Source organism: Candidatus Mycalebacterium zealandia (assembly GCA_014075295.1).
GTDB lineage: Bacteria > Desulfobacterota_D > UBA1144 > Nemesobacterales > Mycalebacteriaceae > Mycalebacterium > Mycalebacterium zealandia.
On record CP046180.1, the window covers coordinates 1,033,664 to 1,147,693 of the forward strand.

The following is a 114,030-nucleotide window of genomic DNA, read 5'->3' on the forward strand; positions in this document are numbered from 1 at the left end:
AGTCCGTGCCCGCCTGCACGATTCTTGACTCAATAAGTATTTTCGGCGTGGGCTTGTCCAGCGACTTTACGATTCCGCCAATCCGGGCAATATTGAGCCGCGTTTCAAGAACGGCAAGACTGTTGGTTCTTTCATCAACCGAGATCCTGCCTTGTTTTGTAAGAAAAGGTTTGATGCCCGTCGCTATGTCGCGCGCCGTTGCGTAATTCACAAAAAACTGTTTGGACACGAGTTTTTCCGTTTTCTCAACAAGTTGCGCCGTGTCAGACGCCTCTCTGCGCCTTTTGCTTATGTTTTCAAGCGATGAAATCTTGACGACATTGCCCTCGACAAAAGCGCCCAAACCGTTCTCGGCAAGCACAATGGAAAGTACCTGATCCCAGGGAACATCACGCAGCTCCATATAAACAGTTCCACTCACATCGCCCGTGATGATAATGTTGAAGCCGCCAATTTGCGCTATCTGCATTATCACCTCGCGCGTGTCCGCACCTTTGTATATAAAAGTGCCTTTCCCACCCCTGTAAACCGGTTCGTCCGCACCGAAAGAGGAATAGCGGAAGTCAAACGCCCACGCCACATCGCTGTCCGGAGCGTTTTGCGCGGCGGACAATGCGGGCGCGCAGAAAACAAAAACCGCACACACAATACAGAAACTGATAAATTCCTTAGCGACTCTCATTTTCCAAATGGGACAAACACCGTTTTTAAATCCCTCTCGGCGGAAACCCCATCCTCTTTTACTTTGGCGATTTTGAAACCGAATGCGGTCTGTCCGGGTTCAACCCAGAGCGTGCGGCCGCCAGAAACCAGCATGGCGAAATTCCGGTCGGCAAATTTTACAAAGCCCGCCACTTTGAGCGGAAACTTTCCTGGTGAGACGCGTTTGGCCTCTGCGGGCTTTTTATGCGGAGAGGAAAAAGTTTTGACGGCTGAGGTTGCCGGGCCCGGTCCTGAAAATTCGCGGACGGTTTCACCGGACCCGCTCTTCAGATACGAAAAAGGCAACACCGCACACACGCAAAGCGCGACAACAACGGCGGCTCGCAGTTTGCGGGACTGATCCGGCTTTATGAGATTAACCTTTATCATGCGGCTTTCTTCATCATTCTGAGAGCTAGCCCGAACGCGACCGCGGATTTCGCGCTCAAACCTTCAGGGAAACCGTTTCCACTCCGCCCCGCCAGCAGAGGGTCCGCGTATTCGGCATCCACTCCAAGTGTTTCGGCGACCTTTTCCCGCAAACCATACAGCAGGGAACCTCCGCCTGAAAGAACAACTTTTCCGAGGTTATCATTTCCGCAATCGCAGAACATCTCAAGGTTGGATTTCACTTCGTGCAGTATAGACAATGAAAAATCGGCGGCGGCGGAAAGAAACTCGCGTCTTGAAACCGCGCCGAGAGATATTTTTTCCGCTTCCGCCTCATCAACTGTAAGGTCTCCCGCGCGCGCGATTTTAAGCGTGAGTTCGCCCGAAGCGGTGGAAAGATCCCTGGTGAAAACCGTTTTCCCGTCTTTCAAAACAGCGAGGTTTGTTACGCTGTGCCCAATGTTGAGCAAAACCGTGAGCCCTTCCGGAGAGCTAACGCGGCGGTTGTATGAGTTGATAATCGCAAAGCCGTCATAGTCCAAAACTTCGGGAACAAATCCCGAAGAACGCAGAGCGGAAACATAATCGCGGACGGCGTCTTCTCTGGCAACCGCGACAAGAACATCTTCGGGGCTTTGCGGATGTCGATAGAAACTGTGGCGGCAGCCGTCCAATCCTTCGGGAAAGAACTTGCTTAAATGAAGCAAAACCGCGTCTTCGGCAGCTCCGGAATCCGCCGAAAGCGGAATCTTTAGTTTGCTTGTAAAAACCGCGCAACCCGAAACACCAACCGCCGTGCGCGCGCCTTTGAGTTCAAAATCATCGCGCAAGGAAAGCAATCCCGAACATAAGGAATCAAAATTCTCTATTTCCTTGTCTTTGAAAACACCGGAATCCTGAAGAGATTCGCGTGCGTGAAGGGGAAAATCCGTTTCGCTCCCGGAAGCGTTGTTGAGAACCACAACTTTGGTGGAATAAGACCCTATATCAATGCCGACCGCGTTCCTGTTCCGGAAAAATCCGGCTGAAAAATCTTTGATTGAACAGTCAAATATTCTGTTCCGAAAAAGAGTCCTCATTCTATTAACTGTTTCGTGAAATAAATCTTGAAAGCGAAATAACTTTCTTTGAGCCGGTTTTTTCGGCGTCTTTGGAATCTTCCGCCGCCGTCTCAATTATTTTCGGCTCCTCGGGGCAATCATCAATAATTTCTTCCAAAATTTTGCGCATAACCTTCAGCGCGCCGACCGAGTGCTGTTTCATGTAGGGCTTCGCGTAGTGCTTGTCTATAATCTCTTTCTGCCTTTTTGTGGCAAAGTAATGCAGAATGAAAACCTGATTGTTCAATACAACAAGAAGCGCGATATATAGAAGAAGGTTGTCTTTCAAAACCTGTTTCATAATCAGCGTTTTTGAGGAGTTTATAGTAACAACTCCGTAGGGATTACCGTCCGTGCCCACAAGAAACGGCGCGGAAACGGTAAACACGCCACCTTTATCGCGAACGCCGTATCCCCTTTCCTCCGAATACAACTGTCTGGTCTGACGCCCCTGAAAATTCTCCTTTGTGAAAGCAACATCAAACGAAGACGGAACAACATTGAAGGTTTTAAAAACTCCGGCGGACCCGTGCTTGGTTCTGAGGAAGGAGTAAAACTCCGCGCTTGTCGGGTTGATGTTGTGAACGGCAAACTCGGCCGCCTCGTTTCCTATTAATTCGGAAGTGGCAACAGTTTTTGTGATAACGTCAGATTTCGCGCTACTGAACTGGCTGTAGAAAACCGCGCCGACAAGAAACAAAATCGCGGCTTCTATAAAAAGAACTTTGTAAAAAAGCCCGAGACGTCCAATCAAGCGCATTTAAGAAATTCTTCAAGTATCTTTCTAGCTTCAGTGTTCTGATAATGTTTGAACAGCATAAATATCATGCCGTTGAAGTCCTTTTTTACCTCATCGTCAAGAACCCTGTATAACTTCACCAGATACCTCTCCTCGTCAGTCAAAATTTCAAACTCTTTTTCGCCAATCAACTCTTTTTCAAGAAATTTATGCAGTTTTTCGCGACGGGAAAGATTCCATATCTCCTCCACGCTCACACGAAGACATTGCGCAATCTGGTGGCACCTCTCATGAGAAGGAGAATCCGCTTTTCCGGTTTCAAGCTGGTGGATATAAACCTTTGAAACATCAAGATAGCGCGCAAGCACGCCTTGAGTTATTCCCCTTTGCTTGCGCTTTGCTTTTAAATAGTCACCAAAAGTCATTGTTATAGACCTGATTCTTGTTAAGAAAAATACCTAACTTGTCCAAAAGTACCTTGAAACCACCAATTTTGTCAATACGGAATAGAAATCTGTTCCGAAAGGTGCCCGGAGACGGAATCGAACCGCCGACACGAGGATTTTCAGTCCTCTGCTCTACCGACTGAGCTATCCGGGCGGAAGATGCTATTCTACAATAGAAAAAGCCGGCTGCAAACGCGACCGGCTTTTTGAACAAAGTTAAAGATTTCTCTTTTTCTATATTGAATAGAGCAACTGAAAAAGCAACCCGTGCTGGTCTTTCTTGTCGCCGCTGTCGCTCGGAAAGTAGTGGACATCCGCTCTGTCCCAACGGTATTCAAAACGGGTTTCAAGGGTTCCCTTGTCGCCACCGTCTCCAAACGGCTTCCAACCCACTGTCGGCGTCAACTCAAACAGTTTCACGCCGTTGCCGTCCGTATCAGAGTCGTCAACATATTCCGCTCTCAATGAAAGTGTTGTGCCCTTATTCGCCTCATAAATCAGATAACCGCCAACGCCCCAACGGAAGAAATCGTTGTAAGCAACACCCGTGGGTCCTATAAAGGTAGTTTCCGTAGTATCCGCTGTTCGCGGGTCGTCTCCGGTAATGGTTTCCAAAACGGGTTCGGCAAGACCATCGCCCACCCATGTGAATTCCACATCACCGACAAATGTGAGTTTGCCCGAAGTCATGCTTCCGACAAGCGTCAAAAGCGTGCGCGTTTTGTTGTCGGAGGGGTTCGCGGACACCATACTAGTAGAAGCGTCAGACATTTCATAGGCCGTAAAATCCGCCAGAGAGCCGTCATCGTCTCTTGCAAAAGCTTTACTCTCAAGAAAATCGCTTTTCCCCACATAAAGAGTCGCGCCGAGCCAGAGGTCGTTTATAAATCCAGTTTCGGACCCGTGCGAATACGCCGTCTGAAACTCAAAGGTTTTGCCATCATCATTATCGTCAACTGCGTCCCAGTCGTTGCTTATGCCAAAGGTCAAATCAACGCCGGACGCGCTGTAAGACGCTCTGGCGCCCGAATGAGCAAACGGGATTCTGTAAAACAGAAGCGAACGGCTGATGTTTGTGTTGTTTTTCGCCTCTATGAGTTCCCAGCCCGCAAGCGTTGTGAACTGCCCCGCGATTATGCTGAAATTCTCCGAAGGGGCAATGCTGATGTATGCCTGATAAGGACTTACCGCACCGTCTCCGTCCGAATTGAATCCGAACCCGAGACGCTCCGCCTGTTCTCCGAAAAGGATGTCCGCCCTGAAACCGACCTTGTCCATCGGAGACGCGCCAGTCGCGTCCGCCTCTTTTTCAAGCGACAGCGTGAAGGAGTCTATTGAGAAGTCGTTGTGTTCGGGATAAAGCCCTCTTTCCCCGGGGCAACCCGCCACAGTCTCATTGTCGCAGTTGAAAACATACTGGTATGTCGTGTCAAGAGACGCGCCCACATTCACCATGCCAATAAAAGTTGACACTGGAATATCCGCTTTTGCCACCGCCGCAGAAAACTGCAGAACAACCGCAACCGCGAAAATACTTAAAAACCTGTTAAAAACTTTCATCATATCCCCCTTAAGGTCTAAAAATTGCATTATTTAATTTTATACGCTTCCATTCCGTGCTCGCCGACATCAAGTCCGATGTATTCTTCCTCTTCGGAAACACGAAGCCCGAATATCGCTTTTATAAGATAGAAAAGCACGAAAGCGCTAACCGCGCAGAAAATCGCGAACGCTCCGATGCCGATAAGCTGTTTGCCGACTGTGTGCTCGGGATTTGAACTGAAAATCCCAACCGCGAGCGTCCCCCAGATTCCGCAAGTCAAGTGAACGGAAATCGCTCCGACCGGATCATCGATGGTCAATTTGTCTATAAAGAGAACCGAGAGAACAACCAAAACACCGGCAACCAAACCTACAAGCACGGAATTCCCCGGACTTATGACGTCGGCGCCTGCGGTTATTCCGACAAGACCCGCGAGAGAGCCATTAAGAATCATTGAAAGGTCGGGCTTTTTGTTGATAATCCAGGCCGCCGCCATCGCGCCGCAAATTCCCGCCGCCGCGGCAAGCGAAGTGGTTACAAACACAAGCGAAACCAGACCCGGGTCGGCGGAAAGAACCGAGCCGCCGTTAAATCCATACCATCCGAACCAGAGCAGAAAAACCCCGATTGTGGCAAGCGGCAAACTATGCCCCGGAAGAACCTTGACTTTTCCACCGGCCGAATACCTGCCTTTACGTGCGCCGAGAAGAATCGCGCCCGCAAGTGCTCCCCACCCGCCAACGCTGTGAACTATCGTTGAACCGGCAAAGTCGTAAAAACCAAGCGCGTCAAGCCACCCGCCGCCCCACTTCCATGAACCGGCGACCGGATATACAAAAGCGACATAAACCGTGGCAAAAATAAGAAAACTTCCGAGTTTAATTCTCTCCGCAACCGCGCCCGAAACTATGGTCGCGGCGGTGGCGGCGAACATCGCCTGAAAAATAAAGTCGGAAAAATACGTGTAACTGCCATCCGCATATCCTATAAGACCGGCAACCCCTTCCGGGGAGGAAATTCCAAATCCGGCAAACCCGAAGTAGCCCGCCGCGCCCTCGGCAAATCCCGGATACATAAGATTGAACCCGCAAAGCGCGTAAGTGAGAATTCCTATAGCAATAATTGAAACATTTTTGAAAAGTATGTTGACGGTGTTTTTTGATCTTGTGAGCCCGCTTTCAAGACACGCAAACCCCAGATGCATTATAAAAACAAGAATTGCCGCCAGAAGAATCCACAGGTTATTAACAGTGAACATTTCAGGGCTCACATTGGCGGCGTAGGCGGAAGTTGTTGATAACAGCAGAGCACCCGCGAAGAACAGAAGCGTTCTTGAAATTCCCAAATCTACGTCCGCACGCCCACGGAATTTTTCATAAAACAAAAAACCTTCCCTCCTGTTGATTTGTAATGGCCGGACAAAAACTCATATGGCGTCTTCGCCCCGTTCTCCGGTTCTGATTCTTATGACTTCCTCAATCGGTATGATGAAAATCTTTCCGTCTCCGGTTTTTCCGGTTTTGGCGCTTTGAGTGATAACATCAATAATTGAAGAAACCATTTCATCCGTCGCTACAATCTCAACCTTAACTTTTGGAAGAAAATCTATTACGTATTCGGAGCCTCTGTAAATTTCGGCATGCCCCTTCTGCCTGCCAAATCCTTTGACCTCGCTCACAGTCATACCCTGAATGCCAATATCTTTCAGAGCGTCTTTAAGATCTTCAAGAATAAAAGGCTTTACTATCGCTTCAATTTTCTTCATGTTCCCCGCTCCATTTTTAGTTGTTTTTCATAATCCCCGCTGTCCGCGTGGGAAATGTAACAGAGGTGGAAAAACTGTCAAGAATCTCGAAAAAAGTTTTTAGGCACGCTGAAATGCACGTCTTCGGTAACCGCATCCGGATCCCGCGTGATTTCCCATCCCGTCCATTCGCGCAGGCGGGAAGCGACTTTTTTAACTACGTCTTCGGGAGCCGAAGCGCCTGCGGTGAGTCCGATTTTCTCCGCGCCGCGAAGCCACTCGCGGTCTATGTCATCCGGTCCGTCCACAAGATAGGCGCGCGCGCCAAGCAATTTGGCGACCTCTTTCAGACGGTTTGAATTGGAACTTGTCTCCGACCCGACCACAAAAACCACATCGCAATCCGCCGCCATTTTTTTTACGGCATCCTGACGGTTTTGAGTCGCGTAGCAAATGTCATCTTTTTTCGGCAGGCGTATTTGCGGAAATCTGTCGCGCAACAGATTTACAAGCACGCGTGTGTCATCAACCGAGAGAGTGGTCTGTGTAACATAGGCGAGTTTTGACGGGTCTTTTACTTCCAGCGCGGCAATGTCTTTCTCGTTCTCCACAAGATAAACCCCGCCTTCGGACTGACCGAGAGTTCCCTCAACTTCGGGATGCCCCTTGTGCCCTATCATCACAATTTCATAGCCGTTTGAACGCAGGCGCGAAACCTCGGAATGAATCCTTGAAACCAGGGGGCATGTGGCGTCATAGATTTTGAGCCCCCTGCCTTCGGCGATTCTGCGGACGTGGCGCGAAACGCCGTGCGCGGAATACACAATCGGCAAACCGGATGGAACGTCCGAGGGGTCTTCAATAAAAACAACGCCGCGCTTTTTGAAATCCTCAACAACGGTTTTGTTGTGAACAATTTCGTGTTTTACATAAACCGGCGCGCCGTGTTTTTCCAAAACCTTTTCAACAATCGCTATGGCCCTTTCCACTCCGGCGCAAAAACCGCGCGGACTGACAAGCGAAACGGTGTTTGCCGACACGGAACCACTCACGCGACAATCTCCTCGCCCGCAATTTCGCCGCGAAGGGAGTTCGCGAGCCCATCCGTTACACGCACTTTTACAAGACTTCCCGCAAGAGAAGCGTCTCCGATGAAATTCACTATTCTGTTGTGCGTGGTTCGCCCCGTCATCCAGCCGTTTCCGTGTTTGCCTTCGCCGGACACAAGAACTTCCTCGTCTCTGCCCTCGCGCGCGCGATTGCTCTCAAGAGTAATTTCGCGCTGGCGCTCCTGAAAAACTGCGAGCCGCCCGTCTGAGGTTTCAGAGCTTATCTGTTCGTCCGCGGCTGCGGCTGGAGTTCCGGGACGCGGCGAAAACTTAAACGAAAAAGAGCTGTCAAAACGCGCTTTTTCAAGCAAATCCATTGTTTGCGCAAAATCGTCCCCGTTCTCTCCGGGAAAACCAACTATGACGTCAGTTGAGACCGCGATATCGGGAATGGCGTCTCTGAGACGGTCAACCGCTTCAAGGTACCACCCGGACGTGTATGTGCGGTTCATGAGTTTCAAAACCCTGTCCGAACCGGACTGAACGGGCAGATGTATGTGGCGACACACCTTCGGGGTGTCCCGCATTGCTTCAATCATTTTCCTCGTTATGTCACGCGGGTACGGCGTTGTGAAACGGATTCTTTCAAGCCCTTCAGTCTCCGCCGCCGCGCGCAGAAGGTCGGAGAATTTTTCGCCTTCGCCTTTCCATGAATTGACCGTCTGCCCCACAAAGGTTATCTCTTTCGCCCCTTTGGATACGAGCATTCGCGTCTCCGACAGTATGTCCGCGAGAGGTCTGTTGACCTCATCGCCTCTCACGGTTGGCACAATGCAGTAGGCGCATCGTTTGTTACATCCCTGCTGAACGGAAACAAACGCGCTGACTCTGGATTTGTCATGGGCGGGGGAAATCGCGAAGGTTTCCTCAACATCAAAAGAGGTTTCGGATTTTCTTATGCGTTCGCTCTCTCTGCTCTGCTCAATGTCGGCAATGAGCGCGGGAAGTTTCGGTATCGCCCGGGGACCGATAACAAAATCAAGATGCGGATTTTTTTTAAGCATCGCGTCCCCGTATAATTGAGCGACGCAACCCGCCATTCCGATTACCACTTCGGGTTTCGCGGCTTTCAGCCCCTTGAACTTTCCAACGCTGCTGAACGCCTTGTGGTCAGCTTTCTCCCTTATAGCACAGGTATTGACAACTATGTAGTCCGCCAAAGACGGCTCGGGCGTCTTTTCGGCTCCGAGAGCGGACGCGATTCTGTCCGAGTCATACTCATTCATCTGGCACCCGTAGGTTTCAATGTAGAGTAGCGACGGATTTTTTTCTGAATTTCTTTCCCTCATTTGTAAAACCGGGCGATATTATTACATAATATATGTTCTATTATAAAGCCGGGCGGGACTTGAGCAATTGAAAAGCCGAAACCTCTGGAAAATCACGATTCCCCTCGCCGTCGCGCTCGCGGCGCTGGCGTTTATACCGTCAATCATTCCTGCCGGGGTCGCCGAGCCGTTTGTGTTTGGCATTCCGAGAACCCTGTGGGCGAGTATGGCAATTTCCCTTTCAATCTATCTTGTGCTCATCATCGCGATGATTTTATCAAAGGAAAACTGATTTTTTGAGCAAAGGAACAACATTTATAGCGGTCGCGTTTGTTTATATAGCGGTTCTGATAACCCTCGCTCTTGTGGGCAACAGAAAAAACAAGGGCGATGAGAAGGAGTTTTTCCTTGCGGGCGGAAACCTCGGAACAATAATCGGCTTCCTGACGTTTTTCGCCACCCTTTACAGCACGTTCATTCTGATAGGAATGCCGAACTTTTTTAGGGTTCACGGGGTTGGAACGTGGATATTTCTCGGCGTAACAGACATGGCGCTTGCCGTTTTCACTCTATGGCTGTGCTTCAAACTCAAAGACAGAATCGCGTCAAAGGATTTCCGCAGCATGTCGGATTTGATAAGAGATTCATTCGGCGGCTGGGGCGTGGTGGTCTATGTCATGGGGCTAGTAATTTTTCTGATTCCGTATATCGCCATTCAAATCAAGGGCGCGTCCGGGCTTCTGTCGGCGATTGTGCCGTATTCCATTCCGCAATGGGGCTGGGCGCTGATAATTCTCGTGCTGATGTTTCTCTACTCGTCAATCGGGGGTTTGCGCGGAATTATGTATTGCGATGCGTTGCAGGGAATTATGCTTTTCAGCGTCATATGGATAATGGCGGCAGTTGTTTTATCAAAATTCGGCGGATTGGGCCCTCTTTTTCAGGCGGTCGCCGAAACCGATGAGCGATTACTTTCCGTTCCGGGACCAAAGGGGTTATTGTCTACTCAGTGGCTGATTGCGGGATTTATCTCAATAGTTCTTCTGCCCGTATCGCAACCACAACTCACTTCGCGTCTGTCTATTCTCAAAGGTGTAAATGAAAGGCGCAAAGTGCCCGTTCTGCACGCCTCTTTCACTTTTCTGCTTTTAATCGCCGGGTTGATAATCGGTCTTTACGGAGCGGTGGCAATCACGGCGAACTCCGGTCCCGAATTCATAGGAAAACTCATACTTGAACAAAACGCGGTGATTGGCGCGATAGCGCTCATCGGAATTCTCGCGGCGGCAATGTCAACTTCGGATTCACAATTTTTCGCGCTCGGCTCGGAAATAAACAACGCGCTCGGAAGAATCAGTGAAAAACTGAAAATCTCGGCGGTCGTGTTCGTAAAATTCATAATTCTGATATTCTGCGCGGCGGCTTTTGCCGTGGCGATGAAAAGCTCCCAGGGCATCATATCTCTCGCCATATCGGGCTTTATGGGAACCGCGCTGATGGCTCCGATGGTTATGGCGTCCACGCTTATCAAGGAAAGAAAGTTGAGTACCGTTATTCCGGCAATCACGGCGGCGAGTCTGGTTTTCTTTCTGCTTTCCTTGTTCGGCGTAACGCCGAAAATCGCGTGGGGCCTACGCACGGACCTGCTGCTTCTCGCGTTCAACTCCGCCGCCACAATTCTGATTGTTTCCTCAGACGGAGATTCATAGTCCGGTTTTGAAACTCGTCTCTCAAGAATCAGATTTTTTTCCTTCCTCCCTGCCCTCTTCCTGCGGCGTCTATATGATGAAAAACCCGAACGGGAGGATAATTTACATCGGCAAAGCGGCTAACTTGAAAAGCCGCGTGCGGTCATATTTCAGCGCGAAAAACGATTCAAGACCGCAAGTGTCATACCTTATGCGCGAAGCGGCGGACATTGACTACATCGTGTCGGTTGACGAGCACGAAGCGCTTATTCTTGAAAACTCGCTCATCAAAAAACACAAACCGAAATTCAACATTCAGCTCAAAGACGACAAAACCTACGCGTCTTTGCGCCTGTCAATGAACGAGGAGTTTCCGCGCCTTTCGGTAACGCGCAAAGTGCGCGCGGACGGCGCGTCTTATTTCGGCCCCTTCTCGCACGGCGGCGCGCTGAAACAGAGCGCGAAACTCGTCCACCGGCTTTTCACGGTGCGCGACTGCTCAAACAGCAAATTCAAACGGCATTCAAGCCGCCCGTGCCTGAACTACGACATGGGGCTGTGTTCGGGACCGTGCGCGGGAATGACGGAAAAATCCGAATACCGCGCTCTTTGCCTCAAAGCCGAAGCATTCTTGAGGGGCGACAGAAAAGGCGTGGCGGCGTGGCTGAAAAAGAAGATGAAAAAGGCGTCCGATGAAACAAGGTACGAAGACGCTTCGCGTTACAAAGACCTTTTGTCCGCGCTTGGGACCGGCGGTCTTGAAAAGGTCGTGTCGTCAAGTTTCACCGACAGGGACATCATAGAAATGGCGGCGGACGAAAAAAGTTTTGAATTTGTCGTTCTCTTTCACAGAGGCGGCGGAGTTGTGGACAAAGCGGAGATTTCCGCGAAAAACACGGGCGCGGACGTGCGCTCCGCGTTCGCCGAATTTCTGGGAAGGTTCTACGACGAAGGCAGGCAGGTTCCGCCCGAAATTATTGTGCCTTCCGAGCCGGAACACAAGCGGACATACGAAAAATGGCTTTCGGAAAAACGCGGCGGCGCGGTCAAAATAGTCGCGCCGAAAAAAGGAATGAAAACAAAACTTCTGCGTCTCGCGGCGGACAACGCGAGGGAATCTATCAGAAAAAAACGTGCGGGGGAGGAGAAAAACCGCGATGTTCTGTTCGGACTGAAAAAGGCGTTGAAACTGTCAAAGGTTCCGCGCGAAATAGAGTGTTTTGACATATCCAACACTCAAGGGAAAGAAACAACGGGCTCGGCGGTACGGTTTAGCGGCGGCGCGCCCGATAAAAAACGCTACAAACGCTACAAAATAAAAACAGTCGCGGGGCAGGATGATTTCGCGGGCATAAAAGAGATGCTTTCACGGCGGCTCAAAAGAGCGGGTGAAACGAGCTATGAACTGCCTGATTTAATCCTCATAGACGGCGGCAAAGGGCAATTATCCGCCGCAGTTGAAGCGATAAGGGAACTTGGATTTTCCGGCGCGGCGGACATCGCGGCGATTGCGAAAGGACGCGGGAGAGAACAGGGAGATTCCATCTACACTCCCGGAAGAAAAAATCCATGGACGCCCGTCAAAAACCGCGAAGGCCTCTTTCTTCTTATGAGGATACGGGACGAGGCGCACCGCTTCGCGCTCGGCTACCACAAAACCCTGCGCGGCAAACGGTTTTTCCGGTAACGGACGCACACTACAAAATTTCGCGGTTTTCTCATTTTCTCTTTTTCCATTTCTCATCAAGATATTTTTTAAGCGCGGCTTCGCGTCCGCGTTCGGACGGTTTGTAGTAAATCCGATTTTTCAGTTTGCCGGGTAGATTTTCCTGACCCGCGAAAGCGTCCTGCTCATCGTGCGGATACTGGTAGCCCTTTCCGTAACCCATATCTTTCATCAGGCGCGTGGGCGCGTTTCGTATGTGCATCGGGATTTCAAGGTCGGGATGTTTTTTTACATCGCGTTCCGCTTCTCTCAAACCCGAATACGCCGCGTTACTTCGCGGGCAACTTGCCAGATAGGTCGCCGTTTGCGCGAGAACAATCCGCGCTTCGGGCATTCCTATGTAATTGACCGCCGTGAAGCAGTCCGTTGCGAGTGTAAGCGCGTATGGCTCGGCGTTGCCGATGTCTTCGGACGCGAGCACTATCAACCGCCGCGCGATAAAAAGCGGTTCTTCGCCGGCGGCAAGCATTCGCGTGAGATAGTGGAGCGCGCCGTCCGGGTCGCTCGCACGCACGCTTTTTATGAAAGCCGAGATTGTGTTGTAATGCTCGTCGCCGTCTTTGTCATAACGCGCCCCTTTTTGAAAAACATTTCTGACGGTTGCCGATTCCACTTCACCTCCTGAAAGTGAAACGGCGACCTCAAGCGCGTTCAGAAGCGCCCGCGCGTCTCCGCCGCACAGCGCGATTAAATTGTTTCGCGCGTCCGGGGATATTTTCGCGTTGTTGAGCGCAGCGTCCTTTTCAAGCGCTCTGTCAATTATCAGCGACAAATCATTTTCGCCGAGCGGTTCAAGGCGGTAAACGGCGCACCGCGAAAGCAGGGGCGAGATTACCTCAAAAGACGGATTTTCCGTTGTCGCGCCAATGAGCACGATTTCGCCTTCCTCAACGCTTTTGAGCAAGGTCGCCTGTTGGGCTTTGTTGAATCTGTGTATTTCGTCTATGAAAAGCACCGCGCCGCCTTTTCCCTTTGCTTTTGCCGCGCGGGAAAGCGCGTCTCTTATTTCCTTAACACCCGAAGAAACGGCGTCCATATGGATAAATTCGGCTTCATTTTCCGCCGTGAGAACGCGCGCAAGAGTGGTTTTTCCGGTTCCGGGCGGTCCCCATAAAATCATTGAGCGCGCGCCGCCGCGTCCGTCCGGGGCGCGCAAAACGCCGTCTCGTCCGAGCAGGTGGCGCTGCCCCGCGATTTCATCAAGGGATTGTGGTCGCATACGCTCTGCAATAGGGGTGTTTTCCATGTCCGTATTATACCGGAGCGCCTCCGCGCCTTTTTCCGCCGCCTGCTTTTTGGGTTATAATGCGACTTCATGAACATCAAACTGCTGAAACAACTGTGCGACATTCCCGGCATACCCGGAGACGAGGGCGCGGTTAGGGATTTCGCGGTTTCCGAACTGCGTAAATACACGAAAGACATCTCCGTTGATGTGCTGGGCAACGTCATCGCGCGCATTGGCGGCAAAGGGAAAAAACTTGTTGTTGACGCCCACATGGACGAGGTGGGCTTTATGGTAAGCCATATTGACGCTCACGGTTTTGTCCGGGTTTGTGCGCTCGGAGGGATTGACGCGAAGGTTTTTTACGGACAGCGCGTTGTGGTTCACGGCTCAAAACCGCTGGGCGCGATGGTGGGGGCGATTCCCCCGCACATAAGCAAAACCGGCGGAGACAGGGGAGTTCCCGAAATTGAGGACTGCGTGCTTGACCTCGGTCTTTCCGCGGCGAAGGTGAAAAAATATGTCAAAATCGGCGACCCCGTTATCTTTGACACCGAACTGCGGGAAACCGAAGATGCCGTAATCGCCCGCTCCATTGATGACCGGGTCGGCATTTTTGTCATTCTTTCCGCGCTCGCGGCAAAACCGAAACCGGCTTGCGACCTGTTTGTTACGCTCACGGTTCAGGAAGAGCCGGGCTTGAGAGGTGCGCGCGTAATCACGCCCGCGATTGAGCCGGATTTTGTTATCGCGCTTGAAGGAACGGTCGCGATGGATTTGCCCGGAGTCGCACCGCACAAAAGTCTCGCAAATATCGGCAAAGGTCCCGAAGTGCGTCTTTCAGACCGCTATCTCGTTGCCGACAGGGGTTTGAGTTTTTTCATAAAATCAGTCGCGGACAAAAAGAAAATTCCGTGTCAAATCACGGTTAAAAAAGCGGGCGGAACAAACGCGACCGCGATGCAGGTAACCGGAAAGGGAACCAGAGCGGCGGTTGTTTCCGTGCCGACACGGTATCTGCACAGCCCCGGCTCGGTTGCCTACAAAAGCGACATTGAAGCCGCAATCAAACTGATGAAAAGCGTGATTGAGGGAATTGGCGCGGTGAAAACCGCGTAACAGAAACCAGTGAAATGTGCGCTTCAAACCTCACCGTAATTTTCAAATCGTGCCTCACGGAGGTGGAAGGCGAAGCACCCGATTCGGTTTTTTCCGATTTTGAAACCGCGATAAGGAATAAAAAATACGATGTCCAGGACACAACAATTATTGAAGCGGTTGTGAAAGAGGAAGCGGATTCGCTTAAACAGTCATTTCTTGAAAGTTTCGCGGATTACGAAAAATCCGCTCCCGCTGGCTGGAATGCGGAAAAATCCGCAAAATCGGTTGAGATTTTCTGCGGTTGCCTTGAAATTCTTATAAACTACTACTACAACAACACTATCGCGGGGCAGTTTTCATGAAATATTTGCACACAATGATACGAGTTGGCGAGTTGGAAAGGTCAATCCGTTTCTACACCGAGGTTCTAGAGCTTGTTCACCACCGCACAACGGACTATCCGGACGGCGAATTTTCGCTCGCTTTTCTCGGATACGGCGGCGACTCCGAGCCGTTTCTTGAACTCACATACAACTACGGAGTGAGCGAATACGAACACGGCGGCGCGTATGGGCACATGGCTTTCGCCGTGGAAGACATCAAAGCCGCATGCGACAAAATCACCGAACTCGGCGGCAGGGTTACGCGCCCTCCGGGTCCGATGAAACACGGCAAAACTGTTCTCGCCTTCATTGAAGACCCTGACGGCTACAAGGTTGAACTCATAGAGAGAGGAAATCCCTGAAAACAAGGGCGACTCCCCCCCCCCTCCCCAAAAAACAGGTTAATTTTCAATCGGCTAAGAGTGCCACTGAAACAGACAAGCGCGAATGCATTTGTGGATGCTATTCTCCAATCATCCGAATTTACACATGCGGATGCCAACTCTGATGATTTGCTGACACTGGCAAGTAATATTGACAGCCAAGCATCATTGTCCATTATCGACGACCTTTTTGCTGAAGATCTCTCCTCCTTAGACACTCCGCAGGGAGATGTCTTTTACCAGAATCTTGATACGGAGCCGACACTTTTCCACTTGACGTTCCCCATTTACGTCACGGCATTTTCCACTCCGAAGGAGGAGTGAACGCGTCTGGAAGCGTAGGAACGGGAATTATGTTTGCGATGTTGGAGATGAGGTGGGAGGCGGAGCAACATGGCCTGTTTTCGCGAAGGAGGGAATTTCAATTCCCGTAACGGAAAAATCCGAAGTTTCGCTTGACGGCAGGTTTCATTATTCTCTCACAACTCCAAGGGCGGTTGAAAACATCTGGAGTCTGAGCGTAAGCGCCGGATTTTCATGCTTTTTTAGATAACACAAACACAACTTGTAGATGACGGAAAACTCTTTTCCGTCATCTGTAGGTGTGTTCCTTCAAATGCTTTTTGTCGGTAATCACCTTTAGCGTTTCACCGCAGTTTTCGCAGGCAAAGGTTACTTTTACGGGCGCGTGGCTTATGCCGAGCGTTACAAGAAACCAGCCAAGCGCGGAATAGGACGATTTGGGAGACACAAGCGGCGCGCCGACTTTGTTCCCGCATTTACAGGCTTTCATATTAAAACGCCTCGCACAGGGCGCGGAACTGCGCATCATCAAGACGCCAGCCGGAACAGCCGCAGTTTTCAACCGTTCGCTCAATACTGTCTGATTTAGGAATAACAACCACACAGTCCCGGCACAAACACCAGTTTAGCGCGACTTGCGCTTCGGTTTTGTCGGTTTCCCGAGCTATTTTACTCAAAAGCCCGTATCCGCCGCCCGATGACTCGCGGCACAGACGCCCGCTGTCAAGCGGCGTGTAGGCAATAAGCGTAACACCGTTTCGCTCGCAAAACGGAAGTAAATCGTCCTCAATCTGCCTGTCATTCAAACTGTAGCGAACCTGATTTGAAACAATCCGGGCGTTCGGCATATAACTCTGCGCCTCCTCAAACTCTGCGACCGAAAAATTGCTCACGCCTATATAACGCGCGAGTCCGTTGTCCAGAAGTTTACTCATAGCCCGCATTGTATCTTTTATCGAAAAAACTGGATTAGCCCAGTGGATTTGATAAAGGTCAATCACATCGACGCCAAGTTTTTCCAGACTCGCGTCCGCGGACTTGAGAACGTTGTCATAGCCGAGATTGCGCCCCGAAACCTTTGTCGCCATAAAAACATCGCCGCACGCGCGCCGCGCTGCTTCTCCCGAAACCCTTTCCGTGCCATACCCCTCGGCGGTGTCTATGAAGCGCGAGCCAAGTTTGATTCCGGCTTCAAGCGGCGCGGTGTCAGCTGTGTAGTTCCATGTTCCGAGACCGATTTCCGGAATTTGCGCGCCCGTGCCTCCAAGGGTTTTGAGTCCGATTTTCATTCGGGAGTAAAACTCACTTTTCCCCTTTTGTGAACAGGAAAACAAACGCCGCGGCAACTCCGCCCGCAAGACTCGCCGCCGTGTAAAGACCGAGCATGGATAAATCCGTCGCGCTTCTGACAAAAAGTCCCGCCGCAACCGCCGGATTAAAAACCGCGCCCGAAACGGGACCCACCAATATCATGCCGCCAAAAATCACAAACCCTATCGCGAGCCCGTATGGAAAAACCTCGCGCACGGGCGCGCTTCCGCGCAGAAACAGTGAAACCGTTACGGCGGGATTGTAATGAGCGCCCGATATGTGAGCACCCGCGAATATCATCGCTATCAAAACGCCCGTGATTGCGAACGGAGCTAAATCTCCCGATGAGATTCCAATTGCGAAAACAAGAAAGAAAGCGTCGATAAATTCAACGACAAGTTTTTTCGCCAGAATGTGCATTAAATTTCCACCTTTTGACAAGGAAAACCGGAGTTTTATTATCCATTTGAGAGGGGCGTTATTCAAGTTCGCGCCGTTTTGACAATACGGGGCGGGGTGGCTACACTCAAAACAAATGGCGATGAAAAAAATCATAACGATTCAGCCCGACTCTCAGGAAGGCGAAAAAGCCCCCGATTCGGGAGTTCAATTCAAGAAATTCGAGAAAAAAGACACCGCTCCCGCCGAATTGACCAAAGAGACGGTTTTTGAAGCGCTCGGGCAGGTGAACGACCCCGAGCTTCCGGTGAGCATTGTTGACCTCGGACTGATTTACGATGTGCAGATTTCGGGCAACGACGTGGGATTGAAAATGACCCTCACAACTCCGGGCTGTTCAATGGGCGGAATGATATCGGGACAGGCGGAAGAAGCGCTGAAAGCCATTGGCGCAAGAAATGTTCTTGTGCAAATGGTTTGGGACCCGCCATGGAATCCGGACATGATGTCACCAGAAGCAAAGCGCAAACTCGGCGTGGAGTAATTTCTTTACCGATATGAGTCTTACACCCGAAACCGTTTCAAGACGGTTAAAAATGGTTAAATATCCAGGCTTTACGCGCGATATTGTTTCATTCGGAATTGTCAAGGATATAAGCGTGGACGAAAAGTCTGCGGTAAAAATCTCGCTTGTTCTGCCCAAACCCGACCCCGATGTTCAAAAACGCATAGAGGATGATGTCAGAACCGCCGTTCTTGAAACGCCCGGCGTGGAAGGGGTTTCAATAGAAACGCAGGTGCGGGCTTCCTCAGGCGCGCAGTCCGCGGGCGCAGCCCAGCAGCAACCGGCGCAGTCAAAACTGCCAGGCATCAAGCACTACGTTGCGGTGGCAAGCGGAAAAGGCGGCGTGGGCAAATCCACGGTCGCGGTAAACCTCGCGGTCGCCATTGGCAAAAAAAGACAGAATGTGGGACTGATGGATGCGGACATCTGGGGACCTAGCGCGCCGATGATGACCGGAACTCAGGGCGAAAGACCGATTGCCACACCGGAAAAGAAAATTCTTCCGATAGAGAAATACGGGCTGAAAATGGTTTCAATCGGCTATCTAATCAAGGAAGAGGAAACCGTTATCTGGCGTGGACCGATGGTTCACGGCGCGGTGAAGCAGTTTATTGAGGACGTTGAGTGGGGAAACACTGATTATCTCGTCATAGATCTGCCTCCGGGAACCGGAGACGCCCAACTTTCAATCGCACAAACCGCGCCCTTGAGCGGCGGCGTTATTGTTACAACCCCTCAGGAAGTTTCACTTATAGACGTGCGGCGCGGAATACTGATGTTTGAAAAACTGAACATTCCGGTCATCGGAATTGTTGAAAATATGAGTTATCTGGACATACCGGGCGGCGAGAAGATGGACATATTCGGACGCGGCGGCGGGAAACAGATGGCGGAGAAGTTCAATGTGCCGTTTCTCGGCGAGATTCCGATTGACCCGGAAATAAGGAAAGGGGGAGACAGCGGAGTGCCGATTGTGGAATCAACCCCCGATTGCACCTCTTCGCTCGCGTTTATGAGGATAGCCGATGAAGTTTTGGACCATGTTGAAAAATAAAAACACACAACTACGGAGATTTTTATGAGCAAAGAAAAGAAAAAAAGCAAAGGCGCGGAGAAACCCGAAGACGCGAAAAAACCTGAACAGGAAAATCCGCAAACGGACGAATTGAAAATGGATTTTTCCAATTTCGTTCTTTCGCTGAACGCCTCGGCAATTATGCATCTGGGAGACATTCCCGACCCGAACACAAAGGAGCGCAACGTCAATCTGCCCGCCGCCAAGCACACGGTGGACATTCTTGAAATCCTTCAGGATAAAACAAAAGGTAACCTGTCGGACGAAGAACAAAAACTCATAGACGACGTGCTTTACGGTTTGAGACTCCGCTATGTTCAGGCGACAGCGCCGAGAGAGGAAAAAGACGGTTAAAACCGTTTTTTATAATTTCCGGGCAACTGCGAAGGAAAACTCGTAAATGAAAGACACCGACAAACCCGACATTCAAAACATCAAAAACCGCGTTGAATCCATACGAGGGTTTCTTTGACCTGCCGGACAAACGGAAACGTGTTGAAGAAATAGACGAAATATCAAACGGCGCGGACTTCTGGGACGACCGCGAAAAAGCGCAAAGTGTTCTGTCCGAACGCTCCGCTCTCAAACAGACAATTGACGACTGGGAGGAATTTGACTCCACCGTCAAAGACGCCGAAGCCCTTGCCGAGTTGTGCGCCGAAGAACCGGACGGCGAACTGGAAGCGGAGCTTTTATCCGTTCTCGCCCTGCTCACTGAAAAAGCGGAGCGGTTTGAGTTCCAGAGAATGCTCGGCGGCGAAGACGATTCCAAAGGCGCGATTGTTGAAATCAATTCGGGCGCGGGCGGAACCGAAGCGCAGGACTGGGCGGATATGCTTTACAGAATGTATCTGCGTTATTGCGACAGAAGCGGATTTTCGGTGAGCGTTCTTGGTTGTCAGGACGGCGATGAAGCGGGCATAAAAAGCGCGACAATGATAGTTTCGGGCGACCACCCCTACGGCTACCTCAAAGGGGAAAGCGGAGTGCACCGGCTTGTGAGAATATCGCCTTTTGACGCGAACAAAAGGCGGCATACTTCTTTCGCGTCCGTTTTTATCTCTCCCGAAATAGACGATTCCGTGGAGGTCAACATAGACGAAAAGGATTTGCGCGTAGACACTTTCAGAGCCGGCGGCAAAGGCGGACAGCATGTGAACAAAACAGATTCCGCGGTGCGCATAACACACACTCCGACCGGCACGGTCGTGAGTTGCCAGAACGAAAGGTCTCAACACCAGAACAAGGAGTCCGCGATGAAGGTTCTCAAAGCCCGCCTGTATAAGATTGAAAGAGAAAAGAAAATGGAAAAATTGAGCAAGCTCTCCTCGTCAAAAAAGGAGATAGGCTGGGGAAGTCAGATAAGATCTTACGTTATGCACCCGTATAGAATGGTGAAAGACCACAGAACGGATTTTGAGAGCAGCGATGTGGACGCGGTGCTTGACGGCAAGTTGGAGGATTTTGTGAGAAACTACCTGACTTCCGAGGAGTCAGCTCCAAAATAGCGGGAAAAGTGAAATGGCAAAAAAAGTGAAAAAAATCGGCATTGTGGGAATGAGCAAAAACAAAGACGTCAGGAATATGACCGTCAAACTCTGCTCAATCTTCAAAAAAGCCGGAATTCGGCACATCGTTGAAACCGAACTCGGAAAAGCGTCCGGCATTTCTTCGGGGCTTGCCGAAGCGAAGAAAATTCCGTCTCTCGCGGACATGGTATTTTCCCTCGGCGGAGACGGCACTTTCTTGAGCGCGGCTCGCCTGCTCAGCAGAAGCAACACACCGATGCTTGGCATAAATCTCGGCGGGCTTGGGTTTCTTGCCGAATGCAAGGTTGATGAAGTGGGGAAGATGATGAAAAAAATCGCCAGCGGCGATTACGACATTGAACGCAGAAGCATGTTCGCCGTGCGCGTTGAGAAAAACGGCTCAAAAGTTTTCTCAGGCGAGGCTCTAAATGAGATTGTCGTAAACGGCGGCAAAGCGACAAAAATCATAGACCTTGAACTGCACATAGACGGCTCGCACATAACAACCTTCAAGGCGGACGGAATGATTTGCTCAACCCCCACCGGCTCAACCGGCTATTCGCTATCGGCGGGAGGTCCCGTTGTGCATCCAACCCTTCCGCTCACCGTGATAACGCCCATATGCCCGCACACGCTCGCGAACCGTCCGCTTGTGGTTTCAAACAAAACCGAAATCCGCTTCCGCTGTCCGCCGAACGCACGGGCTCGCGAACTGAACGCGACCCTTGACGGACAGATTGATTTTTTGGTCGGCCCCGCGATGGAGGTTGTCGTAACAAAATCCAAATCGTCAATAAACCTTGTAAAATCGCCCTTTATGGACTACTTCACCATTCTGAAAACAAAACTGATGTGGGCCACGCGGCACAAGGAAAAATAGTTTTCAGCCGAGAACGGTTCCGGCGGGAAGTTTCGCGCCAAGAAGAAAATCTGCGCCGGACATCTTTTTTCTGCCCTCAATCTGAACCTCGCGAATTTCAAGCGCGCCCGCGCCCGAGGCGACCATGAATTTTTTCCGCGAATTCAAAACCTCGCCCGGCTTTCCCACGCCTTCGGCAAAGTCCGCTCCGATTATTTTCAGCGTTTTCCCCCCGAGTTTTGTAAACGCTCCGGGCCACGGCGCGGTTCCACGAATGAGATTGCGGATTATTCCGGAGGGCTGTTTCCAGTCTATTGTCCCGTCATCTTTGGAAAGCATCGGCGCGTATGTCGCTCTGGAATGGTCTTGAGGCACGGGAGAAACTGAACCGTCTTCAATGCTAGCGAGGGTTTTGAGCAAAAGTTCCGCCCCTTCGGCGCTCATGCGGCGCGCGAGGATTTCCGAGTCTTCATCGTCTTTTATCGCGATTTCCTTTTGAAGCAGAATGTCTCCCGAATCGAGTTTGTCGTTCACGAGCATTGTTGTAACGCCGGTTTTTCTCTCCCCCTCCATAACGGCACGGTTGATGGGCGCGGCGCCTCTGTAGGCGGGAAGCAAAGAGGCGTGCAGATTGATGAATCCGCTCGGAGAGAAAGAGAGAATGTGAGACGGAATTATTTTTCCGTAAGCCACAACACAAACCGCTTCGGGCTTGAGGTTTTCAAAATCCACCGTGATTTCATCAAGATTTTCCGGCTGAAGAACCGGAATTGAAAGTTCGCCGGCGACCTTTTTCACATCGGGCGGCGACACCTTTCTGCCGCGTCCGGCGGCGCGGTCAGGCATGCAAATCGCCTTCATAACCTTATGCTCACGTGCGATGGCAATAAGAGACGCCGAAGCGAATTCAGGGGTTCCCATAAAAAACAGATTCATACAACTTCCCCGTTCCGCTCCGTTCTACCTTTCTACTTTTCTGAGCCCCAACTGCGCCATTTGCTCCGAATCTATTTCAGACGGAGCTCCCGTGAGCGGGCACGCGCCCCTCTGGGTTTTTGGAAACGCGGTAACCTCGCGTATGGTTCCGCACCCGGCAATCATCATCACAATCCTGTCAAGCCCCAAAGCCACCCCACCGTGCGGAGGCGCTCCAAACTCAAGCGCTTTGAGGAAAAACCCAAACTGTTCCTCGGCTTTTTTCCCGTCAATCCCTATCGTCCTCAAAACTGCTTCCTGCATGTCCCGCTCGTGAATCCTTATACTGCCTCCGCCCACCTCCACGCCGTTGAGCACAATGTCATATGCTCTTGAAAGTGCCTCGGCCGGAGCGGTTTCAATCTTGTCCACGCTGTCCTCCGCCGGAGCGGTGAAAGGATGATGAACCGCTTTCAGAGCACCTCCCTCGCTCTCAAACAGGGGAAAGTTTTCAACCCACACAAATTTGTGCTCATCTTCTTTGATGAGCCCGAGCCGCCGTGCGACTGAAACCCGCACGCCCGCGAGAACAGTGTTAACGGTTGAGGAGTCGCCCGCGCCGAAAAAGATGAGCGCGCGTTTTGAATCCGTGAGTCCGGTTTTTTCCAAAAGCGCGGTTTTTTCATCTTCAGAAAGAAACTTCGCTATGGGAGACTGCCATTTCCCGTCCGTAATTCTTATCCACGCAAGCCCGCCAGCGCCCATCGCAATTGCCTCTTCGGTCAATTCGTCTATGTCTTTTCGCGCAAGCCCGGCATCATCTCCGGTGAGCGCGAGCGCTTTCAAAATCCCGCCTTTTGACAGAGCGGACGAAAAAACCTTGAACTCCGTGCCCCGAAAAACATCGGAAACTTCGCACAGTTCAAGCTCAAACCTTGTGTCGGGGCGGTCTGTGCCATAGAGAGAGCGCGCACGCGCGTAATCAATCCGCTTGAAAGGTGGCTCCACTTTTATTCCGGCGACCGCGAAACACTCTTTTATAACCCCCTCCACAATTCCGATAACTTCGTTCTCGTCAACAAAAGCCATCTCAATGTCTATCTGCGAAAACTCCGGCTGCCTGTCCGCCCTTAAATCTTCATCGCGAAAACAGCGTGCTATCTGATAGTAGCGGTCAAAACCTGAAGCCATCAAAATCTGTTTGAGAAGCTGTGGAGACTGGGGCAGAGCGTAGAACCCGCCATCCGCCTGACGGCACGGAACAACAAAATCTCTTGCGCCTTCAGGCGTGGCTTTTGTCAGCATGGGAGTTTCTATTTCAACAAATCCCGCGGACTCAAGATACGAGCGCGCCGAAGAAACAACGCGGTGACGCAGAAGAATCGCGTCCCGCATCACGGGGCGGCGAAGGTCAAGAAACCGGTATTTCATTCTTATAGGCTCATCAGCATTTATGTCGTCCTCAACGGGAAACGGCAATTCGGGGCAGGTGTTGAGCGTTTGCACCTGCGAAGCGACAATCTCAATCTCTCCGGTCGGCATTGAATCATTAACCATCTCCGCGTCCCTTTTGACAACCTTCCCTCTGATGGCGACAACCCATTCGCTCCGGAAAGCGTCCGCGGTTGAGTGAGGACTTCCGCGCGAGGGGTCAAAAACTGCCTGAATGATGCCGTTGTGGTCGCGTATGTCTATGAAAATAACCCCGCCGTGGTCGCGACTTGACTGAACCCAGCCCATAACTGTAACCTCGCGCCCTTCATCAGACGCGCGCAAATCCCCGCAACTGTCTGTTCTTTTCCAATCAGTCATTGTGAACAACCACCCCTCACGGTTTTTTACTTTTTTTCTCCAAACCGGAAACGCCGATGCGGTTTTCAAGTTCTCTGTCAATGTCTGCGGGGCTGAGTCCGCGCTCGGCGAGCATAATGAGGCAGTGAAACCACAAGTCCGCCATTTCGGAAACAATTTCGTCCGGGTCTTCGTTCTTGGCGGCAATAATCGTTTCGCCGGCTTCTTCCGTTATTTTCCGCGCTATTCTGTCCGTTCCGCCCTCAAAAAGAGCACTCGTGTAAGAGTTCTTTTTCGGGTTGGCTTTTCTGTCTTTCACGGTTTGAAAAACCTTGCCCATCGCCACCATCGCGCCGCTTTCGGACACGGAAGAGCCAAAATCGGGAGAAAGCGCCCTTTCCCCGTCCGCATCGGTGTAAAAACAGGTCTGCTCTCCGGTGTGGCACGAAGGTCCCTGCGGCTCAACAAGCACAAGAACGCAGTCGTGGTCGCAATCAACAAAAATTTCGCGAACCTTCTGCCAGTTGCCGGACTCTTCGCCCTTTTTCCACAGTTTTCCGCGCGAACGGCTCCAGAAATGGGTCTGACCGGTCTGCTCGGTTTTGAGCAACGCTTCCTCGTTCGCCCATGCCATCATAAGCACTTTTCCGTTTTCGCAGTCCTGAACAATCACGGGCACAAGCCCGTTTTCTCCGAATTTTATTTTTCCTACATCCATTGACGCCTTTCCAACAACCTGATTTGTGCTATATTACACGCACAAACGGCGGATTGAAACCGCCCCACGGAGGCAAGAAATGGCAAGAGTTACCATAGAAGACTGCATGGAAATCGTGGAAAACAGATTTGCCCTGTCTGTTGTTGCGATGAAAAGAGCCAAGCAAATTGTGATGAAAAAGGTTGAAGAACGTGAAAAGGAAAAGAAACTCATGGCGGCCGAAGCTGACCCGTCGTCCGATGGGGAAATTCCGTCTCCCGAAGTCATTGAAAAAAATCTGGACAAGAGTTCGCGTGTCCAGGACGAATACAAACCCGTTATCAGCGCTCTAAAAGAGATAGCGGCTGGAAAAATTGAGTTTTCAAGCCCCGAAGACGGAAAATCCTGAAACTTCAGTAATTACACCGCTGGCAATGAGCGCCACGCTCAAAATAGGAGTTGATGTCGGAGGAACATTCACCGATTTAATTCTGTTTGACGGCAATGAGGCGCAAATTCATAAAGTTCCCTCCACTCCCCGCTCACAGGTGCTCGCCGTAATCGCGGGCGTTGAACATTTCTCAAAAAAACACCGCGGACCCGTTGAAATCATTCACGGAACAACGGTGGCGACAAACGCACTTCTTGAAAGAAAAGGAGCAAAAACCGTTTTAATAACAACCCGTGGATTTGAAGACGTAATTGAAATAGGAAGGCAGAATCGCGAAAAACTTTACGACCTTTTCTGGGAAAAAAGCGAGGGGCTTGTGCAGCGTAAAATGAGAATAGGCGCGAAAGAGAGAATTGACTCGGACGGCGCAGTGCTTGTCGCGCTTTCCGAAAAAGAGGCGAAAAAACTCGCCGCCGCCGCGCGCAAAACCGGAGCGAAAGCCGCCGCGGTCTGCTTCCTTCACTCATATGCAAATCCCGCGCATGAGGAAATGGTGGAGAAACAACTGAAAAAACTCGGCGTACCCGTCTCGCTTTCATCAAAGGTGTCGCCTGAGTTCCGGGAGTTTGAAAGGACTTCCACAACGGTCTCCAACGCCTACCTGATTCCTAAAGTGGCGAACTATATGAAGGCGTTGTCATCATCGGACTCGGTGAGCAAAGTTTCCATAGTTCAGTCAAGCGGTGGCGTTACATCACCCGAAAAAGTCGCGGACGAGCCTGTGAGAATCGCGACATCGGGTCCCGCGGCTGGAGTTGTGGGCGCTTTCAAAATCTCCGAACTAATGGGCGAAAAAAAAATCATAACCCTTGATATGGGAGGCACTTCAACCGATGTCTCGCTTTGCGACGGCGCCGTTGCATTCGCGTCTCAAAACAACGTGGGCGGAATTCCTCTGCGCGCCCCCTGTGTGGACATCTCAACCATCGGCGCTGGTGGCGGTTCCATAGCGCGCGTGGACTCGGGAGGGATTTTGAAAACCGGTCCTCAAAGCGCCGGAGCTGAACCCGGACCCGCTTGCTACGGCAAGGGGAAACTCCCGACCATTACGGACGCCAATCTCGCGCTCGGCAGGATTGAACCCGCACGGTTTCTCGGCGGAAGAAAAAAGGTTTCCGCGAAAAAAGCGCGCGACGCGATTGAAACTCTGAAAATGGAGTCAAAGAATACCCTTCAAAAAGCGGAGTCGGTTATCAAGGTTGTCAATTCGTCCATGGAGAGGCTCATACGGGTCATTGCCGCGGACAGAGGGGTTGACCCCAGAGAGTTCGCGCTTTTCGGATTCGGCGGCGCGGCGGGTATCCACTGTTGCGAACTCGCGGTCGCGGTTGGAATGAAAAAGGTTGTTTTCCCCGTTCATCCCGCCGCTCTTTCCGCTCTGGGAATGCTCCTTTCAGATGTTTTTAAAGACTATGTGAAAAGTTGTTTCGCGGTCGCGCCGGCGCAAATGAATATTATTTCGAACGGGCTCGCGAAACTTGAAGAAAGCGCGCGCGCGGAGGAAAAAGACGTCCGCAACGCCGAGCGCTTTGTTGACGCAAGATACGAAGGACAGTCTCATGAAATCACAGTCCCTTTTTCGCGGCGATTTGTTTCAGACTTTCATCGCGCGCATTTCAAGAGGTTCGGATACGAAATGCGGGGCAAGCCGGTTGAAACAACGGCGGTGAGAGTCCGCCTTCACGGCGAAAAAAGCGGCGTCCGTCTGCCGGAAATCCCGCGCGGGAAGAAACCGATCGCGCGCGAAAAGCAGATATGGCTCGGCGATACGCCGAAAAAATTCAAACTGTATAATCGTGCGGAAATGGGCGCGGGCTTCAAATTCAAGGGACCCGCGCTGGTTCTGGAAGACAATTCCGTTGTGATGATAACGCCGGAGTTCATTTGTGAAATTGACAAATGGGGAAATATAATCGCGGTTGTAAAATAAAATGTCCGACGAACTTTTTACGAGAACTTTTGAGAAAAATCTGGCGCGGCGGCCCTTGCGCGAACTCAGTCTTGCAAACGGCGCGGCGCGAGCGGCGGTTATGGCGATTGTCAGACGCGCGAACGGCGGCGTGGAAATCTGTTTCATAAAAAGATCCCGGCATCCGCTTGACAGGTTTTCAGGGCACATCGCTTTTCCGGGCGGAGCCAGAGAGGAAAACGACCCGGACATGCTCGCGACCGCGATAAGGGAAACACGCGAAGAAACCGGTATGGAAGTTGAAAACCACGGAAAAATTCTCGGGCGTCTTGACGATGAAACCCCGCGCGGCAACACGGACAAAAACCGGAGGGAATATCTGGTAAATGTTTTCGTGTGCGCCCTCTTTTCAGATACCGGAGTTTCAGACCTTGAAATGCGGATAAGCGACGATGAAGTTGATGAAATTTTCTGGATACCCGCGGACGAATTGCGGCGCGGCGGAAGTCCCGAAAAACCGGAGTTTTTTCACCACGAGCGGAGAATATGGGGAATGACGGCGAGAATTGTTGACAAACTGCTGGAATGCATACCGCCGCAAGCGTAAGGAGCCATTTGGAAAGGGTTTGTTATGCGTATAGAATTTGAGACATTATGAGAGGAGTAAATAAGGCAACTGTAATCGGAAATGTGGGAAGTGACCCCGAAATGAAATACACCGGTTCGGGGCAGGCGGTCGCTAATTTTTCGGTCGCCACAAACGAATCATGGACTTCAAAAGACGGTGAAAAACGCGAGAGAACCGAATGGCACAGAATTGTCGCGTGGGGGCGGCTGGCGGAGATTTGCGGACAATATCTCTCCAAAGGCAAACCCGTTTACATTGAGGGCTCAATACGAACAAGGACATGGGAAGACAAGGAAGGAAACACCAGATACACAACCGAGATACATGCCAAAGAGATGCAGTTTCTGGGCGACTCAAGAGACAGCGCCTCAGCAAACACGGGCGGCGAGCAATCACAACCCCAGAACAGCACCCCTCTTGAAATACCCGAAAACAACATGGATGACGACATTCCGTTTTAGCATTTCCTAACCGGACCTGAAACTGTGCCTTTGTATGCCGTAATTCTCTGCGCGGGAAAAAGTTCCAGAATGGGAGGCAAACGCCAGAAGGCGCTTCTTCCGGTTCTGGGAACGCCGATTATCCGGCATATCACGCTCGCGACTGACACCGTAAAACCGAAAAAAACTTTCGCCGTAGTCGGGTTTGACTCAGACTCGATGGTCCAATACCTGTCAAACAACGGAACCGGAAACTTTGAGTTCGCTTACCAACGCGAACAACGGGGCACGGGGCACGCGCTGTCAAGCGCGATGAAAAAGATTTCCGCACGGGACGGCGAGGTTGTTGTCGTAAACGGCGACATACCCGGCGTTACCGGAACGCTTATCAAAAAACTTGTCGCGAACCGGAAGAAAAAAGGCGCGGCTCTGTCGTTTGTAACCGCTATTGCGGACAATCCGGACGGATACGGGCGTGTAGTTCGTTCAAAAAACGGAGACCCGGAAAAAATAGTTGAGCATCGGGACGCATCTGTTAAGGAAAAACGTATAGATGAGATAAACGCGGGCATTTACTGTTTCAAAATTTCTTTCCTGCGCCGCGCTCTCGCGTTGTTGAACAAAAAAAACGCCAAAGGCGAATACTACATAACCGACCTTGTTGAGATAGCCCTGCGGACGGGCGAAAGGACGGGAACGGTCAAAACGGCGGACTTTAATGAAATCACCGGTGTTAACACACCTTCGGAACTCGCGGCCGCTCAGAAATATATGAGAGAAAGAACAAATGCCCGCCTCATGAGCGCGGGAGTTATAATTGCCGACCCGTCAACCACGTATATATGCCCCGAAACAAAAATCAGAAAAGGCGCGCTCATACAGCCGTGCTGTTTTATCAACCGCAGCTTCATAGGAACCAACTGCGTAATAGAACCCTGTTCGCAAATTACGAACAGCAAACTCGGCGCGGATTGCAGAGTGGAATTTTCCTCAATTCTTGACAGTTGCGACATGCGCGCGGGCTCGGCGGCGGGTCCGTTTGCGAGAATTCGCCCTGAAACGGTTTTGATGGAAGGCGCGCGTGCGGGCTCTTTTGTTGAAATCAAAAAATCGTTGGTCGGCAAAAACTCAAAAATCCCCCACTTGTCGTATGTCGGAGATTCGGCGCTCGGAGCGCACGTAAACATAGGAGCGGGAACAATCACCTGCAACTACGACGGCAACAAAAAACACCGCACAATAATCGGTGATGAAGTGTTCATTGGTAGCGACACAATTCTTGTCGCGCCCGTGAAAGTGGACAAAGGCGCGTCAACCGCGGCAGGCTCGGTCATAACAAAAAACGTTTCCCCGCGCTCACTCGCAATTGGCAGAAGCAAACAGAAAGAAGTTCGCGGATGGCGCAAACCCGGCGACAAGGCGGCGAAAAACTGATGTGCGGAATAGTTGGCTACGTGGGTTTTGCCGAGCGAACATGCAATGTTCTGTGCAACGGGCTTGGAAAACTTGATACCCGGGGCTACGACTCCGCAGGCATCTGTGTTGTTGGAGAGAACGGCGCGTCAGTTTTCAAAACTCCGGGCAAAATCAACCGGCTTGTGGAGGAAATTGGCTCAAACCCTCCCGAAGGAAAAGTCGGAATAGGACACACACGCTGGGCAACTCAGGGCGACCCCGAAAGCCGCGAAAACGCTCATCCGCACACTGCGGGCGCGGTAAGCGTGGTTCACAACGGCGTTGTTGAAAACTGGAAACCTCTGCGCGAGCGTCTTGAATCCGCCGGAAGGGTTTTCCTGTCTGACACTGATACCGAAGTCATCGCGCACCTTATTGATGAGTTTCACGGTGCGGGAGACACCCTTCTTGAAGCAGTGAAGAAAACATTTGCCGAAATAACGGGCTACTCGGCAATCGCGGCGGTTTCGGAAAAAGAACCGGATACTATCGTGGCGGCAAAACGGTTTTCGCCCATTGTGCTCGCGGATTCGGGAGATGAGAAGTTTGTTTCCTCCGATGTGCCCGCTCTGGCGCAGTGGTGCGGCGAGGTTACGGCGCTCGGAGAGGGCGAATTTGCCGTCATAAAACCCGGCGGCATCACGATAACGGACTCGGAAGGCAACACGGTAAAACGCCCCGCCAGAAAGATTGAAGACGGCGGTTACGCCGTTGACGCGGACAAAAACGGCTTCCCTCACTATATGCTCAAAGAGATTTATGAACAGCCACGCGCGGTCGCTGACACACTCAGAGGCAGAATTCACACAGGTGGCGTACCGGTTCTTGACGATCTGGACCCCGAACTTATCCGCTCCGTTGAAAGGGTCGTTTTTGTGGGTTGCGGCACCTCTCACTACGCCTCCATAGCGGGACGCTATCTGGTTGAATCTATCGCGCAGATACATGCGGATTCGGAAATCGCCTCGGAGTTCTGTTACCGCCGCACAAAAGCGGGTCCCGAAACACTTGTGGTAGCCGTGTCGCAATCGGGCGAAACGGCGGACACCCTGCTCGCCTTGTCCAAAGCGGCGGAAAGCGGCGCCAAAACAGTTGTCGTGACAAACAATCCGTTCGGGAAAATAATTGACGCGGGGCGGAACGTCATTCTGACCAAAGCCGGAAGAGAGGTTTCTGTCGCCTCAACAAAAACGTTCACTACTCAGGTTGCGACTTTCGCGGCGCTCGCGCTTTTTATCGGCAGAGCGCGCGGAACACTTCCGCAAAACCGCGCGGCGGAAATTGAGAAAGAGTTGCGCTCAATCTCGGCGCTTCAGTCCGAATGCCTAGCACTTGACGATGAAATCGCCAAAATCGCAGTGGAATTCTCAGAGCACTCAAACTTTCTTTTTCTGGGACGGGGGCTCGGCTATCCGGTTGCGCTTGAAGGCGCTCTGAAGTTGAAGGAAATTTCCTACATTCACGCCGAGGGTGCGGCGGCGGGAGAGATGAAGCATGGGCCCATCGCGCTTATTGACGGAAAAATGCCCGTGGTTTTCGTGTTTCCATCCCGTGAAGAGCCGTCTTTTGAAAGACTTCTTTCCAACATGGCGGAAGTGAAGGCGCGGCGCGGCAGGGTAATAGCCGTTATGCCGGATTGTGAAGCGCCGAATTTGGATGAAGAAGACAGAATAATCCGCGTGCCAGAATGCGGACTGATTGCGAACCCGCTTGTTTCCGTCATTCCGCTGCAACTTTTCGCCTATCATGTGGCTCGCTCGCTCGGAAAGGATGTTGACCAGCCGCGAAATCTCGCCAAAGTGGTAACTGTTGAATGAAAGTGATGGTGGTTGGCGGAGGAGGCAGAGAAGATGCGCTTTGCTGGAAAATAGCGCGTAGTCCGCTGGTTTCGGAAATTGTCTGCGCTCCGGGAAATGCGGGAATAACAAAACGCGCCCGGTGCGTTGCTGTTGCGGCGGCGGACACTGAAGCAATGGTTGCGCTCGCGCTCAAAGAGAAACCGGAGCTCGTGGTCATAGGTCCGGAAGTTTCCCTGTCTCTCGGGCTTGCGGACGCGCTTGAAGCGAAAAAAATCAGGGTTTTCGGCCCCTCAAAAGCGGCGGCGGAAATTGAGGGAAGCAAGGTTTTTTCAAAACAGTTTATGCGCAGACACTCCATTCCAACCGCTGATTTTGATGTGTTTGAAAATGTTGATGACGCGATTCGCGCGCTTGGAGAAACGGATTTCCCGGTTGTCATAAAGGCGGACGGTCTTGCGGCGGGGAAAGGGGTTTTTGTGTGCCAGAAAAGAAAGGATGCCGAAAATGCGTTGCGCTCAATCATGAGCGACAAGGTGTTTGGGGAGTCCGGAAACCGCATTGTGATGGAGCAGTTTTTGCCCGGCGCGGAGCTTTCATTTTTTGCCATATCGGACGGGCAAACCGTTATTCCGCTTGAACCGTCTCAGGATCACAAGCGGCTTCTTGACGGCGACTGCGGACCCAACACCGGCGGCATGGGAGCTTACACTCCCGCGCCAATCGCGACAGGCGAAATCAGGGAGAAAATAATGAATGAGTTTATGAAACCCGCCATTGAGGGAATGGCGGAGGAAGGAAAACCCTACAAAGGCGTTCTTTATGCGGGGCTTATGATAGACGGCGCGGACATAAAACTGCTTGAATTCAACTGCCGCTTCGGAGACCCCGAAACCCAACCGCTTATGATGAGGATGAAATCCGACATCGTGCCGCTTCTTGCCGCTGCGGCGGACGGAACGCTGGCAAACCAGAAGCCGCCCGAATGGAATGAAAGCGCGGCTGTGTGCGTGGTAATGGCTTCAAACGGCTACCCTGGAAAATACGAAAAAGGCGCGGAATTGAAAGGGATTCCGAATGACGGGGAGGAGTCGGTGGTTTTTCACGCCGGAACGGCGGAAAAAGACGGAAAAGTCGTTACCGGAAGCGGAAGAGTTTTGGGAGTGACGGCTCTTGGAGATACAATAAGAAAAGCGGCGGCACGCGCTTATGAAACGGTGGAACGAATTGACGGAGAAACCGGTTCCGGTACGCTTGTCTACAGAAAAGACATCGGGAACCGTAGCGGCGGCTGACACGCGGGAGGTTTGAAAGATGGCTGATATTTTCTACTTTTCAGTTGAGGACAAAGAGGCATCCGAAAACAAACGGATGTTTCAAATTCCGCTCAAGGACTGTGTTCATTTTTTTGACTTGAGGCCGTGGCAGAGAGAGTGCGGGCTTGAAGAGTTCCCCAACCTGCTCACGGGAGACCCTCTTGTTGACGCGAGCGGCTACGTCTTTGTGCTGATGAGAATTTCCGCCGAAGAGATAGAGGAAAACAAAGAAGGCAGTTACGAACCGGGATGGTATAAGATGAATATGACGGTGATAGAGGTTCAATCCGTAATCGCCGAGGCGCAGAAACGGGGAGAAAAGAAACGACCGCCGCGCTCAAAACCCTAAAAAACTTAGTTTTCAAGGGGTCAAGTCTTGACCTTTTGAATTTAAAAATCTTATAATCGTGCCAGCATGGCAAGACCGCTCAGAGTAGAGTATCAAAACGCCTATTACTTCGTAACCTCAAAGGGGAACGCGTCCCAGAGGGTGTTTATCAGTTCCGATGACGGCAAGTTGTGGATGAACACTTTTGAGTCCGTGTGCTCACGATTCGGATGGATTTGCCACGCCTACTGCCTGATGGGCAACCATTACCATATTGTCGTTGAAACTCCCAAAGCCAACCTTTCAGCCGGAATGAGGCAGTTGAACGGAGTTTACACACAAGCATTTAACAGAAAGCACAACCGGTCGGGGCATCTTTTCACGGGCAGGTTTAACTCCGTAATTTTCCAGAAGGAAAAATATCTGAAACGAGTTATCAGGCACACGCTCTCAAATCCGGTCAGAAAAGGGCTTATCACCTCACCTGTTCAGTGGAAATGGAGCAGTTGCCGCGCCTCAAGCGGAAAGGAAAGCGTTTCTTTTATAAATCCGTTGGCAATATCGTCAATTTTCGGCGGCGGCACGGAGTTTGAAAAATTTATTTCAACCCCGGAGCAGAACAGCATCAGGTCGGAAATCAAGAACCAGATTTATCTGGGCGACAGAGACTTTATTGAAAGATCCTCAAAGTTCGCGTCCGTAAAACACTCAAAAGAGATTCCGGCGGAGCAGAGAATGACGCTCAAAAGCGTCAAGCGTTTCGTCAGTGGCATCACGGACAGAAATGAGGCGGTTTTCGCGGCGTATCGCTCGGGCGAATTCTCAATGAAGGAAATATCAGACCATTTCGGAATTCACTACTCAACCGTAAGCAGAATTGTGAGCGAACACGAAAACTCATTCTCGGAGTTTCGCAAAACCGGATAGCCGCTCTAATCTTCGCGGCGCGAATTGATACGCCGCCTCAAAGTTTCAATCCTCTCGCGCTCGCGCAAAATCAGCACGAACAAAAAAACAAACGCCGCAATATTGACAAGCAGTGTGTGCATCATTTCAGGCGCAATGCCCTCTCCGCCCGGACCGAAAACAACGGGGGAAATGTCTCTTTTCACAACGCGCGCGGACACATAAACCCATGGCAGGTCTATAAAAGCGAGGCACGCGAACACGGCTGTAAGCACGGAGCTTTTTTCGCCTTCGGGAAGCGCTCTTCTGAGAAGCAAGTAGCCGCAATAGAGCAAAAACAGGATAAAGGTGGCTTGAAGCTGAGCGTCCCACCAAACCCACCACGTTCCCCACGACTGCTTCGCCCATATCGCGCCCGTCAGCATAGTTATAAGCGTGAAAACAACTCCGACCTCCGCCGCGGATACGGCGCGCACATCCCACCCGGACTTTCTTGAACGCAGAAAAGCGACGCTTGAAACAAACACGATTATAAAAGCCACGGTCATCGCGGCAACCGCGCCCATATGAAAATAGAAGATTCTTTGCGTGTGCCCCATCTTGAGTTCGGTCGGCGCGTAAAAAATTCCCATCCAGACCGCGACCGCGGTAAGAAGCAACGCGAAAGCAAAAACAATTTTCTTTGAAACGCTCAAAAAATCCCCCTAAACATCATCAATTATATATCCGTAAACCAGTGTGCCGGCCGCAAGAAAAGCAAAATCAAAACTGATGAGCGCTTTCATGTGGCGCGGAAAATCACCTGCGGGCGCACCGCCGAGCACCGCGGACAAAGATTCGGACGCGCTTATTAAAACCGGAATCAGAAGCGGAAACAGCAAAACCGGAAAGATAGCCCCTTTCATGCTGGTTTGTGCGGAAAGTGCGGAAAGCGCGGTTCCCACCGCCGCCACTCCAACCGTTCCCGCGAAAACAGTCGCGGCAAACGGTCCCAGAACCGGCAATACGTCCAGAGAGAAAAAAAGAGCGAAAACCGGAACAAAAACTGCTTGAACGGCGGTGAGAAGAAACAGGTTGGCGAGAGTTTTACCGATAAAAACCGCACCTCTGTCAACAGGCGACATAAGAACCATGCGAATGGCTTCGGATTTTCTCTCAACCTCAAATGAGCGCTCAAATGCAATCGTGGCGGCAAACAGGGTGGAAATCCAGAACACCGCCGGAGCGGCATTTGTCACGGCGGGCGCAGAGGGAAAAACATTTGTAAAGTGCAGAACGGACGCTATGACGACCGCAAAAGCCGCTACGGCGGGAAAAACGCCCCCGCCCGAAGTCTCAATGGAGAGATCTTTGAAAAAAACAGTCCAGATGGCTCTCACAAAACGCTCCCGCTCCGGTCCGCTCGACCGCTGGTAATAACCACCGTCCAATCCGCAATATCGGAACCCTCAAAATTTCCATGAGTTGAAACAAGCGCGGCCGCGCCGGAGTTTTTTAAACGCTCAAATTCTTGCGAAAGAATCTCGCTCCCTCTACGGTCAAGACCGGAAAATGGTTCGTCAAGAAGAAGCACTTCGGGGTTGTGCGACACGGCACGCGCTATTGAAATCCGTTTTTTCATTCCCGCCGACAGCGAACCGCAACCCTGCCGCCGGGAAAACGGAATTTCAAAGATTTCAATCAACTCTTCCGCCCTAAACGCCGCGTTCCCGATGCTCTGGAGTTCGCAGAAAAAACGCAGATTTTCAAATGCGCTTAAACCTTCGTAAAGACAGTCTTCGTGAGAAACAAACCCCACTCTACGCCTCACCTGCTCCGGCGAAGAAACGGTGTCAAAACCCGCGACTTGAGCTCTTCCGGCAGCCGGTCTTGACAGCGCGGCGGCAATTTTCAACACCGAAGTTTTGCCCGAACCGTTTTCGCCTTTGATGAAAACCGTTTCGCCCTTCCCTACACGCAAATCCAGACCGTCAAGAACACGCCGCCCGGCGTAATCTTTGCGGATTTTCTCCATAACGATAGAGTGTGCCTGAGACATGGGATTTCTCGCGCGCGGCGGCTGTTCCAGAATATATGAGGCGGCAAACACAGGCAAGACGCTCCCCCGCGGCGGACGGGGCAAATCAAATAACCGTTGACAACTCCATCTCAAACTTCTAACTTCTAATTCATCGGATTCTAATCGGGAGGCGTTTTAACATGGCAGTTTTAATGACCGGAGCAACTGGGTTTATCGGCTCTCATATAGCGCGAAAACTGAAAACTAAAGGAGACGAAGTTCGCGCCCTTGTGCGCGCAACCAGCGACACCGGAGACCTTGACCGCGCCGGCATAACAAAAATAAACGGCGATATAACGGACCGCGCATCGGTGTTGAAAGCCCTTGAAGGATGCGAAACCGTTTATCACTGCGCGGGCTTTGTTTCGTTCAAAAAAAGAGACTACGGGAAAATGGTGGAGATAAACGTTGAGGGAGCACGGAATGTTTTGTCCGCCGCTCTTGAAACGGGCGTGCGAAAAGTGGTTTTCACAAGCAGTGTGGCGGCGCTGGGGCCGGCGGTTAAGGACGGGTTTATAACGGAAGACTCTGAAACCGACACGGATTTTCAAGGCGCGAACATCGGATATATGAACGTGAAACGGGCCGCCGAAGCCGCGGCGCTTGATTTTTGCGAAAAAGGGCTTGATGTCGTGATAACGAATCCTTCGGTTGTTATCGGAGCCGGAGACAAATATCTGTCCAGCGTGGGATCGGTTCTGTGGTATTGCAAAAGGCGTTTCCCCGGATACATGGACGGCACTCTCAACCTTACCGATGTTGAAGACGTGGCGGAAGGACACATACTTGCCGCGGAAAAGGGTAAAACCGGAGAATGTTATATCCTGAGCAACACAAACCTGACGGTGCTTGAGTATTTCACCCTGCTTGAAAAAGTAACAGGGGTGCCCGCGCCGAAATTGAAAATCCCCTACCCGGCGGCATACGTGTCCGCGTTTTTCGCCGAACGCGTTCTCGGACTGGCGTTTCCGAACTACTCAACAATGGATTTGGATTCCGTCAAACTGTCGCGCTACAACTGGCACACAGACTGTTCAAAAGCCGAGAGGGAACTGGGATACAAGCGCGGTTCGGTGGAGGAAAGTCTGCGCAAGACCGTTGAATGGTTTAAGTCGCGCAGATTGCTCTGAAGAAGCGGGTATTATATCCAAATGGCCGGAAACACATTCGGAAAAGTTTTTAGAATCACAACATGGGGAGAGTCGCACGGAAGCGCCATCGGGGTTGTGCTGGACGGCTGTCCGGCGGGACTCAGAATCTCCGAAACCGACATTCAGAACGAACTTGACCGCCGCCGCCCCGGGCAAAGCAAGGTTACGACACAACGCAAAGAGGCGGACAAGGTTGAGATTTTGTCCGGCGTGTTCAAAGGCAAAACGCTTGGCACACCGATTTCCATGCTTGTGCGCAACACCGATGTCATCTCGTCTTCATATGAGAAAATAAAAGACACCTACCGCCCCGGACACGCCGATTTCACATACGATGAAAAATACGGATTCAGAGACTACCGAGGCGGAGGCAGGGCTTCGGCAAGGGAAACGGCCGGTCGGGTCGCGGCGGGCGCTATTGCGAAAAAACTGCTTGAAAAGCGCGGAATTAAAACGCGCGGATTTGTCAGAAGTGTGGGCGACATAGTTGCGGAAAAAGTCAATTTTAGTGAAATAGAAAAAAATCCCGTGCGCTGTCCGGACGCAAAGAAAGCGAAACAGATGTTTGACCTCATAGACTCCGTCCGGCGGCAGGGAGACTCAGTCGGGGGAACGGTTGAGGTTATAACACAGGGACTTCCCGCAGGGCTTGGCGAGCCGGTTTTTCACAAACTTGACGCGGATTTGGCTTCCGCTCTGATGAGCATCGGCGGCATAAGAGGTTTTGAAGTGGGAAGCGGGTTTGATGTGGCGAAAAAGAAAGGATCTGAAGTAAACGATTTGATGTTCAAGCGCAAAGACGGCTCTCTGGGATTCAAAACAAACAACGCGGGCGGGTTGCTCGGCGGCATAACAAACGGCGAAAATCTCGTGGTCAGAATCGCCATAAAGCCCACTTCGTCAATATCAAAAACCCAGAAAACGGTTGACAAAAAGGGCTCTCCAAAGAATCTGGTAGTCAAAGGCAGACATGACCCGTGCCTGTGCCCGCGGGCGGTTCCCATTGCCGAAGCGATGGTTAATCTTGTGCTCGCGGATCATATCCTTATGAGCCGGACAGCAAAACTGTGACGGCGCGCAATTTCGGCGTGTATGCCTCAACAGGCGAGCGTGTGTATCTGGGAGACTTCAGTGAAGTTCCCGAACCCCACAGACGGAAACTGATAGAGGCGATTGACCAGTGGGGAGACGTAATGGTCGGCTGGGGCGTCAACGAGTTGATTTACTCTTTGATGCGCTGGCATGATGAAACGGTTTTCCGGTGCGCGCCGTGTGGTTTTTCATCCGCATCGTCAAACCGGTGCGCCGGGTGCGGAAAAACGCTTGAGAAAAAATCCGCGTATAAAAAGAACGAAAAAATCGCGCGTTTGCTTATGTGCGTCGGTTCGCTCAACCAAATCAGATACGAGGAGAACGGATGAAAATTCAGGTTCACGGGCAGATATTCCCGTACGCTCTGCAAGAAACGATCAAAGTAAAAAAGATCGGCGAGAAGCGCAGAAATTTTAACCTCGGTTCGCAAACCCTGTCCTTTTCAATCTATGAAGTTGAAATGCCGGACGGTTGCGAAATTTCCGGCAACTACATTAAAACGCCTTCGGGAACGCGTCTTTATCACAACCGCGGCGGGCAGTACGAAGCCGCGTATCTAATCTCAGAAAAAGATGAAGACCCACTCGCAGACAAACATTTCAGTTCGCTCAAAGAAATATAAAAATCCCGCGCTTGCGCCGAATGTTTACAGGTTTTCACTGATTATGCGGGCGGCGGCTTCAGCACCGGAGCCGAAATCAAACCCGTGCCCGAGTTTTTTCAAACTCTGCTCAACCGCAGACACAACCGCGACTGTGTCCGAACGGTCTATGTATCCGATGTGGGAAACGCGGAAAATCTTCCCCTTTGCCTGATCCTGACCGCCCGCGACCGTTATTCCAAAATCCTCTTTGAGGGTTTTTATCAGCGGTCCCGCGCCGATATCAGGCGGCGCGACCGCGACTGAAAGCGCGGGGCTGGGCTCATCCTTTGTGAACAACTCCATTTCCATCGCTTCAAAAGCGCTTCTGGTCGCGGAAGAAAAAACCGCGTGCCGTTTGTGCATATTTTCAAGCCCTTCTCCGACAAACATTTTCAAAACCTGCGACAGCCCTCTTACAAGACTGACCGCCGGTGTCCACGGAGTTGTGTTTTTGTCCGCGCTTTTTGCCGCGGCTTTGAAATCAAAATAAAACTTCGGAAGGTCCGAGGTTTTGTTGAACTCCCACGCCTTGGTGCTCATTGCCGCAAAAGACAGCCCCGGAGGAAGCATAAAAGCCTTCTGCGAGCCCGCGACAAGCACGTCAATGCCAAGTTCGTCAAACGGCAACGGAAAAACGCCCACGGCAGTTATGCCGTCCACTATCAGAATCACGTCGTCCCGTTCGCGCGTAATTGCGGCTATTTTGGCGGTCGGGTTTTTTATGCCCGTTGAGGTTTCGCTCGCCTGCATCAGAACCGCGCGTATGGAGGGGTTTTTGTCGAGTTTTTGCCGTATGAGCGCGGGATCAACCGCCCTTCCCCACTCAACCGTGATTTCCTCAACTTCAATGCCGAAAGCGCCGCAGATTTTTTCCCATCTTTCTCCGAACTTCCCGCTGTTGACGACAAGAACCCTGTCGCCCCGGCAAAGTGTGTTTGAAACCGCGCCCTCCATCGCTCCCGTGCCTGAGGAAGCAAGTACCAGAACCTCGCCGGAAGTCTGAAAAATCTGTTTCAGGTCGGCGCGTATCTGTTCAACTATTGACTCAAATTCGGCGGTTCTGTGGTGGATGATGGGCCTTGCCATCTCAATCAGAGCATCGCTCGGAACCGGAACTGGACCGGGTGTAAAAACATAATCTTTCAAAGAATTCCCCCTGTCCCGCGATGTTTTTTGCGCACATGCGCGGGCAAAATCTCACTCTATACCAACTTTACTGATTTTCAACCTGTCCGAGCGGTTTGCTCTTGGCGGCCGAATACGCCATTCTTGTCAGAAATGTCAGGTGGCGGAAAATACAGATTCGGCTTTGTGTCGGTGGTCGGCGGAACGAATGTGGGAAAATCCACACTTGTGAACACGCTTGTGGGACGGAAAATCTGCGCCACATCCTCAAAACCCAACACAACGCGCAACCGCATAAATGGCATATTCACGGACGACGAAGCACAGATAGTTTTCACTGACACGCCGGGAATAGTCCGCCCGAAGGGAGAACTGCTCAAAAAAATGACCGCGTCCGCGCTCGGAGCGCTGGAGAGCGGCATAACACTTGCCGTTACGGACAGTTCCGCCGCCTTTGGCGCGGGCGAAGTCAGGGCAATCAGGGATTCTTCGCGCCCCGTGATAGTGGCTCTGAACAAAACCGACATCGCGAGCAGACAGTCTGTTCTTGAAGCGATAAAAAAATCGGAACAATTTGGCGACAAAATCGCCGATATTGTTCCGGTTTCGGCGCTCAAAAAAACCGGTACTGAGCGCCTGCTTGAAGTTTTGAAAAAATCCCTGCCAGAAGGCGAAAAACAGTTCCCCGATGACAACGGCACGGACGCGATGGACGGATTTATCGCGGCGGAATTTGTCAGAGAAAAAATCTTTCGCCTCACTCACGGAGAAGTGCCCTACCAATCGGCTGTTGTGGTCAGGGAAATGCGGCGCGGAAAAGGTGGCATTCTCTACATAAACGCCGAAGTGCTTCTTGAAAAAGAGTCTCATAAAAAAATCGTTATAGGAAAAGGCGGCGAGATGCTGAAAAAAATTGGTTCGCGCGCGAGGAACGATATTGAGAATTTTCTCGAAACAAAAGTTTTTCTGGAACTGAACGTGATGGTAAAACCGGGCTGGAGCAAAGACAGAGATTTTATTGAAGATATTTACGGGCGGTAAATCAACGCCCTTTGAAAACCGGCTTTCTTTTTTCGGCAACCGATTTCATTCCCTCTTTGAAATCGGCGCTTTCGCAGACTTTTTCAAACATTGCGCGCAGAGAGGTGGAATCTTTCGCGGAAGGTTTTGAGGATTTCGCAAGAATGTTGAGCCCCTGTTTGGAGGCTTGGATTGACAGAGGCGCGCCCTCCGCGATTTTGCGGGCGAGCGCGTAAACGGTGTCTTCAAGAGCTGAAGGTGAAGTTACTTCGCTTACAAGCCCCGCCTGAAACGCTTCTTGAGCCGTAAAGGTTTCCGCGCCGAAAAACATCCGTTTTGCGCCCGCAATCCCGACCGCACGGGCAATTCTACGCAAACCCGAAAACGGATAGGCGATTCCGAGCTTTGAAGGAGGCATGGAAAACTTTGAATCGTCCGAGCAGATTATGAGGTCGCAAGCGGCGGCAAGCTCAAGCCCTCCGCCAACCGCGTAGCCGCGCACAAGCGCCAGAACGGGGCGCGGGAAATTCTCCACCGCGTCGCAGGCGGCGGCAAGCGGATGTTTTTTTCTGCCATAATCGCGGGTTATGTCTCCGGGGGCCACAAAGGAAAAATCGTATCCCGATGAAAACGCCTTGCCCCCCCGCCCTGAAAGCACAACGCAACGCGCCGAGTCGTCTTTTTTCAATTTTTCAAGCGCGCGGACAATACTCCGCAGAACGTCGGGAGACAGAGAGTTTCTCTTTTCAGGTCTGTTTATTTCAAGCGAAATGACCGCTCCGGTCCGCCGGACAATCAATTCCGTGCTGTTTTCCGGTAATAATTTCAAGACTTGTTCCTTTTAATAAACGGCAAATATATGTAGAATCTCGATTCTATTATGCCTCTTTATGAGTATGAATGCGAAGGATGCATGGACAGGTTCAACAAAGACATCTCAAGTCTTGTTGAGAACCTGAACAAAAAAAACGCTTCGCGGATATCAAAGGAAAACCCCGGCTTCCTCTATATAGAGGTCGCGAAGGAAAAAAAGGAAGCGCCGATGTTTTCTCTCGGCGAAAAAATGCCTGCGCGGTCGCGAAGCACGCGCCGTTTCAAATACTCGCTTGAAGGGGGAAAATCGCTCTACCTTGAACTTAAAGACTTCAAATTCAGCGAACTGATGGAACCCGGAGAGCCGCCGCCGAAATGCCCGTTGTGCCAAGGCGGAAAGGTGCAGAGGGTTTTTTCAACCTTCAAGGCGATTTTTGATAAAAGAGACAGGGAACCCGGTCCCGGAGACGACTTCGGCTGGCATAAGGACTACAAAGTGCAAAAAGACGAGGAGCGCCAGAACTGGGTCGGGCAGGACACCCTGAATCAGTATTTCAAAAGGTAGGAAGAAATTATGCCGTTGTTTGAATATGAATGTGTACCTTGCAGAACAAGCGCGGAAAAAGCGATAAGCAACATTATGAAAGGCGGCGGGAAGTCCGTGCCTAAAACCGTAAAAGACAACTCAGTTGTGCGTAGCGCGCAGATAATTGACCTCCAAAAAGGCAAAATTGAAGCCGAAGCCGGAAAACCTGCGGAAAACGGGCAGGACATAATCCGGTATTCCGAAGACGGCTCGACGATGTTTGTTATGAACACTGATGTTTTCCGTTTTTCCGAACTGATATATGAAAAAGGCGATGAAAAAAGGGTGAAGTGTCCCTCATGCGGTTCAAAAAAAGCGAAAAAGGTGGTATCGTCATTCTCTTTCACAAGTGACCTTTCAACGGATATGCCCAAACCGGATTTGAGCAATCTGCCACCCGAAATCAGAGGCAAAGTTCAAATCGGGGAATACATAGAGGAAAAAGACAGACCCAAAAAAAACAGGTAGGGAAGCGCGCAAATCAGTGAAAAATTGTTCAGAGACATATTGTCTATGACTGAATTCTGTATTACTATTGCTCTGCTTTCCGAAAACGGAAAAACGCCGTTCCGATGGCAAAACAAAACCACACTTCTATGATGCTGGAAGATCTCTTTCACGGGCCCAATTCGGGGTTCGCTATGGAGATTTACAGCCACTACCTGCAAGACCGCTCTTCGGTCAGCCCCGAAGCGCGCGCTTTTTTTGACGCGTGGACTCCGACTGAAAATGGTTTGTCGAAAGCGCAAAACGGCACAGGCGCCGCCGCGCAGACACAAACAGCGGACTCATCCGGCGCCACAGTCGCGACGACAAATCTCGCTCAGGCCATACGGCTGAACGGGCATCTTGACAGCAAACTGGACCCCCTCGGAACTTCCCCGGCGGGAGACAAACTCCTTTCAAACGAATTTCACGGACTGACCGAAAAAGACCTTGCCGGGCTTCCGCCATCAATAATTGAAAGCCCGGTTACGGAAAAATGCTCAAACGCGGCGGAGGTTATCAGGAAACTCAGAGAGGTTTACTCGTCCTTTTCCGGCTACGATTTTCATCATATCTACTACTCAAATGAACGGCTTTGGATGATGGGCGCGGCGGAGTCCGGGAAGTTCAGACCCCCGCTTAATCCCATTAACCTGAAATCAATCCTTGAACAGCTTTGCAAAGTGGAGGCACTTGAAAAGTTTCTGCACAAAGTGTTTCCGGGCAAGTTCCGTTTTTCCATTGAGGGAATGGACATGCTTGTGCCGATGCTTAATGAATTTATGTCCCTCGCGGCGGACTCAGGCGTCTATCACGTAACGCTTGGAATGGCTCACCGGGGGCGGCTCAATGTGATGCACAATGTTATGGACAAGCCGTGCGAGCAGTCTCTTGTGAAGTTCAAAGACCCTGTCTATGAAAGGGATTTCAGAGACGACATGGGCTGGACAGGCGATGTTAAATACCACGAGGGAGCCGTAAAACCGCTGAGAATGAACGGAATCTCAAGCGGGGACAAAATGCTGGAAATCGTGCTCGCGCCCAACCCCAGTCATCTGGAATCGGTTAATCCGGTCATACAGGGAATGGCGCGCGGAGCGGGAACGGATTCTTCATCTCCCGGAGAGCCGAAGTTTGACCCGATGTATTCCCTGCCAGTCATTGTTCACGGGGACGCCGCGTTTCCGGGACAGGGCATAAACGCGGAAACTCTGAACATGTCTTTGATACCCGGATACAGCACGGGCGGAACACTGCACATAATCACAAACAACCAGATTGGCTACACAACTATTCCTAAAGACAGCAGAAGCACACTTTACTCAAGCGATCTGGTCAAAGGGTTTGAAGTGCCCGTAATCCATATCAACGCCGATGAGCCCGAAGCTTGCATGGAGGCGATAAGGATAGCGTTTTCCTACATACGCAAATTCAATAAAGACTTCCTCATAGACCTAGTTGGCTACCGCAGACACGGACACAATGAGGGAGACGAGCCGAAATTCACCCAGCCGTTGCTGTACGAGAAAGTCAATCGGCAGCCGACCGTGAGGGGAAAAATCGCAGAGCGTTGCGCAAAAGAGGGAGTAATGGACAAGAGCTCTTCGGACAAACTCTTTGAACAGCAGATGGCGGAACTGACAAAAACTTTTGAAACGCTTCCGGAAAAACTGAGCGACAGCGACGTGCCGGTTGTCATTCCCAAAGAGGGGGCGGCGAAAAATTCAAAAACCGTGTTTCCGGTGTCAAAACTGAAAGAGATTAATAAAGCCCTGCTTGAAGTGCCGGACGGTTTTTCCGTGAACTACAAAGTAAGCAAAACCCGTGAAAAAAGGCGGGACGCGCTCAAAGACCCCAAAGCCAAATCAATAGACTGGGCATTGGGAGAAGAACTCGCCTACGCCTCAATTCTTGCCGACGGAGTGCCCATACGGCTCAGCGGGCAGGACTGTCAGAGGGGAACTTTCAGCCACAGGCACGCTGTTCTTCATGACGCGAACACGGGGAAAGAATATATTCCGTTGCGGGAAATTCCTCAGTCAAAAGCGGCTTTTGAAATCATCAACAGCCCGCTGACTGAAAACGCGTGCATTGGTTTTGAATACGGATACAGCATCCAAAAGCCCGACACTCTTCTAGTCTGGGAGGCTCAATACGGGGACTTCATAAACGGAGCCCAGCCACTGATAGACGAATATCTGGTTTCCGGACGCTCAAAGTGGGGGCAGATATCCTCGCTTGTGCTGCTTCTGCCGCACGCTTACGAGGGACAAGGACCTGACCATTCAAGCGGACGACTCGAAAGATTTCTTGGAATGGCGGCGGAAAAAAACATCAGGATTGTGAACTGCACAACTTCCGCGCAGTTTTTCCATGTTTTGAGACGTCAGGCGGTTTTGCTGAAAACAGACCCGCTTCCCCTCGTAGTGATGACTCCGAAAAGTCTGCTTAGAAACCCGCTTGCCTCATCGTCGCTTGAAGAACTGTCTTCGGGGCGGTTTATACCCGTCATTGACGACCCCGTAGATAAAAAAGGCGCAAGCAAGGTGCGTAGAGTTGTTTTGTGCAGCGGCAAAGTTGCGGTAGACCTTGAAATGTCCGAATTGAGAAAGAAACACCCCGAAGTCGCGATAATAAGGGTTGAACAGATTTACCACCCGCCCGTTGAAGAAATTGAGAAGGCGGTGAGCAGATACGGCGGAGCAAAAGAGATAATCTGGCTTCAGGAAGAACCGGTGAACATGGGCGCGTGGGATTTCATGCATCCGTTTCTGCGCAAAATCGCGCGACCGCGAAACATTCCTCTGGGTTTTATAGCGAGAAAACGGAACTCAAGTCCCGCGGAGGGCTCAATGTCAATGCACAAGGCCAATCAAACTATCCTGCTTGAGCAGACGTTCAGCGCAAAAGAAATTGATAAAATTGAAAAAAGCGGTGTTATGATAGCAATAGATGTTTAATCTTGAAAAAACAATCCGGAGGACAAGATGGCAACTCAGATAGTCGTGCCCGAACTTGGCGACTCAGTTATAGACGCAACCGTAGTCAAATGGCTCAAGCATGAAGGCGACCCCGTGAAAACAGGGGAAACCGTTGTTGAGCTTGAGACCGAAAAAGCAAACTTTGAAGTACCCGCAATAACAAGCGGTGTGGTTTTGAAGATAGGAAGAAATGAAGGGGACGAGGTGAAAGTTGGAGACGCTCTTGGAGAGATAGATGAATCCGCCTCCGCGGAGACTGAAACTCCGCAAAGCGAATCCGGTAAAAGTGAAGCGCCGCCTGAACCCGCACCCGCTTCGGACGCTGGAAAAGCGAGCGCCACACCGGTCGCGAAAAACATAGCCCGCAATGAGAACATAGATCTGTCAAAGGTTGAGCCGAAAACCGAAGGCGGACGCATAACAAAAGCCGATGTTGAACAAGCCGCAGCAGACAAAGCGGCGGGCGGAGAAGAAACGCCTGCGGGAGCGGGAAGCGATATATTCCCCTCTCTGTCGGCTCTGCACCGCGGAGAAACAAGGGTGAAGATGACCCCGCGCCGCAAGACCATCGCGCGGCGTATGCTCGCGGCCCAACACGAAGCGGCAATTCTTTCCACTTTCAACGAAGTGGATATGGGCGCGGTTATGGAACTGCGAAAACGGCGCAAAGACGCCTTCAAGGAAAAACACGGCGTGTCTCTGGGAATGTCGTCCTTTTTCATCAAAGCGTCAGTTGGCGCGCTCAAAGCGTTTCCGCAGATTAACTCGGAAATTCAAGGAGACGAGATTCTCTACAAGAATTTCTACGACATTGGCATAGCCATCGGCGCATCAAGCGGACTTGTTGTTCCCGTCATACGAGACGCGGACAAAAAGAGCTTTGCCGAACTTGAAAAAGAGGTCAGGGAGCTCGCCGAAAAAGCCGAAGAGGGAAAATTAAAAATAGACGAACTCATGGGCGGAACCTTCTCCATAACAAACGGAGGGGTTTTCGGCTCAATGCTCAGCACCCCGATACTAAACCCGCCGCAAGTGGGAATACTGGGGCTTCACGCGATTAAACAGCGTCCGGCGGTTGTGGATGGCGAGGTCGTCATCCGCCCTATAATGTTTGTCGCGCTCAGTTATGACCACAGGGTTGTGGACGGCAGAGAAGCGGTGCAGTTCCTCGTGCGCCTCAAAGAACTTGTGGAAGACCCTGAGTCTCTACTGGTTGACGGGTAATCGGCGCGCGGCGGCTCATCTGAACGCAATCTCATCAACCATTTCGCGCAATTTCGGATAGTTCTCAAGTTCGGGGTCTTTGTCCAGAATCTCCCGCGCGGCTTCTTTTGCCTCAACCAAAACGTCGGAATCCATTACCAAATCGGCGAAGCGAAAATCGGGCATTCCCGACTGCTTCACGCCCAGAAACTCACCGGGTCCCCTCATGGCCAAATCCGCTTCGGCAATTGAAAATCCGTCCGGATTTTTGCAGACCTCTTCAAGCCGGCGGGCGCCGGGCGCCGTTATACCGGGTGATTTAAGCAGAATGCAACGGGACTTCTCCGCGCCGCGCCCCACTCTGCCGCGCAGTTGGTGAAGTTGCGAAATACCGAACCTGTCCGCATTTTCAATCACCATAAGTGTCGCGTTCGGCACGTCAATCCCAACTTCAATAACGGTTGTGGAAACAAGAACTTGAGTGCCGCCCGCGACAAACTCCTCCATCGCGGAGTCTTTTTCATCGGGCGGCATGCGCCCGTGCAAAATGCCGACCCGCGCGCCGGCAACCTCCCGCCGAATTGCCGCGGCGGTTTCTTCAACACGCGCGATGCCGTCATCACTTTCCGCGCCATTTTCCCCGCCCTCTATAAAAGGGCAAACGACATAACACTGCCGCCCCGCTTCAATACTGTCTTTGATGGCACCGTTCATTACGTACCGGTCTTCGGGCGAGGAGCCGAGCGCGACCGTTTCAATCTTTTTTCTGCCTGCGGGGAGCGTGTCTATAACCGCGACATCAAAATCACCGTAAACCGTCATCGCGAGCGAACGCGGAATCGGGGTCGCCGTCATTACAAGAATGTCCGGACTGGAGCCCTTGCGGTTGAGTTTCTCCCTCTGCGCTACTCCGAATTTATGCTGTTCGTCTATGACCGCGAGACCGAGATTATTGAACTTCACCCTGTCCTGAATAAGAGCGTGAGTGCCGATAACAATCCTTGCCTCGCCGCTTTCCACCTCGGACAACGGAGCCGAGCGGTCTCCACCTTTGAGCAGAAACGGTTTTATTCCTATCTCCGCGGTGTATCGCGCGATGACTCTCGCGTGCTGTTCCGCGAGTATTTGTGTGGGGGCCATAATCGCCGCTTGACAGCCCGAATCAAGCGCTTTTGCTATTGCGAGTGTGGCAACAACCGTTTTGCCGCTTCCGACATCACCTTGAAGCAAAATGTTCATGGGAACGGGTTTTTCCATGGCCGAATTTATCAAAGAGAACGCCTTTTCCTGTGCGGCGGTCAGTTTGAAAGGCAGGGCTTGAACCAAACGGCGCGATATGTCGCCCGAAGGTGCAAATGATATTCCGCCCACGCCTTCGCGTTTGTTTCTGCCTATCCCAAAAGCGAGCTGTAAAAGAAAAAACTCTAAAAAAGCCACCGTCTTGGGAGCGGGCAGATTCCTGTCGCGCGAACCTGTTTCCCACGCGGCTCGTGAAAAATCCGGGCATACGCCGCATTTTTCGGGAAAATGCATCTCTGCGACTGCATCGTCAACCGGCTCCAAATCCCGCCCGATGCCTTTAGGCAGAACGTCCGCAAGCATCTCACGATGGTCAAGAGCGCCGTGCATAATCGCGCGCGCGCGCCGCTGTGTAAGCCCCTCGGTCAGTGAATAAACGGGCGTTACGCGGTTGATATGAATGCTGTCCGCCGCTTCATCGACTTTGTCAAGAACCTCAATCCTGTCAGGCTGCGGATGAAGAATCTGCAAAACTCTGCGGCGCGGGTCAATCTGAACATCGCCACTCACAAAAACAAGTTTTCCCTCCTGATACCTACTCCTCATATACCGCTCATCAAAATTGAACCACACGAGTTCAAGAGTCGCTGTGCCGTCTTTCAGCACAACGCAAAACTGCACCCGCGCTCCGGGGCGCGTTCTGCCCGCCGACTCCACCCTGCCCGCAACCGTCTGCCAACTGTTTGGCACCGCGTCTGAAACTCCTTTTATATCGCGCCTGTCTTCGTATCTGGAGGGGAAATAAAAAAGCGCGTCCCCTACCGTGTGGACGCCTTTTTTCGCGAGAAAAGATGAAACTGAAGAGCCGACACCCTTTATTGCCTCAACCGGGCTTGAAGGATTTTTCGCCAACGGTTTGGACGAGCGCGCCGGAGAAGTGGTTTCACCAAAACGGGAAGTAACAGCGCTCACGCGCTCCACACACCGCCGCAACACTTTGATTTTTTCAAAATTGGTGAGAGCGTCAAAACCCCGAAACAGGTCTCTCGCGTCTTGCAGTTCTTTGCGCTCATCAGGCGGAGAAAGAGAAAACAGCCTGCGGAATATGTTGTCAACACTGCTCTCGTAACTGCCTGAAAACTTGTCGATGTAAGACGCGCCACGCTTCAAATCGCCCGCAAGGTTTGCTTCCAACTTTCTCGCAGCGTCAATAAAATCTTTTGTGTAAACCGTTTCAGGATTTTTGCGCGGAATCTGATTTCTTCCTTTCAATGGGTTTTATTTCGCCGTTTTCCAGACGCTCAAAATCCGAAGCGTTTCTGCATTTCGGGTAGCCCGAACACGCGAGAAATTCCGCGCCGTCTCGTCTGCGTTTGCGTATCACCATTGGCTTATCGCACTTTTCACAAGATATGCCCGCGTCTTCGGGTTTTTCTGTCTGTTTAACAATGATTTTATCCCCGTCCCTTTCAAAGTCCGAAGCGTTTTTGCATTTCGGATAACCCGAACACGCGAGAAATTCCACGCCGTCCCGTCTGCGTTTGCGTATCACCATCGGCTCGCCGCATTTTTCGCACGCGATTCCGGAATCTTGAGGCGGCGCAGTCTCTTTGATTACAATTTTTCCGTCCACCCTTTCAAAGTCGGAAGCGTTTTTGCATTCGGGATAGCCGGAACAAGAAAGAAATTCCCCGCCGCCCCGGCGGCGGTTTTTTACCACCATCGGTTTGTCGCACTTTTCGCACATGATGTCGGTTTCCTCAACATCATTCACAGCGTTTTCGGCGGTCTCAACCCTTTTCTTTAAACCCGATTCCTCGTCAAGATAGAAATCGTGCAGAAGCCCGTCCCATTTTTCGCTGCCCTGCTCAATTTTATCAAGCCGTTGCTCCACGCTCGCGGTGAATTTTTCATCCATTATGTCGGGGAAATCTTTCACGAGATAGTCGTTGACGGCAAAGCCAAGCGGAGTTGGAAAAAGCGCCTTCTTTTCCTTGTTGACATATTCCCTGTCCTGAATTGTGGAGAGAATTGAAGCGTATGTCGAAGGGCGGCCGATGCCTTTTTTCTCAAGATCTTTGACAAGAGACGCCTCGTTGTATCTGGGCGGCGGCTTGGTGAAATGCTGAGACGGAACAACCTCTTCGCACTTCAAATCCGCTCCTTCACTCAATGGCGGAAGAAGCGCCTCTTCCCCGTCTTTTTTCTCAGGCGGAGGCGCGGCGGCTCTCCAGCCCGCGAACACCTGAACCGTTCCGGTGGCTCTGAAAACCGCTTCTCCGGCACTGATATCGGCAGTTGTTTTTTCGTCAACGGCGGCAGACATCTGGCTTGCGGCAAACCGCTTCCAAATCAATTCGTAAAGCCGCAGTTGATCCTTTTCAAGAAACTTCGCCATATCTTCGGGGCCTCTGAGAATTGAGGTAACCCTTATCGCTTCGTGCGCGTCCTGCGCGTCCTTGCTGACCTTTTGAATATTAGGTTTTGCGGGGACGAACTCCTCTCCGTATTTCTCTTTTATAAAGTCGCGCGCCTCATCAACCGCGCGCGGAGAAAGGCGCGGTGAATCGGTTCGCATGTAAGTTATAAGACCCACGGGACCTTCAGAGCCAATTTCAATGCCCTCATAAAGCCGTTGCGCCAGATTCATTGTTTTCTTCACGGAAAAACCGAGTTTTGTTGCCGCTTCGCGCTGCAAAGTGCTGGTTATGAACGGAGATGGAGGTTTGAGATTAACCTTTTTTCTCTCAACCGATGAGATAACAAACCACTCATTTTCAATGGCGGCGACAATTTCAAGCGCCTGCTCCTCGTTGGAAATTTCGTCTTCCGAACCGCGAAAACTGCGCAGACCCGCGCTGAAAGAATCTCCTTCCTCCGTAAACAAACGCGCCTCAATCTTCCAGTATTCAACGGGGTTGAACACCTCAATCTCGCGCTCGCGTTTGACGACAAAATTGAGCGCAATGCTCTGGACCCTGCCCGCGCTGAGCGCGCCGCCGATTTTTTTCCACAGCAGAGGACTCACCTTGTAGCCAACTATTCTGTCCAGTATGCGCCGCGCCTGCTGCGCTTCAAACTTTGATTGGTTTACCTGTTCAGTCCGCCGGAAGGTTTCAAGAACGCCCTCCTTTGTTATTTCCCGTATTAGAACGCGGTGCGCTCTGTCACCCAGTTTCAGTTGCTGAGAGATGTGCCACGCAATCGCTTCACCTTCTCTGTCGGGGTCGGTGGCGAGATAGACCTTGTCCTTGCCCTTGGCAGATTTGCGTAAAGAGTCAAGCACTTTGCCTTTGCCTTTGATAACTTCGTAATCGGGCTTGAACCCGTTGTCCAAATCAACACCGAGCTTGCCGTGGGTTTTGTCCGAAAGGTCAACAATATGGCCCACGGACGCCTCAACATCGTATTCCGTGCCGAGATACCTTTTTATCGTTTTCGCCTTGGCGGGCGATTCCACAATTACAAGTGATTTAGCCATTTTTCAAATCCTTAAATAATATCAAACCTCGGGCATTTCAAGGCGGCTTGCCCATTCCCTGTTTTCAAGATACCAGTCAATACAAGATTTTACGCCTTTTTTAATATCAGTTTGCGGCTCCCAGCCGAGAATTTTTTCCGCCTTTGAAATATCCGCCGCAGTGGCTTTTGAATCCGCGGGATTCATCGGCTCTTTTCTGACAACCGCCTTTTTGCTGAGTCCGTCCTCTATGAGCGCGATGATTTCGTTCAGCGAAACCACATTGCCACCTGCTATGTTTATTTGCTCAAACCCCACATTTTTCACCGAAAGCAGTGTCGCGCGTGCGGCGTCATCAACAAATGTAAAGTCCCTGCTCTGAGTTCCGTCTCCGTAGAGAACTATCTCATTTCCTTCGGCAACCGCCCGCACAAACCGGAACACACTCATGTCGGGACGCCCCGCGGGACCGTAAACCGTAAAATACCTGAGAGCGGAAACATCTATCCCGAAAAGTTTGTGATATGAGTGGCAAAGCCCTTCACCAGCGGACTTTGAAGCCGCGTAGGGAGAAAGCGGCTTGTCGGTTTCCGAAACGGCTTCGGCAAGAGGCAGTCTTCCGTTTCCGTAAACGCTTGAAGACGATATGAACACAAACTTTTCCGTGCCGTTTTCCCTGCACGCTTCAAGCAGGTTTAGGGTACCGAGCACATTTGTTTTGTAATACTCCGCCGGAATCTCCGCGCTTCTTCTCACTCCCGCGCGCGCGGCGAGGTTGATTACCGCTTTGGGCGAAAAACCGCGCATCCCCGCGAAAAAATTCGCGACCGCGCCCGAGTCCGCGATGTCAGTTTTTTCAAATATAAACCTGTCCGATGAGAAAAGATTTCGAAGCCGTTTTTCTTTCAGCGCGGGATCGTAAGCGTCATTCAGATTGTCCATTCCGGCAACCCTGTCTCCTCTTTCAAGCAACATCTCGCACACGCGAGCGCCGACAAATCCCGCGCAACCGGTTACAACAAAATCCATTCTTCACGCCTCGCCAAGACAGAAGTACCGGAAACCCATATTTTTCATCTCCGCCGGTGAATAGATATTCCTTCCGTCAACAATAACAGGGGATTTCATAATGGAAAAAATCCTGCCGAAATCCGGCTGTCTGTATTCATTCCATTCCGTGCTTATAAAAAGCGCGTCCGCACCCTCACACGCGTCGTATGGACCGCGCGCCCTTTTGACGCCGGAGGGAATGAAATCCTTTGCCGCGCCGTCAAAAGCCACAGGGTCATGAGCGCTTACTTCGGCGCCTTCGCTCAAAACCTTATTCATAATGTAAATCGCCGGAGACTCCCTGATGTCATCGGTGTTGGGCTTGAAAGATACCCCCCAGAAAGCAATTTTCACACTGCCGAGCCCGTCGGGAAACTGGCTTTTCAGTTTGTTCAGAAAAATCTCATGCTGAAGAGTGTTGACCTCGTCAACAGCCGAACAGATTCTCATATCAAATCCCTGCTTGCGCGCGGCGCCGATAACCGCTTTGATATCTTTTGGCAGACACGAACCGCCATACCCGACTCCCGGATACAGAAACTTGTCCCCAATCCTCTCGTCAGCTGCCATAACCGAGCGCACTTCTGAGACACTCGCGCCCATCTTTTCGCAAAACACCGCCATCTCATTCATAAAGGATATTCGGGTTGCGAGCATCGCATTTGAGGCATATTTGGCAATCTCCGCCGAGCGTATGGAGATGGAAATCAACCTCTCGCCACGCCTCATATACGGCAAATAGAGTTGGCGCAAAATGCCTTCTGCTTTTTCGCTGTCCGTGCCGATAACAATTCTGTCCGGACTCATAAAGTCCTTCACCGCCGTTCCCTCTTTCAAAAATTCCGGGTTGGAAGCCATATCAAAGTTTTTTCCGCCGTTTTCAAGCACAAGCCCCATGACTTTCTCCGTTGTGCCCGGCGGAACGGTGCTTTTTGTAACAATCAGTTTGTAATCGCCCCCGCAGACCGGGCCAATCATCCGCGCGACATCAAAAACGCCGCCCAAATCCGGCTCGCCGTTTACGGACTGCGGCGTTCCCACGGCGATAAAAACAGTGTCGGACTCTAAAACGGCTTGCTCAGGCTCATTTGAAAAAGTGAGACGTCCGTCTTTGATGTTTTTTGCGACAATATCTTCAAGGTTCGGCTCATAAAACGGCACAGTCCCTTTTTTAAGAGAGGCGATTTTCTCTACATCAATGTCTGCGCAGACGACTGAGTTTCCACTGTCCGCGAGGCACGCGCCCGTAACAAGACCAACGTATCCGGTTCCTATAATTCCTACTTTCAAAAAAATCTCCGGCGGAATGTTAATTTTATCCGCAAAGGGTATATTCGCAAAGGAAAACGCTCTTTACTGTGCGGTTTTGGGCAAGAACCTGTATTTTTTCCCTTGTGACTCAATAACAAATCCGCCTTCGGGCAGCGGCTCCGCAACCGATGCTATGGCATAATATGCGGGGCTTAGAAAACGCGCCTCAAACTCACCGTTTTTTATGAAGGCGTATGGAATGTTGTCCGCGTTCACGCGCAAATCGGTGTCCTCGGTGAGTATCTCCGAAGTTTCATCATTAACGACCACCTCAAATCCCTTTTCTGTCAACCGGGCGGAAACAATGACAAAAGGCGTGTCCTCCACCTCAACGGAAACGGAAACTTTCCCCTCGGCAACTTCAAACCCGCCTCCACGCGCACGGCGGAGGTTACGGTTGTTTTCAAGATAGGTCCACTTGTGAGTTATCTGAACCCCGTCCTGAAACCATCTGCCCTTTTTGTCTATAAATATGTGCGGAGTCTTCATAATCCGGATGAAACCGCCTCACAAGATCGTGCCGTCTTTCATGGTAACAACTCTGCGGCAGCAGTCCGCGACTTCCTTTTCGTGCGTAATCATCACAATGGTAGTGCCCGAAGCGTTCACTTGCTTGAGAAGGTTCATAATCTCGTCCGTGTTTTTGCTGTCAAGGTTGCCGGTCGGCTCATCGGCGAGAATCATCGCCGGATTTTTGCACAGCGCGCGCGCTATGGCAACCCTCTGCTGCTGTCCGCCGGAGAGCTGTGAAGGCATGTGGTTTTCTCTGTCCGAAAGCCCGACCGATTCAAGCACCTCCGAAGCCCGCTTTCTTCTCTCCCCGGCCGCTGCGCCGTCGTATATCAGCGGTATCTCCACGTTTTCATGTGCGCTCAAGCGCGGAAGCAGATTAAAACTCTGGAAAACAAACCCGATGCGCTTGCGCCTCAATTCAGAAAGACCATCCGCCGAAAACGCCGAAATTTCCCGCCCCTCAAAAAGGTAGGAGCCGGAATCCTGAGTATCCAAAAGCCCCAGAATGTTCATAAGTGTGCTTTTGCCCGATCCGGAAGACCCCACAATCGCGACTAAGTCTCCGGGAAAAATATCAAGGGAAACATTGCGCAAAGCGTGCACGGAGGTGTCACCGGACTGATAGGTCTTTTCAATTCCGCAAAGCGATATGATGGGAATTTCGTTAGTCGGCACGGCGAAAACTAATCAGAAACGTTTTGGCTGGGGAAGTGTCATGCCACCGGAATCTTCGTCTGTTTTAACAACTGTTCCAACCGCAATTATGTCGCCTTCGGATATTTCTCCGGTCTTAACCTCGGTAAACACTTCATTGCTCTCTCCGATTGTTACGGGTACGCGCTTGAATTTTCCCGAAAGGGTTTTAATCCACACCGCGGAGCCCGAAGCGTGCACGGAACCGTCCGGCGGGAGAAAACGCAGAGCGGCGGTCGGCACGCGCATAACATCGTCCACTTGCGCGGTTTTTACCGTAATGTCCGCGGTCATTCCGGATTTAAGAATGTGTTCAGGGTTCTCAACCCGTGCCAGAACCTCGTAAGCAACGGCGCCGTCACCTTCAAGCGGAGATTCGGACACGGAAAAAATTTCGCCCCTGAAAGACTGATTTTTGAACGCCGAAACCGTAAAGTGCACAAACTGCCCCTCGGAAACGCGCCCGATGTCCGCTTCGCCGATACGGATAAGAAGCCTCATTTTGTCGGCTTTTCCGGCGATTTTCATAAGCATTCCGACTGTATTGTCAAATGAGCGTCCGACCTCAACGTTGCGGTAAATAACCGTTCCGTCAATGGGAGACTTTATCTCGGCCGCTTTGAACTTTCTGGTCGCTTCGGAAAATCCCGCCTTTGCTTGCTCCATCGCTATTTTCGCCTTCTTGTAATCGTTTGTGGAACTGAGCTTCTTATCGTAAAGCTCGGACTGATATTTAAAGCCCGCCTCTTTTGTCTCAAGTTCCGTGCGCGCTTTATCGTAGCGCGACTTAAGTGTGGTCGCATCAAGGCGTATAAGAACATCGCCTTCGGAAACCGTGTCGCTCTGTTGCTTAAAAACTTCGGTAACCGTGCCCGGTATGGAGCTGTAGATTTCCGCTTCCTCAAAATGTTTCAGCGTTCCGACAGAAGTTATGGTGGAAATTACGCTTCCAACCGAAACTGACTCGGTTTTGTATTCAACAGAACTGTCTTCAAACGTAAACACCCACGCGCCCAAAATGAGTCCGACAATAAGCACACCGCGCAGTCCGGCGCTTAATCGGCCCAACGCATTAAAAATTTTCCCCGGTCCACTCACTTTTCAACCTCCACTACCCATTCTTCAGCGGTGTCTAATCCCGCAAGAAACTTCAAATCAGCCACCAATGCTCTTTTATTATACAAAGATTCTTCGTATTTAAGGTAAAAATTTGCATATTCTTTTTCCGAAAAAACAAGATCCAGTTTTGAAGCCGCGCCCAGTTCCGCCTTTTCCCGCGCGAGAATAAGCTTCTTTTCCGCCGTGCCGAGGACCCTTCTGCTAAGTTCTATATACTCGTCGGCGTGCGTAATATCCAGCAACAGCCGTTTCACTTCCCTTTCAAGACGCTGCTTTTCAAGCGCGATTTCTATCTCGGTTCTCTCACGAACAGCGCGGGTTTTGTCCAGCGTGCCGAAACGGGAAAACCCCTTGAAAAGCGGTATTGTCGCTCCCGCTCCCGCAATGAAATCCGGCGCGTCCGTGTGCGCGCCTTCCCCTTCAAACCTGTAAGCAACCCTTCCGTAAAGAATCGGAAGAAACTCCGCCTTTGCGGCGGCGATTTTCGCCTTATCACTTTTCAACTGCTCGGCGAGAGCCAGAAGAGTGGGATTGTCTTTTAAAACATCAGCAAGAAGCTCTTTAACAGGGGGCAGTATCTCTTCCGAATCCTGCGGCGGCACAAGAGTGATGTCTCCGGTGTCCTCAATTCCAAGCAACTGGAAAAAATCAAACCGCGCGCTTTCAACTCCGTTCTGCGCGCCGTTGAGTTGAAAAATTATGTTCTTCTCATCGGATTCCTGCTGGGCTAATTCAAGCGGGGAAATGCGCCCGTTTCTGGCGAGAATTATGCTTTTTTCAAGTCTCATTCCCGCATGCAGACGGTTCTTCTCGGCATAAACAAGACGCGCCTCGTTAAGAATAACCGCGTAAAATGCCTTGCGCGCGCGGGTTACCGCCTTATTCTCGGCGTTTTTCTTTGAATATTTGGCAGAGGAGACAAGGCTTTTGCTTGATTTGACGCGGTTTTTCGTGCGCCCGAAATCCCAGATTACCTGGTCAGCGAAAAATCCTGATTCGTGTCCGACAAAAGGCGCGACAACTCGGGAGTGAACTTGCGGATAGTAAGTGCCGGAGGCTTCCTTGCGCATGCCTTTGCGTATTCGAACATCCGCTCCCGCGAGCCGCACTTCAAGGCTCTGCCTGACCGCCATGCGCTCCGCTTCGGCAAGCGAAAGGTTTTTTTTCGCCCCCGCGACCGGCGCGCAAACGAGCAAAAACAAAAAAATGCAAAGCGCGCGCAAAAACGCTACTTGTAAAAATAACCTGCTGATAGAGAGCAAAAAGCGCATTGTTCTGTGGAAAGCCCGCAAACAGAGGACTTAAATGAAAAAGTCCTTAAATTATAACACAAGATTAAAAGCCACGCACAGCGGACGCAAAAAAACCTGATGCTGTTAGATTTACCGCCGGATGAAAAAACCTCTTTCAATCTATGTCCACTTCCCATACTGCGAAATTAAGTGCCCTTTCTGCAATCTGAACGCATGGGAGGAAAAAAAATTTGATGAAAACGCCTATACACGCGCAATACGTGACGAACTGAAAGCCCTCACTTCGGAAATGCCCGAACTGCTCTCGCACTACGAAGTAAAAACCGTGTTTATTGGAGGCGGAACACCGTCTCTGTTCTCGGCACGGGCGGTGGGCGGCGTGTTGGAGTTTCTTGCGGGAGAGTTTGAAATCTCAAACTCCGCGGAAATATCGCTTGAATCTCATCCCGCATCATGCGGGCGCGAAAAAATGCGCGGATTTTACACGGCGGGAATCAACCGTTTGAGCATCGGGGCGCAGTCCTTCTCATCTGAAAAACTCAAAAGTCTCGGAAGAGAGCACGAGGCTCGGCTATGTTTTGAGGCGTTTGAAAATGCGCAATCGGCGGGTTTTCAGAACATAAGCGCGGACATCATAGCCGGCGCGGCGGGAGAAACTCCACAAGCGTTTGAGAAAGACATCAAAACCGCCGCCGCAACCGGAGTGCCTCACATATCGGTTTACGGACTTGAAATTGAGCGGGGAACGCAATTTTACGCTTTGGCGAAAAAAGGGCTGTTGAAAACACCTTCGGATGAGGATTGCGCGCAAATGATTGAAATTGCCGCCGAGTGTTTGAGCGCGATGGAGCGCTATGAAATATCAAGTTTCGCCGCGCCGGATGCGCACTGCCGGCACAACATAAACTACTGGCGTTCGGGAGATTACATAGGACTCGGTGCGGGGGCGCATTCTCACATGACAGTGCGCGACGCGCCTTTCGGACTCAGGTGGGCAAACCCGCGAAACCCTCGCGAATATATGGAACAGACCGCAAGGGGCAAAACCGCGCCGAGGCAAGCTTTGGATGCTGAAACCGGATTTTGCGACTGCGTGATGATGGGGCTCCGGCTTGCGGACGGAATGGATTTGGCGGATGCGGAAAAGCAGTTCGGTGTCCGGGTTGACGTGCACGCGCTTGAAAAACTTGAAAACAATGGTCTGATCCGCCGTGAAAACGGCGCGGTGAAAATCACAGAAAAGGGTTTTGTTTTGGCAAACTCGGTGATTGTGGAAATTACGGGAAAAACCAAGCCGGGCGAATAGGATATAATTGCGGAAATCTTACCGCCCGGAGAGAAAACAAATGGCGAAAATCAAAAGCGTAAAAGCGAGGGAAATTCTGGACTCGCGCGGAAATCCAACAGTTGAGACCGATGTTGTGTGCTCTGACGGCACACTTGGAAGGGCTTCGGTGCCGTCCGGAGCGTCAACGGGAAAGTTTGAGGCGCGGGAACTTAGAGACTCGGCAAAGAAAAGATACGGAGGCAAAGGCGTTCTCAAAGCGGTTGAGAACTCAAACCGGACTCTTGAACGTGCGATTCGGGGAATGGACGTAAGCGACCAGAAAAAAATTGATGCGAAGATGATTGAAAAAGACGGAACAAAATCAAAATCACGCATCGGAGCGAACTCTATTCTCGGTGTTTCGCTCGCCGTTGCACACGCGGCGGCACAATCGCGCAAAACCCCTCTTTACCGATATCTCACGCGACTCTACGGCTCCGTGCGTCCGTCTCTGCCGGTGCCGTTTATGAACATAATCAACGGCGGAGCGCACGCGGACAACAATCTGGATATTCAGGAATTCATGCTTGTTCCGCACGGTTTCAAAACTTTTTCAGATTCATTGCGAGCCGGAGTTGAGATTTTTCACGCTCTCAAATCGCTGCTGAAATCCAAGGGGCTTTCCACCGCCGTTGGAGACGAAGGCGGCTTCGCCCCGAATTTGCGCTCCAACGAGCATGCGATGGAGTTCATCGCGCGTGCGGCGGAAAAAGCCGGATATAAAACCGGAACGCAAGTGTCGCTTGCCATGGATGCGGCGGCAAGCGAGTTTTTTTTCGACGGAAAATACCGCATCGGACGCGCAAAACTTTCATCGGCGCAAATGGGCAAAATGTATGAAAAATGGACAAAAAACTGGCCTCTCATCTCCATTGAAGACCCGATGGACGAGAATGACTGGGAGGGCTGGAAGGAGATTACGGAGCGAGTCGGCCGGTCGGTTCAGTTGGTAGGAGACGATCTTTTCGTCACAAACAGACAGCGGCTTGAAAAAGGAATAAAACTCGGAGCCGCAAACTCAATTCTCATAAAAGTCAACCAGATAGGGACTCTGTCGGAAACATTTGATGCGATGAAGACCGCCGGCAAAGCGGGCTATTCGCGCATGGTGTCCCATCGTTCGGGGGAGACCGAAGATTCATCAATCGCGGACATCGCGGTCGCGACCGAATGCGGTCGCATAAAAACCGGCGCGCCGTGCAGGGGAGAAAGAACGGCAAAATACAACCGTTTGCTGAGAATTGAGGAGGAACTGGGGAAAAAGGCTGTGTTTGCGGGCAAACAAATCTTGGGTAAAATCTAAAAAGAAAGGTCACGAAAATATATGAATGGTAAAACACTTCTTGAAAAAATTTGGAATTCCCACCTCGTAAGCGAGGGGAAAGACGGCCAGCCCGACATTCTCTACATAGATTTGCATATGGTTCACGAAGTTACCTCGCCTCAGGCGTTTGAGGGGCTTGTGATGGAAAACAGAAAAGTTCGCCGCCCGAATTTAACATTCGCCACAATGGACCATAATGTGCCCACAACGGCGCGAAGCAAACCCATAGAGGACGACATATCCGCCCGTCAGATTGAGACGCTCAGAAAAAACTGCGAGCGTTTCGGTATTAATCTTTTTGACATTCTGCCGAATCCGGAAATTGAGGATCTTCAAGGAATTGTCCACGTAATAGGTCCTGAACTGGGGCTCACAAGGCCCGGAATGACTATAGTGTGCGGCGACAGCCACACTTCAACTCACGGCGCGTTCGGTTCCCTTGCTTTCGGAATCGGAACAAGCGAGGTTGAGCATGTCCTTGCGACCCAGTGCCTGCGCCAGACCCGCCCGGAAACCTTTGAGATACGAATGGAAGGAAAACGGGGACGCGGCGTTACGGCAAAAGACATAATTCTGGCAATCATAGGGCGGATTGGAACTGCCGGCGCGACCGGGCACGCGGTTGAATACGCGGGCGAAGCCATAAGAGACCTGTCAATGGAAGAAAGAATGACCGTGTGCAACATGTCGATTGAGGCCGGAGCGAAAGCGGGAATGATGGCGGCGGACGAAAAAACTTTTGAATACGCGCGCGCGCGGCGTTATTCGCCGGCAGACGAGCATTTTGAGTCGGCGCTTGAGGAATGGAAACAGTGCGCGTCCGATGAAGACGCAGTTTTTGATAAAACTCTGAAAATGGACGCCGGAGAAATTGCCCCGCAGATAACGTGGGGAACGAATCCGGGAATGGTGGTTGACGTGAACTCTACGGTTCCAAACCCCGCGGACGAAAGTGACGCAGTACGGCGCGGCGACATGGAAAGAGCGCTTGAATACATGGGACTCAAAGCCGGAAAGCCGATGACGGACATCAAAATTGACAGGGTCTTTCTGGGCTCATGCACAAACTCGCGCATAGAAGACCTGACCGCCGTGGCACAGATTGTTAAAGGCAAAAAAGTCGCGAAAGGCGTGCGTGCGATGGTTGTTCCGGGTTCTCAATTGGTGAAAAAACAGGCTGAAGAAATGGGAATAGACAAGATTCTCAAAGATGCCGGATTTGAATGGCGTGAATCGGGATGCAGTATGTGTCTGGGAATGAATCCCGACATTCTCGCGCCCGGGGAAAGATGCGCCAGCACATCCAACAGAAACTTTGAAGGACGGCAGGGCAAAGGCGGCAGAACACATCTCGCAAGCCCCGTTATGGCTGCGGCCGCGGCAATTGAAGGTCATTTTGTTGACGTCCGGGAGTGGGGCAATTAAATGGAAAAATTCACGAAAATAAAAGCGGTAGTCGCCCCGCTTGACCGCTCAAACGTTGACACCGACCAGATAATTCCCAAGCAGTTTCTCAAAAGAATTGAAAGAACCGGATTTGGTGAATTCCTTTTTTACGATTGGAGATTTCTTGAAGACGGAAAAACACTCAATCCGGACTTTGAGATGAACATGGAACGCTACAAAGGCTCGGGAGTGCTAATTGCAAAAGACAATTTCGGAAGTGGAAGTTCGCGCGAACACGCGCCGTGGGCAATCAGAGAGTTCGGATTCAGGGTCGTAATCGCGCCGTCTTTTGCTGACATTTTCTATAACAACTGCTTCAAAAACTCCATTCTCCCCGTCAAACTCAACCGCGAGCAAGTGGACTCCCTGTTTGAAACCGTAAGGGCAAATCCGGGTTTCAGTCTGGAGGTTGATTTGGAAAAACAGTCAATCACGGGAAGCGGGATTAATTTTGAGTTTGACATTGACCCATTCAGAAAAAGAACTCTTCTTGAAGGGCTTGATGACATATCGCAAACTTTGAAAGAAAGCGACCTGATAGAAAAATATGAAAAAAAGCATGTGGAAACAAGGCCCTGGGGTTTCCCTGCAATGGAAAGATAAAAATGAACATAAAAATAACAACAAGACACATCAAAGACAGAAAAGTCGCAAAAAAAATGAAACACTACATGCTTTCAAAACTGCCCCGGCTGGGCAGGTATCTGTATAAACAGGGAGAAGAAGCGACAATCAGCGCGGTTCTCTCATCTGAAAAACTCCGGCACACGGCGGAGATTAAAGTTGTGGGAACACGGCTTTCCGCGACTGCGAGCGTTACTTCGGACGATTTGAGCTCTTCCATAGACAACGTAATGGACGCCGCTACAAAACAGCTCAGGCGTAAAGGCGACAAAAGAATCTCCACGAGGCGCAGAAACTCTCCCGCCGCCGAGTCACCGCAGGACAAATCGCAGCCCGCCGAGGTGAAAATTCAGCAAGTAGCGGCAAAACCGATGTTTCTTGAAGAAGCCGCGCTACAGGTTACGGAGTCGGGAAAAGAGTTCGTCGCGTTCATAAACAGCGAAACCGATGAACTGAACGTCGCGTACAAAAAAGACAAACGGGTGATTGTTATAGTTCCTTGAAAAACCGCTCAACGGTAATGGAAAACGCAATGAAAATCGCCGATGTTTTGACAAAAGACTCCATAATAAAATCTCTTCAAGCAACCGACAAAAACGGCGTTCTGAAAGAAATATCTGAAACCGTGTCGAGTCTTTCCCCTTCTCTTGATGCCGATGTACTGCTCAAGATGCTTCTGGAAAGAGAGGAAATCTGCAGCACCGCCCTTGACCACGGAGTTGCGGTTCCGCATTTGAGAATGCACGGGCTTTCCGAGCCTGTTGCCGCGTTCGCAAGAAGCGTGCAAGGAGTTGATTTTGGCTCGCTTGACGGCAACCCCACCTACCTTTTCATGGTTATCATCGCGTCTGATTCGCGCGCTGATGAATACATCAACCTGCTCGCCAGAGTTACTTCCGCACTCAAAAGCGGCGAAATGCGTGAGCGGCTCATCAAAGCTGGGTCAACAAAAGACATCTTTGAAACGCTTGTTGAGGAAGACGACAGGAATGGCAAAAGATAAAAAGGTCAAAGTAGAAGAACTCAAGCAAAAATGGTTTTCACACCTCAAACTGAGCAAGGTTTCCGGCAAAGCGGGTTTTGACGCTTTTATAACAGCCGCGCCGGTTCGCAAGCCGGGCTTGAGGATGACGGAAAAGCCCATGAAGCTTGACTCCGGGCACGTCTATGTGCTTAGCGAAACCGAATGCGCTTACATAGAAAAACTGTCGCCCAAAGAGTGCAAAGACCTTGCCGAGGACTTTGTGCGACAAGGAATTCCGTGTTTTATCGTGTCGGACGGCATAGACATAAACGCACGCTTTAAATCCATGATGAATAAAAAATCAATCGCGGTTTTAAAAAGCGACATTCCGCTTGAAGCGTTGATGTCAACACTCGGAGAGTTGCTTGAGTGGCGGCTCGCCCCGTTCACCACATTTCACGCCACGCTTGTTGTAGTCCACGGAACCGGAACGCTCATAACGGGCAAAAGCGGCGTGGGAAAAAGTGAATGTGCGCTTGACCTTGTCGGGCGCGGATGGAAATTCGTTTCCGATGACATCGTTGAAATAAAACGGGTGGGCGCGCACCTTATCGGCTCGCCGCCGGAAAAGGTCAAGCACATGATGGAAATAAGAGGCATCGGCATCGTGAACATAGGAGACCTTTTCGGCAGAACCTCGGTTATGGAAAACCACTCCATTGACATAGTAATCAACATTGAACTGTGGAACAGGAAAATGGAATACGACCGGCTCGGACTTGAGACAAAAACCATCAAGATCCTTGACGTGGAACTGCCGATTGCGAACATTCCGGTGCGCCCGGGCAGAAGCATATCCACACTCGTTGAAGTAGCCGTGCGAAACCATATTCTGAAAACTGGCGAGTCAGACACATTTGATTCCCCGCCTGAAATAATTAAGGGAAGAAAAAACTCAAAACGGCCGAAAACATGAAACTGCTGCTGATAATCACGGGGTTGTCGGGAGCGGGAAAGAGCACGGTTTTGAGCACTTTTGAAGACCGGGGATTTATCTGCGCGGACAACATTCCGCCGAACCTGACGGGGCAGTTTGTCAAAGAGCACGAGGGGCCCTTCGCAATTGTGATTGATTCAAGGACGCCCGGCGGAAAACTTTTCGAACAGGTCTCGGAAGCGGCGGAAAAACTCAAAAAAGACGCGAAGGTTGAAATCATCTTTCTTGAATCCTCAGACGAAACGCTCGTAAAACGTTACGGTGAAACGCGCAGAAACCACCCTCTCTCCAGAGACGGAAACATCACAGACGGCATAAAAAAAGAGAGAGCCCTGCTTGAAAACCTCAAACAGAAAGCCGACCTGATTATTGACACAAGCGGACTCAATCCGCACGAACTCAGAGAGCACCCGTCGCTTCGCGCCGCCGGGGGCGAAACGGGCGAAATCCGTGTAAACATAACCTCATTCGGATTCAAGCACGGCCACCCGCCCGACGCGGACATGATGTTTGACGTACGCATGCTGCCAAACCCGAACTTCACGCCCGAACTCAAACCCCTTGACGGCAAAGACAAAAGAATCAGGGATTTTGTTTTTTCGGACACGGGCGGCGAGGGTTTTCTTGACAAAGCGGCGGACATAATTGATTTTGTAGTCGGTCTTTACAAAAGTAAAGACAAGCTTTATCTGAATGTCGCCATCGGTTGCACGGGGGGAAAGCACAGGTCCGTCTCGGTTGCCGAGAGGCTCGGGAAAAGGCTGAAAGGTTCCGTTAAAGAGGTACGGGTTGCGCACAGAGACATCGGGAAGAACAAATGAAACTGATACTTGTCGTAACGCACGGGGAACTCGCTTTTGAGCTTATAAAAACCGTTGAATTCGTTCTCGGCGAAAAACCCGCCGTTGAAATCAAAGGCGTTTCCTTTGTTCCGAAAGGCGGATTTGACATGCTCTCCGGAGAGATAGAAAAACACCTGCGCGGCAATAAAAAAGACACAATCATTTTGACCGATATGTTCGGTGGAACGCCGTCAAACGTCAGCCTGACTTTTCTTGACCCCGGCAAGGTGGAAGTCGTAACCGGAGTAAACCTGCCGATGCTTTTGAAACTTGCCACGCTGAAAACCGGTATTTCTCTTGAAAAAGCCGTGGAAGCAACAAAAAAAGCGGGACGCGAAAATATAGTTTCCGCGAGTGGAATCTTGAGTTCAAAACAGGGAGCAAAGGAAGAAAAATGACCGAAGAACAGTTCAACAAAGCCGTTGAGAAGTGGAAAAACTTCATACTGAAGGGACCTCTCGCCGAATACACGCTTGAAATTGATCCGAAAATTCTGAAAGAGTTTGCCGCAGTCGCGCTGTTTCTGGATATTCAGACCATAAGGGCGTCCGGCAACGAAGAAAAATTCTACGAGGGCTACCGCGAAGCGTCCTCGGACATTTTGAAATTCATGGGGATTGAGATGTTTCAGGACGATAACAAGAAAAAAATCGCGTTGGTGCCCTCATCTTACGACCCCGAAGCCCGGACGCGCCTCGCCCGCTCAATGTGGGGAGATGTTTAGGCGCGGGGCCGGCAAGGACCCCTTTGCGACTCGTTGATAAATTTGACGCTTTTGTCATAGACCTTGACGGAACGGTGGTTTCGGGACCCACCCCCGTTAAGGGCGTGGCGGGCGCGCTCAAAAAACTGCGTAAAACCGGAAAACCGTTTCTGTTCGCGACAAACAACTCCCGGCTCACGCCCGCGGGATGGGCAAAACGCCTGAAAGAAACCGGAATAGAGGCGCGGGCGGGCGAGATTGTAACATCGGCGGGATCAACCGCGCGCTTCATAACGCGCAAATTCAAAAATCCGGAATCAAAAAAAGCGTTTGTTTCGGCAAGTCGCGCGCTTGTGTCGGAAATAAAGAAAACGGGAATTCGTATTGTCGGGGCGGACGAAGCCGCGCGCGGATGCGACGTTGTAATTATCGGCGGGTACACGGGTTTCGGTTATCAAGACATCGCCGCGGCGGGAACGGCGATAATAAAAGGGGCTGATTTTCTCGCCACAAATTCAAATTTCGTCTATCCCGCGCGGGACGGGCGTTTTATGCCGGCAACCGGCGCGCTTACCGCCGCCATAGAGAAAGTTGCGCGCAAAAAACCCGTCATCACCGGAAAACCGCATCCGGACATTTTCAGAATCTGCCGTGAAATTCTCCGCGTTGCCGCCGGCAGAACGGCGGTTATCGGGGACAGCCTCAAAACCGATATAAAAGGCGGAAAAAATGCCGGAATGAAAACAGTTTTGACGCTCACGGGAATTTCATCGCGAGCGGACGCGAAAAAATCCCGCCACAAACCGGACTACATCATAAAAGATATGTCGGAACTGTTCCGCTAATTATTTCGTCTCTCAAGAAAATGTCCGTATGCGCAAATTGATTAAAGATGTGCTGATTGGATGAGAAATTTATCTTTCAGAAGTTACGCTCATTTCAAACCGCAGATTTAGAAGAGAAGCCACCTTGTAGATTTGGCTCAGATTTTTATTCACCAACGCCGGATTGAGCAACCGCTGAATCTGATTGTCTGAAGTTTTCAGACAGCGAGCCAGATGTTTTTTTGACACTTTCTTGCGGGAAAGTTCCTTGTTGATGCGGGCAATGATGTGTTCAATATGATCCTGAAGCATATATTCGGGGTCTTTTATCAAAAAAAGCGGTTGGTCGGACGGCATATAGTCCGCCGTGCCATCTTCAAAACGCATTCCCAAAGACCTGTTTCCCGTCTCCTTATCAACCCATACCTCTTGAATGCCCTTGCTTATGCCAAGAGAACCGTAATGGACTGTCGCCTCTTTGCCAGTCGCATAGATGACATTAATCTCTTTTTTCCTATTGGAAAAAGTTGCTGATTTGATTTTAGGAACACTCATATCCTGCCCTCCTTAATAAGATCGAGAAGAATTTTTCTTAGCCTTCCGTTCATGTTTCCGCTCAAAATCTCCATTCCCGGAACGGCGACTTTGGCAACGGCTTCGCCATCTTTGTATATGTGAACATGCTTCGGCTGATGGTCTCCCACCCACCATTCAATGATGTAGCCGCCACGCTTTTCTCGTCCCATTGAGAGACGCTACTATATTTAGTAGTGGTTGTCTATATTGAGTGAAAGAAAATCCGGGAAAAATCTATCTCTAAATGTTCCGCTGTTGACCTTGAAAGTTGCAGTCCAACCGCTTCTTTCAAACTGTCAATTGCATCTCAACATTGTCTCCGTAACTGGAAACATCGCCTTCCTGCCAGATTAAAGCATTAAACATTATTTGTTGCATAAATCTGATTGCCTCCGACAAACAAGCACGAAAATCATAGTTATGGCATGTTTAGGTTTCAATAGCCACTAAAAAACTCGTTTCCGTTTGAACTGCTCAAAGATGTTCTGATTGGGTAGAAATTTTATCAGAACTTTTTCACCCCTTTCTCGTCTCCTCCTGATTCTTCAAACCCGTTTTCGGCGCCTGAACAAGAACCGCCATTTTCCCCGAATGTTTGTTTTCATACATATTCTGGTGCGCAAGCGGAATGTCCTTGTATTCAAAAATCTCCGACATCACGGGGTTGATAATTCCCTTGTGAACAAGCGCGTTCGCCCGAATGCATTCAAGAGCGTTCGCGAAATGCGAGCCGAGAATTTTTTTCTGGTGCATCCACAGATAGCGCACATCAAACATGCATTCATAACCCGTTGTGCCGGCGCAAATCACAATCCGCCCGAAGCGGTTGCACACAAAAACGCTTGTCGGAAAAGTCCCCTCGCCCGGATGCTCAAAAACAACGTTGGGGTTTTTCCTCTCGCCCATAATTTCCCAAATCGCCTTGCCGAATTTCTTTGTGTCTTCCAGCCGCGCTTTTTTGCGCTCCGGCGTTTCGTCCTTTGAATACATCAAATCCGGAAAATCCCGCCGGTTTATTGTTCCCTTCGCGCCGAGTTCCATGCACATCTTCGCCTTTTCTTCCGAAGAAACAATCGCGATGCAGTCCGCGCCCATCATTTTGCAAATCTGTATGGCAAAAACGCCGAGTCCGCCCGCGCCGCCCCAGATAAGAGCGAGTTCGCCGGGCTCAATTTTGCATTGTGAAACAAGCATCCTGTAAGCCGTGAAATAACACAGCCCGTAAGACGCCGCCGCCTCCCATGCCAGATGAGCCGGTTTTGAAAGAACCTGCTGAGCCTGCACGCAGGTGAACTGCGCGAAAGAGCCGTTGGGCGTCTCGTAGCCCCAAATCTGGTCGCCCGCGTTCACCATCGGGTCGTAAGTAATAAAATCAGCGTTGCTTTTTGTGAGTTTGCCGTGGTCGGGGCCCTCAACGTTGCAGTGGATAATGACCTCATCGCCGATTTTCCAACTTTTCACATTTGAACCGACAGCCCAGACAATTCCCGCCGCGTCGCTACCCGCGATATGAAAATCCTGCTTGTGAATATCAAGCACGGAAATCGGCTCGCCGAGCCCCGCCCAAACTCCGTTGAAATTAACGCCCGCCGCCATAACAAGCACAAGAACCTCATCCGGTCCCGGTTGAGGAACGGGCACTTCCTCCTCCTGAAAAGATTTCATCGGCTCACCGTGCCGCTCTTTGCGTATCAGCCACGCCTTCATCATCTCCGGCATTTCGCCGATTTCGGGAAGCGTCCCGAGTTCAAAAACTTTTGGCATATTTATTTCCCCCTTTTTACGGATTAAACAAACCCGTTTTTTTAATTATCTCCTCAATATGTTCATTAGCGCTTTCATTCGCTTTCGCCGTTCCATGCCTCAAAATATCGCGCACATCATCGGGGCGTTTTTCAAATTCCGCCCTTTTCTCCCGAAACGGCTCCAGAACCGCGTTTATCGCTTTGGCAAGTTTCTGTTTTACCTCAACATCGCCCACCGCGCCCTTGCGGTAACGGTCTTTCAAGTCTTCAATTTCCTCAACATCGGGATTAAAGGCGTCGTGATATTCAAAAACCGGATTCCCCTCAACCGTGCCGGGAATATCCGCCCTTACGCGCTTGGGGTCGGTAAACATTCCGCCCACTTTTTTGTTCACCTCTTTTTCCGTGTCGGACAGATAAATACAGTTGTTGAGACTTTTGCTCATCTTGCGGTCGCCGTCCAGCCCGACAAGGCGTGAGACCCTGCTGATTACCGGCTCCGGCTCCTCAAACATTTCGCCGTAAAGCGAATTGAACCTGCGGGCGAGTTCGCGCGTGAGTTCAATGTGGCTGAGCTGGTCTTCACCGACCGGCACCTTTGTCGCCTTGAAAACCAGTATGTCCGAAGCCATAAGCACCGGATAGCCGAGCAACCCCACCGAATACGCCTCGCCGACTCCCAAATCCTGAATCTTTTCTTTGAGCGTGGGAATTCTGCCGCAACGCGGAACCGAACACAGCATGGACAAAATCACGTTCAGGCGCGATATGGCGGAAATCTGCGACTGAATGTAGAAAACCGATTTTTCGGGATTCATTCCCACCGAAAGCCAGTCCGTTACCATTTCAAGCGTGCTTTTCTCCACCTCGCCCGTTTTGTCAAAATGGGTTGTGAGCATGTGCAGGTCGGCAACGAGAAAAAAACACGCGTATTGGTCCTGAAACTTCAGGCGGTTCTCAAGTGAGCCGGCAAGATGCCCCAGATGGAGCCGCCCGGTCGGTCTGTCGCCGGTTACAAGTATGTGTTTGTCCGCCATTTTGAGCGTTTATGCTACTCGGACGGGCGCAAAACCGCAAAATCCCCGCGCAGATTTTCAGTTATAATGTCGCCTCGGAGGAGCGTAAGAGTGTCCGAAGAAAAAAAATCCAAAGTAGAAGCAATCAAGGAAAAGAGCGACTATCTGCGCGGAAACATAAGCGAGACGCTCAAAGGCGATGACTCGCATTTTACCGAAGAAGACTACCAACTTCTGAAATTTCACGGAATTTACCAGCAGGACGACCGGGATGTGCGCCAGCAACTGAAAAAAGAGGGCAAAGAGCGCAAATATATGTTCATGGTGCGCACAAAAAACCCCGGCGGCGGTGAACTTTCACCGCAACAGTGGGAGGCGCTTTGCGAAGCGGGGGAAAAATACGCAAACGGCACTTTGAGAATCACAACGCGCCAGACCATTCAGTTTCACGGAATCGGAAAGGACAACCTGAAAAACGCGATGCGGTACCTGAATGAAAATTTTGTGCCCACAAACGGCGCGTGCGGAGACGTGAACAGAAACACGATGGCGGGTCCCGTTTCGGACATCACCGGTTCGGGCGCGTTCAACGCGCAGGAACTTGCGCGCGAAATCTCCGAAAACCTGTCGTTCAAAACAACCGCCTACTACGATGTCTGGATGGACGGCGAGATGATGACAAAAGACGAACCGCCGCCAAGCAATGAAATTGAGCCGATGTATGGAAAGGCGTATCTGCCGCGTAAATTCAAAATCGGCATAGCGGAAGAGCACGACAACTCTGTGGACGTTCACACGAACGACATAGGCGTAGTTCCCGTTATCAACGGCGAACTGAAAGGTTTTAATATTCTGGTCGGCGGCGGTCTTGGCAGCCACCACAGGCAGAAACGCACGTTCCCGCGCCTCGCGGACCCGCTCGGTTTCGTCAGCGAAGACAAAGTCCACGACACGCTGAAAGCCATATTAGAGTTTCAAAGAGACAACGGCGACAGAACAGATCGCAAACACGCACGCATGAAATACGTTGTTGAGGAATGGGGAATTGACAAAGTGCGCTCCGAGATTGAAAAACGGGTCGGTTTCAAGTTTGAGCCCGTAACCGAATTCACTCTGCGCCAGCCCGAAAATCACCTCGGCTGGCACACACAAAGCGACCCCGAATTAATGTATGTCGGCATATTTGTTGAAAACGGCAGAATTAAAGACACATCCGGAAATCGGACAAAAACCTGCATAAGGGAAATTGTGAAGGAATACGGAGCGGGCGTCCGGCTGACCGCTCTTCAAAACATCATTCTTTCGGGCATTCCGAAAAACAAAAAGGACGAAATCTCAGCGCGGCTTGAATCGGCGGGCGTCAAAACGGAGGACGAATACTCAAAAATCCGCCTGAACTCAATGGCATGCCCCGCTCTGCCCACCTGCGGGCTCGCGCTTGCCGAAGCCGAAAGATATATGCCGGACCTAATTTCCGAACTTGAAAAAATGGGATACGGCGACGAGAACATCAAAATCAGAATGAGCGGCTGTCCGAATTCGTGCTCGCGCCCGCCCACTTCGGAAATCGGGCTTATTGGGGCGTCTCCGGGGAAATACAACATCTACCTCGGCGGCAATTTTGAGGGAACGCGCATGAACACGCTTTACGAGGAGATGGTTTCCGAAAGCGAACTCGCGCCAAAAATCGCGGAGTTCATAGATTTTTACAGGGAAAACGGCAAAGATGGCGAAGCGTTCGGAGATTTCTGCGCTCGCGTGGGTTTTGACGAGATAAGAAAATCAACGCGCCCGGAGGGAGTCGAACCCCCAACCTCCTGATCCGTAGTCAGACGCTCTGTCCAGTTGAGCTACGGGCGCTTGCAAGAGGGCTATTGTATCAGAGATACGCGAATATGGAAAAGTTAGAGACGCTTCTTGACACCGAAATTGACTCTTTTCTGTCCAAAGCGCGGGAACTTACCGAGGTTAAGGCGCTTGTTTCGGGAAGTTTGAGCAAAGAGCAGTATAAAAAACTGCTCCGAACCTTCTGTTTTGTTGAGCAGATAAGCCACAGAGCGGTGAACACCGCCGCGATTTACGCGGGCGAGAAGGGAAACGCCTATCTCGCGGGGCGGCTCGGCTCATGCGCGGCGGGAGAATTGGGGCACGCCGAACTCGCATTGGAAGATTTGCGGGATTTGGGTGAAAAAAACGCGAAAATACCGGTTGCGAAAAACTGGGAAAGGGAATTGCTTGAAAAAGCGCGTGAATTTCCGCCCGCGATTGTGGGGCATTCATATCTGTTTGAAGGGGCGAGCGGAATTCTGTTCCAGAACGCGGTTGTTCCAAAGGGAATGCCGGAGCGGTTTGTGGTTGTTCACGCCAAGGAAGACCCCGCGCACGCAAGGGCGATTAAACGCACAATCCGCATAATGGTTAAAGACCTGACCCCGAAGAAAACCCTCGAAATCGCGGACTTCGCCCGAAAATCCGGCGTGCGTTTAATGAAGATGTTTGAAGGGATATGATTGGGTTGGCAACATACCAGAATACTGTAATGAAGAAATGGACTGTAGATTTTTCAAACAGGGCTCTGCAGTAAAACACTATGAACTGGATAGAAATATGTTTAGAGGCACTCCTAGCAATTTCACAAATTTCATTAGCTGTTGTTGCGTTCATTGGAATAAATTCATGGAGGCATGAATACAAAGAGAAAAGACAAATAGAAATAGCTGAAGAAACTTTAGAATTGTTTTACAAAGTCGTAGATGTATTACAAAGCATACGAAACCCTACAGTTTATTTAGATGAAATAAAGGATATAGAACGAAAAAAAGAGGAGAACGAAAAACAATACAAAGCAAGACAAAAAGCACAAGTTTTGTTTGACCGCTACGATGAACAAATTGAAGTTTTTAATAAGATTCACTCTCTTCGCTATAGGTTTATGGCTAAGATTGGAAAAAATAAAGCAAAGCCATTTGCGGATTTGAGGCGTATTGTCCATAAAATAACAACTTCTGCAATTATTCTTAAAGATTTGTGGGGCTTGGAACGAAAGCCGGAAGACAAAACGCATTGGAAATTCGTAAGAGAGAACGAAAACATATTTTGGGATGATAGAGATAGTAACAATCCTACCAACCTTGAAATAGAAAGAATTGTCTCAGAAATTGAAACAACTTGCGAAAAAATAATATCTGGAAAAAATAACACCCATTCTCGCTTCGGCTCAAAAGCTACCACCTAAATACTATTCATATTCCCAAGTTTCACCCTCAACAAAAAAATCTTTTACACAATTCAGACTTTCAGGAAATTCATTTTCATCACGAGAAACCACGCCAAGAAAACGAGAAGCACGAGTAATGGCAACATACAAATATTTATCAATCAACTCTGGGAAAAGACTTGCCATACGTGCTATTCCCACAAGAAAAACGCCTTCAAACTCAAAACCTTTTATATGTTCTACAGGAAAAACGTAAACCCCATCTTTTGTAGACTCGATTTTACCATCTACGGAAGCGTAAACCTCAACACCATCTTTCAAAACCTTTTGAAGCATTGATGTCATCGGCTGAACATTACTCTGTTCTGGCACAACTACTGCAATAGCAGGTTTTTCTTCACAATACCTATAAATCTCTTGAACTCGCTTGCCAATCCATGCAACCCCTTCTTCACTTGAAGGAGCAGAATACAATAACGGAGGAACAGGATGGACATCCTTGTTCTCAATACTGAGAAACGGAGGGTCTTCACCAATTTTGTGTTTATAAAGGGTGGCAACCATCTGAGCAAGTTTTTCACTCTGGCGATAATGCCTACCAACCTGATGAACCCGAAAATCGGAAGCAAACAAATTACACTCGGAAAATTGTTGAATTCCATTTCTCGTTATTCGCTGCATTAAATCACCCACAAGCGTAAATGATCTAAAGCGTGGATGAGCAAGATAAAAAATACATCCCAACTGCACTGCCGAAAAATCAGAAAATTCATCTACTGCAATTTGTGTTTTCTCGTTTATTTTAATAGTGTCGTACCAATCAATACTTTTAAAATTCTCAGGTCTTTTGCTTTCCAGAAATCTTGCATATTTCAAAACGGTAAAGTTAATGATGTCAACTTCATCAGGAGAAATTTCTTTGTTGGCAAGAGATTGTTTGTAATCAATCTCTGTATTGAAGAATTCTCCACCCTTCCCACCCCTGAAAATTCTGTAATACTCAGGAATTCTCTTAATGAAAGCGTATCTCAATTTATTAAGATCTGTTTTAACACTGTACCTCTGCCCAACGTATGAATAAAAATCTGTGGCTACTTTAGCGAGTCCGGAACTTGAAGATACGGACAGGATGTTTCTGTCTTTTTTCAGGGAAAACCCCTCTCCAGTACCTAAATAGTGGCGTTTGGCAATCTTTATGCTTTCCTCACTCCATAATTTAATTGTTTCAACATCAGCAGAAATACTTTCTTGCGACATAGCATTCTTCAAATAATCACGAAGTCCTTGAGACGGGACATAAAGTGTCCAGTTTCGAGCATGAAATAGTTCTTTGTCTTTAGGCCGAACCAGAACGGATTCATCTTCAGAAAGATTGTCAACGCTTGTTTTCTGTGCGAGCCTCTTAATTAGCAGAGTGGTTTTTCCAGTTCCCGGAGCTCCAGTAACAAAAATCCTTGAATTTAGAGGTGTGCGAAAAATATCATCTTGCTTTGAATCAAGAATCGGTTGATCTCTTAATTCGAATGACTGAACAGTTTTTTTCTCTCTGTCTATTGTTACCTGCTCAAGTTCTGCATCAAGAAAAAACTTTTTCAGAGATTGAACTGTCCCTCTGTCATTTCCCGTCTCAATTTTATTGTCTATTGCGTCCCAACCAGAAGATGTATTCACAGGAACAAAGAGGTTTCTCTCAACAGCACAAACTTCGTCATTGTTCGGAAGATCAATATAATCACCAAAAGGAATCGCTGCTATCCTTCCGGCAGGTGCCAAATAAGCACATAGAAAAGTGTTTTGTGATTTGGAACTGTAATTGGAAAGCATTTTTCCGTGTCTATGCACTAAATAAATTCGAGCTCCGCTTTTCCCCTCTTCATTTTCACACTCTGCTCGTACAAAACAGACAAAAGGCTCTTTAACTGCTACCTCAAGTTGTGGTATCCACTGATTACGAATTTGTGCTCTTGCTAAAACAAGATGATCTTCTTGCCCTGAAATGTCCTCTGCAAGACTTCGATTGTTGAGAACTTGCAATTCCTGATTCGCAGACTCTGATACTGGACCTAATTCTTCCAGTATCAATTCTGACATTTCACCTATTTGCTTTGTAAATGTTTTACTCATAACCCCTCACCTCGGCTCAAAAACCACCACCTCAACCCCATTTATATTTTCAAACGCATTTATTATAAGCGGTTTTACTTCTTTCCAATCAAGACCGCCCAAGCCGCAACCCAGCGCCGGAATTGCGATTGATTTAATTGCGCGGGTTTCAATCTCGCGGGTAAGCGCGGAAAGTCCGCTTTCAATGTATTCAATTCTGCTTTTATCGCGGTAATGGTTTTCGGTCGGAAAGTTGATTATGAATTTCGGAAAAAGCGAGCCGGTTTCAAAAACAAACATTTCGCCCGTTTTCACCCTTCCCTGTTCGCATGCGGCGGCATAAGCATCAAAATTTTCCGCAAAACGCTTTTTGAATTGAAGCGCGAGCCCCGCGCCCATCGCGCCAACGCAGTTAACGGGATTTACCAGCGCATCCGCTTTTTCGTCAAAAATACTGCCGTCTGTTTTGTGAATAATTCCCACTACCCCGCAAACCAACCGTTCAGGATTGCGGACAGCAAAACAATCTGCGGAACCGCAATAAGCGGAATAAAGAGCGACAGTTTCCATGAGCGCGTGGTCTCTTTAACCGCCATAATTTCGGTGTAATCGGTCGCCGCGCCCGCCATAAGGAACGTAAACGCGTTTCCCGGCGCACCGGCGCGGTTGAGCAAATCAGCCGCAATCGGTGTTGAGCCCTCCGAGCAAACCTCAATCACGGTCGCGGCAATAACGGTTAAGCCAAGCCCCGCGAGCGTTGGACCGAAAAGATCTTCATATCCGATGTGCGACCCGAAAGTCCTGATTAAAGCGGCAAGAATCACACCGAAAAGAAGCCAGCGCAAAACGGGTTTTGAATCCCGGAACGCGGAAGCTGTGAGAAACGCCGCCGTGTTCCGGTTCAGGCGCACGGCGCGAAGAGACTCAAAAACCGCGCCCAAACCCCCTTCCGCCGGCTGAACCGCGTTCGGATTGGGCGGCACAACGGCGTTTTTTTCAAGCCGTATGAAAACAAGCCCCGTGATAAACGCCACAACCACCGACAGAGCGATAAACACAAGCGTCCACCACACGCCCGCAAGCGCGATAAGAACAAAAGTGAGCGAAAGCGAATTCCACGGGCTCGCGAGCAGAAAGGCGGCAACCTGCCCCATGCTCGCGCCGCGCTCATACAACTTCACTCCGAGCAAAACTACTCCGTGATTGCAAACATCAAAAAACACGCCCGCGAAAACGGCGCGCGCTATGCCTCCCGCGCTGTGTCCGCCGCCGAGAACGGACGCAACCGCCTCGCGCGGAACAAGTGAGATAAAAGCGATTGAAATAACGCCGAGAGCGATTCCCGGCAGAACCGTGTTGGTTATTTCACGCACGGCAAAGGTTAAATCCCCAAACAACGCGCTGCGTGCGGGAATAAAATCCGCGCAGTAAAGCAAAACCACAACGGACAAAGACGCCCAGAAAAACCAGTCAAAAGATTCGGGATTGTGGCAACAGCCGTGCTCGCACTCTTCGGGCATAAAACTTCCGCGGAGGGCGAGGGATTCGAACCCCCAAGTCCGTGAGGACGCCGGTTTTCAAGACCGGTGCATTAGCCGTTCTGCCAGCCCTCCGTTAACGGGGAATTATACCGTATTTCAGACCGTGGCTCTGTCTGAGAGCGCATCTTGTTTGAGCATCGGAAGGAACTTGCCGCCGAGCATAATGCTTCCGCTCGCCGCGCCGTTTGACAGGCGGTCAACAAGGTATTTTTTGTCCGTGCCGACTATGTTCACCCCGTGGTCGCTCTCAACAAGACACAGCAGCCGCATGTCGCGCCCGGCGGACGGAGTGTCCGCCACTTTATAGACCGCCGCGTAGTTCAAAAGCGCCGCCTCAACCGTTCCGCACGGCAATGACGGATTTTCCGCGCCTTCGCAGAACTCGCCGCTCTCAAACCACTGAGGAGACGGATAGCCGTGAAAGTGCAGTACGGACATACCGTCTTTTTCAACCATTTCGGGCATATACATCGCGAACGAAAACGCCTGAGCGAGAATCACAAAAGTGTCAAAAGACGGCCTGATGTCACGGCGGGACAAATCCATTCCGGCTGGAGTCTGCAAGTGAAGTTTGCCGTTGATAATCCCTATGCGCACAATGTCGGTCATGGGGTCAAGGTTTGTTTTGTCGCATCCCGAACGCGAGGTTACCGTCCAAATGTCGGGAATCTGTCTGAATTTTTCAGAGCCCGCGACGCTGATTTTCGCATACCATCTGCCGGACTGCGCTTCGCGCACATCGGAAAGCCCCGAAACCGGGGTGAAGCCGTTCCACTCTTCGCCCGAAACCTCTTTGGCTCCCGTATATACGGGCGGCTCAACAATGGCTATGAAGCCGTAGGAAACTCCCGTTCTGCCGTCAAGTATGTTGCTGAGCACGTCGCGATGCGAAACGCGCCTGATGCGTTCGCTGAATTTGTATCCTGCGGGAAAAAGCCCCGTGGGCCTTACCGTTTTGCCAAGATTCGCGAGCGCCTCGGTGTTTTTGTTTTCCGCCGGATTGTATTCCTCTATGTTGAACCTGCTCAAAATAGGCGGTTTTATCGGAGCGTAAATCTTCGGAACAAGCGAATTCAGCACAAAACCGTCAAGCTGCCCGTGGGCGTAAACCGAATCGGACAGGTTCATGTTGATTATGGCGAAATTATCGTCCGAAACACCTATTACAATCTCCGACATTGTGCCGATAAGATGGCTCAGCCCTATTTCTATTTTGATGTTGTATGTGGTTTGCGGGTCTTCAAACTCGCTCTCAAGCGGCACAATTGTTATGACCTGCGTGCTGAACGGGTCTTGAATGTATTTCTGCGTGAAGTCGTCCGCCCAACCGCTTATTTTGAGGATTTCCATAACAGACCTGCCGGGCTTGCGGACAAACCCGTAAATGGTTTCGGCAAGGAAGCTTGCCGCCTTGCGCAGAATTGACGGATTTCTTTTCACGTCCACAACGGCGTTTATGTCTCTTTTGACCCGCCGGATTTTGAAAATGCGCGAAAAAATGCCGAACGCGTTGTCCTGAACCGTCGCCTCGCGCCACGGCACAACCGTTACGCCGAGCCGCTCAAGACTTTTTCTGAGTTTGTCCGAAAATGACTTTAGAAGTTCCTCCGGATACCCGCCGGGAACGGGGCGGAACGCCACCCTCACACTGCCCGCCATCTCGCGCGGATCCATGGGGTTGGCGGAGTTGCGCAACTTCGGCATTCCCGTGAGGGAAACTATGGTTTCAAGATCTATGTCGGCTATCTTACAGCTCATTTCACCTTCCTTTTTTATTGAACGGCGGACGCCTCTTCGTCTCTGAAACGCTCTTCTACCTTCGCAAGCATCGCGTCTCTGACCTCGCGCTCAAGTTTTTCAATCCTTTTTCTGCCCGCAAGCGATTTGTCGGGACGCAGAGGCGGCAGAAACTCCACGGACATACTGCCGCCGGGTTTGAACACCCAGCCGCTTTTCTTTTTGATGTCTTTTCCGCCCCAGATAATCATCGGAACAACCGGCGCGTTCGAAACTGACGCAATTAGAAAACCGCCTTTTTTGAAATCAAGAAGCCTCCCGGTCGCACTGCGCGTGCCTTCGGGAGCGAACACAAGCGTCTGTTTTTTCTCACTGATTCCGCGCGACATAACTTTCAGTTGCTTTGTGTCTCCTCCTCCTCCGTCTCTGGCGACAGAATAGTGACCTGCGGCTTTTGAAAGCCATCCGACAAAAGGAATCATAAGAACCTCATTTTTCATGATCATTCTGTAATCCACGGGAAGTGAAGCGGTAAGGGCGGGAATGTCAAACGCACTTTGATGATTGTACATTATAATTGACGGTTCGGGCGGAATATTTTCAACCCCTTTGACACGCAACCGTATGAAACAACTTGCAAGCACCGCTTTGCCCCACGGGCGGACGGCAAACCGTATCACAAGATCCTGAGAAAAAAGCGAAACAACCAGCCCTATGGAGCCGAACACAAAAGTGGCAACGGAGGCAAGAAACATTGAGAAAAACGCTTTAAGCATGTTAACGCAGACTACATTCGCACGGCAGACCTTTCAAGAACCCCGTTGTGCGCCGCAAAGCAGATTCAGCGCGCCTTTGTTAACCCGGATTTCGTGCCCGCCCGCGGGCAGAACAAACGGCTCGCCGTCCATATGGGCGGGAAGGTCTTTTGAGGTCTTTATCACCCCGCTTTGCGCTTGAAACCGCCCTATCCACCGCTCGCCGGCTCTTCCGGCGACGACCAGACCCAAAGCGGCGATTCTCCTGAGCGCGAACATATCCCTCACAAAGTGAAAATCAAGCAGTCCGTCATCGGCGCGAGCCGAGGGCGAAAGACTGAATCCGCCCTGAGTGGGGCCGTTTGAAACGCCCAGAAGCAAACAGCCGCCCTCCTCCTCTGACTCCGGCAACTCAAGACGTGCGGAAAAACCCTCAAACTCAAAAGCCTGCCTGACCGCGGCGGCGAGATAGCCCGCAAAGCCGCCTAAAAATCTGTATTTTGGAAAACACCCGGCTATCGCACCGTCCATTCCGATTCCAAGCCCGTTTATAAATCCTTTGCCGTCAAGAACGCCCATGTCCACCTTGCGTGAGGAATCTGAAAAAACCGCTTCAAGCGCGTCTGCGCCGTATGGCAAACCGCACGCGGAAGGAAAATCATTTCCGCTTCCCGCCGCAACAACTCCGAACAGAACCGGAGTTCCCGCGAGAGCGCCCGCGATTTCGCTTGAAGTTCCGTCTCCGCCAACCGAGACGATGCGGGAAAAACCCTCTTTCACTCCGTCCGAAGCCAGCCGTGCGGCGTCTCCGGGCGCACCCGTGAAACGGATTTCGCACCGCGCGCCCTTTAAGCGGCACAAAGCCGTTATTTCATCGGGGGAAACGGGCATATCGCCCTTGCCGGCGACGGGATTGACGATAAAAAGGTGGGAAGCCGTTGTTGCCATTTCGGTGAAATATAACCTATCACACTTGATAAAAAGCCCGCGTTTGTGTAGAAAAATGGCTTGCGTTTCGCGCGAGTGGCGTGAAAAAGGGAGAAACAAATGAGCGAAGAGACTCAAGAGACACCTATGGGCGGCAATGGGGAGTTGAATATGAAGCAACTTCTTGAAGCCGGAGCCCATTTCGGACACCAGAAAAGTTACTGGAATCCGAAGATGAAAAACCACATTTTCGATGTTCGCAACGGCGTTCACATAATCAATCTGCAAAAAACCGTTGATCTTTTCAGAGTCGCTTATCAGTTCGTATTTGAACTCACTTCAAAAGGCGGAATCGTTCTGTTTGTGGGAACAAAACAGCAGGCGCGCGGCATAATCAAGGAAGAAAGCCAAAGGTGCTCAATGCCTTTTGTGAATGTGCGGTGGCTCGGAGGAGCACTTACGAACTTCAGCACAATCCGTTCACGGCTTCAATATATGGAAATGCTCAGAAAACTGGAGGAAGAAAACAAAATGGACCTTCTTCCGAACAAGGAAGCCGTCAAACTGAGAAAAGAGGAAGCGAAACTTTCAAGCATAATCGGCGGAATTGCCTCAATGAAACGACTGCCGGATGCGGTTTTCATTGTTGACACCAACAAGGAACAAAACGCTTTCAAAGAGGCGAAAAAACTCGGCATTCCGATTGTCGGTCTGGTTGACACAAATTGCGACCCGACGGGAATTGACTATGTAATTCCGACCAACGATGACGCGATGAGGGCAATTAAACTGTTCGCTTCAAAAATCGCCGATGCGTGTGTTGAGGGCGCCCAAATCTACGCCGAAACCGTAAAAGACATTCCCGAAGAACAGCTCAGGGAACAGAAAAAGGAAATGGAAGGCCCCATAGTTGAGAAGAAGGTTTACGTGTTCAAGAAATTCGGAGAGGATGAAGAAAATCCCGCTGAAATCTCCGTAGTTAACGAAAACCGACCGCCCAAACAGGAAAACAAAGTTGAGGATACGCGGAAAACTCCCAAAGAACAGCCGGGTTCGAAACCGGACGGGAAAAAGTAGTGATGGCGGAAGTTACCTCAAGCATGGTCAGAGAAGCCAGAGACCTCACGGGAGCCTCTTTTCTTGACTGCAAAAACGCTCTGGAAGAAGCCGGCGGCGACATGGATAAGGCGATTGACCTTCTCAAAATTAAAGGCGCGTCTCGCGCTTCAAAGAAAATCGGCAGAAACACGCCCGAAGGCCTCGTAACCTCATACATCCACCCGGGCGGAAAAATCGGGGTTATGCTTGAACTCAACTGCGAAACCGATTTTGTCGCCAGAAACGAGGAGTTTTCAAACCTTTCAAAAGAGATAACGATGCAAATCGCGGCAACGGGCCCGCTTTACACTTCAAGGGACGAAATCCCTGAGGAGATTCTTAAAAAAGAGAAAGAAATCATCACAGCCCGCGCCAAAGAGGAAGGCAAACCGGACAAAATTCTGGAAAAAATAGTGCAAGGCGGAATTGAGAAATTCTGCAAAGAAGTCTGCCTTCTTGAGCAGGACTACATAAGGGAGCCGAAAACAAAAATCTCGGACCTTGTTTCGTCCGCGATATCCAAAACGGGCGAGAACATAATAGTCAGAAGATTCACGAGATTCCAACTCGGAGAGTCTTAAAACCTGATGCCATGCCGTCCAACCGGAAAAAACCTCTCTACAAAAGAATCCTTCTGAAAATAGGCGGCGAAGCCCTTCAAGGCAAAGATGAGTTCGGCATAGACACCAAGATGCTGGACAAGGTGTCAAAAGAGCTCAAAGATTTGACCCGTCTCGGCGTTGACATCGCGCTTGTAATCGGCGGCGGAAACTTTTTCAGAGGCAGTTCGGACAGTGCCAGCGGAATGGACAGGTCAACGGCGGACTACATGGGAATGCTCGCGACCGTTATAAACGCCATCGCTCTTCAGGACTATCTGGAAAAACACGGCGTTGACACGCGGGTTCAAAGCGGGCTTGAAATCAAACAGGTCGCCGAGCCGTTTATAAAGCGGCGTGCGCTGAGGCACATTGAAAAAGGCAGGATTGTGATTTTCGCCGCCGGAACGGGCAGCCCGTTTTTCACAACCGACACGGCGGCAAGTTTGCGCGCTCTGCAAATCGGCGCGGATTGCGTTCTGAAAGGAACAAAAGTTGACGGCATTTACAACAAAGACCCGAAAAAACACAAAGACACCAAAAAATTCACCGAACTCACCTATATGGAAGCCATCCAGAAGGAACTGGACGTTATGGACACAACGGCTATTTCACTGTGCATGGAGAGCGGAATTCCCATTATAGTTTTCGATCTGTTCAAGGCGGGGAATATGAAAAAAGTTGTGTGCGGCGAAAAAATCGGCACGAAGGTATGGAGCGGAAAATGAGCGAAGAAATAAGAAATCAAACTGCGGAAAAAATGGGCAAAACCATTTCCGCGCTGGAAGGCGAGTTGTCAAAACTTCGCACGGGAAAAGCGTCAACGGGTTTGCTTGAAGGGCTGGAGGTTAATTATCACGGCGCGAAAATGCCGCTTAATCAGGTCGCGGGAATAACCTCGCCCGACCCGCAAACGGTGATGATTCAGCCGTGGGACGAAACCGTCATAGGCGATATTGAAAAAGCGGTTAATCAATCAGACCTCGGTCTCACGCCCGCACGGGACGGAAAAATGATACGAATTTCAATTCCGCCACTCAGCGAAGAGCGGCGCACCGAACTTGTAAAAATCGCAAGCAGAATAGCCGAAGACCACCGCGTTTCCATACGGCAGACAAGAAAGGATTTGAACACAAAGGTAAAAGCGATGGAAAAAGAGGGAATGAGCGAAGACGAAAGTAAAAAAGCACTGTCCGACATTCAAAAATCAACCGATGAGTTTATCTCCAAAATAAACTCGCTTGTGGAAAAGAAAGAAAAAGAGATTATGGAGATTTAGGCGACATTTGATAAAAAAGCCAAGAACTTGTTCATAACTTTCATACCCACATTCTATTGACATTCTTCTTAAACTCTTTATTTCAGTAACTGGCAACTTTCTTGCGCAGAGCCCGCTTGTCGGGTTTCTGACAAATACAAGACCCTGAAGGCACTTATGTGCAATTAAAACAGCATTAGTCCTCCATATTCAAAAAATCAAAATGTCCTCGTCGAAGAAGATTTTCCCGTGCTTGTTCGGCGTTGTTTCTCACTTCAGGATTCTCATCTTTAAGCCCTGCATTTAGAATTATTCTGGCTTGATCAACCCGAACATAGGTAGTTTTATCTATAGCACCTGTCAATCCGGCAAAACACTCAACAACAAGAGATGGGTTACTTTCTAACATTTCACACAAAGATTCTGTCAAAATAGAAAATTCAATATCTTCGAAATCCTTAACGATGTTGAGAATACTCAACAAAGATTTCAGTCTCCATTCAACATCTAAACACTCAGCCTTCATCCAGAAAGCGAACTCATGTAATTCATCCTGATCCTTAAAGGTCAAACGCCAATCGAAAAACTCAACTACTCTTTTTTTGAGTTTTTCATCAAGTTTTTCCCCAGTATGCTTGCCTGTATGATAAAATAGCTTCGCCCAATACTTTTTTTCAGTTTTTTGATAATACTTGTTGAGCAAACTCTCCTGACTACCAATTGAACACTCTTCAAGTAGATAACAATCGAACAAATAGCAACCTAGCCCATTTACCAACATTCTAGATATTTTGCTCTCTTGTTTTTTGATTTCATCCAAATTTTCAAGGGTAAATTCAAGTTCATTACGAACAACATCAACAATGGGTACCCAGGGATTATTGTCGAGAAAATTTCCAAAAGATTCAATAAATTCACAAAGATTGCCTTGAGGAAAGAAAAAAGATTTGTTATCAGAAGCCCATTGTTTATCTAACAAATAAATATTTTGATAGCAAGATCCTAAAATTGCATACTCAGGAAGTGTTAACGGATGGGCACACATTCTTCGGGTTTCAAGAATTTGTGTAACTTCTTGCACATTAGAATTTTCGCCTGAATGCTTCCTAATCCACCAACCAAAACTCACCAAGGTTTCCAATGCTCTGCAACGAGTATTGTTAATTGCTTCATCGAGACTACTATCTCCATCAATCAAAACCGGACGCTGTTCATCCAGCCTCCAATCGTATTGAGTGCAAAGCAATTCCAGCAACTTAGCAAGTCTTTCACGTTTAGAAAGTGGTGTTTTTACGTTCTCCTTCAAACATTCACTTATCAGGTCACCTACAGCAAAACGTGAACTTGACCAGTCAGGTGTATCGAATGATTTTTCATTCTCAAATTCTCCCGATTGACTTTCATGTGACAACACCCATTCACACAAATCAAAACACTGGTCTATTTTTTCAAGGTTGCCAGATTTGATTCTCTCTTGAAAAGCTTGAATAAACGAACGAACATAAATCGGGCGACGAATTTGTTCGCGGTGATTTATCCAGAATCGAAATCTTGAATTGTCCTGAATAATTTCTTCCTCTAAAAGCATTTGAAATTCACTTGCAAGAGATCTAATGTTAATCTCAACAAACCAATCATCAGTATCTCTATGGGTGTCTTCCCATTCATTTACAAAATTTAAGATTTCTTCATCCGATAACTTCGCAAGTTCATCTCTGGATTTGGGGCTCCGGTCTTTTATTGCTCCTACTACAACTCTCCCTGAAACATAATCTTTGTCGGCAAGAAGAGTTTCTTTTGAACTTGTGAGACTCTGAAAATAAGTTAGATATTTCCCGTACAGCACATTTTTAAATGGGGTGAGTTGACACTTGTGCAAATGTTTTTGTTGTTTAATAAACTTTTCTTCTGAGCAATTGTCACCCATGGAATCACGAAATTCTTTTTTTGATGGACCATTTATTATCCTTTCAAAAATTTCTGCTCTTTTTTCTTCCGGCAAAAACCCATATCCAAAATGCTCGCATGCACAACGAATCATTTTTTGAAACTCAGAACTATAAGAATGGACACCATAGTCTTGATGTGAAAGAACAAAATCAAGAATCCAAGGCTTAGTTTGTTCGTTTACATTGAATGAGTACAAATGCTGACGAACTCGTTGAAAAATCCTCCAGTGTTTTTCTCGTAATTTTCCATCTAATTCTGCTACCGAATCTGGCATTTGTTCATAGGTTTTTTCACATGCATAGGTCATTGCGTGAACAAGATCTCTCTTAGGTTCATTGTAGAAACCTTTTTCTTTTCTCAATGTTGCACACCAAATCCTCGACTTGTCATAAGATTTTCTTTCATAAATCTCCCTCATCTCAATCATTCTGTCTACTTCATCAATCAAAAGATTAGCAACTTGAAAAGGCTCCTTGTCTGTCAGAAAAGAAACTCCTTTCTCAAGTATCTGTCGGTATTCAAAATCACTAAACATAGTACGAGGCTCTAAAATTCCATCGTAGCCTGGATTCTTTTTGCGCCTTCTTTCATTGTCACTATCTGGAGAAAATTTGATGAGTTCCTTAGTAAAATTCAATGCAACTTTAATCTGATTCTCCTGTGTCCAATGCATTAATAAGTTTGAGCATCTTTCATTCGAATACGCAATATAATAATCAGTATCAAAATATTCGAGAATCTTTGATTCAAGTTTTGCCGAATGTTCTCCACTGAGTTCTAGTGCAATATCAATAATATCTTCACAGATTCTCGTGTTATTAGTCTGAGGAATTTTTAATAAAATTTCGACTACATCTTCCGGTTCATTTTTTGCCACATTCTTGAGATAACGCAATTCTGGCCACCAAGGCAATTGAACACTATGATCTGACAATTTCCGTATTGGTGGAGGAGAAGCAAAATATCCGCGCTCTTTTAAAGGTTTTACCCACAAAGGATTTTGTAATCTAGTAAAGAAATACTGACGATCATTCTCCTTTTTAACAAAAGCCAGAGCTTTCTTAACCATTTCATCCGTTGGTTTTTCGTAAGATTTCATCTATCTCTCCAAACCTCTCAGATTCCCTGCTAGCAACTACATACAACAAATCATCTAATTGTCTAAAGTGATTCTCAACATAATCACTACTGTCTGGGTTCAGTCTGCCTTTGTGGGCGTGTACGTTAGAGTTAAAAAATTTCTTTGCTTCCCGCCAAGGTCTCAAAAAATTCTCGGGAATTTCATCTTTGAAAGAGTAATCAAGAAGTTCAGAAAAGAACAAGTCTGATTTATTTTCTGCTCTCAGTCTCCCAGCATGGTGTTGTTTAAGTAATTTCTTAATCGGCAAGAGAACCTCATAGGGTACAGAGTGTTCTTTGTCCTTGAGGGGCAATTCTAGAGGTTTAAAATGAGATTCCCATTTTTCCAATATTTTATCGGATAGTTGACTGTACTGAACTTGACTTCTTTGAATCCCTCCCAATTCGGAAGGAAGACCATTCATCAATTCTCTTCCAGCATGGGAGACAAAACTTACATATCCACTGGTTTTGTTTTTGAGAAGGAAAACTGCTCCTTTGTACAATTCGGCAAATATAGAAAGTTCTTTTTTCATCAACCATTTAAACACGGTATTCTGTTTATCATTAAGCATTCCTTTTAACAAATTGCACTCCTCTCATATACCCCGCAAGTGCGTCCGGAATTTTAACGCTTAACCTCTCACCGAATCCAAATACAGCGTATCAGGACATATATCCTGATCATTGGGCCAAACAACCGTTCCATCTAAAACGGTCGCTTTTTGAAAGTATTGTTTGTCCTTTAACTCAGCAAAAACCCCAAAATCCAACAAATCCGAGCAGTCATACAAACCACGCTCCCCGTTATCAAAAACAAGTTGAAGTTTGCAGTCTTCCGTTGTGCTGACTTCTTTTACTCTTGGATTAATTAATCAATCCTCTCCACTCCCATATACTCAACAAGCGCATCGGGAATTTTCACGCTTCCGTCTTTTTGCTGGTAGTTTTCAAGAATTGCCACAACGGTGCGGCCAATCGCGAGCCCGGAACCGTTAAGCGTGTGAACAAACGCCGTTTTTTTGCCATCTTTGAATCTTATTCCCGCCCTTCTCGCCTGAAAATCCTCAAAATTACTGCACGAGGAAATTTCCCTGTACGCGCCCTCTCCCGGTAGCCAGACTTCAATGTCGTATGTTTTCGCGGCGGAAAACCCCATATCGCCCGCGCAGAGAGTTACAACGCGGTAATGAAGCCCCAATTTTTCCAAAATCCCGCACGCGTCCGCCATTAAGCTTTCCAACTCGTCATACGAATTTTCCGGACGCGCGAACTTGACCAACTCAACCTTGTTGAACTGATGCTGTCGCATAATGCCCTTTGTGTCTTTGCCGTATGAACCCGCCTCTTTGCGGAAACACGGCGTATGAGCAACGTATTTAAGCGGCAAGTCGCCTGAAATAACTTCATCGCGGTAAATGTTGGTAACAGGAACCTCGGCTGTCGGAATAAGAAAATAGTCCGTGCCGGAAAGTTTGAACAGATCGTCCTCAAATTTCGGCAGATTACCCGTTCCGGTCAAACTTGCGGTGTTTGCCGCAAACGGCGGAAGCGTTTCCGTGTAGCCGTTTTCCTTTGTGTGAATATCAAGCATGAAGTTCGCGAGCGCACGTTCAAGCCGCGCACCCGCACCGAAATAAAGCGCGAAACGCGAACCGGTGATTTTCGCCGCGCGCTCAAGGTCAAGAATTCGGAGTTTTTCCCCGATTTGGTCGTGAAGCAGAGGCTCAAAATCAAATTCGGGCTTTTCGCCCCACTTTCTCACTTCAATGTTGTCGCCCGCTCCCGCTCCCGCGGGAACACTTTCGTGCGGAATGTTCGGAATTATGAGCATTTCGGTTCTGATTTTCTCCTCAATTTCCGTCCGGTCGGAATTGAGCGATTTCACTTTTTCTGAAACGGTTTTGAGTTCATCGGAGAGTTTTTCAAACCCTTTGTCGTCGCCCTTTTGTTTGAGAGCCGCCATTTCGCGCGAACCCTCATTGCGCTTGCGCTCCAGCTCCTCAACCTGCCCTATAACTTCGCGGCGGCGGCTCAAAAGCGGTGAAATCCCCGCAAAATCAAAGTCAAAACCGCGCGCGGACAGTTTTTTCTTCACTTCATCAAGATTTTGTTCAACAAATTTCCAGTCAAGCATGGAAACGGTTCCGCCTGCGAATAAAGATACAGAATAACACAAAACCGGACGGGAAAACCCCTGACTGATTGCTTTGACAATGAACCCGCCTTTTGACAATAAAAATGGGCGCGGTTAGTTTGACTTCACAACTCTTGAGAGGAGGAACAACGCCGTGGGAAAACTAACTGACGGAACAGAAATAACATATTACGGACACTCAACCTTTATGGTGAAAACGCCGAAAGGCAAAAATGTGCTTATTGACCCGTGGGTGAAAGGAAACCCCGCGTGTCCGGAAAACCTGTACAAGGTTGAAAAAGTTGACGTTATCGCGATAACACACGGTCATTTTGACCACATCAATGATGCCGTTGAAATCGCCAAAGAACACAAACCGCAAATGGTGGCGAACTGGGAAATCTGCGCGTGGCTCGGAACAAAAGGCGTTGAGAACTGCTGCCCGATGAACAAAGGCGGCGGGCAAACGGTTGAAGGCGTGAAGTTTGTGATGACGCACGCTCAGCATTCAAGCGGAATCGGCGAGGAAGACGGCACAACCTCAGACGGCGGCGAGGCGGGCGGTTTTGTGATTGAACTTGAAGACGGTTACCGCATGTATCACGCGGGAGACACTAACATTTTCAGCGACATGAAACTCATAAAAGAGATTTACGCGCCGAAACTCGCGTTTCTGCCCATAGGCGACCTGTTCACAATGGGACCGCTGGAAGCGTCATACGCCTGCAAATTCATATCGCCTGAGATTGTGATTCCGATGCACTACGCCACCTTCCCGCCGCTCACCGGCACGCCCGAAGAACTCGGAAAACTGACTTCGGACATGAAGGGGCTGGAGATTGCCGCGCTCAAACCCGGCGAAACCCTGAAATAACAATCTATGAAAATAGGAATTCCAAAAGAGGTGAAAACCTCTGAATTCAGAGTCGCCCTGACCCCGCGCGCCATACGCACATTTACCGAAGCGGGGCACGAAACAATCGTTGAAAAATCCGCGGGAAACGGGGTGGGAATAACCGACGAGCAATACTCCTCGGCGGGCGCGCAAATCGCGCAATCGGCGGCGGAGGTTTTTGAAGAGGCGTCTTTGATTGTAAAGGTCAAAGAACCGCAGGAAAGCGAATATACGCTTATCACCGAAAAGCACACACTTTTCTGCTATCTGCATCTCGCGGCGGAACCGCGCCTGACCGAAGCCCTTGTTGCTTCGGGCTCCAGAGCGATCGCTTTTGAAACCGTGCAAACCGCAGACGGCGCGTTGCCGTTACTGGAGCCGATGAGCCTTATAGCGGGAAGAATTTCCGCACAGATAGGGGCGGCGTATCTACAAAAAGACAATGACGGCAAAGGAGTTCTGCTCGGCGGCGTTCCGGGAGTGCGCCCCGCGAAAACTCTTGTGGTGGGCGGCGGAATAGTGGGCGGCGGCGCGGCGGAAGTCGCACTTGGCATGGGCTCGGAGGTTACGGTCATAGACAAAAACCCGGCAAAACTCACGCTTTTTCACGAGCGGTTTGGAGGCAGAGTTAAAACGCTGCCGTCATACAATTCGCTCATAAATGAGGAGTGCGCGCGGTCTGACCTTGTTGTGGGCGCGGTTCTTGTTCCGGGTCTCGTGGCGCCAAAAGTAATAACCGCCGAAGCAATCGCGGCGATGGAAGACGGCTCGGTTTTCACCGATGTTTCAATAGACCAGGGAGGCTGTTCGGAAACAAGCCGCCCCACTTCTCACACCGACCCCGTTTACAAAACAAGCGGTGTAACGCACTACTGCGTAACAAACATTCCCTCTCTCGCGGCGAGAACGGCGACCTACGCCCTTTCGGGCAAAATTATGCCGTATGCGCTGAAAATCGCGGGCGGCGGCGAGAATGAAGCTCTGCGAAAAGGCGTGAATATTGAAAACGGAAAACTGCTTATAGATTTGGGACTGTAAGGTCTTGACTGGAAACGCCAATAGTTGATATTTAGGACTGTTAAAATGCTTCAAAAACGAACTTTTTTCACGCTCGCGGCCGCCGCGCTGATACTTTGCTCATGCGGGGGCGGCGCGGACTATTCGGCAATGACGGCCGAGCAGATGTTCACTCGGTCATCCGAAATCGCGGACAAAGGCGCATCTTCTTACGAACACGCCCTTGACATACTTCAAGAGTTGCAGATACGGCACGGCTTCAGTTCTTACGCGCCGCTTGCTTCGTTGAAAACCGCCGACATCTACTTCGCCGATGAAAAGTTTCAGAGCGCCGCGGACCAGTATAAGAGATTCATCGCGGACAATCCCAAACACCCGGGGCGCGAACACGCGCTTTTAGGACTTTCGGAGAGTTTTTACAGGATGAAGGAATCATACACAAGGGATCAGGAACCGTGCAAACAGGCCATTTACTGGTATCAGTCGCTACTGTCATATCACCCCGAAACGGAGCACAAAGACAGCGCGCTTGAGAAAATAGGCTTCTGCAATGAAACACTGGCTGAAAGCGAACTGGAAATAGGAAAGTTCTACCTGAGGCGCAAACACTACGAAGCGGCGCGGCGCAGATTCACCTATGTGGCAAAAAACTTTCCGCAGACCGAATCGGCGGCGCAATCCACCGGGTTGCTCGCCTCACTGCCTCCAGAAGAGAAAGACTCCGATGAGAATACGCGGGACGTCCGGTAGAAGCGGCTTACGATGCCTTTCAGAACAATTGAATGGAAAAACGGCGCGGCGGTCATTCTTGACCAGAGAAAATTGCCCGGAGAAAAAACCTATCTTGAGTGTAAAACTCACAAGCAGGTTGCCGAGGCAATACGCTCAATGGCAATAAGAGGCGCTCCCGCGATTGGCATCGCGGCGGCGATGGGATACGCCCTCGGCGCGGCGGAAAACAAGTTCGGGACAAAACGGGAATTTGCAAGAAAAATGGCGCGAGTGAGTGAAACGCTGGCGCAAACACGCCCCACGGCGGTCAATCTCTTCTGGGCGCTTGAAAGGATGGGAAAATTGCTTTCCTCCAACCCTGAATCGGAGCCCGGGAAAATCGCTGAAATTCTGCGCGCCGAAGCAATCGCCATCTGCGATGAAGACTTGAATCTTTGCAAAAAAATAGGGAAAACCGGAGAGCCGCTCATAAAAAACGGCGCGACCGTTATGACTCACTGCAACGCCGGAGGTCTGGCGACCGCCGGATACGGAACCGCGCTCGGAGTTTTGAGAGCCGCGAGGGACTCGGGCAAGGAAATAAATGTTATCTCATCCGAAACCCGCCCTCTGCTTCAAGGGGCGCGGCTTACGGCATGGGAACTTTCGGATGACGGCATACCGGTTCGGGTCATAACCGACACCGCCGCGGGATACGTTATGAAGAACGGCGGCGTGGATGCGGTTATTGTCGGGGCGGACAGAATTGCCTCAAACGGAGATGTCGCAAACAAGATAGGAACCTATCAACTGTCCGTTCTGGCAAAACACCACGGAATCGCGTTTTACGTCGCCGCGCCATGGTCAACAGTTGATATGAACTGCGCAAGCGGCAAAGACATTCCCATTGAGCAGAGAGACGAACGGGAGGTTTCCCACATCGGACGGACGCGCACCGCCGCGAAAGGCGCGAAAATCATGAATCCGGCTTTTGACATAACGCCCGCCGAAAATATTGACTGCATAATAACGGACAGGGGAATAGTAAAACCGCCGTGCAGAGAGAATATGGAAAAACTTCAGCCGACTTTTTCCATCTCTTCCTGAGCTTCAATCGTAAAACGGGCAAAAGGCATCACGCGCAAACGGTCTTCGCCGATTTTTTCGCCGGTCATCTCGCAAACTCCGTAAGTTCCCTCTCTTACGCGTTTGAGCGCGTCTTCAATCTGATTCAGTTTGTTGCGCTCTCGCTCGGAAAAAGTCAGCGACAGAACTCTCTCTCTGTCATCGGATGCTTTGTCGTAAAAATCTCCCACATTAAGGCTGTTTTCCTGCTGAAGAGAGCGTGAAACATCTTTCAGAAGCCCATCTTTCATGAGTAACAGCTCCTTTGTGATTTCGTCAAGAAACCGCTTTCCGTATTTGCCGGATTTCGCGGCGGACACGCTCTTTTTTGTCTGTGCGGAGGCGGAAGGTTTTTTCTTCGCGGTTTTCTTTGCAACGGGGGCAACCTTATCCTTTGTTTTGAATTTTGAGGATGTCCCCTTAACAACGGTTTTGTTCTTTTTCACCTTTTTTTCAGCCAAATTACGTCCTCTGTTAGCGGTTTTGCGTCTTTTTCAGAGGTAGTTAAATATTTGAAAAGCCCTCAATTGTCAAGCCCGCGTAAACTCGTATACTTACACGAAAAAGTATTGTCCGTTAGTCCGTATCTCGCAATTCGTCTGTTTTTCCGGAGGAAACCCGAATGTCATTATTCCCGAAACCGTTTTCAATACTTTCAGCGTTTTTCGCGCTGTTTTTACCGATTACGGCGCGCGCGGAAATTGACAAAGCCATTGATCAGGCGGTCAGCCCGCTCGCGGAGATATTGGGGAAATGGGTTTTCGTTTCCGTTCCGCTTTTCGGAAGCGACATCAAAATTGTGGTCGCTGTGCTCATCGGAGCAAGCATTTTCTGCACCATATATTTCAAATTCATAAACATAAGAGGTTTTAAACACGCAATAGATATTGTGAGCGGGAAAACGCCGGAATCATCGCAACCGGGCGCGCCCGGAGAAGTCAGCCACTTTCAGGCGCTCACGACCGCATGCGGAGCAACCGTGGGACTCGGCAACATAGCCGGAGTTGCCATAGCAGTTTCACAAGGCGGTCCCGGGGCGGCATTCTGGATGATGGTGGCGGGGCTGTTTGGAATGTCGCTCAAGTTTTGTGAATGCACTCTGGGAGTTAAATACCGCAAGGAAAATCCGGACGGTTCCGTGTCGGGCGGGCCGATGTATTACCTTTCGCGCGGCTTTGAAGAAATGGGAATGAAAAAACTCGGCAAGGTTCTTGCGTCTTTGTTCGCGGTGTTTTGCGTGGGCGGAGCAATAGGCGCGGGATGCCTTTTTCAGGCGAACCAGTCTTTCACACAGTTCAGCGAGATTTCAGGCGGAGGCGCCACTTCAGGTTGGATTTTCGGAGTGGTTGTCGCCATAGTGCTCGGGCTTGTTATCATCGGCGGAATAAAACAGATAGGTCGCGTAACTTCAAAAATTGTTCCGTTTATGGCGATTGTTTACGTGGGCGCGGCACTTGTGATTATCGGACTCAGATTTGACCAGGTACCCGAAGCGTTGTCGTTGATATTCCATGGCGCCTTCACGCCCGAAGGGGTTGAAGGCGGAGCGTTGGGAGTGATGATATGGGGATTTCAACGAGCCGCTTTCTCCAACGAAGCGGGGCTCGGTTCGGCGGCAATCGCCCACAGCACGGTAAAGACAAACTACCCCGCGACGGAAGGTCTGGTTTCGCTTCTTGAGCCGTTTTTGGACACAGTTGTCATCTGTTCCATAACAGCCCTTGTGATAGTTCTGACCGGCACCTATCAGATTACAGACGGAGGCATGGCGGGAATTGAAATAACATCGGCGGCGTTCGCGTCTTCAATATCGTGGTTCCCGTATGTTCTGGCTTTTGCCGCGATACTCTTCGCTTTCTCCTCAATGATATCGTGGAGTTATTACGGTCTTAAATCCTGGACATTTCTGTTCGGCGAGACTGAAAGCAACAAACTGACCTTCAACGCCATATTTTGCGTCTGCGTGGCAATCGGCTCGGCTATCAGCCTGTCATCGGTTATCAGTTTGTCCGACGCCCTTATCTTTCTTATGGCGTTTGTGAACATGATAGGAATTTTCGCGATGATTAACAAAGTCAAAGGCGAATTGAAAACCTACAAAGACAGCACAAACGGTTTTTAGGACTCTTTGCGGGGAACTCGTCCCCGGATTCTGAAAATGTCTTCAAGTTGGTGAAGGAAGATTCCGACAAGCCCCATTGTCGTAACAATCAGAATCCACATATAGCCTCCGGCCGCCGCCAAAAACACGAAAGCCAGCGAGTAAAAGTTTCTCCTCATTACCGGACGCAGGAAAGCCATGAGGCGCCTGACCGGGGAAAGTGGGGCGTTGCCTAAAAGTTCGTCAATGCGGTGGTATGAAACCAGACTTCCGGACTTCGTGTAACGAACCATAAAAATGAAAGACCACACCAGAAAGAAAAGAAAAATGGACAGGTTCAAAAGGCCCAGCCACAAAGCCAGATGCTGGTTGTCTCCGTGAATGTAGTAGCCGACCGGAACACTGATGACAAAGCCCCCGATTGTTAGTTGGTCACTTATCGTGTCGACCCATTCGCCTCTCTTCGTTTCAAGTAGTTTGAGGCGCGCCACCTCGCCGTCGCAACGGTCAAGAATCGCGGCGATTTGCATAAAGACCGCCCCGAGAAACGGATACCCCGTCAAATACGCGATTATGCACGGCACGCCCGCCACAATGTTGGTCAGAACGCTTATATGGTTGGGGGTAAGCGAAGTGTTGCAGGCAAGCCACAAACTTATTGGCAAAGACAGCTTGCCGTTTATATTCTTGGCTATCCAGCCGGTTGAGGTCTTTCCCACGGTTGAAGCAATAAGCCGCCGCGCTCCTGAAAAAGACTCGGCATCAAGATTGATGGCGTAAAGACCTTCGGAGTTTTCATACTCAGTGATGCCCTCCATTCTGTAACGCCCCACCCATCTGGACAGATTGCAGTCTTCAAGAAGGTCCGCCACGGCTTCGGGCTCAACAATCGCCGCGCCGAGCGGTTTTGTAATTTTTGTGCCCGTGGAGTCATTTTCGGAGGTTTTCATCAAAACCGCCCCGCCGGTGGAAGGACTTTCCTTGATGAATTTTTCCAGAAGAGGCATCTGAAAAAACAGGTTTGCCTGCAATATCAGGACTTTGCCTCCCCGGTCACGTTCGGCAAAAACGGTGCCGGGCGCTGTAAAAGTTATCTTTGCATCACCCGAAACGGATTCGGGAAGCATGCGTCTTAATGTGGATTCAGAAGCCGTTGAAACAACGGTGATGTCATCAATGCCGCTCTTCAGACAAGAACGCACAAGCCTGCGGACCTGTGTGAGTCCGCCCACGGAAAATTCAAGAAAATCTTCAAGGGACTCGCCTTGAAATCCTGTCCCGCAAGCCACAATCAGGGCGTCCGTCATTGCAGGGTTAACCCGAAGAAACTATTTTCAGAGATCCGCCAACCGCGGCGCGACGCCCGCCGCCGAACACAAATTTGTCAAAGTTATTTTTGGCGAGAAACAGATCTTTTGGATAGTCAACATCCATCCAGAACATATTGCCTATGTCGAAAGGTTTGATTTTATAGCCCTTGTTCAAAAGCCTCTGTATGCATGACACATACCATTTCTGGCGCACATTTCCAGACCTCATCTCCTCTTCGGAAGCCCTCTTTAACATTTCGACACCGGTTCCCCTGAAAAGACGCAATCCCACCGACTCGTAATGGATATGGTCTTTAATGTCTTTTGTTACAAGCGACACATGACCGTTTTCCATCCTTATCTTCATGTCTTCCTCATCGTAATTCTCTTTCTTTTTGACCGGAAGCACTATGTTTTCTTTCCTCGCGTTTATCATGCTGTCCAGAATATCTATCTCAAATATGTCATCGCCGTTCATTATGACCAAATCATCATTCATCTCGCCCCGCGCCAGACACAGAGACACAAGACTGTTGGTCGTTGTGTAGAACGGGTTGTAAAGGGTTTTGATCCTCATGCCGATGCTGTCATAACTGCGCAGAAAGGCCTCAACTTTGTTAAAACCGAAGCCGACAACAATAACAACATCATTTATTCCACAGTCTCTTATGTGGTTTATCTGGTTTTGAAGGAGTGAGGTGCCGCCCACGTCAAGCAAGCACTTTGGAACATATTCGGTATAAGGGCGCAACCTGCTCCCCAAACCTGCAGCAAGAATAATCGCTTTCATAAAACCATCTCTCCCGGAACAAACAGATAAATAAAAATCGGAATTCTATATAAAGAATTGACGGCTAAACAACTCCAGCCCCCAGTTCTCTTTCATTATCCCTCTTAAGACGGGGGAATTCAAGAAGTATTATTGTTTATGCCCAACCTCCGGTATTGTGAATGGGCTTACTTCGTGTTTTACCGCCGTGATGTTGTTGCGCTCATCAACATAAACAAACTTGGGCTTGTGGTTCTTGCATTCGCTCTCATCATATGAACCGAAACTCACGATAATCAACGAATCGCCCTCACGCGCCAGATGGGCGGCCGCGCCGTTCACACACACCGCATTTGTGCCTCTTTCACCTTCTATCACGTATGTAAAGAACCTGTGGCCGTTAGTAACGTTGAATATGGAAACCTTCTCATGAACAAGCAAACCCGCCGCCTCTATGAGAACCGGGTCAAGAGTCAAACTCCCTTCGTATTCAAGGTCGGCTTCGGTAACTATCGCCTTGTGAATTTTTGATTTCAGCAAACTTATTTTCATTGCAAATTCCTCCCCTTCAAAATCTTATGCTGTCTATAAGTCTGGCTTTCCCAACCCTCGCGGCAATTGCCGCTAAACTCCCTTCGGACGCTTTTTCAACCGGAATAAGCGTCTCAGGGTCGCAAATCTCAAGGTAATCCACCTCAACAATTCCCTCACCGGCGAGAAACCGCCCGCCGTCTTTCAAAATCTCCGCGCTCTCACGCATCCCCGACTCAAAAAGCCGCTTCATTTTAAATAAAACGCGCGGAATAGCAACCGCCGTTTCCCTTTCCTGTTCAGAAAGGTATTCATTTCGCGAACTCATGGCAAGACCGGACGGCTCCCTCACGGTGGGAACCGCTATTATGTGAACGTCAAGATGAAGATCCCTGACAACTCTTTTGATTATCGCGAGTTGCTGAAAATCTTTCTCGCCAAATCCCGCCACATCCGGACTGACTATGTTGAAAAGTTTCATTACAACAGTCGCCACCCCTTTGAAATGACCGGGCCTTGAAGCGCCGCAAAGAAACTTCTGCAACTCGCTTGCCTCAACGGAGGTCTGAAACCCGGGCGGGTATATCTCATCCGCGGACGGCAGAAAAACAGCGTCAATTCCGGTGGTGGAAAGTTTTTCAACATCGCCCTCTTCGTCCCTTTTGTAACCTCCGTAGTCCTCTCCGGCTGAGAATTGAAGTGGATTGACAAATATACTTGCCACGCACACATCGGCATGGGCGGAAGTCTCCCGCACAACGCTCAAATGCCCCTCGTGAATTGATCCCATGGTGGGAACAAGACCGACTTTGCGCCCGTTACGCACCGCGGCGGACGAGAATTCCCTCATCTCGTCAACCGTTCTGATGATGGCGGGGGATTTCACCGTTTTTTCCCGTCCGGAGATGGGAAAACGCCTTTTCTGACTTCACGGATGTATTCTCCGGTCGCGGCGGAAAAGATTTTTCTTGCTTCGGAGTATTTCTTCACAAATCCCGGTAGCGGACCCTTTGTAAGTCCCACCATGTCGTCAAAAACAAGAACCTGACCGTCACATCCGCCGCCCGAACCGATGCCTATAACCGGTATGTCGACTGCGGAGGTTATTTTTTCCGTAAGAGAAGGCTCAACACGCTCAAGAAGAAGCGCAAACGCTCCCTCGCCGGCGCATTCAAGGGCAAGGTCGTAGATAAACTGCGCGGACTCTGAAGTTTTTCCCTGAACTCCGTATCCACCGAGCATATTGACCGACTGCGGACACAGCCCCACATGTGCTATAACGGGAATCCCCGAGTCCGTGAGGGCGCGAACGGTTTTTGTGTAGCGCGTTGCGTTGACCTCTATTTTTACCGATTCCGCGCCGCCGCGTTTCATAAGATTTCCGGCATTCCTTACGGCGTCATAGTCGCTTGCCTGATACGAAAGAAACGGCATATCCGCACACAGATGTGCCGTTTTGATGCCGCGCGCCACGTTTTTTGTGTGGTAAATCATCTCGCTCATGCGCACCGGAATTGTGCTCTCAAGCCCCTGAACAACGTTGCCGAGCGAATCGCCCACGAGAACAACATCAACGCCGCACTCATCAACTATTGAAGCAACAGACCAGTCGTAAGCCGTGATGGCGACAATCTTACGCCCGTCTTCCTTCATGCGCTTCAGATGGGTAATTCGCACCTTTTTTGTCCGCTTTTTCTCCATCCCAAGTAAATCTAACAGGCAAAAGCGGACTGGAAAAGTCCGGATCGACAAGTTGAAATTCAAGAGCGTTAAAATATAATCGCTTTATCATGAAAGGTTCGGGCGGGCGATGGAAGTCGCCTCTTATACAAAGCCTTCCGGAATACGTCTTCAGCACGGTTGACAAACTCAAGAAAGACGCACGGATAAAAGGGGAAGACATAATTGATTTGGGCATGGGCAATCCGGACCGCCCGACCCCAGGTCATATTGTTGAAAAACTGATTGAGTCTTCAGGCAAACCGCGCAACCACCGTTATTCGGCGTCCGCCGGAATAACGAACTTGAGAAAAGCTGTTTGCGACTGGTATGAGCGGAGGTTTAACGTAAAACTCAACCCCGACAGGGAAGCGGTCGCCACAATGGGCATAAAAGAGGGAATTTCACATCTTATGCCGTGCCTGCTCTCCGCCGGAGACAGCGTAATTGTCCCGGTTCCGGCGTATCCAATTCACCCTTACTCGGTAACCATAGCCGGAGGCAAGCCGGTTCCGGTTCCGCTTGTCTCCGACACCGACACCCTTATAGGCTCAATAGAGAAAGCGGTGCGCAAGAACGGAAAAAAGGTAAAGGCAATTCTGGTGTCGTTTCCAAACAATCCGACCACTCAGACAGTCAACATTGATTTCTTTGAAAAGATTGTGGATTTAGCGCGCGAGGCGGGGATTCTGATTATTCACGATTTTGCCTACGCGGAGTTGTGTTTTGATGGCACGCCTCCGAGCATAATGCAGGTCAAAGGGGCGAAGGAAGTCGCCGTTGAGTTCTACTCACTTTCAAAAACCTACAATATGCCGGGCTGGAGGGTTGGATTTATGGTGGGCAACCCGGAGATTGTGGCGCATTTGAAGAAGATTAAAAGTTACCTTGACTACGGAATTTTCCAGCCCATCCAAATCGCGTCCATTCTTGCAATGAACGGCTCGCAGAAATGCGTTGACGAAGTAAGAGAAACCTACCGCTCAAGACGCGACAAACTCATAAAATCATTCGCCAAAGCCAACTGGGAGATTGAGCCGCCGTCCGCAACTATGTTCGTCTGGGCGAAAATTCCCGAACAGTTTGAAAAAATGGGCTCGCTTGAGTTTTCAAAGATGCTTGTAAAAAAAGCGGGTGTTGTCTCTTCTCCGGGAGTGGGATTTGGCAAACACGGCGAAGGGTTTGTGCGCTTCGCTCTGGTGGAAAACGAAAAACGCATAGGGCAGGCGGCGCGAAATCTGGACAAAACGCTTGGCAAACGCTAAAAAGCGTGTCCCACGTCCAGAAAGAACTGATACCGTTTTAGGCGCGAGTCGTGGTTGAGAGCGTAGCCAAAATCAACAGCAATCGGAATTCCCGCGACTTTATAACGCAAACCCGTGCCAACGGCGTATCGCAGGTCACCAAACGGATAGTCAAAACTTTTCGGAAAAACATTTCCGTAATCCAGAAAAGCCACCCCGCCAATTTTTCGCCATATGGGGAAGCGCACCTCAAACGCTCCGGTTATGAGCGAGTTTCCTCCAACGGGGTCGCCCCGTGAATCAAGCGGGCCCAGTTCCTGAAACGGAAATCCCCTCATGCTTTTGTTGCCGCCCGCGAACAATCTTGTGAACGGCGGAACTTCATCGCGGCTCGTCTGTCCAAACGGAGATAAAAATCCCAACTGAAACTTCTTGGCGAACACAATTCCGCCTGCGGGATTGAAATATCCGGCGGCTTCAAAAACGGTCTTCACGTACTCCTCATCGGAGCCCAGAAACGCGGGAGAAATCTCAATATCGGCACTCATTGTGAAACCGTTGAATGGGTCCACCGGATTGTCAGTCGCCGTTATATCAATGCCGCCCATGAGCGTGACCAGAAAGATGTCCTGAAGCCCGCGCGCAAGATTTGTGTCTCCCGCTTGCGATTTTATTTCAGACCTGATCGCGGCGGGGTTGAAATGAACAGAAAACAAGCCGTGCGAAAAGTCTTTCCTGACTTCGGGAGAAAATATGAAAAAATCCGCCTCATAACTCGGAAAGTCGTCTCTGCGGATATCAAAAAGCAATGAGAGGTTTGATTTTGCCCCAAGAAATCCGGTCTGCTGAATACTCACGGCAGCGCCCTGAGACGCGAAAGAAGCCCGCGCGGAAATTTCCAAAGTTCTGTTCAGATGCAAAAAATGGCGGTTTATCAGCTTCACTCGCCCGCGCAGTTTGTCCACCCGCCCGGCGCCGATTCCCAACTGGAGAGTCATGGTTTTTCTTCGCACGGGAGTAACAACCGTGGAAATCACCGCCGCCCGGGCATCAATCTCCGAAGTTATGGAAACGGACTCAAAATACCCCAGCGCGACAAGCCGCCTTTTTGATTCAAAAAGTTTTGACAGCGAACTGGGCTCTCCCGTGCGGTAGGTAAGGTTTTCTATCACCAGATTGCGCAGGGTTTCATCTTCGGTGCGAATCTCTATGTTGCCAAAAACATACGGCGGGCCCGGCTCAATGGAAAAAATCACCTCCACACGCCTCTCTTTCCGCCTGACCTCTCCTTTTGAATTGACCACAGCCGAGGCATACCCCATCTCAAGCAGGGTGTTTTTCACAACCCCTTTCGCTTTTTTAAAACGTTGTACGGAAAATCTCTCTCCCTCTTTGAGCGGCACACCGTAAACGGCCTCCCTGATGAGCGCGACCTGTTCGGGCGCGAGGGACCCCTTGACGTTAATCCTCACCTCGGACACAACAACGTGCTTGCCGAGTTTAATGTTTATCTCTACGGCGACCCTTCTCTTGTTTTTTTCATAAACCGGACGCCAAGTTACCAAAGAACGGTAATACCCGTTGCCCGCAAGAAACTGCCGCAGGTATTCCATGTTTCTCTCAACCTTGAATCTGTCGAATTCCGGATAGGTTCTGCGCAGGAATGTGCCGCTTGGAACAATTTCCGAGATGACGCTCTTCATCTCGTCGTGGTCAATCTCTCCGCCGCCTCTTATGGAAACTTTTGAAATTTCCGGTAACTGACTTTCCTGAGCCGCTCCCTGCGCAGGGAACGAGACCAGCAGAAAAGCAATAAGCAATGGAACTGCGAGTAGACGCATGTTTGCCCGTTAAAAAGACTGATACGGGCTGATAATGTCCGAACTACCGCCCTTCCAATATATTGTATCCGGTAATTGACATGCTTTTCTCAGCCATTGTTTCAACATATTGCTGATCAATCATCCCGGCGTTCAGGGCTTTTGAAATGCGCATAAGCGCGATTTTCGCGGTTGCTTCGTCAACCATCTGCCCGGTTTCGGGGTCAAACATGCTGCCGCCGCCCTGCTCATGATAGAAATCAAGCTGGTGCTTGGCCTCTTCTATTTGCTTGTCGGTCGGAGAGAATGCGGTATTGGATATCAGAGCCTGCTGCGGATGGATAACCCAGGTTCCGTCCATTCCAATCTCCGCGGAGCCCACACACTTTTTCTCAAGCCCCTTTTCAATCTCTTTGATGGTTTCCGGCTTGTCGTCTTTTCTCCAGATTCTGAGATAGACGTTGTCTATCGCGTGAAGCCCGGCCGCTTTCGCCGCCGTAACAACGGCTTTTTTCTCGTAGTAGAAAACCTCGTTCTGCTTTTCCAGAAGAAGGTTGGGGTCAAGACCGAGTTCGGCCGCGTAATCGGCTATTCCGAAAACAAGTCCCGCCATTCTCGGAGACGCGGTCGCTATCTCGTAGGCATATTTCACGGCGCGCGGACGCTCAATCAGCGCCTCTATGCCGACCTTCGTTTTCCAGCCGTGTTTCTTCTCCAACTTGTCCAGCAGGTCGGAGACGATTTTAATGTCCTCGGGGCCGTTTGACTTGGGAATGATAACGCCGTGAAACCTGTCCACGGCACCGCTCATAATCGCCTCAATGTCACCTTTGAAGAAATCCGATCGCACGTTATTGGGACGAACCGTTATGACCTTTTTGCCAAAATCAAGCGTGTTGAGCGCTTCAACCATAACAGCCCTGCTTTTGTCTCCTTTGAATTCATAAGGGCAGGCGTCTTCAAGGTCCGCCATCACGTGGTCAACAGGCGCCTTCTCAGGGTCCGCCGCATTTGTGTGAAGTTTCATATTGTGTCCGGGATAGGTGAGTTCCGTTCTCGGAACCACAACTCTTGAACCGTTGTCTAATACAAACATTTTTTTCCTCCTTGTTTTTTTCGTTTGAAAAGGTTTGTCAATAAATTTCAAGAAGCCGTCTGGCGATTACTTCATGCTGAATTTCGCTTGTTCCTTCAAAGATGCTGAACACGCGCGCGTCCCGCCAGAATCTCTCCATCGGGTATTCGGAGGAATACCCGTAACTGCCGAATATCTGCATCGCCTCTCTGGTTACGAACTCCGCCATTTCCGCCCCTTTGGCTTTGGCGATTCCGGCTTCAAGGTCGCAACGTTTGCCGCTGTCTTTCTTCTCCGCGGCAACATAGGTCAAATTGCGCGCGGCTTCAATCTCAACCGCCATTTCCGACAGTTTGTGGCGTATAATCTGAAAATCGCTTATGGGCTGCCCGAACTGCACACGTTCTTTGGCGTATTTAATTCCTTCCTCAAAAGCCGCCTGCGCGACCCCCACCGCTCTTGCCGCGGTCTGTATCCTCGCCGCTTCAAAAGTGGTCATAAGATGGTAAAACCCTCTGCCTTCCTCAAGCCCCAGAAGGTTTTCCGCCGGAACCCTGCATTCATCAAAACTGACGGTGAAAGATTTCATTCCGTGATAGCCAATTGTGGGAATGGGACCGCCCGCAATGTTGGGATGGTCAAGATGCTCCGATGGCTCCTTCTCAACCAGAAATATGCTCAAGCCCTTGTGCCTTTTGGATGCGTCCGCGTCAGTCCGGGCAAGCACCGCGAGAACATTCGCCCTGTTGGCGAAAGTGCACCATGTTTTCTCTCCGTGCAGTATGTAATGGTCGCCGTCTTTTGTGGCGCTGACTTTGGCTCCCGCGAGGTCTGACCCGTTATCGGGTTCGGTGAAAGCCGCGGCGGACATCAATTCCCCGCTTGCGAGACCCGGAAGAAACTTCTTTCTCTGCTCCTCCGTCCCGCCGTTTTGCAAAAGCGTTCCGGTGATGATGTTGCGCGTCATAATGCTTCCGGCGCTGAGCAACCCACGACTGAGTTCTTCGGTAACTATCGCCATGCTGATGTAGTCCATCCCGATACCGCCGTATTTTTCGGGGAAAACCATCCCGAAATATCCGAGTTCCCCCATCTCCTTTATAATCTCCGGCGGAATTTCCTTGTTTTCATTGTGGATTTCCGCCGCAATGGGAACAATTTTTTCCTCGGTGAATTTGCGCACCGACTGTCTTATCTCTTCATGCTCGCTTGTGCATAAGGGCATAACTGCTTTCTCCTGTTTTTCACTCTGAAACGAAAACCGCAATATGAAACCTGAACGGCTCGCTTTGTCAATACGAACCGGCCGCTTCGTATATCAGGTATTTAATATCCACGCCTTTCTCCCTGAACATCTTTTCAAATCTGGTCTGCGGTCTACCGCCCGGATACGAAAGCAACGCCTCGCCGCCCGAAATGCTCCGGAACATTTCCGAGCGCGCGAAAACCTCCGAGCACCGCTCAATGTATTCATCATGGTCGCTCGCGATTTCAAAGCGCCCGCCCCCGATTATTACACGGGCGAGAACGGACGCAAAATCGGCGTTCACAATCCTGTGCTTGCGATGGCGGTCTTTGGGCCAGGGATCGGGGAAATTCATGTAAACGCGGTCAAAGGTGGCGGAGGCGAAAAGCCCCGTCGCAAGCAAGCCGTCAAGATGGATGTATTTGAGGTTTTGCGTGCCGCTTTTTTCCGCATTTTTCACGGCTTTGACGAATCTGCCCGTTTTAATCTCAACCCCAACGTGATTGAAATCCGGCATCAGCCGCGCGAGTTCAAGCAGAAACTCGCCGTCGCCGCACCCGATGTCCAAAGTTGCAGGTTTTGAGTCACCAAAAATGGTCTGTTTTGAAATGGGCGGAAGGTGTTCCGAAACATCAAACGCCGCGCTCCGCGGGCTCATAAAACGCTCTCATCAACCGGAATGCCGTGACTACCGTCCACAGCCGCCATCTCACCGATTGCGCACGGCAAAGCCATCTCCACATTGCCCGCGCGGACTTTCTTGTCAAGTTTCATTGCCTCAAAAATCCGCGCGCCATCCATTTCAGAGGGAACCTCAGACGGAAGCCCCGCGGACTTAATCAGATCTTCAATCCTCCGGGTTTCACCTTCGGACAGAAAACCCATCTCCCGCGATATTCGCGCTTCGGCAACCATTCCAATCGCGACCGCGCCGCCGTGCGGTATTGAGTAGCCCGAAAGGTTTTCAACCGCGTGCCCGACCGTGTGTCCGAAATTGAGGATTTTCCTCAAATCCGCCTCTTTTTCGTCCTCTTCCACAACGCGCGCTTTGATTGAACAACTTCTCTCAACTATATGAAGCAGCGCCTGCTCATCACATTTGAGAACCGCGTCCATGTTTTCTTCAAGAAACGCGAACAGTTCCGGATCTTTGATAACTCCGTATTTTATGACTTCGGCAACCCCTTCAATAATGTGTGCGCGCTCAAGAGTGGAAAGAAGCCCCACGTCCGAATAAACGGCTATTGGCTGATGAAACGCTCCTATGAGGTTTTTTCCGGCGGGGGTGTCAACACCGGTTTTTCCGCCGACCGAACTGTCTACGCAGGCGACAAGTGTAGTGGGGATTTGAACGTAAGGCACGCCCCTGCAGTATGTCGCCGCGACAAATCCCGCGAGGTCTCCCACAACACCGCCTCCAAGAGCTATGACGGCGCAGTCCCTTCCGAGAAGGGATTTCTGCATCATATCCTCAATGCTTTGTTTTGTTTCCCTTGTTTTGTTGCTCTCGCCCGCTGGAAAGTCAAAAATCTCGACACGGGCAACGCTCTTTTTCAAATCCGAAATAAGCGCCAGAGCGTGAAGGCGCGCGACATTGGAATCGGTTATCACCGCCCAACAGTCCACACCGGGAATTTCCGCAAGTTCCGAAGCGATAAGCGGAAAAAGCCCGTCTCCGATTTTAATCTGATACGGGTTGCTTGTCCGGGATTGTACTTGTGATTTTACGGGCGTTTTTCAGCACCTCAAACTTGAAACTGTATAACGGAGAAAACTGACTCTTCCAATTTGGACGCGCCCCCCAAACCGGCAAGTTCAATAAGGAAAAGGTAGCCGGCAACCTGCCCCCCTATGCTTCTCACAAGCCGACCCGATGCCTCCGCCGTGCCTCCGGTTGCAAGAAGGTCGTCCACTACAAGAACCTTTTCACCTTTGCTGACCGCATCCTTGTGTATTTCAAGGGAGTCCGTTCCGTATTCAAGATCATAGGATTCCGCCTGTGTGGAGTGCGGCAGTTTCCCCATTTTTCTTACCAAAACCATGCCCTTGCCCATCTTTAAGCACAGAGCGGACGCAAAAATAAAACCGCGTGATTCTATGGCGACGATTTTGTCAAAATCAACGCCTTCCACCATTTCCAACATACTGTCAACGGCTTGCGAAAACGCCTCGAAGTTCTGGAGTAAAGGGGTTATGTCGTGAAAGCAGATGCCCTCCCGGGGAAAATCGTGAACATCCCGTATGTGGCTCTTGATGTCAATCACAGTTTTTGTATTATAACACGGATGATTGAGTTTTCTTTGAGCCGGTGTCCGGTGCGTAGAACGGGGGTTTTAACCGCCGTTTTCGCCGTATTTCTCTGCCTTACATTTACCGTCCCGGCGGCGTCCGGCGAGTCTCTTCTGGGTTTCGATTTTATGACTCCGTCAAAACGCGCTTTTGCAATTGCGAACCATATGGGTCTCCGGACACTTGAAAAAGGCAAAACCAAAAACGCGAGAAGAGAAGCGGTTTTCTCCGGTTCGGCGGCTCAAATTCCGATTGGTACGGAGGAAACAATAACGAGGATTTCCTTCTACAGAGACAAAATTGAAGCAGTTACCCTGTTAGGCAACGGCGCGGATGAGGAAGACGCGCAGGCGGTTGCAATGGCACTCAGAGAACGATACGGGGCGCCTGACGCCGAAGAGGAGGTTTTTTCCTACAGGGTCAAATCTTGGAACCTCTCGAATTCCAGACTTACTTTCAGTTATTCGGGCGACACGCTGAAAATCTCGCAGAGCCATCTCGAAACCAGAAAAGAAAGACATGAAAGGGATTTAACCAGAGAAAGACTCAAAGATAAGCGACATCCCGTGCAAAAGATGCTTGACGGCGATTTTTCAAAGCCGGAATACAAGTGATTTAAGACCTGCTTTCAAGAACAAGTCCCGCGATGTCGTCCATTATTTGGGTCAGAGAAAAATCTTTCGGAGTGTAAACCTTTTTCACCCCGGACTTCATAAGTCTTTTCGCGTCTTTATCGGGAATGATGCCTCCCATGATGACGGGAACATCGGACATCCCCCTGCTTTTGAGCATCTTCATTATCTTTGGAACCACTGTATTGTGCGAGCCTGAAAGTATGCTCAAGCCTATCAAGTCAACGTTTTCCTGCTCCGCGGCGCTCACTATCTGTTCGGGCGTGAGACGAATTCCCTGATACAAAACCTCCATTCCCATGTCTCTTGCACGAACGGCTATCTGTTCAGCGCCGTTGGAATGTCCGTCAAGCCCGGGTTTGCCTATGAGAATTTTCGGCGGACGGCCAAGCTTGTCGTGTATTTTTTTGACGGAAACCCTGACGCTCTTGTCCTCATCGTTTTTTGTGCCGCACGACAACTCAACGGACGCTCCCGTGGGAGCCCTGTATTCACCGAACTCTTTTCTCAAAGTGTCCGCCCACTCGCCGGTGGTAACGCCCGCACGGGCGCACTCTATTGACGCGGGCATTATGTTCTGCCCATTGCGCGCCGCGGAACTGAGCCCGGACAGCGATTTTTTCACTTTCGCGGATTTCCTTTTCTTTTTGAAAGCGACGAGCCTGTTAATCTGGTCCCTGACAAGCCCCGGCGAAGTTTTGTGAATTGAGGTTTCGAGCGACTTCGTAAGAGGAGACTGTTCGGTTTCGGTAAAGCAGTTCACGCCGACTCGCATGATGTCGCCCGATTCAATTGCGGCAATGCGCAAAGCGTTTGAAGCAACAAGGCTCTCCTTCATATACTCAATGCTCTCAAGCGCACCGCCCATGTCCGCGATTTTGCCGGCTTCCGCAAGCGCGTTTTTCTTGAGTTCGCGTGATTTGGCGTTAATCACCTTTGAGCCGTCAAAGATATCGGGGTATTCAAGAATGTCGGTCTCGAAAGCAAGAATTTGCTGAAACCGCAGAGACCATTGCTGGTCCCACGGGCGGGGAAGCCCCAGCGCTTCATTCCATGCAGGCAACTGAATGGCGCGCGCGCGCGCTTTTTTCGAAAGCGTAACGTCAAGCATTTGCAATATGATTCGCGCCACGTTGTTTTCGGGCTGGTCCGCGGCAAGCCCCAGAGAGTTCACCTGAACGCCGTAGCGAAACCGGCGAAAATTTTCATCTTTGACGCCGTATCTGTTTTTGGTCAAATCGTCCCAGATTTCCGTAAACGCGCGAAGCTTGGAAACCTCTTCCACAAAACGTATTCCCGCATTCACAAAAAACGACACTCTGCCGACCACGCCCGGAAAATCTTTTTTTGAAATAGCGCCGCTGTCTCTCACGGCGTCAAGCACGGCAACCGCGTTTGATATTGTGTAGGCAATCTCCTGAACCGGTGTCGCTCCGGCTTCCTGCAAGTGGTAACTGCATATGTTGATGGGGTTCCATTTTGGAACGTTGCGATAGCAGTGCGTCACCATGTCGGAAATAAGGCGCATTGAGTGCGCGGGCGGAAAGATGTAAGTGCCGCGCGAAAGGTATTCCTTGATTATGTCGTTCTGAGTGGTGCCCTGAAGCACGGACGAGTCCGTTCCGCGCTTTTCGGCGACCGCTATATAAAGTGCCAGCAGCCATGCGGCGGTCGCGTTTATCGTCATTGAGGTATTCATCTTTTCAAGCGGGATATGGTCAAAAAGGGTTGCCATATCCTCAATGTGGCAAATGGGAACGCCTACCTTGCCAACTTCGCCCTCCGCGAGCGGGCTGTCGCTGTCGTATCCGGTCTGTGTGGGCAAATCAAAGGCAACGCTGAGCCCCGTCTGCCCTTTTTTAAGATTTTTTCTGTAAAGCTCGTTGGATGCCTTTGCCGTTGAGTGCCCGGCGTAAGTGCGCATTATCCACGGGCGGTCTTTTGTTTGAGGCGCTTTTCCGTTTGTTCGTTTCGTGCGTGGTGACATCAGTAAAGTTATTGGTAATTGTAAAAGCGCCAAAGGGCAAGTCAAGGAAAACAGGAAACAAGTTTTCAGTTTATGGTATAGTGTCTGCCTGTATTCAAGGGGCATCTTGGAAATTAAAGGAAGATTTCGGGACTTGTAAAATGATAGTTGTAATGAAGAACTCCGCGACTGCGGAGGAAACCGCCAAAGTCATATCCGCCATTGAGGATTTGGGCTACAAAGCACAACCCATAGAAGGGGTTCTGCACACGGTCATAGGAGTTGTCGGAGACGACAGAGACAAAACCGTCCACAGGGAAAACCTTGCTCTGTTTAGCGGGGTGGAGAAGGTTGTGCCGATTCTCCAGCCCTACAAACTCGCGAGCCGCGAAGTAAAGGATATGACGTCTGAAGTGACGGTTGATAAAACAAAAATCGGCGGCACGGAAATCGGCGTAATCGCGGGTCCGTGCTCGGTTGAGAGCGAGAATCAGATTATGGAAATTGCAAAAGCCGTCAAGGCGGCTGGCGCAACAATGCTTCGAGGCGGAGCTTACAAACCGCGCACTTCACCATACTCATTTCAGGGTCTCGGACGGGAAGGGCTTGATCTTATGCTTCAGGCGAAAAAGGAAACGGGGCTTATGCTTGTTACAGAGATAATGGACGCCAGCGACATTGACGAACTTGAGCAATACACCGATGTGCTTCAGATAGGAGCGAGGAACTCACAAAACTACTCTCTGCTGAAGGTTGTCGGCAAAACCAGAAAGCCGGTTCTGCTCAAAAGAGGGCTTTCAACCACCATAAACGAGTTTCTGATGTGCGCCGAATACATACTTTCCGAAGGCAACACCAACGTTATGCTGTGCGAGAGGGGAATACGAACTTTTGAGACGGCGACAAGGAACACCTTTGACCTGAACGCCATACCGGTTTTGAAGGAAAAAACCCATCTTCCGGTTATTGCCGACCCAAGTCACGGAACCGGATACTGGAACTATGTTACACCCGTGGCAATGGCGGCGGTTGCCGCAGGAGCGGACGGGCTGATGGTGGAAGTTCACAATGAGCCGGAAAAGGCTTTCAGTGACGGCGGGCAGTCTTTGAAGCCCGAAAAGTTTGAACAACTGATGAAAAAAACCGCCATGATCGCAAAAGCGGTCGGCAGAACAATGAAATCACCCGCTAACTGAATACAACCTTTCCACCATCAAGTTTTATTCGCCCTTCGGCGAAAAGCGTTAACACTTCGGGATAGATACGGTGCTCCTGAATGTGTATTTTCTCAGCGAGCGTCTGTTCGGTGTCATCGGGCGCGATTGAAACATCCGCCTGTTTTATCACCGGACCCGTATCAACTCCCTCATCAACAAAGTGAACCGTGCACCCAGTCCGCCGCGCTCCGGAATCAAGAGCACGCTTTACCGCACGCTTTCCCGGAAAATCCGGCAGTAAAGACGGATGTATGTTGATTATTCTTCCCTCAAACTGCTTTATAAAATCAGGAGACAGTATCCTCATAAAACCTGCAAGCGCTATCAAATCGGGGGTGTGCCTGTCAAGCCGCGAGACTATTTCCGCCTCAAAATCCTCACGGGAGGAAAACCCCGCACGGTCAACAACCTCAATCGGCAATCCGCCGCCGCGCGCTCTCTCAATGGCGCGGGCTCCGGGATTGTCACACACAACGGGAGCAATGCGTAACCCCGTGATTTCAGCGTCCATAATTGCTTGTAGATTGCCGCCGCTACCCGAAACAAAAACAGATATTTTGCAGACGGCTGACATGAAAAATGTTGTCAGAATATGAAAAGAACCAAGGCGGCAACCTACTTTCCCACCCCCGCAGGGGGCAGTATCATCGGCCCAAAAGAACTTAACTTCCGGGTTCGGAATGGAGCCGGGTGTTTCCTCTCTGGTATAGCCACCCAGATTCGTACGTCAATTTATCACGGGGACAAAAAACTGTCAATCCACATAGAGACGGATTTGCGATTTTCTGCTGCTTCTCTTCAGTTTGGCGAGTGATTCAACCTCTATCTGCCTGACTCTTTCCTTTGTAATTCCAATCTGCCGCCCTATTTCTTCAAGGGTGTGCTCCTTTTCTTCACCGATACCGAAACGCATGCGAATCACTTTCTCTTCATTTGGTTTGAGAACTTTTAGCGCCTTGTGGACAATCTCCCGAAACTCTTCTTTTTCAAAAATTTCAGACGAACGGTTGTCCGGACTTTCGTCCTCAACAAAGTCCATTATCGAGTTGCTACTGTAATCCTCGTTTCCAACCGGAATATCAAGCGAGAGAGTGTCATTTGCGAGCCCTATCGTTTTAGAAACCTCGCCGGGAGTCTGATCAAGTTTGTCCGCTATGTCCTCAATTGACGGAGACTTCCTCATTTTCTGAGACAAAGCCCTCTTTGTTTTGTATATCTTGCTGACATTTTCCACCACATTAACGGGAATCTTTATCACCCTCGACTGCTCGGCAATGGCACGCGTTATCGCCTGCATTATCCACCAGCTCGCGTGAGTCGAAAACTTATTGCCCCTGCGGTATTCAAACACGTCTACCGAATGCCTGAGCCCGATGTTTCCCTCCTGCACCAAATCAAGGAGCGGCAAGCCCCTGTTTTTGTATTTGTTCGCTATGCTCACGACAAGACGCAGGTTTGCTTCAACAAGCCTTTTTCTGTTCTCTGAAACATCATAGCACGAGGCGCGCAAAGCGGACAGAGAAGCTGCAACTTCGTCCTGTTTCTGCGAAGAAAACTGCTTGCGGAGCTTGGCCAGAATTTTCCCGCACTCATCTTTGCGTTTGCGGGAGCGTGTGGATTTATGCAGCGCGGATTTTTCATCAATCTCGGAAAGAATATCCGCCACAGTCTGCTCAACCGCTTCAAGGCGGTGTTTGAACAAAAGGTTGTTCTGGCGGTTCATATCCTTGATGACTTCCACTTTTTTCTTAATATTGCGCGCTTTTCTGCGCGAGAACGCCCTGAGCTTCTCGCCGGATTGTTTCATTTTGCCAATTTTTTTCTCTATTTCCACGCCTTGCTCGATGTATCCGGCAAGTGTGGCAAACATCGTTTTGTAACGGTTTTTCTCCACCTCTTTTTTGCCGAGCGCGAGAAGGTCAACATTTTCACCGAAGCAAAATTCGCGCTTCATAAAATCACAACTCAGAATTGCCTGCGCAACTCTCTCTTTTGACTTTTCAAGGTCTTTGGCAACCTTGATTTCCTGTTGCCTTTTCAGGAGAGGATGCATGCTGATGTCCTGCAGATAGGTACGCATCGGGTCTCTGTCCAATGCCCCTCCTTTGGCATCCTGCACGGGCGCAGCGTCCGATGTTTGCTCCCCGTAAAACTCTCCCTCTTCACGCCCCGCTTGGGCAACTTTCATTTTGGACTCTATGATAAGTCCCCCTGTGTAAGTTTTTTCCTCTCATCAAGCAAATCCCTGTAACGTTTCATGAGTTCGCCACCGCGAGTGTCATCATGAGAGTCGGTTTCAAGAACCCGCAAACTTTCGCGCACGGATTTGAGTTCCCTGCCTATCGCGTCCAGTTTGAGTTTCACCAGACACTTCTCAACCTCGCGCCTAACGTTGCTTTCATCCATAAAACTAATCTCTTCAAGTGTGAAGTACGCACGGGAAAGCAACCCGCCCGAACCTTCGGAAACATGCTCCGAACCCGCCATACCGGAAGCGCGGATTGAAGAGATGATGTCTCTTGTTTCGCCCGGGGGAATATGTTTCATAATCTCTTCGGCGCACAAAAATTCAGCCATTTCAGGAAACTTGAGCGCAATCCTCAGCAACATCATCTCCGCCGGAACGACCTCCGGGGCTGATGGCCCGGCCGGTAAATCACGGACCTGAGAGCGGGGCTTACCCGCGGACGAAGCCAGTGAATAAAGGTCGGCTTCCCTGAAGCCGAATCTACATGAAACCTCTCTCACATAAGGACCCACTTCGGGGCTGTCTCCGAGAATTGGAACAATTGCCATAAGTTTTTTCGCCGCCACCGATTGTGAAACCCGTTTTTCCGCAAGCGCGGACGACATGTCTTCCATAAGAACCTCGGTAAGCGGAAGAGCGCCGTCAATAAGGGCGCGCAGAGCGTCTATGCCATTGTTCTTCACGAACCCGTCCGGATCAAGCCCTTCGGGAACACGCGCCACGCGCGGAACAACACCGCCCGCCATAAAAACCTCTCCCGCGGAAAAAGAGGCGTCCATTCCGGCGTGGTCGCCGTCATACAAAATCACAATGTCGTCCGCGTAGCCTTTAAAAATGCCCACCTGCTCTCTTGTAAGAGAGGTGCCAAGAGACGCGGCAACATTTTTCACGCCACCTGCGTAAACTGACAGAAAATCGGTGTATCCCTCAACCAGAACGGCAACGCCCTGTTTTCTAATTTCCTGCCTTGTTTTGTTAAGTCCGTAAAGAGAGCGCCTTTTCCTGTAAACCGGCGACTCCGCAGAATTCAGATACTTCGGCGCGCGTGTGTTTTCGTCAATTATCCTGCCGCCGAAACCGATAATTTTGGAATCCGGGCTGAATATCGAGAACATAACGCGGGAGCGAAACTTGCAGTAAAAGTCGGACGACCCCTCTTTGGAATCCACAAGCCCGAGTTCCTTTGCGCGGCGGAGCGACAGATCGAGTTTTGACAGAAGAGACGGAACGGCGGAACCCAAAGCCGGAGCGTAGCCGATTGAAAACTGC

116 protein-coding genes, 3 tRNA genes and 1 rRNA gene (2 of these 120 only partly in view) are annotated in these 114,030 nt (G+C 50.2%); 56 read left to right on the forward strand and 64 right to left on the reverse strand.

What is annotated here, in order from left to right; genetic code table 11:
* The 11 genes from pilQ to miaB all read right to left on the reverse strand — a co-directional run.
* A protein-coding gene (gene pilQ, locus GKS04_05290) for a type IV pilus secretin PilQ (protein QMU56537.1) crosses the window boundary here: on the reverse strand, positions 1 to 682 show its 5' end (the start). Its footprint begins 713 nt before the window's first position; 682 of the gene's 1,395 nt are visible here — the first part of the coding sequence; the start codon lies at positions 680 to 682; its stop codon lies beyond the left edge, outside the window.
* Positions 679 to 1,092: a hypothetical protein gene (locus GKS04_05295; GenBank protein QMU56538.1), complete on the reverse strand. Its 414-nt coding sequence runs from the start codon at positions 1,090 to 1,092 to the stop codon at positions 679 to 681. The genes pilQ and GKS04_05295 overlap by 4 nt, the downstream gene beginning before the upstream one ends.
* On the reverse strand, positions 1,089 to 2,171 hold the full coding sequence (locus GKS04_05300) for a hypothetical protein (GenBank protein ID QMU56539.1): 1,083 nt from the start codon (positions 2,169 to 2,171) through the stop codon (positions 1,089 to 1,091). The genes GKS04_05295 and GKS04_05300 overlap by 4 nt, the downstream gene beginning before the upstream one ends.
* Before the next feature lie 4 nt (positions 2,172 to 2,175).
* Complete coding sequence (locus GKS04_05305; GenBank protein QMU56540.1) at positions 2,176 to 2,952, reverse strand: hypothetical protein; 777 nt, start codon at positions 2,950 to 2,952, stop codon at positions 2,176 to 2,178.
* Positions 2,943 to 3,356: a helix-turn-helix domain-containing protein gene (locus GKS04_05310; GenBank protein ID QMU56541.1), complete on the reverse strand. Its 414-nt coding sequence runs from the start codon at positions 3,354 to 3,356 to the stop codon at positions 2,943 to 2,945. Before GKS04_05310 ends, GKS04_05305 begins: the two co-directional genes overlap by 10 nt.
* A gap of 102 nt (positions 3,357 to 3,458) precedes the next feature.
* A tRNA-Phe gene (locus tag GKS04_05315) sits at positions 3,459 to 3,531 on the reverse strand.
* An 80-nt stretch (positions 3,532 to 3,611) separates the two neighbouring features.
* Positions 3,612 to 4,967, reverse strand: coding sequence for an outer membrane beta-barrel protein (locus GKS04_05320; GenBank protein ID QMU56542.1), 1,356 nt, complete (start codon positions 4,965 to 4,967; stop codon positions 3,612 to 3,614).
* On the reverse strand, positions 4,967 to 6,178 hold the full coding sequence (amt, locus tag GKS04_05325) for an ammonium transporter (GenBank protein ID QMU56710.1): 1,212 nt from the start codon (positions 6,176 to 6,178) through the stop codon (positions 4,967 to 4,969). Before amt ends, GKS04_05320 begins: the two co-directional genes overlap by 1 nt.
* Before the next feature lie 168 nt (positions 6,179 to 6,346).
* Positions 6,347 to 6,685, reverse strand: a complete 339-nt coding sequence (locus GKS04_05330; protein QMU56543.1) for a DUF3240 domain-containing protein — start codon at positions 6,683 to 6,685, stop codon at positions 6,347 to 6,349.
* 77 nt (positions 6,686 to 6,762) lie between these two features.
* Positions 6,763 to 7,704, reverse strand: coding sequence for a 4-hydroxy-3-methylbut-2-enyl diphosphate reductase (gene ispH, locus GKS04_05335; protein ID QMU56711.1), 942 nt, complete (start codon positions 7,702 to 7,704; stop codon positions 6,763 to 6,765).
* Between the two features lie 8 nt (positions 7,705 to 7,712).
* Positions 7,713 to 9,062, reverse strand: coding sequence for a tRNA (N6-isopentenyl adenosine(37)-C2)-methylthiotransferase MiaB (gene miaB / locus GKS04_05340; GenBank protein ID QMU56544.1), 1,350 nt, complete (start codon positions 9,060 to 9,062; stop codon positions 7,713 to 7,715).
* 67 nt (positions 9,063 to 9,129) lie between these two features.
* Here miaB and GKS04_05345 point away from each other — a divergent pair, with 67 nt between their 5' ends.
* The 3 genes from GKS04_05345 to uvrC all read left to right on the forward strand — a co-directional run bounded on the left by GKS04_05345 (position 9,130) and on the right by uvrC (position 12,416).
* Positions 9,130 to 9,333 carry a hypothetical protein gene (locus GKS04_05345; protein QMU56545.1) on the forward strand — a complete coding sequence of 68 codons (204 nt, stop codon included), beginning with the start codon at positions 9,130 to 9,132 and terminating at the stop codon, positions 9,331 to 9,333.
* Between the two features lie 4 nt (positions 9,334 to 9,337).
* Complete coding sequence (locus GKS04_05350) at positions 9,338 to 10,750, forward strand: sodium:solute symporter family protein (GenBank protein ID QMU56546.1); 1,413 nt, start codon at positions 9,338 to 9,340, stop codon at positions 10,748 to 10,750.
* 73 nt (positions 10,751 to 10,823) lie between these two features.
* Positions 10,824 to 12,416 (forward strand): excinuclease ABC subunit UvrC, encoded by a 1,593-nt coding sequence (gene uvrC / locus GKS04_05355; protein QMU56547.1) that lies wholly within the window; start codon positions 10,824 to 10,826, stop codon positions 12,414 to 12,416.
* Positions 12,417 to 12,447: 31 nt separating this feature from the next.
* On the opposite strand, the gene GKS04_05360 is transcribed toward uvrC, so the two are convergent.
* Positions 12,448 to 13,701, reverse strand: coding sequence for an AAA family ATPase (locus GKS04_05360; protein QMU56548.1), 1,254 nt, complete (start codon positions 13,699 to 13,701; stop codon positions 12,448 to 12,450).
* A 69-nt stretch (positions 13,702 to 13,770) separates the two neighbouring features.
* Between GKS04_05360 and GKS04_05365 the strand changes: the two genes are divergently transcribed.
* The 4 genes from GKS04_05365 to GKS04_05380 all read left to right on the forward strand — a co-directional run bounded on the left by GKS04_05365 (position 13,771) and on the right by GKS04_05380 (position 16,100).
* A complete protein-coding gene (locus tag GKS04_05365) occupies positions 13,771 to 14,799 on the forward strand; it encodes a M42 family peptidase (GenBank protein QMU56549.1) in 1,029 nt (342 codons plus the stop codon).
* A gap of 14 nt (positions 14,800 to 14,813) precedes the next feature.
* On the forward strand, positions 14,814 to 15,143 hold the full coding sequence (locus tag GKS04_05370; GenBank protein ID QMU56550.1) for a hypothetical protein: 330 nt from the start codon (positions 14,814 to 14,816) through the stop codon (positions 15,141 to 15,143).
* Positions 15,140 to 15,526 (forward strand): lactoylglutathione lyase, encoded by a 387-nt coding sequence (gloA, locus tag GKS04_05375; protein ID QMU56551.1) that lies wholly within the window; start codon positions 15,140 to 15,142, stop codon positions 15,524 to 15,526. Before GKS04_05370 ends, gloA begins: the two co-directional genes overlap by 4 nt.
* A 397-nt stretch (positions 15,527 to 15,923) precedes the next feature.
* Positions 15,924 to 16,100 (forward strand): hypothetical protein, encoded by a 177-nt coding sequence (locus tag GKS04_05380; GenBank protein ID QMU56552.1) that lies wholly within the window; start codon positions 15,924 to 15,926, stop codon positions 16,098 to 16,100.
* A 39-nt stretch (positions 16,101 to 16,139) separates the two neighbouring features.
* Here GKS04_05380 and GKS04_05385 read toward each other — a convergent pair whose 3' ends face one another.
* Genes GKS04_05385 through GKS04_05395 form a run of 3 tightly spaced genes read right to left on the reverse strand, consistent with a single transcriptional unit; the run spans position 16,140 to position 17,581 of the window.
* Complete coding sequence (locus tag GKS04_05385) at positions 16,140 to 16,340, reverse strand: hypothetical protein (protein QMU56553.1); 201 nt, start codon at positions 16,338 to 16,340, stop codon at positions 16,140 to 16,142.
* 1 nt (position 16,341) lies between these two features.
* Positions 16,342 to 17,139 (reverse strand): aldo/keto reductase, encoded by a 798-nt coding sequence (locus tag GKS04_05390; GenBank protein QMU56554.1) that lies wholly within the window; start codon positions 17,137 to 17,139, stop codon positions 16,342 to 16,344.
* A gap of 13 nt (positions 17,140 to 17,152) precedes the next feature.
* Positions 17,153 to 17,581 carry a hypothetical protein gene (locus tag GKS04_05395; protein QMU56712.1) on the reverse strand — a complete coding sequence of 143 codons (429 nt, stop codon included), beginning with the start codon at positions 17,579 to 17,581 and terminating at the stop codon, positions 17,153 to 17,155.
* A gap of 121 nt (positions 17,582 to 17,702) precedes the next feature.
* Here GKS04_05395 and GKS04_05400 point away from each other — a divergent pair, with 121 nt between their 5' ends.
* The 5 genes from GKS04_05400 (at position 17,703) to GKS04_05420 (ending at position 21,609) form a co-directional block, all read left to right on the forward strand.
* Positions 17,703 to 18,104, forward strand: coding sequence for a DUF59 domain-containing protein (locus GKS04_05400; GenBank protein QMU56555.1), 402 nt, complete (start codon positions 17,703 to 17,705; stop codon positions 18,102 to 18,104).
* Positions 18,105 to 18,117: 13 nt separating this feature from the next.
* A complete protein-coding gene (locus GKS04_05405) occupies positions 18,118 to 19,179 on the forward strand; it encodes a P-loop NTPase (GenBank protein ID QMU56556.1) in 1,062 nt (353 codons plus the stop codon).
* A 117-nt stretch (positions 19,180 to 19,296) separates the two neighbouring features.
* On the forward strand, positions 19,297 to 19,554 hold the full coding sequence (locus tag GKS04_05410) for a DUF1844 domain-containing protein (protein ID QMU56713.1): 258 nt from the start codon (positions 19,297 to 19,299) through the stop codon (positions 19,552 to 19,554).
* A gap of 46 nt (positions 19,555 to 19,600) precedes the next feature.
* Positions 19,601 to 20,708, forward strand: a protein-coding gene (locus GKS04_05415) for a peptide chain release factor 2 (protein ID QMU56557.1) whose coding sequence is annotated in 2 segments (ribosomal slippage) — positions 19,601 to 19,669 and positions 19,671 to 20,708 — 1,107 coding nt in all. Because the reading frame shifts where the segments join, the coding sequence is not laid out codon by codon here.
* Positions 20,709 to 20,721: 13 nt separating this feature from the next.
* On the forward strand, positions 20,722 to 21,609 hold the full coding sequence (locus GKS04_05420) for an NAD(+) kinase (GenBank protein QMU56558.1): 888 nt from the start codon (positions 20,722 to 20,724) through the stop codon (positions 21,607 to 21,609).
* Positions 21,610 to 21,612: 3 nt separating this feature from the next.
* Here the strand turns inward: GKS04_05420 and GKS04_05425 are convergent, their stop codons facing one another.
* Genes GKS04_05425 through GKS04_05435 form a run of 3 tightly spaced genes read right to left on the reverse strand, consistent with a single transcriptional unit; the run spans position 21,613 to position 25,012 of the window.
* Positions 21,613 to 22,524, reverse strand: a complete 912-nt coding sequence (locus GKS04_05425; GenBank protein QMU56559.1) for a methionyl-tRNA formyltransferase — start codon at positions 22,522 to 22,524, stop codon at positions 21,613 to 21,615.
* Between the two features lie 24 nt (positions 22,525 to 22,548).
* The gene (aspS, locus tag GKS04_05430; protein QMU56560.1) at positions 22,549 to 24,315 is read right to left on the reverse strand and encodes an aspartate--tRNA ligase; all 1,767 of its coding nucleotides are present in this window, start codon (positions 24,313 to 24,315) and stop codon (positions 22,549 to 22,551) included.
* Positions 24,316 to 24,331: 16 nt separating this feature from the next.
* The gene (locus tag GKS04_05435; GenBank protein ID QMU56561.1) at positions 24,332 to 25,012 is read right to left on the reverse strand and encodes a bifunctional phosphoribosyl-AMP cyclohydrolase/phosphoribosyl-ATP diphosphatase HisIE; all 681 of its coding nucleotides are present in this window, start codon (positions 25,010 to 25,012) and stop codon (positions 24,332 to 24,334) included.
* A 79-nt stretch (positions 25,013 to 25,091) separates the two neighbouring features.
* Here GKS04_05435 and rpoZ point away from each other — a divergent pair, with 79 nt between their 5' ends.
* The 9 genes from rpoZ (at position 25,092) to GKS04_05480 (ending at position 34,241) form a co-directional block, all read left to right on the forward strand.
* The gene (gene rpoZ / locus GKS04_05440) at positions 25,092 to 25,400 is read left to right on the forward strand and encodes a DNA-directed RNA polymerase subunit omega (protein QMU56562.1); all 309 of its coding nucleotides are present in this window, start codon (positions 25,092 to 25,094) and stop codon (positions 25,398 to 25,400) included.
* Complete coding sequence (locus GKS04_05445) at positions 25,366 to 27,372, forward strand: hydantoinase/oxoprolinase family protein (GenBank protein ID QMU56563.1); 2,007 nt, start codon at positions 25,366 to 25,368, stop codon at positions 27,370 to 27,372. The genes rpoZ and GKS04_05445 overlap by 35 nt, the downstream gene beginning before the upstream one ends.
* A gap of 1 nt (position 27,373) precedes the next feature.
* Entirely contained in the window at positions 27,374 to 27,958 is a 585-nt protein-coding gene (locus tag GKS04_05450) for an NUDIX domain-containing protein (protein ID QMU56564.1), read from the forward strand.
* Between the two features lie 47 nt (positions 27,959 to 28,005).
* On the forward strand, positions 28,006 to 28,440 hold the full coding sequence (gene ssb, locus GKS04_05455) for a single-stranded DNA-binding protein (protein ID QMU56565.1): 435 nt from the start codon (positions 28,006 to 28,008) through the stop codon (positions 28,438 to 28,440).
* 69 nt (positions 28,441 to 28,509) lie between these two features.
* Positions 28,510 to 29,853: a UDP-N-acetylglucosamine diphosphorylase/glucosamine-1-phosphate N-acetyltransferase gene (gene glmU, locus GKS04_05460; protein ID QMU56566.1), complete on the forward strand. Its 1,344-nt coding sequence runs from the start codon at positions 28,510 to 28,512 to the stop codon at positions 29,851 to 29,853.
* Positions 29,853 to 31,691: a glutamine--fructose-6-phosphate transaminase (isomerizing) gene (glmS, locus tag GKS04_05465; protein QMU56714.1), complete on the forward strand. Its 1,839-nt coding sequence runs from the start codon at positions 29,853 to 29,855 to the stop codon at positions 31,689 to 31,691. The genes glmU and glmS overlap by 1 nt, the downstream gene beginning before the upstream one ends.
* Positions 31,688 to 32,965 (forward strand): phosphoribosylamine--glycine ligase, encoded by a 1,278-nt coding sequence (gene purD, locus GKS04_05470; protein ID QMU56567.1) that lies wholly within the window; start codon positions 31,688 to 31,690, stop codon positions 32,963 to 32,965. Before glmS ends, purD begins: the two co-directional genes overlap by 4 nt.
* A gap of 19 nt (positions 32,966 to 32,984) precedes the next feature.
* Positions 32,985 to 33,335, forward strand: coding sequence for a hypothetical protein (locus tag GKS04_05475; protein QMU56568.1), 351 nt, complete (start codon positions 32,985 to 32,987; stop codon positions 33,333 to 33,335).
* Between the two features lie 66 nt (positions 33,336 to 33,401).
* The gene (locus GKS04_05480) at positions 33,402 to 34,241 is read left to right on the forward strand and encodes an addiction module toxin RelE (GenBank protein ID QMU56569.1); all 840 of its coding nucleotides are present in this window, start codon (positions 33,402 to 33,404) and stop codon (positions 34,239 to 34,241) included.
* A gap of 5 nt (positions 34,242 to 34,246) precedes the next feature.
* Here GKS04_05480 and GKS04_05485 read toward each other — a convergent pair whose 3' ends face one another.
* Genes GKS04_05485 through GKS04_05495 form a run of 3 tightly spaced genes read right to left on the reverse strand, consistent with a single transcriptional unit; the run spans position 34,247 to position 36,315 of the window.
* Positions 34,247 to 34,915: a cytochrome C assembly protein gene (locus GKS04_05485; protein QMU56570.1), complete on the reverse strand. Its 669-nt coding sequence runs from the start codon at positions 34,913 to 34,915 to the stop codon at positions 34,247 to 34,249.
* 9 nt (positions 34,916 to 34,924) lie between these two features.
* A complete protein-coding gene (locus tag GKS04_05490; protein ID QMU56571.1) occupies positions 34,925 to 35,650 on the reverse strand; it encodes a hypothetical protein in 726 nt (241 codons plus the stop codon).
* Positions 35,596 to 36,315, reverse strand: coding sequence for an ATP-binding cassette domain-containing protein (locus GKS04_05495; protein QMU56572.1), 720 nt, complete (start codon positions 36,313 to 36,315; stop codon positions 35,596 to 35,598). Before GKS04_05495 ends, GKS04_05490 begins: the two co-directional genes overlap by 55 nt.
* Positions 36,316 to 36,419: 104 nt before the next feature.
* On the opposite strand from GKS04_05495, the gene GKS04_05500 reads away from it, so the two are divergent.
* From GKS04_05500 to GKS04_05515, 4 genes are read left to right on the forward strand one after another with little or no spacing between them, the layout of a single operon-like run.
* Positions 36,420 to 37,409, forward strand: a complete 990-nt coding sequence (locus tag GKS04_05500; protein ID QMU56573.1) for an NAD-dependent epimerase/dehydratase family protein — start codon at positions 36,420 to 36,422, stop codon at positions 37,407 to 37,409.
* Between the two features lie 21 nt (positions 37,410 to 37,430).
* Positions 37,431 to 38,501, forward strand: coding sequence for a chorismate synthase (gene aroC / locus GKS04_05505; GenBank protein ID QMU56574.1), 1,071 nt, complete (start codon positions 37,431 to 37,433; stop codon positions 38,499 to 38,501).
* Entirely contained in the window at positions 38,498 to 38,851 is a 354-nt protein-coding gene (locus tag GKS04_05510) for a hypothetical protein (GenBank protein ID QMU56575.1), read from the forward strand. The genes aroC and GKS04_05510 overlap by 4 nt, the downstream gene beginning before the upstream one ends.
* Entirely contained in the window at positions 38,848 to 39,144 is a 297-nt protein-coding gene (locus tag GKS04_05515; protein QMU56576.1) for a hypothetical protein, read from the forward strand. The genes GKS04_05510 and GKS04_05515 overlap by 4 nt, the downstream gene beginning before the upstream one ends.
* Positions 39,145 to 39,168: 24 nt before the next feature.
* Here the strand turns inward: GKS04_05515 and GKS04_05520 are convergent, their stop codons facing one another.
* Positions 39,169 to 40,251: an aminotransferase class V-fold PLP-dependent enzyme gene (locus GKS04_05520; protein ID QMU56715.1), complete on the reverse strand. Its 1,083-nt coding sequence runs from the start codon at positions 40,249 to 40,251 to the stop codon at positions 39,169 to 39,171.
* Between the two features lie 192 nt (positions 40,252 to 40,443).
* Between GKS04_05520 and GKS04_05525 the strand changes: the two genes are divergently transcribed.
* Complete coding sequence (locus GKS04_05525; GenBank protein ID QMU56577.1) at positions 40,444 to 41,331, forward strand: GTPase Era; 888 nt, start codon at positions 40,444 to 40,446, stop codon at positions 41,329 to 41,331.
* 1 nt (position 41,332) lies between these two features.
* Here GKS04_05525 and GKS04_05530 read toward each other — a convergent pair whose 3' ends face one another.
* Positions 41,333 to 42,139, reverse strand: a complete 807-nt coding sequence (locus tag GKS04_05530; GenBank protein ID QMU56578.1) for an enoyl-CoA hydratase — start codon at positions 42,137 to 42,139, stop codon at positions 41,333 to 41,335.
* Positions 42,140 to 42,190: 51 nt separating this feature from the next.
* On the opposite strand from GKS04_05530, the gene GKS04_05535 reads away from it, so the two are divergent.
* From GKS04_05535 to odhB, 4 genes are all read left to right on the forward strand, one after another.
* A complete protein-coding gene (locus GKS04_05535) occupies positions 42,191 to 42,688 on the forward strand; it encodes a hypothetical protein (GenBank protein ID QMU56579.1) in 498 nt (165 codons plus the stop codon).
* Between the two features lie 9 nt (positions 42,689 to 42,697).
* Complete coding sequence (locus tag GKS04_05540; GenBank protein QMU56580.1) at positions 42,698 to 43,177, forward strand: hypothetical protein; 480 nt, start codon at positions 42,698 to 42,700, stop codon at positions 43,175 to 43,177.
* Positions 43,178 to 43,281: 104 nt separating this feature from the next.
* Complete coding sequence (locus GKS04_05545; protein ID QMU56581.1) at positions 43,282 to 46,155, forward strand: 2-oxoglutarate dehydrogenase E1 component; 2,874 nt, start codon at positions 43,282 to 43,284, stop codon at positions 46,153 to 46,155.
* Between the two features lie 27 nt (positions 46,156 to 46,182).
* Complete coding sequence (gene odhB, locus GKS04_05550; protein QMU56582.1) at positions 46,183 to 47,400, forward strand: 2-oxoglutarate dehydrogenase complex dihydrolipoyllysine-residue succinyltransferase; 1,218 nt, start codon at positions 46,183 to 46,185, stop codon at positions 47,398 to 47,400.
* 15 nt (positions 47,401 to 47,415) lie between these two features.
* Here odhB and recG read toward each other — a convergent pair whose 3' ends face one another.
* The 8 genes from recG to GKS04_05590 form a co-directional block, all read right to left on the reverse strand.
* Entirely contained in the window at positions 47,416 to 49,890 is a 2,475-nt protein-coding gene (recG, locus tag GKS04_05555; GenBank protein ID QMU56583.1) for an ATP-dependent DNA helicase RecG, read from the reverse strand.
* Positions 49,853 to 52,099, reverse strand: a complete 2,247-nt coding sequence (gene topA, locus GKS04_05560; GenBank protein QMU56584.1) for a type I DNA topoisomerase — start codon at positions 52,097 to 52,099, stop codon at positions 49,853 to 49,855. The genes recG and topA overlap by 38 nt, the downstream gene beginning before the upstream one ends.
* A gap of 21 nt (positions 52,100 to 52,120) precedes the next feature.
* Positions 52,121 to 53,107, reverse strand: coding sequence for an SDR family NAD(P)-dependent oxidoreductase (locus GKS04_05565; GenBank protein QMU56585.1), 987 nt, complete (start codon positions 53,105 to 53,107; stop codon positions 52,121 to 52,123).
* A gap of 3 nt (positions 53,108 to 53,110) precedes the next feature.
* Positions 53,111 to 54,418: a nucleotide sugar dehydrogenase gene (locus GKS04_05570; protein ID QMU56586.1), complete on the reverse strand. Its 1,308-nt coding sequence runs from the start codon at positions 54,416 to 54,418 to the stop codon at positions 53,111 to 53,113.
* A gap of 63 nt (positions 54,419 to 54,481) precedes the next feature.
* Positions 54,482 to 54,928 carry a DUF1285 domain-containing protein gene (locus GKS04_05575; protein QMU56587.1) on the reverse strand — a complete coding sequence of 149 codons (447 nt, stop codon included), beginning with the start codon at positions 54,926 to 54,928 and terminating at the stop codon, positions 54,482 to 54,484.
* Positions 54,929 to 54,946: 18 nt separating this feature from the next.
* The gene (locus tag GKS04_05580; GenBank protein ID QMU56716.1) at positions 54,947 to 55,606 is read right to left on the reverse strand and encodes an ATP-binding cassette domain-containing protein; all 660 of its coding nucleotides are present in this window, start codon (positions 55,604 to 55,606) and stop codon (positions 54,947 to 54,949) included.
* 33 nt (positions 55,607 to 55,639) lie between these two features.
* Complete coding sequence (locus GKS04_05585; GenBank protein ID QMU56588.1) at positions 55,640 to 56,743, reverse strand: efflux RND transporter periplasmic adaptor subunit; 1,104 nt, start codon at positions 56,741 to 56,743, stop codon at positions 55,640 to 55,642.
* Positions 56,740 to 58,035, reverse strand: coding sequence for a hypothetical protein (locus tag GKS04_05590; GenBank protein QMU56589.1), 1,296 nt, complete (start codon positions 58,033 to 58,035; stop codon positions 56,740 to 56,742). The genes GKS04_05585 and GKS04_05590 overlap by 4 nt, the downstream gene beginning before the upstream one ends.
* 121 nt (positions 58,036 to 58,156) lie before the next feature.
* On the opposite strand from GKS04_05590, the gene hemW reads away from it, so the two are divergent.
* Genes hemW through GKS04_05645 form a run of 11 tightly spaced genes read left to right on the forward strand, consistent with a single transcriptional unit; the run spans position 58,157 to position 67,089 of the window.
* Positions 58,157 to 59,323, forward strand: a complete 1,167-nt coding sequence (gene hemW / locus GKS04_05595) for a radical SAM family heme chaperone HemW (GenBank protein ID QMU56590.1) — start codon at positions 58,157 to 58,159, stop codon at positions 59,321 to 59,323.
* Positions 59,324 to 59,363: 40 nt separating this feature from the next.
* A complete protein-coding gene (locus GKS04_05600) occupies positions 59,364 to 60,647 on the forward strand; it encodes a phosphopyruvate hydratase (GenBank protein QMU56591.1) in 1,284 nt (427 codons plus the stop codon).
* 21 nt (positions 60,648 to 60,668) lie between these two features.
* On the forward strand, positions 60,669 to 62,093 hold the full coding sequence (gene leuC, locus GKS04_05605; GenBank protein QMU56592.1) for a 3-isopropylmalate dehydratase large subunit: 1,425 nt from the start codon (positions 60,669 to 60,671) through the stop codon (positions 62,091 to 62,093).
* Entirely contained in the window at positions 62,094 to 62,717 is a 624-nt protein-coding gene (leuD, locus tag GKS04_05610) for a 3-isopropylmalate dehydratase small subunit (GenBank protein QMU56593.1), read from the forward strand.
* Positions 62,718 to 62,719: 2 nt separating this feature from the next.
* Positions 62,720 to 63,241, forward strand: a complete 522-nt coding sequence (gene raiA, locus GKS04_05615; protein ID QMU56594.1) for a ribosome-associated translation inhibitor RaiA — start codon at positions 62,720 to 62,722, stop codon at positions 63,239 to 63,241.
* Between the two features lie 17 nt (positions 63,242 to 63,258).
* The gene (locus GKS04_05620) at positions 63,259 to 63,741 is read left to right on the forward strand and encodes a hypothetical protein (protein ID QMU56595.1); all 483 of its coding nucleotides are present in this window, start codon (positions 63,259 to 63,261) and stop codon (positions 63,739 to 63,741) included.
* Entirely contained in the window at positions 63,602 to 64,678 is a 1,077-nt protein-coding gene (hprK, locus tag GKS04_05625) for an HPr(Ser) kinase/phosphatase (protein ID QMU56596.1), read from the forward strand. Before GKS04_05620 ends, hprK begins: the two co-directional genes overlap by 140 nt.
* Positions 64,675 to 65,520 (forward strand): RNase adapter RapZ, encoded by an 846-nt coding sequence (gene rapZ, locus GKS04_05630; protein QMU56597.1) that lies wholly within the window; start codon positions 64,675 to 64,677, stop codon positions 65,518 to 65,520. Before hprK ends, rapZ begins: the two co-directional genes overlap by 4 nt.
* On the forward strand, positions 65,517 to 65,939 hold the full coding sequence (locus tag GKS04_05635; GenBank protein QMU56598.1) for a PTS sugar transporter: 423 nt from the start codon (positions 65,517 to 65,519) through the stop codon (positions 65,937 to 65,939). The genes rapZ and GKS04_05635 overlap by 4 nt, the downstream gene beginning before the upstream one ends.
* Positions 65,936 to 66,265, forward strand: coding sequence for a hypothetical protein (locus GKS04_05640; protein QMU56599.1), 330 nt, complete (start codon positions 65,936 to 65,938; stop codon positions 66,263 to 66,265). The genes GKS04_05635 and GKS04_05640 overlap by 4 nt, the downstream gene beginning before the upstream one ends.
* Positions 66,208 to 67,089: an HAD-IIA family hydrolase gene (locus GKS04_05645; GenBank protein ID QMU56600.1), complete on the forward strand. Its 882-nt coding sequence runs from the start codon at positions 66,208 to 66,210 to the stop codon at positions 67,087 to 67,089. Before GKS04_05640 ends, GKS04_05645 begins: the two co-directional genes overlap by 58 nt.
* Positions 67,090 to 67,158: 69 nt before the next feature.
* Here GKS04_05645 and GKS04_05650 read toward each other — a convergent pair whose 3' ends face one another.
* The 4 genes from GKS04_05650 to trpS form a co-directional block, all read right to left on the reverse strand.
* The gene (locus GKS04_05650; protein ID QMU56601.1) at positions 67,159 to 67,623 is read right to left on the reverse strand and encodes a hypothetical protein; all 465 of its coding nucleotides are present in this window, start codon (positions 67,621 to 67,623) and stop codon (positions 67,159 to 67,161) included.
* The gene (locus tag GKS04_05655; protein ID QMU56602.1) at positions 67,620 to 67,814 is read right to left on the reverse strand and encodes a DUF4160 domain-containing protein; all 195 of its coding nucleotides are present in this window, start codon (positions 67,812 to 67,814) and stop codon (positions 67,620 to 67,622) included. Before GKS04_05655 ends, GKS04_05650 begins: the two co-directional genes overlap by 4 nt.
* Before the next feature lie 346 nt (positions 67,815 to 68,160).
* On the reverse strand, positions 68,161 to 69,408 hold the full coding sequence (gene ccrA, locus GKS04_05660) for a crotonyl-CoA carboxylase/reductase (protein ID QMU56603.1): 1,248 nt from the start codon (positions 69,406 to 69,408) through the stop codon (positions 68,161 to 68,163).
* 16 nt (positions 69,409 to 69,424) lie between these two features.
* Entirely contained in the window at positions 69,425 to 70,426 is a 1,002-nt protein-coding gene (trpS, locus tag GKS04_05665; protein QMU56604.1) for a tryptophan--tRNA ligase, read from the reverse strand.
* Between trpS and GKS04_05670 the strand changes: the two genes are divergently transcribed.
* Positions 70,364 to 72,226 carry an NADPH-dependent assimilatory sulfite reductase hemoprotein subunit gene (locus GKS04_05670; protein ID QMU56605.1) on the forward strand — a complete coding sequence of 621 codons (1,863 nt, stop codon included), beginning with the start codon at positions 70,364 to 70,366 and terminating at the stop codon, positions 72,224 to 72,226. The two genes, trpS and GKS04_05670, sit on opposite strands and share 63 nt — an antisense overlap.
* Here the strand turns inward: GKS04_05670 and GKS04_05675 are convergent.
* A tRNA-Arg gene (locus GKS04_05675) sits at positions 72,192 to 72,265 on the reverse strand. The two genes, GKS04_05670 and GKS04_05675, sit on opposite strands and share 35 nt — an antisense overlap.
* Before the next feature lie 35 nt (positions 72,266 to 72,300).
* On the opposite strand from GKS04_05675, the gene GKS04_05680 reads away from it, so the two are divergent.
* Positions 72,301 to 72,915, forward strand: a complete 615-nt coding sequence (locus tag GKS04_05680) for a hypothetical protein (protein QMU56606.1) — start codon at positions 72,301 to 72,303, stop codon at positions 72,913 to 72,915.
* An 80-nt stretch (positions 72,916 to 72,995) separates the two neighbouring features.
* Complete coding sequence (locus tag GKS04_05685) at positions 72,996 to 73,640, forward strand: hypothetical protein (GenBank protein ID QMU56607.1); 645 nt, start codon at positions 72,996 to 72,998, stop codon at positions 73,638 to 73,640.
* Positions 73,641 to 73,643: 3 nt separating this feature from the next.
* Here the strand turns inward: GKS04_05685 and GKS04_05690 are convergent, their stop codons facing one another.
* The 7 genes from GKS04_05690 to GKS04_05720 all read right to left on the reverse strand — a co-directional run bounded on the left by GKS04_05690 (position 73,644) and on the right by GKS04_05720 (position 80,886).
* Complete coding sequence (locus tag GKS04_05690) at positions 73,644 to 75,746, reverse strand: AAA family ATPase (protein ID QMU56608.1); 2,103 nt, start codon at positions 75,744 to 75,746, stop codon at positions 73,644 to 73,646.
* A gap of 6 nt (positions 75,747 to 75,752) precedes the next feature.
* Complete coding sequence (locus GKS04_05695; GenBank protein ID QMU56609.1) at positions 75,753 to 76,295, reverse strand: hypothetical protein; 543 nt, start codon at positions 76,293 to 76,295, stop codon at positions 75,753 to 75,755.
* Complete coding sequence (locus tag GKS04_05700) at positions 76,208 to 77,245, reverse strand: ATPase (GenBank protein QMU56610.1); 1,038 nt, start codon at positions 77,243 to 77,245, stop codon at positions 76,208 to 76,210. Before GKS04_05700 ends, GKS04_05695 begins: the two co-directional genes overlap by 88 nt.
* Positions 77,246 to 77,255: 10 nt before the next feature.
* A tRNA-Ser gene (locus GKS04_05705) sits at positions 77,256 to 77,338 on the reverse strand.
* Positions 77,339 to 77,362: 24 nt separating this feature from the next.
* Positions 77,363 to 79,024 (reverse strand): non-ribosomal peptide synthase, encoded by a 1,662-nt coding sequence (locus GKS04_05710; protein ID QMU56611.1) that lies wholly within the window; start codon positions 79,022 to 79,024, stop codon positions 77,363 to 77,365.
* Between the two features lie 14 nt (positions 79,025 to 79,038).
* The gene (locus GKS04_05715; GenBank protein ID QMU56612.1) at positions 79,039 to 79,779 is read right to left on the reverse strand and encodes a hypothetical protein; all 741 of its coding nucleotides are present in this window, start codon (positions 79,777 to 79,779) and stop codon (positions 79,039 to 79,041) included.
* A gap of 33 nt (positions 79,780 to 79,812) precedes the next feature.
* Positions 79,813 to 80,886: a hypothetical protein gene (locus GKS04_05720; GenBank protein ID QMU56613.1), complete on the reverse strand. Its 1,074-nt coding sequence runs from the start codon at positions 80,884 to 80,886 to the stop codon at positions 79,813 to 79,815.
* Between GKS04_05720 and rpsB the strand changes: the two genes are divergently transcribed.
* Genes rpsB through GKS04_05740 form a run of 4 tightly spaced genes read left to right on the forward strand, consistent with a single transcriptional unit; the run spans position 80,833 to position 83,661 of the window.
* Positions 80,833 to 81,762 carry a 30S ribosomal protein S2 gene (rpsB, locus tag GKS04_05725; protein ID QMU56614.1) on the forward strand — a complete coding sequence of 310 codons (930 nt, stop codon included), beginning with the start codon at positions 80,833 to 80,835 and terminating at the stop codon, positions 81,760 to 81,762. The genes GKS04_05720 and rpsB overlap by 54 nt on opposite strands.
* 2 nt (positions 81,763 to 81,764) lie before the next feature.
* A complete protein-coding gene (gene tsf / locus GKS04_05730; protein ID QMU56615.1) occupies positions 81,765 to 82,364 on the forward strand; it encodes a translation elongation factor Ts in 600 nt (199 codons plus the stop codon).
* An 11-nt stretch (positions 82,365 to 82,375) separates the two neighbouring features.
* The gene (locus tag GKS04_05735; GenBank protein ID QMU56616.1) at positions 82,376 to 83,110 is read left to right on the forward strand and encodes a UMP kinase; all 735 of its coding nucleotides are present in this window, start codon (positions 82,376 to 82,378) and stop codon (positions 83,108 to 83,110) included.
* On the forward strand, positions 83,107 to 83,661 hold the full coding sequence (locus GKS04_05740) for a ribosome recycling factor (GenBank protein QMU56617.1): 555 nt from the start codon (positions 83,107 to 83,109) through the stop codon (positions 83,659 to 83,661). The genes GKS04_05735 and GKS04_05740 overlap by 4 nt, the downstream gene beginning before the upstream one ends.
* 175 nt (positions 83,662 to 83,836) lie before the next feature.
* On the opposite strand, the gene GKS04_05745 is transcribed toward GKS04_05740, so the two are convergent.
* Genes GKS04_05745 through serS form a run of 4 tightly spaced genes read right to left on the reverse strand, consistent with a single transcriptional unit; the run spans position 83,837 to position 88,846 of the window.
* Positions 83,837 to 86,689, reverse strand: a complete 2,853-nt coding sequence (locus tag GKS04_05745) for a hypothetical protein (protein ID QMU56618.1) — start codon at positions 86,687 to 86,689, stop codon at positions 83,837 to 83,839.
* Positions 86,661 to 87,296 carry a hypothetical protein gene (locus GKS04_05750; GenBank protein ID QMU56619.1) on the reverse strand — a complete coding sequence of 212 codons (636 nt, stop codon included), beginning with the start codon at positions 87,294 to 87,296 and terminating at the stop codon, positions 86,661 to 86,663. Before GKS04_05750 ends, GKS04_05745 begins: the two co-directional genes overlap by 29 nt.
* Positions 87,297 to 87,344: 48 nt before the next feature.
* Positions 87,345 to 87,581 (reverse strand): DUF2442 domain-containing protein, encoded by a 237-nt coding sequence (locus GKS04_05755; protein ID QMU56717.1) that lies wholly within the window; start codon positions 87,579 to 87,581, stop codon positions 87,345 to 87,347.
* On the reverse strand, positions 87,581 to 88,846 hold the full coding sequence (serS, locus tag GKS04_05760; GenBank protein QMU56620.1) for a serine--tRNA ligase: 1,266 nt from the start codon (positions 88,844 to 88,846) through the stop codon (positions 87,581 to 87,583). The genes GKS04_05755 and serS overlap by 1 nt, the downstream gene beginning before the upstream one ends.
* Before the next feature lie 208 nt (positions 88,847 to 89,054).
* On the opposite strand from serS, the gene GKS04_05765 reads away from it, so the two are divergent.
* Genes GKS04_05765 through mtnA form a run of 4 tightly spaced genes read left to right on the forward strand, consistent with a single transcriptional unit; the run spans position 89,055 to position 92,576 of the window.
* The gene (locus GKS04_05765) at positions 89,055 to 89,720 is read left to right on the forward strand and encodes a metal-dependent hydrolase (GenBank protein ID QMU56718.1); all 666 of its coding nucleotides are present in this window, start codon (positions 89,055 to 89,057) and stop codon (positions 89,718 to 89,720) included.
* Between the two features lie 6 nt (positions 89,721 to 89,726).
* Entirely contained in the window at positions 89,727 to 90,779 is a 1,053-nt protein-coding gene (ald, locus tag GKS04_05770; protein QMU56621.1) for an alanine dehydrogenase, read from the forward strand.
* A gap of 45 nt (positions 90,780 to 90,824) precedes the next feature.
* Positions 90,825 to 91,508: an outer membrane protein assembly factor BamD gene (gene bamD, locus GKS04_05775; protein QMU56622.1), complete on the forward strand. Its 684-nt coding sequence runs from the start codon at positions 90,825 to 90,827 to the stop codon at positions 91,506 to 91,508.
* Between the two features lie 12 nt (positions 91,509 to 91,520).
* Complete coding sequence (gene mtnA / locus GKS04_05780) at positions 91,521 to 92,576, forward strand: S-methyl-5-thioribose-1-phosphate isomerase (protein QMU56623.1); 1,056 nt, start codon at positions 91,521 to 91,523, stop codon at positions 92,574 to 92,576.
* On the opposite strand, the gene GKS04_05785 is transcribed toward mtnA, so the two are convergent.
* The gene (locus tag GKS04_05785) at positions 92,549 to 93,055 is read right to left on the reverse strand and encodes a hypothetical protein (GenBank protein ID QMU56624.1); all 507 of its coding nucleotides are present in this window, start codon (positions 93,053 to 93,055) and stop codon (positions 92,549 to 92,551) included. The genes mtnA and GKS04_05785 overlap by 28 nt on opposite strands.
* 161 nt (positions 93,056 to 93,216) lie before the next feature.
* On the opposite strand from GKS04_05785, the gene GKS04_05790 reads away from it, so the two are divergent.
* On the forward strand, positions 93,217 to 94,716 hold the full coding sequence (locus tag GKS04_05790) for an amino acid carrier protein (protein QMU56625.1): 1,500 nt from the start codon (positions 93,217 to 93,219) through the stop codon (positions 94,714 to 94,716).
* Here GKS04_05790 and GKS04_05795 read toward each other — a convergent pair.
* The 5 genes from GKS04_05795 to panB form a co-directional block, all read right to left on the reverse strand.
* Entirely contained in the window at positions 94,713 to 96,002 is a 1,290-nt protein-coding gene (locus GKS04_05795; protein QMU56626.1) for a hypothetical protein, read from the reverse strand. The two genes, GKS04_05790 and GKS04_05795, sit on opposite strands and share 4 nt — an antisense overlap.
* Before the next feature lie 7 nt (positions 96,003 to 96,009).
* On the reverse strand, positions 96,010 to 96,795 hold the full coding sequence (locus tag GKS04_05800) for an NTP transferase domain-containing protein (GenBank protein QMU56627.1): 786 nt from the start codon (positions 96,793 to 96,795) through the stop codon (positions 96,010 to 96,012).
* 129 nt (positions 96,796 to 96,924) lie between these two features.
* Positions 96,925 to 97,326, reverse strand: coding sequence for an aspartate 1-decarboxylase (locus tag GKS04_05805; GenBank protein ID QMU56628.1), 402 nt, complete (start codon positions 97,324 to 97,326; stop codon positions 96,925 to 96,927).
* A gap of 16 nt (positions 97,327 to 97,342) precedes the next feature.
* Complete coding sequence (locus GKS04_05810; protein QMU56719.1) at positions 97,343 to 98,155, reverse strand: pantoate--beta-alanine ligase; 813 nt, start codon at positions 98,153 to 98,155, stop codon at positions 97,343 to 97,345.
* A 32-nt stretch (positions 98,156 to 98,187) separates the two neighbouring features.
* Complete coding sequence (gene panB, locus GKS04_05815) at positions 98,188 to 99,006, reverse strand: 3-methyl-2-oxobutanoate hydroxymethyltransferase (GenBank protein ID QMU56629.1); 819 nt, start codon at positions 99,004 to 99,006, stop codon at positions 98,188 to 98,190.
* 89 nt (positions 99,007 to 99,095) lie between these two features.
* On the opposite strand from panB, the gene GKS04_05820 reads away from it, so the two are divergent.
* Positions 99,096 to 100,289 (forward strand): aminotransferase class I/II-fold pyridoxal phosphate-dependent enzyme, encoded by a 1,194-nt coding sequence (locus GKS04_05820; protein ID QMU56630.1) that lies wholly within the window; start codon positions 99,096 to 99,098, stop codon positions 100,287 to 100,289.
* Here GKS04_05820 and GKS04_05825 read toward each other — a convergent pair.
* The 6 genes from GKS04_05825 to GKS04_05850 all read right to left on the reverse strand — a co-directional run bounded on the left by GKS04_05825 (position 100,286) and on the right by GKS04_05850 (position 106,670).
* On the reverse strand, positions 100,286 to 102,109 hold the full coding sequence (locus GKS04_05825) for a BamA/TamA family outer membrane protein (GenBank protein QMU56631.1): 1,824 nt from the start codon (positions 102,107 to 102,109) through the stop codon (positions 100,286 to 100,288). The genes GKS04_05820 and GKS04_05825 overlap by 4 nt on opposite strands.
* 43 nt (positions 102,110 to 102,152) lie before the next feature.
* Positions 102,153 to 103,184 carry a hypothetical protein gene (locus GKS04_05830; GenBank protein ID QMU56632.1) on the reverse strand — a complete coding sequence of 344 codons (1,032 nt, stop codon included), beginning with the start codon at positions 103,182 to 103,184 and terminating at the stop codon, positions 102,153 to 102,155.
* Between the two features lie 37 nt (positions 103,185 to 103,221).
* Positions 103,222 to 104,388: a hypothetical protein gene (locus GKS04_05835; protein ID QMU56633.1), complete on the reverse strand. Its 1,167-nt coding sequence runs from the start codon at positions 104,386 to 104,388 to the stop codon at positions 103,222 to 103,224.
* A gap of 67 nt (positions 104,389 to 104,455) precedes the next feature.
* Positions 104,456 to 105,067, reverse strand: coding sequence for a tRNA (guanosine(46)-N7)-methyltransferase TrmB (gene trmB / locus GKS04_05840; protein ID QMU56634.1), 612 nt, complete (start codon positions 105,065 to 105,067; stop codon positions 104,456 to 104,458).
* Entirely contained in the window at positions 105,064 to 106,095 is a 1,032-nt protein-coding gene (gene aroB / locus GKS04_05845) for a 3-dehydroquinate synthase (GenBank protein QMU56635.1), read from the reverse strand. Before aroB ends, trmB begins: the two co-directional genes overlap by 4 nt.
* A 59-nt stretch (positions 106,096 to 106,154) precedes the next feature.
* Positions 106,155 to 106,670, reverse strand: a complete 516-nt coding sequence (locus GKS04_05850; protein ID QMU56720.1) for an adenine phosphoribosyltransferase — start codon at positions 106,668 to 106,670, stop codon at positions 106,155 to 106,157.
* A 24-nt stretch (positions 106,671 to 106,694) separates the two neighbouring features.
* On the opposite strand from GKS04_05850, the gene GKS04_05855 reads away from it, so the two are divergent.
* On the forward strand, positions 106,695 to 107,312 hold the full coding sequence (locus tag GKS04_05855) for a hypothetical protein (GenBank protein QMU56636.1): 618 nt from the start codon (positions 106,695 to 106,697) through the stop codon (positions 107,310 to 107,312).
* A 1-nt stretch (position 107,313) separates the two neighbouring features.
* Here the strand turns inward: GKS04_05855 and GKS04_05860 are convergent, their stop codons facing one another.
* A complete protein-coding gene (locus GKS04_05860; GenBank protein QMU56637.1) occupies positions 107,314 to 109,317 on the reverse strand; it encodes a protein meaA in 2,004 nt (667 codons plus the stop codon).
* Between the two features lie 140 nt (positions 109,318 to 109,457).
* Here GKS04_05860 and aroF point away from each other — a divergent pair, with 140 nt between their 5' ends.
* Positions 109,458 to 110,492 carry a 3-deoxy-7-phosphoheptulonate synthase gene (gene aroF / locus GKS04_05865; GenBank protein QMU56638.1) on the forward strand — a complete coding sequence of 345 codons (1,035 nt, stop codon included), beginning with the start codon at positions 109,458 to 109,460 and terminating at the stop codon, positions 110,490 to 110,492.
* Here aroF and GKS04_05870 read toward each other — a convergent pair.
* The 4 genes from GKS04_05870 to dnaG all read right to left on the reverse strand — a co-directional run.
* Positions 110,485 to 111,087 (reverse strand): phosphoribosylglycinamide formyltransferase, encoded by a 603-nt coding sequence (locus GKS04_05870; GenBank protein QMU56639.1) that lies wholly within the window; start codon positions 111,085 to 111,087, stop codon positions 110,485 to 110,487. The two genes, aroF and GKS04_05870, sit on opposite strands and share 8 nt — an antisense overlap.
* A gap of 28 nt (positions 111,088 to 111,115) precedes the next feature.
* A 5S ribosomal RNA gene (rrf, locus tag GKS04_05875) occupies positions 111,116 to 111,231 on the reverse strand.
* A 36-nt stretch (positions 111,232 to 111,267) separates the two neighbouring features.
* Entirely contained in the window at positions 111,268 to 112,701 is a 1,434-nt protein-coding gene (locus GKS04_05880; GenBank protein ID QMU56640.1) for a sigma-70 family RNA polymerase sigma factor, read from the reverse strand.
* Between the two features lie 8 nt (positions 112,702 to 112,709).
* Positions 112,710 to 114,030, reverse strand: partial view of a DNA primase gene (gene dnaG / locus GKS04_05885; protein ID QMU56641.1) — the 3' portion only. It continues 437 nt past the right edge of the window; only the last 1,321 of its 1,758 coding nucleotides appear in the window; the start codon falls outside the window, past its right edge — the gene reads right to left on this strand; its stop codon occupies positions 112,710 to 112,712.

Bases quoted from the DNA above. Each gene is read 5' to 3' on its own strand.
- GKS04_05295 (QMU56538.1), bottom strand. From the start codon at position 1,092: ATGATAAAGGTTAATCTCATAAAGCCGGATCAGTCCCGCAAACTGCGA.
- GKS04_05300 (QMU56539.1), bottom strand. From the start codon at position 2,171: ATGAGGACTCTTTTTCGGAACAGAATATTTGACTGTTCAATCAAAGAT.
- GKS04_05305 (QMU56540.1), bottom strand. From the start codon at position 2,952: ATGCGCTTGATTGGACGTCTCGGGCTTTTTTACAAAGTTCTTTTTATA.
- GKS04_05310 (QMU56541.1), bottom strand. From the start codon at position 3,356: ATGACTTTTGGTGACTATTTAAAAGCAAAGCGCAAGCAAAGGGGAATA.
- GKS04_05320 (QMU56542.1), bottom strand. From the start codon at position 4,967: ATGCAATTTTTAGACCTTAAGGGGGATATGATGAAAGTTTTTAACAGG.
- amt (QMU56710.1), bottom strand. From the start codon at position 6,178: ATGTTCACTGTTAATAACCTGTGGATTCTTCTGGCGGCAATTCTTGTT.
- GKS04_05330 (QMU56543.1), bottom strand. From the start codon at position 6,685: ATGAAGAAAATTGAAGCGATAGTAAAGCCTTTTATTCTTGAAGATCTT.
- miaB (QMU56544.1), bottom strand. From the start codon at position 9,062: ATGAGGGAAAGAAATTCAGAAAAAAATCCGTCGCTACTCTACATTGAA.
- uvrC (QMU56547.1), top strand. From the start codon at position 10,824: ATGATGAAAAACCCGAACGGGAGGATAATTTACATCGGCAAAGCGGCT.
- GKS04_05360 (QMU56548.1), bottom strand. From the start codon at position 13,701: ATGGAAAACACCCCTATTGCAGAGCGTATGCGACCACAATCCCTTGAT.
- GKS04_05365 (QMU56549.1), top strand. From the start codon at position 13,771: ATGAACATCAAACTGCTGAAACAACTGTGCGACATTCCCGGCATACCC.
- GKS04_05370 (QMU56550.1), top strand. From the start codon at position 14,814: ATGTGCGCTTCAAACCTCACCGTAATTTTCAAATCGTGCCTCACGGAG.
- gloA (QMU56551.1), top strand. From the start codon at position 15,140: ATGAAATATTTGCACACAATGATACGAGTTGGCGAGTTGGAAAGGTCA.
- GKS04_05385 (QMU56553.1), bottom strand. From the start codon at position 16,340: ATGAAAGCCTGTAAATGCGGGAACAAAGTCGGCGCGCCGCTTGTGTCT.
- GKS04_05390 (QMU56554.1), bottom strand. From the start codon at position 17,139: ATGAAAATCGGACTCAAAACCCTTGGAGGCACGGGCGCGCAAATTCCG.
- GKS04_05395 (QMU56712.1), bottom strand. From the start codon at position 17,581: ATGCACATTCTGGCGAAAAAACTTGTCGTTGAATTTATCGACGCTTTC.
- GKS04_05400 (QMU56555.1), top strand. From the start codon at position 17,703: ATGAAAAAAATCATAACGATTCAGCCCGACTCTCAGGAAGGCGAAAAA.
- GKS04_05405 (QMU56556.1), top strand. From the start codon at position 18,118: ATGAGTCTTACACCCGAAACCGTTTCAAGACGGTTAAAAATGGTTAAA.
- GKS04_05410 (QMU56713.1), top strand. From the start codon at position 19,297: ATGGATTTTTCCAATTTCGTTCTTTCGCTGAACGCCTCGGCAATTATG.
- GKS04_05420 (QMU56558.1), top strand. From the start codon at position 20,722: ATGGCAAAAAAAGTGAAAAAAATCGGCATTGTGGGAATGAGCAAAAAC.
- GKS04_05425 (QMU56559.1), bottom strand. From the start codon at position 22,524: ATGAATCTGTTTTTTATGGGAACCCCTGAATTCGCTTCGGCGTCTCTT.
- aspS (QMU56560.1), bottom strand. From the start codon at position 24,315: ATGACTGATTGGAAAAGAACAGACAGTTGCGGGGATTTGCGCGCGTCT.
- GKS04_05435 (QMU56561.1), bottom strand. From the start codon at position 25,012: ATGGATGTAGGAAAAATAAAATTCGGAGAAAACGGGCTTGTGCCCGTG.
- rpoZ (QMU56562.1), top strand. From the start codon at position 25,092: ATGGCAAGAGTTACCATAGAAGACTGCATGGAAATCGTGGAAAACAGA.
- GKS04_05450 (QMU56564.1), top strand. From the start codon at position 27,374: ATGTCCGACGAACTTTTTACGAGAACTTTTGAGAAAAATCTGGCGCGG.
- ssb (QMU56565.1), top strand. From the start codon at position 28,006: ATGAGAGGAGTAAATAAGGCAACTGTAATCGGAAATGTGGGAAGTGAC.
- glmU (QMU56566.1), top strand. From the start codon at position 28,510: ATGGGAGGCAAACGCCAGAAGGCGCTTCTTCCGGTTCTGGGAACGCCG.
- glmS (QMU56714.1), top strand. From the start codon at position 29,853: ATGTGCGGAATAGTTGGCTACGTGGGTTTTGCCGAGCGAACATGCAAT.
- purD (QMU56567.1), top strand. From the start codon at position 31,688: ATGAAAGTGATGGTGGTTGGCGGAGGAGGCAGAGAAGATGCGCTTTGC.
- GKS04_05475 (QMU56568.1), top strand. From the start codon at position 32,985: ATGGCTGATATTTTCTACTTTTCAGTTGAGGACAAAGAGGCATCCGAA.
- GKS04_05480 (QMU56569.1), top strand. From the start codon at position 33,402: ATGGCAAGACCGCTCAGAGTAGAGTATCAAAACGCCTATTACTTCGTA.
- GKS04_05500 (QMU56573.1), top strand. From the start codon at position 36,420: ATGGCAGTTTTAATGACCGGAGCAACTGGGTTTATCGGCTCTCATATA.
- aroC (QMU56574.1), top strand. From the start codon at position 37,431: ATGGCCGGAAACACATTCGGAAAAGTTTTTAGAATCACAACATGGGGA.
- GKS04_05515 (QMU56576.1), top strand. From the start codon at position 38,848: ATGAAAATTCAGGTTCACGGGCAGATATTCCCGTACGCTCTGCAAGAA.
- GKS04_05520 (QMU56715.1), bottom strand. From the start codon at position 40,251: ATGGCAAGGCCCATCATCCACCACAGAACCGCCGAATTTGAGTCAATA.
- GKS04_05525 (QMU56577.1), top strand. From the start codon at position 40,444: ATGTCAGGTGGCGGAAAATACAGATTCGGCTTTGTGTCGGTGGTCGGC.
- GKS04_05535 (QMU56579.1), top strand. From the start codon at position 42,191: ATGCCTCTTTATGAGTATGAATGCGAAGGATGCATGGACAGGTTCAAC.
- GKS04_05540 (QMU56580.1), top strand. From the start codon at position 42,698: ATGCCGTTGTTTGAATATGAATGTGTACCTTGCAGAACAAGCGCGGAA.
- GKS04_05545 (QMU56581.1), top strand. From the start codon at position 43,282: ATGGCAAAACAAAACCACACTTCTATGATGCTGGAAGATCTCTTTCAC.
- odhB (QMU56582.1), top strand. From the start codon at position 46,183: ATGGCAACTCAGATAGTCGTGCCCGAACTTGGCGACTCAGTTATAGAC.
- topA (QMU56584.1), bottom strand. From the start codon at position 52,099: ATGGCTAAATCACTTGTAATTGTGGAATCGCCCGCCAAGGCGAAAACG.
- GKS04_05565 (QMU56585.1), bottom strand. From the start codon at position 53,107: ATGGATTTTGTTGTAACCGGTTGCGCGGGATTTGTCGGCGCTCGCGTG.
- GKS04_05575 (QMU56587.1), bottom strand. From the start codon at position 54,928: ATGAAGACTCCGCACATATTTATAGACAAAAAGGGCAGATGGTTTCAG.
- GKS04_05590 (QMU56589.1), bottom strand. From the start codon at position 58,035: ATGCGCTTTTTGCTCTCTATCAGCAGGTTATTTTTACAAGTAGCGTTT.
- hemW (QMU56590.1), top strand. From the start codon at position 58,157: ATGAAAAAACCTCTTTCAATCTATGTCCACTTCCCATACTGCGAAATT.
- GKS04_05600 (QMU56591.1), top strand. From the start codon at position 59,364: ATGGCGAAAATCAAAAGCGTAAAAGCGAGGGAAATTCTGGACTCGCGC.
- leuC (QMU56592.1), top strand. From the start codon at position 60,669: ATGAATGGTAAAACACTTCTTGAAAAAATTTGGAATTCCCACCTCGTA.
- leuD (QMU56593.1), top strand. From the start codon at position 62,094: ATGGAAAAATTCACGAAAATAAAAGCGGTAGTCGCCCCGCTTGACCGC.
- raiA (QMU56594.1), top strand. From the start codon at position 62,720: ATGAACATAAAAATAACAACAAGACACATCAAAGACAGAAAAGTCGCA.
- GKS04_05620 (QMU56595.1), top strand. From the start codon at position 63,259: ATGGAAAACGCAATGAAAATCGCCGATGTTTTGACAAAAGACTCCATA.
- hprK (QMU56596.1), top strand. From the start codon at position 63,602: ATGAATACATCAACCTGCTCGCCAGAGTTACTTCCGCACTCAAAAGCG.
- rapZ (QMU56597.1), top strand. From the start codon at position 64,675: ATGAAACTGCTGCTGATAATCACGGGGTTGTCGGGAGCGGGAAAGAGC.
- GKS04_05635 (QMU56598.1), top strand. From the start codon at position 65,517: ATGAAACTGATACTTGTCGTAACGCACGGGGAACTCGCTTTTGAGCTT.
- GKS04_05640 (QMU56599.1), top strand. From the start codon at position 65,936: ATGACCGAAGAACAGTTCAACAAAGCCGTTGAGAAGTGGAAAAACTTC.
- GKS04_05650 (QMU56601.1), bottom strand. From the start codon at position 67,623: ATGAGTGTTCCTAAAATCAAATCAGCAACTTTTTCCAATAGGAAAAAA.
- GKS04_05655 (QMU56602.1), bottom strand. From the start codon at position 67,814: ATGGGACGAGAAAAGCGTGGCGGCTACATCATTGAATGGTGGGTGGGA.
- ccrA (QMU56603.1), bottom strand. From the start codon at position 69,408: ATGCCAAAAGTTTTTGAACTCGGGACGCTTCCCGAAATCGGCGAAATG.
- GKS04_05670 (QMU56605.1), top strand. From the start codon at position 70,364: ATGCCCCAGATGGAGCCGCCCGGTCGGTCTGTCGCCGGTTACAAGTAT.
- trpS (QMU56604.1), bottom strand. From the start codon at position 70,426: ATGGCGGACAAACACATACTTGTAACCGGCGACAGACCGACCGGGCGG.
- GKS04_05680 (QMU56606.1), top strand. From the start codon at position 72,301: ATGGAAAAGTTAGAGACGCTTCTTGACACCGAAATTGACTCTTTTCTG.
- GKS04_05685 (QMU56607.1), top strand. From the start codon at position 72,996: ATGAACTGGATAGAAATATGTTTAGAGGCACTCCTAGCAATTTCACAA.
- GKS04_05690 (QMU56608.1), bottom strand. From the start codon at position 75,746: ATGAGTAAAACATTTACAAAGCAAATAGGTGAAATGTCAGAATTGATA.
- GKS04_05695 (QMU56609.1), bottom strand. From the start codon at position 76,295: ATGGAAACTGTCGCTCTTTATTCCGCTTATTGCGGTTCCGCAGATTGT.
- GKS04_05700 (QMU56610.1), bottom strand. From the start codon at position 77,245: ATGCCCGAAGAGTGCGAGCACGGCTGTTGCCACAATCCCGAATCTTTT.
- GKS04_05710 (QMU56611.1), bottom strand. From the start codon at position 79,024: ATGAGCTGTAAGATAGCCGACATAGATCTTGAAACCATAGTTTCCCTC.
- GKS04_05715 (QMU56612.1), bottom strand. From the start codon at position 79,779: ATGCTTAAAGCGTTTTTCTCAATGTTTCTTGCCTCCGTTGCCACTTTT.
- rpsB (QMU56614.1), top strand. From the start codon at position 80,833: ATGGGCGGCAATGGGGAGTTGAATATGAAGCAACTTCTTGAAGCCGGA.
- GKS04_05720 (QMU56613.1), bottom strand. From the start codon at position 80,886: ATGGGCTCCGGCTTCAAGAAGTTGCTTCATATTCAACTCCCCATTGCC.
- tsf (QMU56615.1), top strand. From the start codon at position 81,765: ATGGCGGAAGTTACCTCAAGCATGGTCAGAGAAGCCAGAGACCTCACG.
- GKS04_05735 (QMU56616.1), top strand. From the start codon at position 82,376: ATGCCGTCCAACCGGAAAAAACCTCTCTACAAAAGAATCCTTCTGAAA.
- GKS04_05740 (QMU56617.1), top strand. From the start codon at position 83,107: ATGAGCGAAGAAATAAGAAATCAAACTGCGGAAAAAATGGGCAAAACC.
- GKS04_05745 (QMU56618.1), bottom strand. From the start codon at position 86,689: ATGAAATCTTACGAAAAACCAACGGATGAAATGGTTAAGAAAGCTCTG.
- serS (QMU56620.1), bottom strand. From the start codon at position 88,846: ATGCTTGACTGGAAATTTGTTGAACAAAATCTTGATGAAGTGAAGAAA.
- GKS04_05765 (QMU56718.1), top strand. From the start codon at position 89,055: ATGGTGAAAACGCCGAAAGGCAAAAATGTGCTTATTGACCCGTGGGTG.
- ald (QMU56621.1), top strand. From the start codon at position 89,727: ATGAAAATAGGAATTCCAAAAGAGGTGAAAACCTCTGAATTCAGAGTC.
- bamD (QMU56622.1), top strand. From the start codon at position 90,825: ATGCTTCAAAAACGAACTTTTTTCACGCTCGCGGCCGCCGCGCTGATA.
- mtnA (QMU56623.1), top strand. From the start codon at position 91,521: ATGCCTTTCAGAACAATTGAATGGAAAAACGGCGCGGCGGTCATTCTT.
- GKS04_05790 (QMU56625.1), top strand. From the start codon at position 93,217: ATGTCATTATTCCCGAAACCGTTTTCAATACTTTCAGCGTTTTTCGCG.
- GKS04_05795 (QMU56626.1), bottom strand. From the start codon at position 96,002: ATGACGGACGCCCTGATTGTGGCTTGCGGGACAGGATTTCAAGGCGAG.
- GKS04_05800 (QMU56627.1), bottom strand. From the start codon at position 96,795: ATGAAAGCGATTATTCTTGCTGCAGGTTTGGGGAGCAGGTTGCGCCCT.
- GKS04_05805 (QMU56628.1), bottom strand. From the start codon at position 97,326: ATGAAAATAAGTTTGCTGAAATCAAAAATTCACAAGGCGATAGTTACC.
- GKS04_05810 (QMU56719.1), bottom strand. From the start codon at position 98,155: ATGAGGGAATTCTCGTCCGCCGCGGTGCGTAACGGGCGCAAAGTCGGT.
- panB (QMU56629.1), bottom strand. From the start codon at position 99,006: ATGGAGAAAAAGCGGACAAAAAAGGTGCGAATTACCCATCTGAAGCGC.
- GKS04_05820 (QMU56630.1), top strand. From the start codon at position 99,096: ATGAAAGGTTCGGGCGGGCGATGGAAGTCGCCTCTTATACAAAGCCTT.
- GKS04_05825 (QMU56631.1), bottom strand. From the start codon at position 102,109: ATGCGTCTACTCGCAGTTCCATTGCTTATTGCTTTTCTGCTGGTCTCG.
- GKS04_05830 (QMU56632.1), bottom strand. From the start codon at position 103,184: ATGTTTGTATTAGACAACGGTTCAAGAGTTGTGGTTCCGAGAACGGAA.
- GKS04_05835 (QMU56633.1), bottom strand. From the start codon at position 104,388: ATGCCCTTATGCACAAGCGAGCATGAAGAGATAAGACAGTCGGTGCGC.
- trmB (QMU56634.1), bottom strand. From the start codon at position 105,067: ATGAGCCCGCGGAGCGCGGCGTTTGATGTTTCGGAACACCTTCCGCCC.
- GKS04_05855 (QMU56636.1), top strand. From the start codon at position 106,695: ATGATTGAGTTTTCTTTGAGCCGGTGTCCGGTGCGTAGAACGGGGGTT.
- GKS04_05860 (QMU56637.1), bottom strand. From the start codon at position 109,317: ATGTCACCACGCACGAAACGAACAAACGGAAAAGCGCCTCAAACAAAA.
- aroF (QMU56638.1), top strand. From the start codon at position 109,458: ATGATAGTTGTAATGAAGAACTCCGCGACTGCGGAGGAAACCGCCAAA.
- GKS04_05870 (QMU56639.1), bottom strand. From the start codon at position 111,087: ATGTCAGCCGTCTGCAAAATATCTGTTTTTGTTTCGGGTAGCGGCGGC.
- GKS04_05880 (QMU56640.1), bottom strand. From the start codon at position 112,701: ATGAAAGTTGCCCAAGCGGGGCGTGAAGAGGGAGAGTTTTACGGGGAG.